This window comes from Pseudomonas sp. MPC6, assembly GCF_006094435.1.
Lineage (GTDB): Bacteria > Pseudomonadota > Gammaproteobacteria > Pseudomonadales > Pseudomonadaceae > Aquipseudomonas.
In genome coordinates, this window is the sequence record NZ_CP034783.1 from 6,342,477 (window position 1) to 6,457,819 (window position 115,343).

107 protein-coding genes, 1 tRNA gene and 1 pseudogene (2 of these 109 cut by a window edge) are annotated in these 115,343 nt (G+C 55.2%); 63 read left to right on the forward strand and 46 right to left on the reverse strand.

The genetic code is table 11. From position 1 onward, the window contains the following. Positions 1-964, reverse strand: partial view of a sensor histidine kinase gene (locus ELQ88_RS31625; RefSeq protein WP_138969251.1) — the 5' portion only. The gene continues 1,439 nt to the left of window position 1, outside the view; the window shows 964 of its 2,403 coding nt (coding positions 1-964); its start codon is at positions 962-964; the stop codon falls past the left edge of the window. A gap of 72 nt (positions 965-1,036) precedes the next feature. Between ELQ88_RS31625 and ELQ88_RS31630 the strand changes: the two genes are divergently transcribed. Then, a complete protein-coding gene (locus tag ELQ88_RS31630) occupies positions 1,037-2,029 on the forward strand; it encodes an alpha/beta hydrolase family protein (protein WP_138969252.1) in 993 nt (330 codons plus the stop codon). Positions 2,030-2,168: 139 nt separating this feature from the next. On the opposite strand, the gene ELQ88_RS31635 is transcribed toward ELQ88_RS31630, so the two are convergent. From ELQ88_RS31635 to ELQ88_RS31645, 3 genes are read right to left on the reverse strand one after another with little or no spacing between them, the layout of a single operon-like run. After that, a complete protein-coding gene (locus ELQ88_RS31635) occupies positions 2,169-2,936 on the reverse strand; it encodes a TerB family tellurite resistance protein (protein WP_138969253.1) in 768 nt (255 codons plus the stop codon). Between the two features lies 1 nt (position 2,937). Then, complete coding sequence (gene murU / locus ELQ88_RS31640) at positions 2,938-3,609, reverse strand: N-acetylmuramate alpha-1-phosphate uridylyltransferase MurU (protein WP_128873962.1); 672 nt, start codon at positions 3,607-3,609, stop codon at positions 2,938-2,940. Beyond that, on the reverse strand, positions 3,606-4,625 hold the full coding sequence (locus ELQ88_RS31645) for a phosphotransferase (protein WP_138969254.1): 1,020 nt from the start codon (positions 4,623-4,625) through the stop codon (positions 3,606-3,608). Before ELQ88_RS31645 ends, murU begins: the two co-directional genes overlap by 4 nt. A 130-nt stretch (positions 4,626-4,755) precedes the next feature. Between ELQ88_RS31645 and ELQ88_RS31650 the strand changes: the two genes are divergently transcribed. The 11 genes from ELQ88_RS31650 (at position 4,756) to ELQ88_RS31700 (ending at position 18,945) form a co-directional block, all read left to right on the forward strand. Next, positions 4,756-7,554, forward strand: coding sequence for an LPS-assembly protein LptD (locus tag ELQ88_RS31650; protein ID WP_128873964.1), 2,799 nt, complete (start codon positions 4,756-4,758; stop codon positions 7,552-7,554). Beyond that, a complete protein-coding gene (surA, locus tag ELQ88_RS31655) occupies positions 7,535-8,851 on the forward strand; it encodes a peptidylprolyl isomerase SurA (protein WP_138969255.1) in 1,317 nt (438 codons plus the stop codon). The genes ELQ88_RS31650 and surA overlap by 20 nt, the downstream gene beginning before the upstream one ends. Beyond that, complete coding sequence (pdxA, locus tag ELQ88_RS31660) at positions 8,848-9,837, forward strand: 4-hydroxythreonine-4-phosphate dehydrogenase PdxA (RefSeq protein WP_128873965.1); 990 nt, start codon at positions 8,848-8,850, stop codon at positions 9,835-9,837. The genes surA and pdxA overlap by 4 nt, the downstream gene beginning before the upstream one ends. Beyond that, entirely contained in the window at positions 9,834-10,652 is an 819-nt protein-coding gene (rsmA, locus tag ELQ88_RS31665; RefSeq protein ID WP_128873966.1) for a 16S rRNA (adenine(1518)-N(6)/adenine(1519)-N(6))-dimethyltransferase RsmA, read from the forward strand. Before pdxA ends, rsmA begins: the two co-directional genes overlap by 4 nt. Before the next feature lie 123 nt (positions 10,653-10,775). Then, entirely contained in the window at positions 10,776-11,156 is a 381-nt protein-coding gene (apaG, locus tag ELQ88_RS31670; RefSeq protein WP_128873967.1) for a Co2+/Mg2+ efflux protein ApaG, read from the forward strand. Then, positions 11,156-12,040, forward strand: coding sequence for a symmetrical bis(5'-nucleosyl)-tetraphosphatase (locus tag ELQ88_RS31675; RefSeq protein WP_128873968.1), 885 nt, complete (start codon positions 11,156-11,158; stop codon positions 12,038-12,040). The genes apaG and ELQ88_RS31675 overlap by 1 nt, the downstream gene beginning before the upstream one ends. Before the next feature lie 33 nt (positions 12,041-12,073). Further along, positions 12,074-12,403, forward strand: coding sequence for a thiosulfate sulfurtransferase GlpE (glpE, locus tag ELQ88_RS31680; RefSeq protein ID WP_128873969.1), 330 nt, complete (start codon positions 12,074-12,076; stop codon positions 12,401-12,403). 297 nt (positions 12,404-12,700) lie between these two features. Further along, on the forward strand, positions 12,701-14,623 hold the full coding sequence (locus ELQ88_RS31685) for a PrkA family serine protein kinase (RefSeq protein WP_045059965.1): 1,923 nt from the start codon (positions 12,701-12,703) through the stop codon (positions 14,621-14,623). A 204-nt stretch (positions 14,624-14,827) separates the two neighbouring features. Beyond that, complete coding sequence (locus ELQ88_RS31690; RefSeq protein ID WP_128873970.1) at positions 14,828-16,099, forward strand: YeaH/YhbH family protein; 1,272 nt, start codon at positions 14,828-14,830, stop codon at positions 16,097-16,099. Further along, a complete protein-coding gene (locus tag ELQ88_RS31695; protein ID WP_128873971.1) occupies positions 16,096-17,658 on the forward strand; it encodes a SpoVR family protein in 1,563 nt (520 codons plus the stop codon). The genes ELQ88_RS31690 and ELQ88_RS31695 overlap by 4 nt, the downstream gene beginning before the upstream one ends. Before the next feature lie 63 nt (positions 17,659-17,721). Beyond that, entirely contained in the window at positions 17,722-18,945 is a 1,224-nt protein-coding gene (locus ELQ88_RS31700) for a multifunctional CCA addition/repair protein (RefSeq protein WP_138969256.1), read from the forward strand. A gap of 88 nt (positions 18,946-19,033) precedes the next feature. Here ELQ88_RS31700 and folK read toward each other — a convergent pair whose 3' ends face one another. Both folK and folB read right to left on the reverse strand, forming a co-directional pair. Beyond that, complete coding sequence (gene folK, locus ELQ88_RS31705) at positions 19,034-19,552, reverse strand: 2-amino-4-hydroxy-6-hydroxymethyldihydropteridine diphosphokinase (RefSeq protein ID WP_128873973.1); 519 nt, start codon at positions 19,550-19,552, stop codon at positions 19,034-19,036. After that, the gene (gene folB, locus ELQ88_RS31710; protein WP_008027044.1) at positions 19,543-19,899 is read right to left on the reverse strand and encodes a dihydroneopterin aldolase; all 357 of its coding nucleotides are present in this window, start codon (positions 19,897-19,899) and stop codon (positions 19,543-19,545) included. Before folB ends, folK begins: the two co-directional genes overlap by 10 nt. A 74-nt stretch (positions 19,900-19,973) precedes the next feature. On the opposite strand from folB, the gene plsY reads away from it, so the two are divergent. Then, positions 19,974-20,543, forward strand: coding sequence for a glycerol-3-phosphate 1-O-acyltransferase PlsY (gene plsY / locus ELQ88_RS31715; RefSeq protein ID WP_138969257.1), 570 nt, complete (start codon positions 19,974-19,976; stop codon positions 20,541-20,543). Positions 20,544-20,565: 22 nt separating this feature from the next. Here plsY and tsaD read toward each other — a convergent pair whose 3' ends face one another. Then, positions 20,566-21,591 carry a tRNA (adenosine(37)-N6)-threonylcarbamoyltransferase complex transferase subunit TsaD gene (gene tsaD / locus ELQ88_RS31720; protein WP_128873975.1) on the reverse strand — a complete coding sequence of 342 codons (1,026 nt, stop codon included), beginning with the start codon at positions 21,589-21,591 and terminating at the stop codon, positions 20,566-20,568. 199 nt (positions 21,592-21,790) lie between these two features. On the opposite strand from tsaD, the gene rpsU reads away from it, so the two are divergent. The 12 genes from rpsU to ELQ88_RS31785 all read left to right on the forward strand — a co-directional run bounded on the left by rpsU (position 21,791) and on the right by ELQ88_RS31785 (position 39,974). Next, positions 21,791-22,006: a 30S ribosomal protein S21 gene (gene rpsU, locus ELQ88_RS31725; RefSeq protein ID WP_002551877.1), complete on the forward strand. Its 216-nt coding sequence runs from the start codon at positions 21,791-21,793 to the stop codon at positions 22,004-22,006. A gap of 481 nt (positions 22,007-22,487) precedes the next feature. Next, positions 22,488-24,455, forward strand: coding sequence for a DNA primase (dnaG, locus tag ELQ88_RS31730; protein ID WP_138969258.1), 1,968 nt, complete (start codon positions 22,488-22,490; stop codon positions 24,453-24,455). Between the two features lie 67 nt (positions 24,456-24,522). Further along, the gene (gene rpoD / locus ELQ88_RS31735) at positions 24,523-26,373 is read left to right on the forward strand and encodes an RNA polymerase sigma factor RpoD (RefSeq protein WP_128873977.1); all 1,851 of its coding nucleotides are present in this window, start codon (positions 24,523-24,525) and stop codon (positions 26,371-26,373) included. Between the two features lie 122 nt (positions 26,374-26,495). Continuing rightward, complete coding sequence (locus ELQ88_RS31740; protein WP_138969259.1) at positions 26,496-30,242, forward strand: EAL domain-containing protein; 3,747 nt, start codon at positions 26,496-26,498, stop codon at positions 30,240-30,242. A 137-nt stretch (positions 30,243-30,379) separates the two neighbouring features. After that, positions 30,380-30,456 (forward strand) — tRNA-Ile (locus tag ELQ88_RS31750). 159 nt (positions 30,457-30,615) lie between these two features. Beyond that, a complete protein-coding gene (locus tag ELQ88_RS31755; RefSeq protein WP_224792021.1) occupies positions 30,616-32,031 on the forward strand; it encodes a site-specific integrase in 1,416 nt (471 codons plus the stop codon). Beyond that, positions 32,024-35,257 carry a hypothetical protein gene (locus tag ELQ88_RS31760; protein WP_138969261.1) on the forward strand — a complete coding sequence of 1,078 codons (3,234 nt, stop codon included), beginning with the start codon at positions 32,024-32,026 and terminating at the stop codon, positions 35,255-35,257. Before ELQ88_RS31755 ends, ELQ88_RS31760 begins: the two co-directional genes overlap by 8 nt. Further along, positions 35,254-35,922, forward strand: a complete 669-nt coding sequence (locus ELQ88_RS31765; protein WP_138969262.1) for a hypothetical protein — start codon at positions 35,254-35,256, stop codon at positions 35,920-35,922. Before ELQ88_RS31760 ends, ELQ88_RS31765 begins: the two co-directional genes overlap by 4 nt. Next, on the forward strand, positions 35,909-36,382 hold the full coding sequence (locus ELQ88_RS31770; RefSeq protein ID WP_138969263.1) for a hypothetical protein: 474 nt from the start codon (positions 35,909-35,911) through the stop codon (positions 36,380-36,382). The genes ELQ88_RS31765 and ELQ88_RS31770 overlap by 14 nt, the downstream gene beginning before the upstream one ends. After that, on the forward strand, positions 36,379-38,544 hold the full coding sequence (locus ELQ88_RS31775; RefSeq protein WP_138969264.1) for an AAA family ATPase: 2,166 nt from the start codon (positions 36,379-36,381) through the stop codon (positions 38,542-38,544). The genes ELQ88_RS31770 and ELQ88_RS31775 overlap by 4 nt, the downstream gene beginning before the upstream one ends. 111 nt (positions 38,545-38,655) lie before the next feature. Continuing rightward, positions 38,656-39,213 (forward strand): hypothetical protein, encoded by a 558-nt coding sequence (locus ELQ88_RS34400; protein ID WP_178084724.1) that lies wholly within the window; start codon positions 38,656-38,658, stop codon positions 39,211-39,213. A gap of 20 nt (positions 39,214-39,233) precedes the next feature. Further along, positions 39,234-39,974: a histidine phosphatase family protein gene (locus ELQ88_RS31785; RefSeq protein WP_138969265.1), complete on the forward strand. Its 741-nt coding sequence runs from the start codon at positions 39,234-39,236 to the stop codon at positions 39,972-39,974. A gap of 67 nt (positions 39,975-40,041) precedes the next feature. Here ELQ88_RS31785 and ELQ88_RS31790 read toward each other — a convergent pair whose 3' ends face one another. From ELQ88_RS31790 to ELQ88_RS31800, 3 genes are all read right to left on the reverse strand, one after another. Further along, complete coding sequence (locus ELQ88_RS31790; protein ID WP_138969603.1) at positions 40,042-40,254, reverse strand: hypothetical protein; 213 nt, start codon at positions 40,252-40,254, stop codon at positions 40,042-40,044. Positions 40,255-40,677: 423 nt separating this feature from the next. Then, entirely contained in the window at positions 40,678-41,022 is a 345-nt protein-coding gene (locus ELQ88_RS31795; protein WP_138969266.1) for a hypothetical protein, read from the reverse strand. A gap of 499 nt (positions 41,023-41,521) precedes the next feature. Next, a complete protein-coding gene (locus tag ELQ88_RS31800) occupies positions 41,522-41,995 on the reverse strand; it encodes a hypothetical protein (protein ID WP_138969267.1) in 474 nt (157 codons plus the stop codon). A 565-nt stretch (positions 41,996-42,560) separates the two neighbouring features. On the opposite strand from ELQ88_RS31800, the gene ELQ88_RS31805 reads away from it, so the two are divergent. Beyond that, positions 42,561-47,465 (forward strand): type ISP restriction/modification enzyme, encoded by a 4,905-nt coding sequence (locus ELQ88_RS31805; RefSeq protein ID WP_138969268.1) that lies wholly within the window; start codon positions 42,561-42,563, stop codon positions 47,463-47,465. Between the two features lie 491 nt (positions 47,466-47,956). Here ELQ88_RS31805 and ELQ88_RS31810 read toward each other — a convergent pair whose 3' ends face one another. Together ELQ88_RS31810 and ELQ88_RS31815 are read right to left on the reverse strand one after the other, a co-directional pair. Next, the gene (locus tag ELQ88_RS31810; RefSeq protein WP_138969269.1) at positions 47,957-48,364 is read right to left on the reverse strand and encodes a hypothetical protein; all 408 of its coding nucleotides are present in this window, start codon (positions 48,362-48,364) and stop codon (positions 47,957-47,959) included. 1 nt (position 48,365) lies between these two features. Continuing rightward, positions 48,366-49,583, reverse strand: coding sequence for a DUF3800 domain-containing protein (locus ELQ88_RS31815; RefSeq protein ID WP_224794285.1), 1,218 nt, complete (start codon positions 49,581-49,583; stop codon positions 48,366-48,368). 224 nt (positions 49,584-49,807) lie between these two features. Between ELQ88_RS31815 and ELQ88_RS31820 the strand changes: the two genes are divergently transcribed. The 3 genes from ELQ88_RS31820 to ELQ88_RS31830 all read left to right on the forward strand — a co-directional run bounded on the left by ELQ88_RS31820 (position 49,808) and on the right by ELQ88_RS31830 (position 51,056). Then, positions 49,808-50,017 (forward strand): hypothetical protein, encoded by a 210-nt coding sequence (locus ELQ88_RS31820; protein ID WP_138969270.1) that lies wholly within the window; start codon positions 49,808-49,810, stop codon positions 50,015-50,017. Continuing rightward, positions 50,014-50,499: a hypothetical protein gene (locus ELQ88_RS31825; protein ID WP_138969271.1), complete on the forward strand. Its 486-nt coding sequence runs from the start codon at positions 50,014-50,016 to the stop codon at positions 50,497-50,499. Before ELQ88_RS31820 ends, ELQ88_RS31825 begins: the two co-directional genes overlap by 4 nt. A 119-nt stretch (positions 50,500-50,618) precedes the next feature. Beyond that, complete coding sequence (locus tag ELQ88_RS31830; RefSeq protein ID WP_224794288.1) at positions 50,619-51,056, forward strand: SH3 domain-containing protein; 438 nt, start codon at positions 50,619-50,621, stop codon at positions 51,054-51,056. A 40-nt stretch (positions 51,057-51,096) separates the two neighbouring features. Here ELQ88_RS31830 and ELQ88_RS31835 read toward each other — a convergent pair whose 3' ends face one another. Beyond that, on the reverse strand, positions 51,097-51,669 hold the full coding sequence (locus tag ELQ88_RS31835; RefSeq protein WP_138969272.1) for an antitoxin Xre/MbcA/ParS toxin-binding domain-containing protein: 573 nt from the start codon (positions 51,667-51,669) through the stop codon (positions 51,097-51,099). Positions 51,670-52,806: 1,137 nt separating this feature from the next. Here ELQ88_RS31835 and ELQ88_RS31850 point away from each other — a divergent pair. Both ELQ88_RS31850 and ELQ88_RS31855 read left to right on the forward strand, forming a co-directional pair. Then, positions 52,807-52,989: a DUF2934 domain-containing protein gene (locus ELQ88_RS31850; RefSeq protein ID WP_128873628.1), complete on the forward strand. Its 183-nt coding sequence runs from the start codon at positions 52,807-52,809 to the stop codon at positions 52,987-52,989. Between the two features lie 849 nt (positions 52,990-53,838). Continuing rightward, positions 53,839-54,129 carry a hypothetical protein gene (locus ELQ88_RS31855; protein ID WP_128873627.1) on the forward strand — a complete coding sequence of 97 codons (291 nt, stop codon included), beginning with the start codon at positions 53,839-53,841 and terminating at the stop codon, positions 54,127-54,129. A gap of 152 nt (positions 54,130-54,281) precedes the next feature. Here ELQ88_RS31855 and ELQ88_RS34240 read toward each other — a convergent pair whose 3' ends face one another. Together ELQ88_RS34240 and ELQ88_RS31860 are read right to left on the reverse strand one after the other, a co-directional pair. Then, positions 54,282-54,455, reverse strand: a complete 174-nt coding sequence (locus tag ELQ88_RS34240; protein ID WP_161599997.1) for a hypothetical protein — start codon at positions 54,453-54,455, stop codon at positions 54,282-54,284. Continuing rightward, entirely contained in the window at positions 54,430-54,726 is a 297-nt protein-coding gene (locus ELQ88_RS31860) for a hypothetical protein (protein ID WP_138969274.1), read from the reverse strand. The genes ELQ88_RS34240 and ELQ88_RS31860 overlap by 26 nt, the downstream gene beginning before the upstream one ends. A 209-nt stretch (positions 54,727-54,935) precedes the next feature. Here ELQ88_RS31860 and ELQ88_RS31865 point away from each other — a divergent pair, with 209 nt between their 5' ends. Further along, on the forward strand, positions 54,936-55,361 hold the full coding sequence (locus tag ELQ88_RS31865) for a hypothetical protein (RefSeq protein WP_138969605.1): 426 nt from the start codon (positions 54,936-54,938) through the stop codon (positions 55,359-55,361). Positions 55,362-55,451: 90 nt separating this feature from the next. Here ELQ88_RS31865 and ELQ88_RS31870 read toward each other — a convergent pair whose 3' ends face one another. Together ELQ88_RS31870 and ELQ88_RS31880 are read right to left on the reverse strand one after the other, a co-directional pair. Next, positions 55,452-55,724 carry a hypothetical protein gene (locus ELQ88_RS31870; protein ID WP_138969275.1) on the reverse strand — a complete coding sequence of 91 codons (273 nt, stop codon included), beginning with the start codon at positions 55,722-55,724 and terminating at the stop codon, positions 55,452-55,454. 504 nt (positions 55,725-56,228) lie between these two features. Then, the gene (locus ELQ88_RS31880) at positions 56,229-56,645 is read right to left on the reverse strand and encodes a hypothetical protein (protein WP_138969277.1); all 417 of its coding nucleotides are present in this window, start codon (positions 56,643-56,645) and stop codon (positions 56,229-56,231) included. 552 nt (positions 56,646-57,197) lie between these two features. Between ELQ88_RS31880 and ELQ88_RS31885 the strand changes: the two genes are divergently transcribed. Both ELQ88_RS31885 and ELQ88_RS31890 read left to right on the forward strand, forming a co-directional pair. After that, positions 57,198-57,461: a hypothetical protein gene (locus tag ELQ88_RS31885; protein ID WP_138969278.1), complete on the forward strand. Its 264-nt coding sequence runs from the start codon at positions 57,198-57,200 to the stop codon at positions 57,459-57,461. 56 nt (positions 57,462-57,517) lie between these two features. Further along, the gene (locus ELQ88_RS31890; RefSeq protein ID WP_138969279.1) at positions 57,518-58,573 is read left to right on the forward strand and encodes an AraC family transcriptional regulator; all 1,056 of its coding nucleotides are present in this window, start codon (positions 57,518-57,520) and stop codon (positions 58,571-58,573) included. A 205-nt stretch (positions 58,574-58,778) separates the two neighbouring features. On the opposite strand, the gene ELQ88_RS31895 is transcribed toward ELQ88_RS31890, so the two are convergent. The 4 genes from ELQ88_RS31895 to ELQ88_RS31915 all read right to left on the reverse strand — a co-directional run bounded on the left by ELQ88_RS31895 (position 58,779) and on the right by ELQ88_RS31915 (position 62,786). After that, positions 58,779-59,093: a hypothetical protein gene (locus ELQ88_RS31895; RefSeq protein WP_138969280.1), complete on the reverse strand. Its 315-nt coding sequence runs from the start codon at positions 59,091-59,093 to the stop codon at positions 58,779-58,781. 216 nt (positions 59,094-59,309) lie between these two features. Beyond that, positions 59,310-60,107, reverse strand: coding sequence for an IS21-like element helper ATPase IstB (gene istB, locus ELQ88_RS31900; protein ID WP_138969281.1), 798 nt, complete (start codon positions 60,105-60,107; stop codon positions 59,310-59,312). Then, a complete protein-coding gene (gene istA, locus ELQ88_RS31905; protein WP_138969606.1) occupies positions 60,100-61,599 on the reverse strand; it encodes an IS21-like element ISPpu27 family transposase in 1,500 nt (499 codons plus the stop codon). Before istA (ELQ88_RS31905) ends, istB (ELQ88_RS31900) begins: the two co-directional genes overlap by 8 nt. A gap of 296 nt (positions 61,600-61,895) precedes the next feature. Next, positions 61,896-62,786 (reverse strand): LysR family transcriptional regulator, encoded by an 891-nt coding sequence (locus tag ELQ88_RS31915; protein WP_138969283.1) that lies wholly within the window; start codon positions 62,784-62,786, stop codon positions 61,896-61,898. A gap of 249 nt (positions 62,787-63,035) precedes the next feature. Here ELQ88_RS31915 and ELQ88_RS31920 point away from each other — a divergent pair, with 249 nt between their 5' ends. The 6 genes from ELQ88_RS31920 (at position 63,036) to ELQ88_RS31945 (ending at position 70,341) form a co-directional block, all read left to right on the forward strand. Next, positions 63,036-63,908 (forward strand): TauD/TfdA family dioxygenase, encoded by an 873-nt coding sequence (locus ELQ88_RS31920; protein ID WP_138969284.1) that lies wholly within the window; start codon positions 63,036-63,038, stop codon positions 63,906-63,908. Positions 63,909-64,727: 819 nt separating this feature from the next. Then, positions 64,728-66,080 (forward strand): OprD family outer membrane porin, encoded by a 1,353-nt coding sequence (locus ELQ88_RS31925; protein ID WP_138969285.1) that lies wholly within the window; start codon positions 64,728-64,730, stop codon positions 66,078-66,080. Between the two features lie 427 nt (positions 66,081-66,507). Then, positions 66,508-67,413, forward strand: coding sequence for a LysR family transcriptional regulator (locus tag ELQ88_RS31930; RefSeq protein WP_138969286.1), 906 nt, complete (start codon positions 66,508-66,510; stop codon positions 67,411-67,413). Positions 67,414-67,454: 41 nt separating this feature from the next. Then, complete coding sequence (locus ELQ88_RS31935) at positions 67,455-68,270, forward strand: carbon-nitrogen hydrolase family protein (RefSeq protein ID WP_138969287.1); 816 nt, start codon at positions 67,455-67,457, stop codon at positions 68,268-68,270. Between the two features lie 2 nt (positions 68,271-68,272). Next, the gene (locus ELQ88_RS31940; RefSeq protein ID WP_138969288.1) at positions 68,273-68,938 is read left to right on the forward strand and encodes an RraA family protein; all 666 of its coding nucleotides are present in this window, start codon (positions 68,273-68,275) and stop codon (positions 68,936-68,938) included. A gap of 110 nt (positions 68,939-69,048) precedes the next feature. Then, a complete protein-coding gene (locus tag ELQ88_RS31945; protein ID WP_138969289.1) occupies positions 69,049-70,341 on the forward strand; it encodes an MFS transporter in 1,293 nt (430 codons plus the stop codon). Between the two features lie 160 nt (positions 70,342-70,501). On the opposite strand, the gene ELQ88_RS31950 is transcribed toward ELQ88_RS31945, so the two are convergent. Continuing rightward, positions 70,502-71,428, reverse strand: a complete 927-nt coding sequence (locus tag ELQ88_RS31950) for a LysR substrate-binding domain-containing protein (protein WP_138969290.1) — start codon at positions 71,426-71,428, stop codon at positions 70,502-70,504. A 604-nt stretch (positions 71,429-72,032) separates the two neighbouring features. On the opposite strand from ELQ88_RS31950, the gene ELQ88_RS31955 reads away from it, so the two are divergent. The 8 genes from ELQ88_RS31955 (at position 72,033) to ELQ88_RS31990 (ending at position 81,433) form a co-directional block, all read left to right on the forward strand. After that, positions 72,033-73,613 carry an ABC transporter substrate-binding protein gene (locus ELQ88_RS31955; RefSeq protein WP_138969291.1) on the forward strand — a complete coding sequence of 527 codons (1,581 nt, stop codon included), beginning with the start codon at positions 72,033-72,035 and terminating at the stop codon, positions 73,611-73,613. Continuing rightward, a complete protein-coding gene (locus ELQ88_RS31960; protein ID WP_178084725.1) occupies positions 73,614-74,741 on the forward strand; it encodes an FAD-dependent oxidoreductase in 1,128 nt (375 codons plus the stop codon). Continuing rightward, on the forward strand, positions 74,710-75,018 hold the full coding sequence (locus tag ELQ88_RS31965) for a (2Fe-2S)-binding protein (protein ID WP_267464303.1): 309 nt from the start codon (positions 74,710-74,712) through the stop codon (positions 75,016-75,018). The genes ELQ88_RS31960 and ELQ88_RS31965 overlap by 32 nt, the downstream gene beginning before the upstream one ends. After that, entirely contained in the window at positions 75,015-76,415 is a 1,401-nt protein-coding gene (locus ELQ88_RS31970; protein ID WP_138969292.1) for an NAD(P)/FAD-dependent oxidoreductase, read from the forward strand. Before ELQ88_RS31965 ends, ELQ88_RS31970 begins: the two co-directional genes overlap by 4 nt. 124 nt (positions 76,416-76,539) lie before the next feature. After that, complete coding sequence (locus tag ELQ88_RS31975; RefSeq protein ID WP_138969293.1) at positions 76,540-77,481, forward strand: ABC transporter permease; 942 nt, start codon at positions 76,540-76,542, stop codon at positions 77,479-77,481. Continuing rightward, the gene (locus ELQ88_RS31980) at positions 77,478-78,350 is read left to right on the forward strand and encodes an ABC transporter permease (protein WP_138969294.1); all 873 of its coding nucleotides are present in this window, start codon (positions 77,478-77,480) and stop codon (positions 78,348-78,350) included. Before ELQ88_RS31975 ends, ELQ88_RS31980 begins: the two co-directional genes overlap by 4 nt. After that, positions 78,347-80,248, forward strand: a complete 1,902-nt coding sequence (locus tag ELQ88_RS31985) for an ABC transporter ATP-binding protein (protein ID WP_228761579.1) — start codon at positions 78,347-78,349, stop codon at positions 80,246-80,248. The genes ELQ88_RS31980 and ELQ88_RS31985 overlap by 4 nt, the downstream gene beginning before the upstream one ends. Positions 80,249-80,359: 111 nt before the next feature. After that, on the forward strand, positions 80,360-81,433 hold the full coding sequence (locus ELQ88_RS31990; RefSeq protein ID WP_228761580.1) for an NAD/NADP octopine/nopaline dehydrogenase family protein: 1,074 nt from the start codon (positions 80,360-80,362) through the stop codon (positions 81,431-81,433). Positions 81,434-81,747: 314 nt separating this feature from the next. Here ELQ88_RS31990 and ELQ88_RS34910 read toward each other — a convergent pair. The 3 genes and pseudogenes from ELQ88_RS34910 to istA (ELQ88_RS32005) form a co-directional block, all read right to left on the reverse strand. Beyond that, positions 81,748-81,956 (reverse strand): annotated as a pseudogene (locus ELQ88_RS34910) (IS5/IS1182 family transposase); the annotation flags it as partial. A 328-nt stretch (positions 81,957-82,284) separates the two neighbouring features. Next, positions 82,285-83,082: an IS21-like element helper ATPase IstB gene (istB, locus tag ELQ88_RS32000; RefSeq protein WP_138969281.1), complete on the reverse strand. Its 798-nt coding sequence runs from the start codon at positions 83,080-83,082 to the stop codon at positions 82,285-82,287. Then, positions 83,075-84,574, reverse strand: coding sequence for an IS21-like element ISPpu27 family transposase (gene istA / locus ELQ88_RS32005; protein ID WP_138969606.1), 1,500 nt, complete (start codon positions 84,572-84,574; stop codon positions 83,075-83,077). The genes istB (ELQ88_RS32000) and istA (ELQ88_RS32005) overlap by 8 nt, the downstream gene beginning before the upstream one ends. A 1,285-nt stretch (positions 84,575-85,859) precedes the next feature. On the opposite strand from istA (ELQ88_RS32005), the gene ELQ88_RS32015 reads away from it, so the two are divergent. Then, positions 85,860-86,270 (forward strand): response regulator, encoded by a 411-nt coding sequence (locus ELQ88_RS32015; RefSeq protein WP_138969296.1) that lies wholly within the window; start codon positions 85,860-85,862, stop codon positions 86,268-86,270. Here the strand turns inward: ELQ88_RS32015 and ELQ88_RS32020 are convergent. After that, entirely contained in the window at positions 86,257-86,565 is a 309-nt protein-coding gene (locus ELQ88_RS32020) for a DUF1652 domain-containing protein (protein ID WP_138969297.1), read from the reverse strand. The two genes, ELQ88_RS32015 and ELQ88_RS32020, sit on opposite strands and share 14 nt — an antisense overlap. 175 nt (positions 86,566-86,740) lie before the next feature. Here ELQ88_RS32020 and ELQ88_RS32025 point away from each other — a divergent pair, with 175 nt between their 5' ends. Then, complete coding sequence (locus ELQ88_RS32025) at positions 86,741-86,950, forward strand: hypothetical protein (RefSeq protein WP_138969298.1); 210 nt, start codon at positions 86,741-86,743, stop codon at positions 86,948-86,950. A gap of 178 nt (positions 86,951-87,128) precedes the next feature. Beyond that, positions 87,129-87,389, forward strand: coding sequence for a hypothetical protein (locus tag ELQ88_RS32030; RefSeq protein ID WP_128873615.1), 261 nt, complete (start codon positions 87,129-87,131; stop codon positions 87,387-87,389). A gap of 253 nt (positions 87,390-87,642) precedes the next feature. Here ELQ88_RS32030 and ELQ88_RS32035 read toward each other — a convergent pair whose 3' ends face one another. Next, positions 87,643-88,056 carry a response regulator gene (locus tag ELQ88_RS32035; protein ID WP_128873614.1) on the reverse strand — a complete coding sequence of 138 codons (414 nt, stop codon included), beginning with the start codon at positions 88,054-88,056 and terminating at the stop codon, positions 87,643-87,645. Positions 88,057-88,291: 235 nt separating this feature from the next. Between ELQ88_RS32035 and ELQ88_RS32040 the strand changes: the two genes are divergently transcribed. Then, on the forward strand, positions 88,292-88,594 hold the full coding sequence (locus ELQ88_RS32040) for a hypothetical protein (RefSeq protein ID WP_128873613.1): 303 nt from the start codon (positions 88,292-88,294) through the stop codon (positions 88,592-88,594). A gap of 218 nt (positions 88,595-88,812) precedes the next feature. Here the strand turns inward: ELQ88_RS32040 and ELQ88_RS32045 are convergent, their stop codons facing one another. From ELQ88_RS32045 to ELQ88_RS32075, 7 genes are all read right to left on the reverse strand, one after another. Continuing rightward, on the reverse strand, positions 88,813-89,163 hold the full coding sequence (locus ELQ88_RS32045) for a copper-binding protein (protein WP_128873612.1): 351 nt from the start codon (positions 89,161-89,163) through the stop codon (positions 88,813-88,815). Then, positions 89,160-92,318 (reverse strand): efflux RND transporter permease subunit, encoded by a 3,159-nt coding sequence (locus tag ELQ88_RS32050; RefSeq protein WP_138969299.1) that lies wholly within the window; start codon positions 92,316-92,318, stop codon positions 89,160-89,162. Before ELQ88_RS32050 ends, ELQ88_RS32045 begins: the two co-directional genes overlap by 4 nt. Beyond that, positions 92,315-93,799 carry an efflux RND transporter periplasmic adaptor subunit gene (locus tag ELQ88_RS32055; protein ID WP_138969300.1) on the reverse strand — a complete coding sequence of 495 codons (1,485 nt, stop codon included), beginning with the start codon at positions 93,797-93,799 and terminating at the stop codon, positions 92,315-92,317. The genes ELQ88_RS32050 and ELQ88_RS32055 overlap by 4 nt, the downstream gene beginning before the upstream one ends. Beyond that, positions 93,796-95,052 carry a TolC family protein gene (locus ELQ88_RS32060; protein WP_138969301.1) on the reverse strand — a complete coding sequence of 419 codons (1,257 nt, stop codon included), beginning with the start codon at positions 95,050-95,052 and terminating at the stop codon, positions 93,796-93,798. The genes ELQ88_RS32055 and ELQ88_RS32060 overlap by 4 nt, the downstream gene beginning before the upstream one ends. Positions 95,053-95,154: 102 nt before the next feature. Next, on the reverse strand, positions 95,155-95,496 hold the full coding sequence (locus tag ELQ88_RS32065; protein WP_128873608.1) for a hypothetical protein: 342 nt from the start codon (positions 95,494-95,496) through the stop codon (positions 95,155-95,157). Positions 95,497-95,761: 265 nt separating this feature from the next. After that, a complete protein-coding gene (locus tag ELQ88_RS32070; protein ID WP_138969302.1) occupies positions 95,762-96,901 on the reverse strand; it encodes a nickel/cobalt efflux protein RcnA in 1,140 nt (379 codons plus the stop codon). Positions 96,902-96,908: 7 nt separating this feature from the next. Continuing rightward, on the reverse strand, positions 96,909-97,208 hold the full coding sequence (locus tag ELQ88_RS32075; RefSeq protein WP_069557030.1) for a metal-sensing transcriptional repressor: 300 nt from the start codon (positions 97,206-97,208) through the stop codon (positions 96,909-96,911). Between the two features lie 512 nt (positions 97,209-97,720). Between ELQ88_RS32075 and ELQ88_RS32085 the strand changes: the two genes are divergently transcribed. Next, entirely contained in the window at positions 97,721-98,458 is a 738-nt protein-coding gene (locus ELQ88_RS32085; protein WP_128873605.1) for a HupE/UreJ family protein, read from the forward strand. A 12-nt stretch (positions 98,459-98,470) separates the two neighbouring features. Then, positions 98,471-99,106, forward strand: coding sequence for a transmembrane anchor protein (locus tag ELQ88_RS32090; protein ID WP_128873604.1), 636 nt, complete (start codon positions 98,471-98,473; stop codon positions 99,104-99,106). A gap of 390 nt (positions 99,107-99,496) precedes the next feature. Here ELQ88_RS32090 and ELQ88_RS32095 read toward each other — a convergent pair whose 3' ends face one another. Together ELQ88_RS32095 and ELQ88_RS32100 are read right to left on the reverse strand one after the other, a co-directional pair. Then, complete coding sequence (locus ELQ88_RS32095) at positions 99,497-100,885, reverse strand: heavy metal sensor histidine kinase (RefSeq protein ID WP_138969303.1); 1,389 nt, start codon at positions 100,883-100,885, stop codon at positions 99,497-99,499. Continuing rightward, positions 100,882-101,565 (reverse strand): heavy metal response regulator transcription factor, encoded by a 684-nt coding sequence (locus tag ELQ88_RS32100; RefSeq protein WP_128873602.1) that lies wholly within the window; start codon positions 101,563-101,565, stop codon positions 100,882-100,884. The genes ELQ88_RS32095 and ELQ88_RS32100 overlap by 4 nt, the downstream gene beginning before the upstream one ends. Before the next feature lie 289 nt (positions 101,566-101,854). Here ELQ88_RS32100 and ELQ88_RS32105 point away from each other — a divergent pair, with 289 nt between their 5' ends. Continuing rightward, positions 101,855-102,301 carry a DUF411 domain-containing protein gene (locus ELQ88_RS32105; RefSeq protein ID WP_128873601.1) on the forward strand — a complete coding sequence of 149 codons (447 nt, stop codon included), beginning with the start codon at positions 101,855-101,857 and terminating at the stop codon, positions 102,299-102,301. A 51-nt stretch (positions 102,302-102,352) separates the two neighbouring features. On the opposite strand, the gene copD is transcribed toward ELQ88_RS32105, so the two are convergent. The 5 genes from copD to ELQ88_RS32130 form a co-directional block, all read right to left on the reverse strand. Beyond that, entirely contained in the window at positions 102,353-103,288 is a 936-nt protein-coding gene (copD, locus tag ELQ88_RS32110) for a copper homeostasis membrane protein CopD (protein WP_138969304.1), read from the reverse strand. A 2-nt stretch (positions 103,289-103,290) separates the two neighbouring features. Continuing rightward, positions 103,291-103,674: a copper homeostasis periplasmic binding protein CopC gene (gene copC, locus ELQ88_RS32115; protein WP_128873599.1), complete on the reverse strand. Its 384-nt coding sequence runs from the start codon at positions 103,672-103,674 to the stop codon at positions 103,291-103,293. A 63-nt stretch (positions 103,675-103,737) separates the two neighbouring features. Further along, positions 103,738-104,583, reverse strand: a complete 846-nt coding sequence (locus ELQ88_RS32120) for a copper resistance protein B (RefSeq protein ID WP_224794287.1) — start codon at positions 104,581-104,583, stop codon at positions 103,738-103,740. Between the two features lie 127 nt (positions 104,584-104,710). Continuing rightward, entirely contained in the window at positions 104,711-106,576 is a 1,866-nt protein-coding gene (locus tag ELQ88_RS32125) for a copper resistance system multicopper oxidase (protein WP_128873598.1), read from the reverse strand. Between the two features lie 150 nt (positions 106,577-106,726). Continuing rightward, a complete protein-coding gene (locus ELQ88_RS32130) occupies positions 106,727-106,936 on the reverse strand; it encodes a co-regulatory protein PtrA N-terminal domain-containing protein (protein WP_138969305.1) in 210 nt (69 codons plus the stop codon). A gap of 285 nt (positions 106,937-107,221) precedes the next feature. On the opposite strand from ELQ88_RS32130, the gene ELQ88_RS32135 reads away from it, so the two are divergent. From ELQ88_RS32135 to ELQ88_RS34915, 6 genes are all read left to right on the forward strand, one after another. After that, entirely contained in the window at positions 107,222-107,617 is a 396-nt protein-coding gene (locus ELQ88_RS32135) for a hypothetical protein (protein ID WP_128873596.1), read from the forward strand. A gap of 99 nt (positions 107,618-107,716) precedes the next feature. Further along, entirely contained in the window at positions 107,717-108,118 is a 402-nt protein-coding gene (locus ELQ88_RS32140; protein ID WP_138969306.1) for a hypothetical protein, read from the forward strand. 125 nt (positions 108,119-108,243) lie between these two features. Beyond that, on the forward strand, positions 108,244-108,498 hold the full coding sequence (locus ELQ88_RS32145; RefSeq protein ID WP_138969307.1) for a DUF2933 domain-containing protein: 255 nt from the start codon (positions 108,244-108,246) through the stop codon (positions 108,496-108,498). Between the two features lie 3 nt (positions 108,499-108,501). Next, the gene (locus ELQ88_RS32150; protein ID WP_263597775.1) at positions 108,502-110,859 is read left to right on the forward strand and encodes a heavy metal translocating P-type ATPase; all 2,358 of its coding nucleotides are present in this window, start codon (positions 108,502-108,504) and stop codon (positions 110,857-110,859) included. A gap of 114 nt (positions 110,860-110,973) precedes the next feature. Further along, positions 110,974-111,246: a heavy-metal-associated domain-containing protein gene (locus ELQ88_RS32155; RefSeq protein ID WP_138969309.1), complete on the forward strand. Its 273-nt coding sequence runs from the start codon at positions 110,974-110,976 to the stop codon at positions 111,244-111,246. 187 nt (positions 111,247-111,433) lie between these two features. Next, positions 111,434-111,754 carry a hypothetical protein gene (locus ELQ88_RS34915; RefSeq protein ID WP_138969310.1) on the forward strand — a complete coding sequence of 107 codons (321 nt, stop codon included), beginning with the start codon at positions 111,434-111,436 and terminating at the stop codon, positions 111,752-111,754. 7 nt (positions 111,755-111,761) lie between these two features. On the opposite strand, the gene ELQ88_RS32165 is transcribed toward ELQ88_RS34915, so the two are convergent. After that, positions 111,762-112,472, reverse strand: coding sequence for a hypothetical protein (locus ELQ88_RS32165; RefSeq protein ID WP_138969311.1), 711 nt, complete (start codon positions 112,470-112,472; stop codon positions 111,762-111,764). 444 nt (positions 112,473-112,916) lie between these two features. Here ELQ88_RS32165 and ELQ88_RS32170 point away from each other — a divergent pair, with 444 nt between their 5' ends. After that, positions 112,917-113,150, forward strand: coding sequence for a hypothetical protein (locus ELQ88_RS32170; protein ID WP_138969312.1), 234 nt, complete (start codon positions 112,917-112,919; stop codon positions 113,148-113,150). Between the two features lie 175 nt (positions 113,151-113,325). Here ELQ88_RS32170 and ELQ88_RS32180 read toward each other — a convergent pair whose 3' ends face one another. The 4 genes from ELQ88_RS32180 to ELQ88_RS32195 all read right to left on the reverse strand — a co-directional run bounded on the left by ELQ88_RS32180 (position 113,326) and on the right by ELQ88_RS32195 (position 115,013). Then, positions 113,326-113,601 (reverse strand): hypothetical protein, encoded by a 276-nt coding sequence (locus ELQ88_RS32180; protein WP_138969313.1) that lies wholly within the window; start codon positions 113,599-113,601, stop codon positions 113,326-113,328. Positions 113,602-113,658: 57 nt separating this feature from the next. After that, entirely contained in the window at positions 113,659-114,042 is a 384-nt protein-coding gene (locus tag ELQ88_RS32185) for a hypothetical protein (protein ID WP_138969314.1), read from the reverse strand. A gap of 92 nt (positions 114,043-114,134) precedes the next feature. Further along, positions 114,135-114,581, reverse strand: coding sequence for a hypothetical protein (locus tag ELQ88_RS32190; RefSeq protein WP_138969315.1), 447 nt, complete (start codon positions 114,579-114,581; stop codon positions 114,135-114,137). Positions 114,582-114,623: 42 nt separating this feature from the next. Next, a complete protein-coding gene (locus tag ELQ88_RS32195; protein ID WP_178084727.1) occupies positions 114,624-115,013 on the reverse strand; it encodes a hypothetical protein in 390 nt (129 codons plus the stop codon). 231 nt (positions 115,014-115,244) lie between these two features. Between ELQ88_RS32195 and ELQ88_RS32200 the strand changes: the two genes are divergently transcribed. Beyond that, positions 115,245-115,343, forward strand: partial view of a helix-turn-helix domain-containing protein gene (locus ELQ88_RS32200; RefSeq protein ID WP_128873586.1) — the start only. It continues 384 nt past the right edge of the window; only the first 99 of its 483 coding nucleotides appear in the window; its start codon is at positions 115,245-115,247; its stop codon lies off the right edge, out of view.

Genomic DNA, 115,343 nt, shown 5'->3' on the forward strand with positions numbered 1-115,343 from the left:
TGGCGGCACGCAGGGCAATGTCTTCCCGCGCCGCCGATAACCGTTGCTCCAGACTGTGCTGCTGCCGACGTTGCCAGAACACGATGGCCATGCTGCTCAGCATCAGCACTGTCAACAACAGAGACAGGTTTTGCCAGAAGCCCGGTGATTCGGTCAGCCGCGGGTATTTGGGTTGCAGCCATTGACTGTGCAACTGCTCCAGGTCCTTGGCCGGGATCGCCCGCAATGCGCTTTCGACGATGCCGGCCAGCTCCGGCCAGTCCCGGCGGGTGGCCACCCGCAGCAGTTGCGGCAGGCCGATGTCACCGACCACGACCAGCGCGGCGAACTCCGGCTCGACAGACAAGCGTCCCAGCTGGGCTTCATCGACCACGGCGTAACTGGCTTGCTGACTCGTCAACAGTTGCAGTGCCTGGCGCTCGATCGGTACGCCCTGAAGGTTCAAATGCGGGTAATTGCCGCGCAGGTAATCGGCCGTGGCGCTGGGCATGCGCACGGCGACGCGGGTCTGACTGTCGAGTTTTTCCAGCTCCACTGTGCCGGTGGTTTTCTGGTCACTGACCACCAGCTGCGGTACCCGCATGTACGGATCGGAAAACTGCCAGAGACGCAGACCGCCAGGGGTTTGACTCAGCCCTGGAGCGATATCGATTGCCCCTTCACGCGCAGCGGCTTCCAGCTGCGCAAGGTCGGAAAAGTGCCGCCAGCTCAGTTCGACCTTGAGTGATTTGGCCAGCCATTGCATCAGCTCGACATTAATGCCCGACAGCCGCTGCAAACGGCGATCGTATTGGGCGTAAGGCATTTGCAGCAACAGTCCGACGCGCAATTCGTGATGCTCGGCCAGCCATTGTTGCTGGTCCGCGGACAATGACGTGACATGCGCTGGTGGCGCGGACGCCGCCCAGCTCATCGAGGCGAACCACAAACAGCCGATAACCCAAAGGTAGCGAAAACGCATCATTGAAGTCCCACACACTGACAAATACTGACCAACCCATTAGGCTGCGAAATCACTTCTGGCCTGGACTATCCGATGCTCCCTGTCTACCGCCTGGCACTGCCAGCATTGTGCCTGTCGCTGATCCTGCCTTGCGCCTTTTCCGTCGAGGCGGCCGACCCGGCTGCCAGCGCCGCGGGGAACACCGCAGAAAAACCGCTTGAGCGCCCGCCGTTGCCAGAGCGAAGCCAGGAAGACGCGAGCGCCCTTGAGCGACAGGTCCCGGCCCAGGAACAGCAACAACTGCAAGCCGGCGCCGATACCTTTCTGGCCCTGTGGAAACCGGCCAATACCGCCAGCCCCAAAGGCGCGGTGATTATCATCCCGGGCGCGGGCGAAAGCGTTGACTGGCCGCAAGCAATCGCTCCATTGCGGCGCAATTTGCCGGATGCCGAGTGGAGCAGCCTGAGTATCACCTTGCCGGACCCGCAAAGCGATGCCATTGCGCCACGCATTGCTGAAATGCCGCCAACGCTTAAAGCGCCCGAGACCGGCAGCAAGGATGCCACCACCTCCGCGCCCATCGAGCAGGCCGTCAGCGGCGAAGCGGAGATCGCGGACAAGGCGGTCGTCGAGACCCGCGAGGAACAGGTCGGGGCCGACGCCGAACGAATTTTCGCCCGCATCGACGCGGCCATTGCCTACGCCGAACAGCAAAGCGCCCGCAGCATTGTCGTGTTGGGACATGGCACGGGGGCTTACTGGGCCGCGCGTTACCTGAGTGAAAGACAGCCGCCGCAGGTTGAAAAAATGGTGATGGTCGCCGCGCAGACGCCGGTTAGCGCGAAACCCGGACTGGCTGAACTTGCACCCACTTTAAAGCTGCCTGTTGCAGACATTTTCTATAGGGATAAGCCGGCGGATCGCAACGCGGCGCTGGAGCGTTTACAGGCGAGCAAACGCTTGAAGGCTTCGGGTTTCAGCCAGGTATCGCTCAAGGCGTTGCCGGGTAACAGCAAGGCTGAGCAGGAGCAGCTGGTTCGTCGGGTTCGGGGGTGGTTGAGTGCTGAGCCTAAGGAAGTCCGATAGACCGAGTCGCCCCCTTCGCGAGCAAGCCCGCTCCCACATTTGATCTTCAGTGGACATAAAGTTTCTATACAACCGGGATCAAATGTGGGAGCGGGCTTGCTCGCGAAGGCGGCATCAGAGACAACACAACTCTGTTGCCCTACCGAAAATCCCGCCGCTCACGAATCAAGGTATAGGCGTTATGCAACTCACGAGTCTTGTCCGTAGCCTCACGCACCTGCGTCGCCGTCGCCCCACTGCCGGCGATCTTGTCCGGGTGATGACGGCTGAGCAGGCGTCGATAAGCGCGCTTGATCTGCGCCGGCTCGCTGGTGGCGGATACGCCCAATAGTCGCAAAGCCTCCTGGTAAGTCACGGCACTGCTGACCAACGGACGTTTCTGCGGCTCATAGTCGGTGGCCAGCGCCTGCACCTGTTGTTGCGTCCAGCCCAGCCATTTACCCCACTGGGCGACCAGCTCAAGCTCCGCGACACCGGCGCGGCCATCGGCCCAGATCATCCGCCAACAGGCGCGCAAGACGCCTTCGGCTGCATGGGGCTGGGCACTCAAGCGGCGCATATGACCGCGTAACGAGTCATGCCCCGCCTTGCCGCGATTGAACGCGGCTATCGCTCGGCGCTGGGCCGATTCGCTCAAGTCCAGCGCGCGCATCTCCTGGCGCGCCTGCTGGATGTGGCCATCCACCACCCGCCCATCGCACTTGGCCAGCCGTCCCAGCAACACGAACAACAGTTCATCGTTGCGCAGCGTCGGCCGGCCGCCTAACTTTTCTCGCACATCCGCCCAGCTTTGCAGTTGCAGGCGCCGATCCAGCGCCTGCCCCAGCAAGGCGCCGAGCATGGCCCCCGGAATGCTGGCAATGGCATAGCCCGCTCCGGCTCCGATCAGAGTCCCTGGCCACAGCATCTCAGCGTCTCGCTTCTATCAGAGAGTCCACTTCGGCCAGACGCTCGTGTGTGCCGACATCTACCCAGGCTCCGTTCAGGTGCTCGCCGGTCACTTGCCCGTCTGCCATCGCTGTGCGCAGCAGCGGCGCAAGCTTGAAAGCCCCTGCCACGCAACCGGCGAACAGCTGCGGGTGCAGCACCGCAACGCCGCTGTAGGTCAGAGTGGCCGCGCCCGGCAGACCGTCACGCACCTGTCCGTCGGTCAGATTGAAGTCCCCGGTCGGGTGATGGGCCGGGTTATCGGCCAGCACCAGATGAGCCAGCCCGGCAATGGGCCGATGCAACAGGCTGAAGTCGTAATCAGTCCAGATGTCACCGTTGACCACTAAAAAAGCTTCATTTCCCAGCAATGGCAACGCGCGGAAGATCCCGCCGCCGGTCTCGAGCGGCTCACCTTCCGGCGAGTATTGAATACTCACGCCATACTGCGAGCCGTCGCCCAGGTAGTCTTCGATCTGCTGGCCGAGCCAGGCGTGATTGATCACGATCTCGGTAAAACCCGCGGCGGCCAGCGCGCGCAGGTGATACTCGATCAGCGGCACCCCGCCGGCGCGAACCAGTGGCTTTGGCGTGGTCAGGGTCAACGGGCGCATGCGCTCGCCTTTGCCTGCCGCCAGAATCATCGCCTTCATGCATTCGCTCCCGCGCGCAGACTGGCCAGCAATACGCCCAGCCCAGCCAGTTCGGGACGGCGGGCGACCACGGCCTCTATGTACGCAAAGAAGCGCGGCACATCCTCCAGGTAACGCGGCTTGCCGTCGCGGTGGCAAATCCGGGCGAAGATGCCGATCACTTTCAAGTGACGCTGCACGCCCATCAGGTCGCTGGCGCGCAGGAAATCCTCGAAGTCAGGCTGAACCGGGATCCCGAGATCGCCCGCCTGCCGCCAGTAAACTTCCAGCCAGCCGCGTACACGCTCCTCGGGCCAGCTGAGGAACGCATCCTTGAACAGGCAGGTCACGTCGTAAGTCACCGGACCATAGACCGCATCCTGAAAATCCAGCACACCCGGATTCGGCTCGCTGAGCATCAGGTTGCGCGGCATGTAATCGCGATGCACCAGGACCTTGGGCTGGGCCAGGGCGCTATCGATCAATAATTCGCTGACCTGCTGCCAGAGCACTTGCTGAGCCGGGTCGAACTCGATGCCCAGTTCGCACTTCACGTACCATTCGGGAAACAGTTCCAGCTCGCGGCGCAACAAGGCCACGTCATAACTGGGCAGCGGTGCGACCATCGGCAACTGCTGAAAAGCCAACAGCGCTTGCACCGCGTCCTCGAACAAGTTGTCGGCATTTTCGCTGTCAATCACGTCCAGATAAGTCTTGTTGCCCAAGTCATTGAGCAACAGAAATCCACGTTCGAGGTCTTCGGCGTAGATTTTCGGCACATTTATTCCGGATTTCGCCAGCAGAAAAGCAATATCCACGAAGGGTTTGCAGTTTTCCCGGGGCGGTGGAGCGTCCATCACCACAAAGCTCCTGTCCCCGCCTTCCCAGCGAAAGTAGCGCCGGAAACTCGCGTCGCTACTGGCTGCGGTCAACGTGGCCGGGGGGACGGCGCCCCAGCCTTGTTCTGCAAAGAGAATCGGCAGCTGCTCATCGAGCCAAACTTTCAGGTGTTGCAAACGTACATCTTGGTCAGGCATTGCAAGGGTCTCCGACGGCGCTAGCCGTCAAGCGGGTCATGCTTTATTATCCAGCATCTTTTTCAGACCATCGAGAGGCGTGCGGCCCACACCGCGGGCAGATGGCACGCAGGAAGCCCGGACTAATAAGATGGCATTGAAATCCCCCGCGTTTCGTAAAAAATTTCCGTTGTTGGTAACCGGCAGTCTGCTGGCCCTGCAACCATTAGCCACTTCGTTCGCGGTCGCCGCGGAGCAGTATGACTGCTCAGTCTCTGCTTCGGGTGCCTGGAACTGTGCGCCGAAATCTCCAGCAGCTGCCTTGCCACCGCGCCCCGCCCATGAGGGCAGCGCTGTCAGCACTGGCGGCGAGACGCCGGCTGACGGCAGTGTCAGTCAAGACACCGGTGCCAAGCCAGTACTGGTGACCGAAGCCAAGGGCCGCGGCCTGAAGTCGCGTAGTGCAGACTACAGTCACCTCGACTGGGTTCCACGTGAGAACCTCACGGCCGCGCAACTGGCTGAAACCGGTCCTTACTGCGCCGGTTCCTATGTCGAACCGATTCGTCCTGGCATGAACGACAAGACGAATAAAAGTGACGCGCCAACCTTTATCGGCGCCAAAGCCTCTCGCTACAAGCAGGAGGAGCAGGTCGCTACACTGGCCGGCGACGTGGTCATGCGTCAGGGCAGCATGCAGGTCGAAGCCGACGAAGCGAATCTCTACCAGGCCGAGAGCCGCGGCGAACTGAGCGGTAACGTGCGCGTTCGCGACAACGGCGCACTGATCGTCGGCGACCACGCCGATGTTCAACTCGACACCGGTGAAGCCAAGGTCGACAACGCCGAATACGTGATGCACAAATCGCGCATTCGCGGCAGCGCGCTGTACGCCAGGCGCGCCGAGAACGCGATCATCCGCCTCAAGGATGGTACGTACACCACCTGCGAACCGAACAGCAATGCCTGGCAGCTCAAGGGCAACAACATCACCCTGAACCCGGCCACCGGCTTTGGCACCGCGACCAACGTGACGCTGCGGGTCAAGGACATTCCGGTCCTGTACACGCCATATATCTATTTCCCGATCGATGACCGTCGCCAGTCGGGCTTCCTGCCGCCGACCATCGGTACCGGCACCGATACCGGCTTCCTGCTGGTCACCCCGTATTACTTCAACCTGGCACCGAATTACGATGCCACGTTGTACCCGCGGTACATGAGCAAGCGCGGTTTGTTGATGGAAGGTGAGTTCCGTTACCTGACTCCGTCCAGCGAAGGTCAGTTCGGCGCCGCGTACCTCAACGACGAGAATGACGATCGCAAGCTGCAGACCGACTACGAAAAAACCCGCTACATGTACAACTGGCAACACAAGGGTGGCCTCGACTCGCGCGTCTTCTCCCAGGTCGACTACACCAAGATCAGCGATCCGTATTACTTCCAGGATCTGCAGACTGACCAGATTGGCGTGAAAAGCTCTGATTACGTGAACCAGCAGGGTTCCGTCAGCTATCGCGGCGACAGCTACACCGCTCGCGTCAACGCCCAGGCTTATCAGCTGGCGACCGTGTCGAATATCACACCGTACGATCGTTTGCCGCAGATCACCTTCGATGGTGCGCTGCCCTACCATCCGGGCGGCCTGGACTTCTCGTACAACACTGAACTCGTCAGGTTTGACCGGGATCTGAAAACCGGCAACTTCTCGGACGAAAACGGCAATTTGAGCCCGCGCCTGGACACTAACGTCCAAGGCCTGGCACGCGCCACTGGCGACCGTCTCAACCTGGCGCCAGCCGTGAGCCTGCCGCTGGACTGGACGTATGGCTTCATCAAACCAACGCTCAAGTATCAGTACACGCAATATCAGCTGGACCTGGACGGCACAGGTAAATCCCAGATTGCCGCGCAAACCGCGGAACAGAACAGACTCAACGGTACGTTCGACAGCAACCAGAACCGTGGCGTGCCGATTGCCAGCATCGACAGCGGCCTGTACTTCGACCGCAACACCCAATGGTTCGGCAAAAACTACCGCCAGACCCTTGAACCGCGCCTGTTCTACCTCTACGTTCCGGAAACGGACCAGGAAGACATTCCAGTCTTCGACACCAGCGAGTACACCTTCAATTACGCGTCGCTGTTCCGCGACAACCGCTTCTCCGGCACCGACCGTGTCGGCGACGAAAACAAACTGTCGCTGGGCATCACCAACCGCTGGATCGAAGAAAACGGCTTCGAGCGTCAACGCATCAGCGTCGGCCAGGCCGTCTACTTCCAGGATCGCAAGGTTCAGTTGCCAGGCATCGATGCCAGGACCCGCAAGGATTCACAGGCGGACGTTTCGCCGTACGCGCTGGAATACGAATACCGTTGGAACCGTGATTGGCGCACCACTGCCGATTACAATTGGGACCCGGACAGCCGCAGCCCGCGCTCGGGCAGCGCAATGTTCCACTACCAGCCTGAAGACAACCCGAACAAGATCATCAATGCCGGTTATCGCTATCGCAATGACCAGATCCGTTACGACCAGAACACCGGTCAATGGTCGGTGGGCGGCGGTGACTACGGCACTCCGGGTCAACCTGGCTACGTGAAGGACTATTACAAGATCCAGCAGCACGACTTCTCGGTCATGTGGCCGATCGTGCCGCAATGGAACCTGATCAGCCGCTGGCAGTATGACTACAACCAAAACCGTACCCTGGAAGCCTTCGGTGGCTTCGAGTACGACAACTGCTGCTGGAAACTGCGCCTGATCAACCGTTACTGGGTCGACTATGACGAAACCAGTCAAGACGCTCCGGAAAACGAAAAAGGCGACCATGGCGTCTTCCTCCAAATCGTTCTGAAAGGTCTCGGCGGCCTCACCGGCTCCAAAGTAGAGAGCTTCCTCGACAAAGGCATCCAAGGTTATCGTGAACGTGAAGACCAAGCTTTCTGATTGTCTGCGCCCGCTAATGCTGGGCGCGCTGTTCCTGGGTACTGCGGCTAACGCCTCGGTACAGTCCATCGATAAAGTGGTGGCCATCGTCGACAACGACGTGGTCATGCAGAGCCAGCTGGACCAACGGGTCCATGAAGTTCAGCAAACCATCGCCAAGCGCGGTGCCGCGGTACCGCCGGCCAACGTGCTGGATCAGCAGGTGCTCGAGCGCCTGATCGTCGAGAACCTGCAACTGCAGATCGGCGAACGTTCGGGTATCCGCATTACCGATGAAGAGCTGAATCAGGCTGTCGGCACCATTGCCCAGCGCAATAACATGTCCGTGGATCAGTTCCGCGCCGCCCTGACTCGCGACGGCCTGTCTTACGACGAAGCCCGTGACCAGATTCGCCGCGAAATGATCATCAGCCGTGTGCGTCAGCGTCGTGTGGCGGAGCGCATCCAGGTGTCCGAACAGGAGGTGAAGAACTTCCTCGCTTCCGATCTCGGCAAGATGCAGTTGTCCGAAGAGTTCCGCTTGGCCAACATCCTGATTCCTACGCCGGAAAGCGCCAACTCCGACGCGATTCAGAACGCCGCCAAACAGGCCGACGCGGTCTACCAGCAGCTCAAGCAAGGCGCTGACTTCGGTCAACTGGCAATCGCCAAATCCGCCAGCGAAACCGCACTGGAAGGCGGGGACATGGGCTGGCGTAAAGCCGCTCAATTGCCACCTCCGTTCGATCGCCTGCTCAGCACCATGGCGGTCGGCGACATTACCCAACCGATGCGTACGCCGGGCGGCTTCATCATCCTGAAGATCCTCGACAAGCGTGGCGGCGAGACCCAGGTGCGTGACGAAGTGCATGTGCGTCATATCCTGGTCAAACCTAGCCCGATCCGCGACGAAGAAAAAACCAAGGCCCTGGCCCAGTCGCTCTACAGCCGGATCGAATCGGGTGAAGATTTCGGTGAACTGGCGAAAAACTTCTCGGAAGACCCGGGTTCCGCCCTTAACGGTGGCGACCTGAACTGGATCGACCCGAACGCACTGGTCCCTGAATTCCGCGAAGTGATGGCCAAGACCCCGCAAGGTCAGCTGTCCAAGCCATTCCAGACCCAATATGGCTGGCACGTCCTGGAAGTCCTGGGCCGCCGCGCCACCGACAGCACCAGTCAGGCCCGTGAACAGCAAGCGATGACCGTATTGCGTAACCGCAAATATGACGAAGAGCTGCAAACCTGGCTGCGTCAGATCCGTGACGAAGCGTACGTAGAGATCAAACTCCCTGGTGCAGACCAGGCAACGCAGTGAAACCCAAACGCTTCGCGCTGACACCCGGCGAACCGGCCGGCATAGGTCCTGACCTGTGCCTGCTGCTCGCGTCGCACGCCCAGCCTCATCCCCTGATTGCCATTACCAGCCGCGACCTGCTCCTTGAGCGGGCCGCGCAGCTGGGCGTGGTGGTCGATCTGCTGCCGGTTGGGCCGGACAACTGGCCGGATGTACCTGCGCCGGCCAATAGCCTGTACGTCTGGGATACCCCGCTCAATGCCAGGGTCACGGCCGGGCAACTGGACAAGGCCAATGCGGCGTTCGTTCTGGAAACCCTCACCCGCGCAGGCCAGGGCTGCCTGGATGGGCATTTTGCCGGCATGATCACCGCCCCCGTACACAAGGGCGTGATCAACGAATCCGGCATCGCTTTTTCCGGGCACACGGAGTTTCTCGCTGACCTGACCCACACCGCGCAAGTGGTGATGATGCTCGCCACTCGCGGATTGCGTGTCGCGCTGGTCACCACTCACCTGCCCCTGCGCGAGATTGCCGACGCCATCACGCCGGAGCGCCTGGAACGGGTCACGCGAATCCTGCATGCCGATCTGCAAGAAAAATTCGGCATCGCCCGGCCACGCATCCTGGTCTGTGGGCTCAACCCCCACGCCGGCGAAGGCGGACACCTGGGCCATGAAGAAATCGACATCATCGAACCCACATTAGAGCGCCTGCGCGGCGAGGGCATGGACCTTCGCGGCCCCCTCCCCGCCGACACTCTGTTTACCCCAAAATATCTGGAGCACTGCGATGCGGTGCTGGCGATGTACCACGACCAGGGCCTGCCCGTGCTGAAATACAAAGGTTTCGGCGCGGCAGTCAACGTGACCCTCGGCCTGCCGATCATCCGCACCTCGGTCGACCACGGCACCGCCCTGGATCTGGCCGGCAGCGGCAAGATTGACACCGGCAGCCTGCAAGTCGCCCTGGAAACCGCCTACCAGATGGCCGAGACCCGTTTATGACCGAGCATTACCAACACCGGGCGCGCAAGCGTTTCGGCCAGAACTTCCTGCATGATGCTGGCGTTATCGACCGCATCCTGCGCTCCATCCACGCCAAACCCGAAGACCGCCTGCTGGAAATCGGTCCGGGCCAGGGCGCGCTGACTCAAGGCCTGCTCGGCAGCGGTGCCCAGCTCGACGTGGTGGAACTGGATAAGGATCTGATCCCGATCCTCAACCAGCAATTTGCCGGCAAGAGCAACTTCAACCTGCACCAGGGCGACGCACTGAAGTTCGACTTCAACAGCCTTGGCGCCGCACCGAACAGCCTGCGAGTGGTCGGCAACCTGCCGTACAACATCTCGACGCCGCTGATTTTTCACCTGCTGCACAACGCCAGCCTGATCCGCGACATGCACTTCATGCTGCAAAAGGAAGTGGTCGAGCGCATGGCCGCAGGCCCCGGTGGTGGTGATTGGGGTCGGCTGTCGATCATGGTTCAGTACCACTGCCGGGTCGAACACCTGTTCAACGTTGGCCCGGGGGCGTTCAATCCGCCGCCGAAAGTCGACTCGGCCATCGTGCGCCTGGTGCCTCACGCGGTGCTGCCGCACCCGGCCAAAGATCACAAGCTGCTGGAACGCGTCGTGCGTGAAGCCTTCAACCAACGACGCAAGACCCTGCGCAACACCCTCAAACTGCTGCTGAGCAATGCCGAGATCGAAGCTTCCGGTGTCGATGGCAGCCTGCGCCCCGAGCAGCTCGACCTCGCCGCCTTCGTGCGCCTGGCCGACACGCTGAGCGAACAAGTCCTGGACAAGCCCAGCGCCGACTGACAGGCGATGAGCGTTATCGGGTAGGACACCAGCCTTCATGTCTGGTTTACTACCCGATACTTGGCCTAGACTGAGTTCCATCAGCTACGCCCCGCGTCCCGCTTCGTTTTTAAGGCCTCTTGCATGTCCGATCCCCGTTATCAGGTCGACGTCAGCGTCGTCACTCGCTATCTGGCAGAACAATCGCAACCCGAGCACTCACGCTTTGCCTTTGCGTACACCATCACCGTGCACAATAACGGCGAGTTACCGGCCAAGCTGCTGTCGCGGCATTGGGTAATCACCGATGGCGACGGGCATGTCGAAGAAGTTCGCGGGGCCGGCGTGGTTGGCCAGCAGCCGTTGATCGAGGTGGGCGAAAGCCATACCTACAGTAGCGGCACCGTCATGACCTCCAAGGTCGGTACGATGCAAGGCACTTATGAGATGGTCGCCACAGACGGCAAACACTTCGACGCCATCATCGCGCCATTCCGCCTGGCGGTGCCCGGAGCCCTGCACTGATGGCGACGTATGCCGTCGGCGACCTCCAGGGCTGCCTTGAAGCCCTGCAATGCCTGCTCAAGCAGGTAGCCTTCGACCCGACGAAGGATCGCCTGTGGCTGGTGGGCGACCTGGTCAACCGCGGCCCTCAGTCGCTCGAGACCCTGCGTTTTCTCTATGGCATCCGCGAGTCGCTGGTGTGCGTACTCGGCAACCACGACCTGCATTTGCTGGCCGCCGGGCAGAACATCGAACGCCTGAAGAAAGCCGACACCCTGCGCGAGATCATCGAAGCACCTGATTGCGCCGAGTTGCTGTACTGGTTACGCCAGCAAAAACTCATGCACTACGACGAACAACGAAATGTTGCGCTGGTGCACGCCGGCGTTCCGCCGCAATGGTCACTGCGCAAAGCCCTCAAGTGCGCGGCCGAGGTCGAAACCGCCCTGCGCGACGACAACCTGTTTCCAGCCTACCTCGATGGCATGTACGGCAACGATCCGGCGAAATGGGACAACGACCTCAAGGGCATCGCGCGCCTGCGAGTGATCACCAACTATTTCACCCGGATGCGCTTTTGCACCGCCGATGGCAAGCTTGACCTCAAGAGCAAGGAAGGTCTCGACACTGCACCGGCAGGGTACAAACCCTGGTTCCAGCACAAGGAACGCAAGACCAAGGGCTTGAAGATCATTTTCGGCCATTGGGCAGCACTCGAGGGCCAATGCAACGAGCCAGGGATTTCGGCCCTCGACACTGGCTGTGTCTGGGGCGGTGCCTTGACGCTCATGAATGTCGACAGCGGCGAACGCCTGTCTTGCAAATGCGACGCGCAAGGGCATGCCGCCGTGCCGCCAGTCGCCCCACGAATGACCGAACCCTCGCCAGCCAGCGCCCCGCGCTAGACTGCACTTTCAGCCGAGCCACAGGAGCCCGCCATGAGCGAATTCAAACGTATCCCCCCGGAACAGGCCCAGGCCCTGCGCGAACAAGGCGCAGTAGTGGTCGACGTTCGCGACCCTGCGACCTTTGCCGCCCTGCACATCAGCGGCTCGAAGCACCTGGACAACCATTCGCTGCATGCCTTCATTCAGGGCGCCGACCTGGATGCGCCGACCGTAGTCGTCTGCTATCACGGCAATTCCAGCCAGGGCGCTGCCGCCTACCTGATCAGCCAGGGCTTTTCCGACGTCTACAGCATGGATGGCGGATTCGAATTGTGGCGGTCGACTTATCCTGCGGAAACAGCGCAAGGCACCACCGAATAATTTTTTTGTAATGCGCAAGGCCCCGGCCCCCGCGGCTTAGCGCGGTGGCAGACGAACGGTCTGCCACAACTAATTACGTATCTCGCCTTTACCTCCCAAATAAGCAACTATCCTTAAGCGCAGGCCATCCAAAACAGGGGAGAGCCGGTACACCGGCGCGCGGGTCATCGGGAGTAGCTTTCGGGGTGCTAAGCCTTGAAAGGGTTCTGGGGGGTAAACAGCAACTGCATATCCGGTTGCTGCCAGCATCGACTGAATGATCCGGCGTCGGCTCCACGTATCGAGCGAGGTGACGTCATGAGTATCTTTAGCCACTTCCAACAACGCTTCGAGTCCACACGCCAGGAAGAACTCTCGCTGCAAGAGTATCTTGAACTGTGCAAACAGGACCGCAGTGCCTACGTTTCCGCAGCCGAGCGTCTGTTGCTGGCCATCGGTGAACCGGAGCTGCTCGACACCTCGACCAACTCGAGACTGTCGCGAATCTTTTCCAACAAGGTGATCCGCCGCTATCCGGCCTTTGAAGACTTCCACGGGATGGAAGAATGCATTGACCAGATCGTGTCGTATTTCCGCCATGCCGCTCAAGGCCTGGAAGAAAAGAAACAAATCCTCTACCTGCTCGGCCCCGTCGGTGGCGGTAAATCGTCCCTGGCCGAGAAGCTCAAACAGCTGATCGAGAAAGTGCCCTTCTACGCGATCAAGGGTTCGCCGGTATTCGAATCGCCCCTGGGTCTGTTCAACGCCACTGAAGATGGCGCGATCCTTGAGGAAGACTTCGGCATTCCGCGGCGCTACCTCAATACCATCATGTCGCCATGGGCTACCAAGCGCCTGGCCGAATTCGGCGGAGACATCAGCCAGTTCCGCGTGGTGAAACTCTATCCGTCGATCCTGAACCAGATCGCGGTTGCCAAAACCGAACCGGGCGACGAGAACAACCAGGACATCTCGGCGCTGGTAGGCAAGGTCGATATCCGCAAGCTGGAGGAATTCCCGCAGAACGATGCGGACGCCTACAGCTACTCGGGCGCATTGTGCCGGGCCAACCAGGGCCTGATGGAATTCGTCGAAATGTTCAAGGCGCCGATCAAGGTGCTGCACCCATTGCTGACCGCCACACAGGAAGGCAACTACAACAGTACCGAAGGTCTCGGCGCGATTCCGTTCACCGGGATCCTGCTGGCCCACTCCAACGAATCGGAATGGCACACCTTCCGCAACAACAAGAACAACGAAGCCTTCATCGACCGTATCTACATCGTCAAAGTGCCGTACTGCCTGCGGGTCAGCGACGAAGTGAAGATCTACGACAAGCTCCTGTTCAACAGTTCGCTGGCCAAGGCTCACTGCGCGCCCGACACCCTGAAGATGCTTGCCCAGTTCACCGTGCTCTCGCGCCTCAAGGAGCCGGAAAACTCCAACATCTACTCCAAGATGCGGGTGTATGACGGCGAGAACCTCAAGGACACCGATCCAAAGGCCAAGTCGATCCAGGAATACCGCGACAACGCCGGCGTCGACGAAGGCATGAACGGCCTGTCGACCCGCTTCGCCTTCAAGATCCTGTCGAAGGTGTTCAACTTCGATCCGCACGAAATTGCCGCCAACCCGGTGCATTTGCTCTACGTACTGGAACAACAGATCGAACAGGAACAGTTCCAGGCGGAAACCCGCGAACGCTACCTGCGCTTCCTCAAGGAGTACCTGGCACCGCGCTATATCGAATTCATCGGCAAGGAAATCCAGACGGCCTATCTCGAGTCTTACAGCGAGTACGGCCAGAACATCTTCGATCGTTATGTGCTGTACGCCGACTTCTGGATCCAGGACCAGGAATACCGCGACCCGGAAACCGGCGAAATCCTCAACCGCGTGGCGCTGAACGAAGAACTGGAGAAAATCGAAAAACCGGCCGGCATCAGCAATCCGAAGGATTTCCGCAACGAAATCGTCAACTTCGTACTGCGCGCCCGGGCCAACAACAATGGCAAGAATCCGACCTGGCTCAGCTACGAAAAACTGCGGGTGGTCATCGAGAAGAAAATGTTCTCCAACACCGAGGACCTCCTGCCAGTCATCAGCTTCAACGCCAAGGCCAGTAAAGAGGACCAGCAGAAGCACAACGACTTCGTCACACGGATGGTCGAGCGGGGCTACACCGACAAACAGGTACGACTGCTGTCCGAGTGGTACCTGCGGGTCAGAAAATCACAATAACCCGCTGCCGGTCAGACCGGTTGTCGTCAGCCAGAGACCTGTGGGCGCTTTTTCTGTTACACAGGCCTCTGGAAGGTGTTCGAAAGTCGGTAGCGAGTTCAGGCAGCATCCAAAGCGCTTGGGGGAGCGTTCAACATCCCTCGGCTCTCGGTTCGATGCTGTATCACCGCTCGCCCCTTTCAGGACAGCTTCTAAGGAGCAGTCATGAGCTATGTGATCGACCGACGTCTCAATGGCAAGAACAAGAGCACGGTGAACCGCCAGCGGTTTCTGCGGCGTTACCGTGATCACATCAAAAAGGCTGTCGAAGAGGCGGTCAGCCGGCGCTCCATTACCGATATGGAACACGGCGAACAAATCAGCATTCCTGGTCGAGACATCGACGAGCCGGTGCTTCATCACGGCCGCGGTGGCAAGCAAACGGTCGTGCACCCGGGCAACAAGGAATTCACCAGCGGCGAACACATCGCCCGCCCACCGGGAGGCGGTGGTGGCCGAGGTCCCGGCAAGGCCGGCAACTCGGGTGAAGGGATGGACGAGTTCGTCTTCCAGATCACCCAGGAGGAATTCCTCGAATTCATGTTCGAGGACCTCGAGCTGCCGAACCTCGTCAAGCGCAACCTGACCGGAACCGATACCTTCAAGACGGTTCGTGCCGGTATCAGTAACGAAGGCAATCCCTCGCGGATCAACATCATCCGCACACTACGCTCGGCCCATGCGCGCAGAATCGCCCTGTCCGGCAGCAGTCGAGCGAAATTGCGTGAAGCCAAGGAAGAACTTCTTCGACTGCAACGGGATGAACCAGACAACTTCGGCGATATTCAGGAAATCGAAGCGGAAATCGAAAAACTCAGTGCGCGCATCCACCGCATTCCGTTTCTCGACACCTTCGACCTGAAGTACAACCTGCTGATCAAACAACCCAATCCGAGTTCCAAGGCGGTCATGTTCTGCCTGATGGACGTATCCGGTTCCATGACCCAGGCGACCAAGGACATCGCCAAGCGATTCTTTATCCTGTTGTACCTGTTTCTCAAGCGCAACTACGACAAGATCGACGTCGTGTTCATCCGCCACCACACCAGCGCCAGGGAAGTGGATGAGGAGGAGTTTTTCTACTCCCGCGAAACCGGTGGCACCATCGTTTCCAGCGCCTTGAAACTGATGCAGGAGATCATGGCTGAACGCTATCCGAGCAACGAATGGAACATCTATGCCGCCCAGGCTTCCGATGGCGACAACTGGAACGACGACTCACCGATCTGCCGCGATATCCTGATCAACCAGATCATGCCGTTCGTGCAGTACTACACTTACGTTGAGATCACCCCGCGCGAACACCAGGCCCTGTGGTTCGAATACGAACGCATCGCCGAAGCCTTCTCTGACACCTTTGCCCAGCAACAACTGGTCTCGGCCGGGGATATCTATCCGGTCTTCCGTGAACTCTTCCAGCGCAGGTTAGTGACATGACCGCCAAAGAGCAGAAGCGCCAACCCATATCCACCGGTTCGGAATGGACGTTCGAGCTGATCCAGGCCTACGACAAGGAAATCAGTCGCCTGGCGGCTCGTTATGCCCTGGATACGTACCCCAACCAGATCGAAGTGATCACCGCCGAGCAGATGATGGACGCCTACGCCTCCGTCGGCATGCCGCTGGGCTATCACCATTGGTCCTACGGCAAACACTTCCTCAGCACCGAGAAATCCTACAGTCGCGGCCAGATGGGGCTGGCCTACGAGATCGTGATCAACTCGGATCCGTGCATCGCCTATCTGATGGAAGAAAACACCATCTGCATGCAGGCACTGGTCGTCGCTCATGCCTGCTATGGGCATAACAGCTTCTTCAAGGGCAATTACCTGTTCCGCACCTGGACCGATGCCAGCTCGATCATCGATTACCTGGTGTTCGCCAAGCAGTACATCATGCAGTGCGAAGAGCGCCATGGCATCGACGCAGTGGAGGACTTGCTCGATTCCTGCCATGCCCTGATGAATTACGGCGTTGACCGCTACAAGCGCCCCTATCCGATTTCGGCCGAGGAAGAACGTCGCCGACAAAAGGATCGGGAAGAGCATCTGCAGAAGCAGATCAACGACCTGTGGCGCACGATCCCCAAAGGTGCGGACAAGTACAGCGACAAGGACAATGCGCGCTTCCCCGCCGAACCTCAGGAAAACATCCTCTATTTCATCGAAAAACACGCACCATTGCTAGAGCCCTGGCAGCGGGAAATCGTCCGGATCGTGCGCAAGATCGCGCAATATTTCTATCCACAACGCCAGACCCAGGTGATGAACGAAGGGTGGGCCACCTTCTGGCATTACACCTTGATGAACGACCTGTACGACGAAGGCCTGGTGACCGACGGTTTCATGATGGAGTTTCTGACGTCCCACACCAGCGTGGTCTATCAGCCCGGTTTCGATAGCCCCTACTACAACGGCATCAACCCCTACACCCTGGGCTTTGCCATGTACCGGGACATCCGGCGCATGTGTGAAAACCCTACCGAGGAGGATTACCGCTGGTTCCCGGAAATTGCCGGCACCGACTGGCTGTCGAGCATCAAGTTCGCCATGAGCAGCTTCAAGGATGAGAGTTTCATCCTGCAGTACCTGTCACCCAAGGTGATCCGCGACCTCAAGCTGTTCAGCATTCTCGATGACGACCAGAAAGAAGACCTGCTGGTCCCGGCGATTCACGACGAAGGAGGTTACCGCATCATCCGGGAAACCCTGGCGGCGCAGTACAACCTGGGCAATCGCGAACCCAACGTGCAGATCTACAGCATCGACCGGCGAGGCGACCGCTCCCTGACCCTGCGTCACCAGCAACACGACCGAAAACCGCTGGGAGAGTCCACAGAGGAAGTCCTCAAGCACCTGCATCGCCTCTGGGGCTTCGACATTCACCTGGAGACGCTGCAAGGCGACCAAGTGATGAAAACCCACCATGTACCGCCCAGGGGCGAGCACAGCGAAGGAGATTACGGCCGGCTGGATCTGGCGGTCATCCATCTTTGATCCCGTTTCTGCCTCCGGAAGTTCGACGCAAAGGTTATTCTGTCGAGCTAACGGAGGTTTTTTATGCAGATTTATAAAGTCGGTGGCGCCGTTCGCGATCGCCTGCTGGGCAAACCTGTCACCGATATCGATTGGGTCGTGGTCGGCGCCACCACCGAAGAAATGCTCGCCAAGGGCTTTCGCCCGGTGGGCGCGGACTTCCCGGTGTTTCTTCATCCGAAAAGCGGTGAGGAATATGCCCTCGCCCGGACCGAACGCAAAAGCGGGCGCGGTTACGGCGGCTTCACCTTTCACGCCAGCCCTGAAGTCACCCTTGAAGAAGACTTGATCCGTCGCGATCTGACGATCAATGCCATGGCGGAAGACGATCAACAGCAGTTGACCGATCCCTACCAAGGCCAAAAGGATCTTGATGCGCGAATTTTACGCCACGTTTCCCCCGCATTCGCCGAAGATCCGCTCAGGGTTTTGCGTGTTGCCCGTTTTGCAGCGCGTTACGCCGACTTGGGTTTCACCGTGGCACCCGAAACACTGGAACTGATGCGCCAACTCAGTGAGTCGGGCGAACTGCAAGCCTTGACCGCGGAGCGGAGCTGGAAGGAAATTTCTCGCGCACTGCTGGAGAATCAGCCGCAGGTGTTCATTGAGGTGCTGCGCGAGTGCGGCGCGCTCAAGGTGCTGATGCCGGAAGTCGACGCATTGTTCGGCGTACCGCAACCGCAAGCCCATCATCCGGAAATCGACACGGGCGTGCACACCCTGAGCGTGCTCGAGCAAGCGGCGCTGCACAAGCAACCGCTGACGGTGCGCTGGGCTTGCCTCCTGCATGACCTGGGCAAAGGATTGACGCCCGAAGGAGAATGGCCCCGCCACATTGCCCATGAGCACAAGGGCCTGAAGCTGATCAAGGCGGTCAACGAACGCTTCAAGGCGCCGAGGGATTGCCAGGAACTGGCGCTGCTGGTGGGCGAATATCATACCCATGGCCACCGCGCCCTGGAGCTGAAAGCGTCGACCTTGCTGGAGTTGCTGCAGCGTTTCGACGTGTACCGTCGGCCCCAGCGGTTCGAGGAATTTATCGCGGCGTGCGAGATGGACGCCCGTGGCCGCAAAGGGCTGGAGCAACGAAGTTATCCACAGGCCGATTATTTGCGCGGGGCGGCGATCGCGGCGCGCAGCGTTGCGGTTCAGCCGTTGCTGGAGAAGGGATTCAAGGGCCCGGAGCTGGGCGAGGCGATCAAGCGTGAACGCCTCAAGGCGCTAAAGGCTTACAAAGAACACGCATAAGCAAGATCAAAAGATCGCAGCCTTCGGCAGTTCCTACAGGTGTACGCAATCCTCTGCAGGAGCTGCCGAAGGCTGCGATCTTTTTGCCTCACAACAAATTCGAAGGCGTCAGCTGCTGACCACGCCACTCAAACGCCACCGGCGCCAACACCTGATCAATCCGCGCCTCACTCCACAACGTCGCAAAGCTCTTGCCGACGCCCGGATGCACGCGATCCGGCGCTATCAGCGACAACGGCCACAGCACAAAGGCATTTTTCAGAATCTCCGCTCGCGGCAGCATCAAGCCATCGAAGTTGCCCACCAGATCACCAAACAGCAACACGTCGATGTCCAGCGGCAAACCCTTGCGGTCCGGTGCGTAACGGCCGTTGTCCGCCTCGATGAATTTCAACCGACGGTCCAGCTCCATCAGCGGGAGATCGGTGTAGGCCGAGACCACGAAATTGAAAAACGGTCCGCTTTTGATCCCCACCGGCTGGCTTTCGAATACCGCCGAGCAGCGTATATCCACCAGGAAACCTGCCAAGGCTTCCAGGCCAGCCTGCAAATGGGATTCGCGCTCGATATTGCTGCCGAGCCCGAGATACACCTGAGTCAGCGACATCCGCGCTCGATCTCCACGCCCACTCCACCCGTGGCAGCCGGGACAGCACCTGGCTTGGTCAGCTTCAGGCGCATCCAGGTGATGTTGAACTCACTCATCAGGACTTCAACCAGGCGCTCGGCAAACGTCTCGACCAGCTGGAACTGCGCCTGCTCGGCAAATGCCTGGATGCGCGACGAAACGCTCGCGTAATCGAGCGCCAGGGTCAGGTCGTCACCGGCAGCGGCCGGGCGATTATCCCAGGCGAAGCTCAGATCAAGTCGCAAGCACTGTCGGATGCCTCGCTCCCAGTCGTAGGCACCGATCACGGTGTCGACTTCCAGGCCCTCGATAAACACTCTGTCCAAGCACTTTTCTCCGCTGCACGACAAGGGCGCATTGCGCCGTTAGAATCAGGGCGTCCTCGCCCGGAATAGTTAGCATGTTTTGGTTACTGGCGACCATCGCCTACCTGCTCGGCTCTCTGTCCTTTGCCATTTTGCTCAGCCGCCTGACCGGTAACCCCGATCCGCGAATGAGTGGCTCGGGCAATGCCGGTGCCACCAACATGCTGCGCCTGGCCGGCAAAAAGCTCGCCACCCTGACTTTGCTCGGCGACCTCTGCAAGGGCCTGCTGCCCGTGCTGATCGCAGGTGTTGCAGGTCTTTCGCTGCAGGACCAGGCCTGGATCGGCATCTGTGCCGTCATCGGCCACCTGTTCCCGCTGTACTTCCGCTTTCGCGGCGGCAAGGGTGTCGCCACCGCTGCCGGAATGTTACTGGGCCTCTATCCGCCGGCAGCACTGCTGGCGGTCTGCGCCTGGCTGCTGACGTTCTACCTGACCCGTACCAGCTCGCTCGCCGCATTGATCGCCACGCCGCTGACCCTGCCATTGCTGGCCTGGCAAGAGCCGGCAGCCCTGCTGCCCATGAGCGCGCTCACAGGGCTGATCGTCTGGCGTCATCGCGGCAATCTACGCGACCTGTTTGCCGGGCGCGAACGGCATTTTTAATACCGCACGTGAATACCGCCCATCACAGCGCCGACAATTGCTCCATTGGCCAGCGCGCCTGAACGCTGATCGCCAGGCTTTCGTGCTGACCCGCCTGCAAGCGCTGGCAACCGGCAAATGCGATCATCGCGCCATTATCCGTACAGAACTCCGGACGGGCATAAAACACATCGCCGCGCATGTCGCCGAGCATTTTCTCCAGGGAAGCGCGCAAAGCCTTGTTGGCGCTGACGCCCCCAGCGATCACCAGACGCTTCATACCTGCCTGCTTGAGGGCTCGCTTGCACTTGATGGTCAAAGTCTCCACCACGGCCTGCTGGAACGCCAGAGAGATGTCGCAACGGGCTTGCTCACTGTCGTCCCCGGCGCTGACGCATTGCTGCCAGGTGTTCAGGGCAGAGGTTTTCAAGCCGCTGAAGCTGAACGCCAGGCCGGGACGGTCACACATCGGACGCGGAAAAGTGAATCGCCCAGCAACCCCTTGCTCCGCCAGACGCGCGATTTCCGGGCCGCCTGGATAATTGAGGCCCATCATCTTCGCGGTCTTGTCGAACGCTTCGCCGGCAGCATCGTCGAGGGTCTCGCCCAACAACGTGTATTGGCCGATGCCATCGACCTGAACCAGCTGCGTATGACCGCCCGACACCAACAAAGCGACGAACGGAAACTCCGGCGGTTGCGACTCCAGCATCGGCGCCAGCAAATGGCCTTCCATGTGGTGCACGCCCAAGGCCGGAATGCCCCAGGCAAAGGCCAGCGCCTGGGCACAGGAAGCGCCCACCAAGAGCGCACCGACCAGCCCGGGACCCGCGGTATAAGCGATCGCATCGATCTCGGTCGGCACGCAGTCAGCTTCAGCCAACACCTGACGAATCAAGGGCAGCATGCGTTTGACGTGGTCACGCGAAGCCAGCTCCGGCACCACACCGCCATAGGCTCGGTGCAGGTCGATCTGGCTGAATAGCGCGTCGGCCAGCAGGCCGCGTTCACTGTCGTAAAGTGCGACACCGGTTTCGTCGCAGGAGGTTTCTAATCCCAGTACTAGCATGGGTTTGCGCCTTGTTTAGGCTGAATTCGAAGGCGCGCATAATAGTCGCCACGTGAGGCCCCGACCAGCGGTTTTCGATCAGAGGCTTTGCATTCCGAGCGATGAGGGGTTAACATCCGCAACCCTTAAAAACCGACGTCTTCAAGTGCTCTTTTGCCACGAGGATGTTGACCCCGGTAATGAATGAAGGTAGCTCTGGATGCCAGCCGTCAAAGTAAAAGAGAACGAACCCTTCGACGTAGCTCTGCGTCGTTTCAAGCGCTCCTGCGAAAAAGCCGGTGTACTGGCTGAAGTTCGTAGCCGCGAATTCTACGAGAAGCCTACTTCTGAGCGTAAACGTAAAGCAGCAGCCGCTGTTAAGCGTCACGCCAAGAAAGTTCAGCGCGAACAGCGCCGCGCCGTTCGTCTGTACTAATACACAGACGTTCGTAGCAAGCTTCTGCCAAGCCCGGCCCTCAGCCGGGCTAATGGCATTTGCGGAAAACGCTTGATGCTTCACCGTCAAAGCCGCAGACGCGACCGAGACAAACCTGCTTCGCAGCGTCAGACCTGGCTTTTTTGCCAGCGGTGCACGTCTTTTCTGACGAGCCTTTCAAGGCTACTGACGAGCACACCCACTGATTCCTCTCACGACGATCAGCCCAAGGCACCTTCTTGCGTGCCCGCTTATGAGCGATCCGGGGCCATTGACTGGCCGCAGCGGATTTCAGCGCAATATTTTCAAATAGTCGAATACTGATTGGCACTAACGTCAGTGGATTTTCGGCGGATACACTTCCCGACAGCGATTACGCAGACGACACTGGTCGAGCCGTATATTTTGCGCGCCTCAAAAACGACCCGCATTCGGCTGTCCTTTGCTTCGGGTCCATTACAGCGCAGATGACGAGAACGCCATGGCCGGGCTAATTCCCCAGAGCTTCATTGACGACCTTCTGAACCGCACCGACATCGTCGATGTGGTCAGCTCGCGCCTGCAAATGAAAAAGGCCGGCAAGAACTACACCGCCTGCTGCCCTTTTCACAAGGAAAAAACCCCGTCCTTCAGCGTCAGCCCCGACAAACAGTTCTATTACTGCTTCGGCTGCGGCGCTGGCGGCAACGCCCTCGGCTTCATGATGGACCACGACAACCTGGATTTCGTCCAGGCTGTCGAAGAACTGGCCAAAGCCGCCGGCATGGAAATCCCCCGCGAAGAAAGCGGCCGCCCGCACAAACCGCGGCAGCCGACCGATTCGCCGCTGTACCCGCTGCTCACGGCCGCCGCCGACTTTTACCGTCAGGCCCTGAAAAGCCATCCAATGCGCAAAGCCGCCGTGGATTACTTGAAAGGTCGCGGGCTGACCGGCGAAATCGCCCGGGACTTCGGCCTCGGCTTCGCCCCGCCCGGCTGGGACAACCTGTTCAAGCACTTGAGCAGCGATACCCTGCAACAAAAAGCCATGGTCGATGCCGGCCTGCTGATCGAAAACGCCGAAACCGGCAAACGCTATGACCGCTTTCGCGATCGCGTAATGTTTCCGATCCGCGACAGCCGTGGGCGCATCATTGCTTTCGGCGGCCGGGTACTGGGCGACGACAAGCCCAAATACCTGAACTCACCGGAAACCCCGGTATTCCATAAGGGCCAGGAACTCTACGGCCTCTATGAAGCACGCAAGAACAACCGCAATCTCGACGAAATCATCGTCGTCGAAGGCTACATGGACGTTATCGCTCTGGCCCAGCAAGGCTTGCGCAATGCCGTAGCCACCCTGGGCACCGCCACCAGCGAAGAGCATTTGAAGCGACTGTTTCGCGTCGTGCCCAATGTGCTGTTCTGCTTCGACGGCGACCAGGCTGGCCGAAACGCCGCGTGGCGGGCGCTGGAGGCTACCCTTCCCTGCCTGCAAGACGGGCGTCGGGCGCGCTTCCTGTTCCTGCCAGAGGGCGAAGACCCGGACACCCTGGTCCGCTCCGAAGGCACCGACGCGTTCCGTGCGCGAATCAACCAGCATGCCCAGCCATTGGCGGATTATTTCTTCCAGCAGCTGATCGAGGAATCGGACCCGCGCTCACTCGAAGGCAAGGCCCATATGGCCACCCTCGCCGCGCCGCTGATCGACAAAGTCCCGGGCGCCAACCTGCGCATCCTGATGCGTCAGCGGCTGAGCGAAATCACCGGCCTTAGCGGTGAAGCGGTGAGCCAGCTGGTACAAAGCGCCCCCCAGGAAGCGCCACCGGCGTACGACCCGGGCATCGATTACGACGCCATGCCGGATTACAGCGACTACCATCAGCCGCAGGCACAAGAGATGTATGCGCCGCAGCAGGAGTGGACGCCGAAGAAACCCGGCGCCGGCGGTAAAAAATGGGACAAGAAACCCTGGGACAAGAATGGCAAGCGCGGCGCTGATCGCGATCAACCGCGCGCCCCACGGGTGCCGGCCGCTGTAGAGCCGCCGACCCTTGCTGCGCTGCGAACACTGCTGCATCACCCGCAACTGGCAGAAAAAGTCGAGGGCGCCGGGCACTTTGCCGCCGAAGATCACACCAATACACAATTGTTGGTGGCACTGCTCGAAGCCGTACAGAAGAATCCCAAGCTAAACTCATTTCAGTTGATCGCACGCTGGCACGGTACCGAGCAAGGACGTTTGCTCAAGGCGCTGGCGGAAAAGGAATGGCTGATTGACGGAGATAACCTTGAACAACAGTTTTTCGACACCATTAATAGCTTGTCCGCCCGCCAACGCGAGCGAAACCTGGAACAACTGCTCAGGAAAGCACGTCAAAGTGAACTGACAGCCGAAGAGAAAAATCAACTGCGCGACCTTTTAAGTCGCAATGTTTCCGCATCAAGCCCGACCTCAACTGGCGCGTGAGGTCATAGCTCAGGTATAATCCTCGGCTTGTTTTTTGCCCGCCAAGACCTTCAGTGGATAGGGTGTTATGTCCGGAAAAGCGCAACAGCAGTCTCGTATCAAAGAGTTGATCACACTTGGTCGTGAGCAGGGCTACCTGACTTACGCGGAGGTCAACGACCACCTGCCGGAGGATATTTCAGATCCGGAACAGGTGGAAGACATCATCCGCATGATCAATGACATGGGGATCAACGTATTCGAGGTTGCGCCAGATAAGGATTCCCTTATGCTGGCCGACGCCGATACCGACGAAGCCGCGGCCGAAGAGGCAGCAGCAGCGTTGGCAGCGGTCGAGACCGACATTGGTCGCACCACCGACCCGGTGCGCATGTACATGCGTGAAATGGGTACGGTAGAGCTCCTCACACGTGAAGGCGAAATTGAAATCGCCAAGCGTATTGAAGAGGGCATCCGCGAAGTGATGGGCGCAATTGCGCACTTCCCTGGCACGGTTGACCATATTCTCTCCGAATACACTCGCGTCACCACCGAAGGTGGCCGCCTGTCCGACGTCCTGAGCGGTTATATCGACCCGGACGACGGCATTGCGCCGCCTGCAGCCGAAGTGCCACCGCCTGTCGATCCGAAAGCCGTGAAAGCGGATGACGACACCGACGACGATGACGCCGAAGCGACGACTGACGACGAGGAAGAAGCCGAAAGCGGTCCGGATCCGGTTATCGCGGCACAGCGTTTTGGCGCTGTCTCCGATCAGATGGAAATCACCCGCAAGGCGCTGAAAAAGCACGGTCGTGGCAACAAGCTGGCAATCGCCGAGCTGGTGCTGCTGGCTGAGCTGTTCATGCCGATCAAACTGGTGCCGAAGCAATTCGAAGGCCTGGTCGAGCGTGTTCGCAGTGCCCTGGATCGCCTGCGTCAGCAAGAGCGCGCAATCATGCAACTGTGCGTTCGTGATGCACGCATGCCGCGTGCCGATTTCCTGCGCCAGTTCCCGGGCAATGAAGTCGACGAAAGCTGGTCCGACGGCTTGGCCAAAGGCAAAGGCAAATACGCCGAAGCCATTGGTCGCCTGCAACCGGACATCATTCGTTGCCAGCAGAAGCTGATCGCACTGCAAACCGAAACCGGTTTGACGATCGCCGAGATCAAGGACATCAACCGTCGCATGTCGATCGGTGAGGCCAAGGCCCGCCGCGCGAAGAAAGAGATGGTCGAAGCCAACTTGCGTCTGGTGATCTCCATCGCCAAGAAGTACACCAACCGTGGCCTGCAATTCCTCGATCTGATCCAGGAAGGCAACATCGGTTTGATGAAAGCGGTAGACAAGTTCGAATACCGCCGCGGCTACAAATTCTCGACTTATGCCACCTGGTGGATCCGTCAGGCGATCACTCGCTCGATCGCCGACCAGGCCCGCACCATCCGTATTCCGGTGCACATGATCGAGACGATCAACAAGCTCAACCGCATTTCCCGGCAGATGTTGCAGGAAATGGGTCGCGAACCGACCCCGGAAGAGCTGGGCGAACGCATGGAAATGCCTGAGGACAAGATCCGCAAGGTATTGAAGATCGCTAAAGAGCCGATCTCCATGGAAACCCCGATCGGTGATGACGAAGACTCCCATCTGGGTGACTTCATCGAAGACTCGACCATGCAGTCGCCTATCGATGTCGCCACCGTCGAGAGCCTTAAAGAAGCGACTCGCGAAGTACTGTCCGGCCTCACTGCCCGTGAAGCCAAGGTATTGCGCATGCGCTTCGGTATCGACATGAATACCGACCACACCCTCGAGGAGGTTGGTAAGCAGTTCGACGTGACCCGTGAACGGATTCGTCAGATCGAAGCCAAGGCGCTGCGCAAGCTGCGCCACCCGACGAGAAGCGAGCATCTGCGCTCCTTCCTCGACGAGTGATCACAAAACCCCCGGCCCAGGCCGGGGGTTTTGCTTTATGCAGATAAAATTTCCCACGCTTCACTCCCGCCTGATTGCCCGACTACACTCGACACATTCCCCCGTGCCGCAACGAGATCGTTATGCCCAGACTGCCGACCGTGTTTTTTTTGCTGTCGCTGATAACCTGGACCACAACGGCTGCCGCGCTGACTCTGACCGACGAAGAACGTAGCTGGCTGGCGGCTCACCCAGACTTGCGCCTGGGCGTCGATGCGTCCTGGCCGCCCTTTGAGTTTCGCGACGATCAAGGCCGCTACCAGGGCCTTGCAGCGGACTACATCAACATGATTCGGCAACGCCTGGCCATCAAGCTCACGCCCATCGAGCCGGTCAGCTGGACGGTTGTCCTCGAACAGGCCAAACAAGCGAAGCTGGACCTGCTGCCGGGCATCATGTCGACCCCGGAGCGCCAGAGTTACCTGTCGTTCACCCGTCCCTACCTGGACTTTCCGATTGTCATTCTTGCCCATGTCGGAGGTCCCCAGCCGCGCAAACTGGCAGACCTGTACGGCCTGAAAATCGCCGTGGTGGAAAATTACGCCCCCCATGAGCTGCTGCGCACTCACCACCCTGACCTGAACCTGGTGGCAATGCCCAATGTCAGCTCAGCCTTTCAGGCACTGGCCACCGATGAGGTGGACGCCGTGGTCGGCGATCTCGCCTCCAGCATCTGGAGCCTGCGCCAGCTCAAGCTCGACGGGCTTTATGTCAGCGGCGAGACACCCTATCGCTATCAACTGGCCATGGGCGTGCCCAAGGACAACAAGGTGTTGGTGGGCATCCTGGACAAGGTCCTGGCCGATATGACCCCGGAGGAAATCAGCGCGATCCAGGAGCATTGGGTCGGCAACGTCCTCGATCATCGAACGTTCTGGTCCGATTTACTGCTTTATGGCCTACCTGGATTACTGCTGTTGGTCGGCGTGCTGGCGACGGTGATCCGGATCAACCGCCGGCTGAGTTCGGAAATCGCCCGCCGGGTCGATCTGGAACAGGAACTGCGCAGCAGCGAATACCACTACCGCGGATTGGTAGAGAGCCTTTCGGCCATCGCCTGGGAAGCCAGGATCACCGACTTCACCTACAGCTACGTATCGCCCCATGCGGAGGACCTGCTCGGTTACCCCTTGTCGCACTGGCTGATTCCAGGCTTCTGGCGCAACATCATCCACCCCGCCGACCTGACCCGGGCCCAGACCTACTGCGACCAGGAAGTCCTGGCCAGGCGCGATCACACCCTCGATTACCGCGTCATCACCGCCGACGGCCGCTGCCTGTGGGTGCGAGACATCGTCAGCCTGATCGAGCACGGCCATGAACCGGTGATGCGCGGGCTGATGATCGATATCAGCGATGCCAAGCGCACCGAAGAAGCGTTGCGCCTGTCGGAACAGAAGTTCGCCTCGGTATTCCAGCAATGCCCGGACATTCTGGTCATCGCGCGGCTTTCTGACGGCTGTTTGCTGGAAGTAAACAAAGCGTTCGAAGAACAGATCGGCATCATGGCTGAAGACGTCATCGGCCAGACCGCCTCCGACCTCAACATCTGGGGCATCCCCGGCGTCGGGCCTGGCTTGTTGCAGCGGTTGCAGGCCGGCAGCATTCGTAACCTGGAGATGCCCTTTCGTCGCAACAATGGCCAGGTGTTTACCGGCCTGATTTCCGCCGAACCGTTCGACCTCGACACCACCCCTGCGCTGGTGGTCGTCGTGCGCGATATCAGCCAGCTCAAGGAAACCCAGCAACAGCTGCAAACCTCCGAAGAGAAATTCGCCAAGGCTTTCCATGCCTCCCCGGACGGTTTGCTGCTGTCCCGGCAAAGCGATGGCTTGCTGCTGGAGGTCAACGAAGGGTTTAGCCGCATTACCGGCTTCAATAGCGCGATGTCCGTGGATCGCTCGGCGCTCGAACTGGGAATCTGGGTCAACCTCAACGAACGCAAACAGATGCTCGACCTGCTGCACCGTGACGGTTTCGTCCGCGACTTCAGCTGCCACATCCGCCGCAGCGACGGCCAGATCCGCCTCTGCGAGGTGTCCAGCCGTCCGCTGCCGATCGGCGACGAAGATTGCATGTTGACCATCGCTCGAGACATCACCGAGCGGCACTTGATGCAGGAAAAGCTGCAACAGGCCGCCACCGTGTTCGAAAGCACCGCCGAAGGGGTGTTGATCACCGACACTCAACAACACATCAGTGCGGTCAACCGCGCGTTTACCGAAATCACCGGCTACAGCGAAAGCGAAGCGTTGGGCCACACCCCTCGCCTCCTCGCCTCGGGCCTGCACGACAGCGCGTTCTATGCAGCCATGTGGCATCAACTGACCGCCGAAGGGCATTGGCAGGGCGAGATATCCAATCGGCGCAAGAACGGCGAGCTCTACCCGAGCTGGCTGACCATCAGTGCGGTGCGCAACCGGGACAAATTCATCACCCACTTTGTGGCCGTGTTCGCAGACATTTCCAGCCTCAAGCACGCCCAGGCCAAGCTCGACTACCAGGCGCACCACGACCCGCTGACCGGCCTGCCGAACCGTACCCTGTTCGAGAGCCGGCTGCTGACCGCGCTCAACAACCAACAGGAAAACGGCGGCCAGGGCGCCGTGCTGTTCCTCGACCTGGACCGCTTCAAACACATCAACGACAGCCTCGGGCACCCGGTCGGCGACCTGTTGCTAAAAGGCATCGCCGTGCGCCTCAAGGAACAGTTGCGTGACATCGATACCGTGGCGCGCCTGGGTGGCGACGAATTCATCATCCTGCTCCCCGGCCTGCAGCAATCCAGTGACGCCGACAACATCGCGACCAAGCTGCTCAATTGCTTCAGCGCCCCCTTCCAGGCCGGCGTGCACGAGTTTTTCATCAGTGCCAGCATTGGCACCAGCCTCTACCCCAAAGACGGCTGTGACGTCGCCACCCTGGTCAAGAACGCCGACGCGGCGATGTATCGCTCCAAAGCCAAGGGGCGCAATCGGGTCGAAAGCTACACCCGCGACCTCACCGCCCAAGCCAGCGAGCGCGTCGCGCTGGAGCACGAACTGCGACGCGCCATCGAGCGTAACGAGTTGTTCCTGCACTATCAGCCAAAGATCAGCCTGGAAGACCATCGTCTGGTTGGCGCCGAAGCGCTCATTCGCTGGCGCCACCCGACCTTCGGCGATGTGCCGCCGGAGCACTTCATTCCCCTGGCCGAAGAAAACGGCATGATCCTGCAGATCGGCGACTGGGTACTCGAGACCGCCTGCCGGCAGATGTACGAATGGAACCAGGTCTATGAATGCCTCGGCCCACTGTCGGTCAACCTCGCCGGCGCGCAACTGCGCCAGCCGAACCTGCTCGGCCGCATCGAACAACTGCTCAAGGACAACGGCCTCAGACCGGATCTTCTGCAACTTGAAATTACCGAAAACTTCATCATGAGCCAGGCCGAAGAAGCGCTGGCGGTGCTGCACCAACTCAAACACCTGGGCGTGCAACTGGCGATCGACGACTTCGGCACCGGCTACTCGTCCCTGAGCTACCTCAAACGCCTGCCGCTGGACATCCTCAAGATCGACCAGTCCTTCGTCCGCGGCCTGCCGGACGATCCCCACGACGCGGCCATCGTTCGCGCCATTATCGCCTTGGGGCGCAGCATGCAATTCACGGTGATTGCCGAGGGCGTAGAGACCCTCGCGCAGCAACAATTCCTGGCCGCGGAAGGCTGTGAACAGATCCAGGGCTACATCGTCAGCCTGCCCCTGCCACCGGCCGAATTCGCCGCGACGTTTCTTCGTACAGCCAAATTGGATTTTTCGGATAGCACAGCCGAGAAACCATCGCTATAATCCGCGACCTACTGAGGGCCTATAGCTCAGTTGGTTAGAGCAGAGGACTCATAATCCTTTGGTCCACGGTTCTTATGTGGTATGAATGTAGGTGTGGCATTTAAACCTCATTTTTGGTAGTTTTGCATCACCTCAGCGCCACTGTAGCTCAATTGGTTAGAGCAACCGACTCATAATCGGTGGGTCGCGGGTTCGATTCCCGCCGGTGGCCCCACTTCCTTGTATATCAAGCACTTAACGAGCACTGAAAAATTCCTCTGACCTCCCAGTCGGAGTTTTTTGCGTGCTAAAAAATCGTCAAATCAAGACTTTTGCTTGACATGCCAAGTGCAACACCCAAAGCTATATGGGTGTTGTATTTGGAAATGCGTTCGTGAAAAATTTCATCTTGGTCGAGGCACCGCTCACAAGCGAAGCTAAACACCTATTGCTTCACCTTGACCCGGATATGCCCGACGAGCTGCGGGAATTCAAGCCTTTTACCCACTACACCATCTGGCTGGCACGTAGGGGTTATGCCCCCAACACGGCGAAGCTTTATGCCGAGCACGTGGGGCGGTTTGTGGATTACGTGTATGAAGCATCAAAAACCCAGTTCGCGGCGGATGTCGACGTCACAATTGAGACCGTCATCAACAGCTACCAGGCGTATCTGCTGTTCGGTAAGGGCGCTGCGAACCCGATAGCATTGAAATTGGCTGACAGCCTAGGCAAGGAGAAGCTCACAGGCCAAAACTCCCTAGCGCAGACCATCGAATCGTCGATTAAATGGTTTCTTGATGTATCGGAAACTAAGAACAGAATAGCGCCAGACCAGTTATTCAGCGCGTTCTACACAAAGCGAGCTGAGTACCGCAGCCAGTATGAGATTTCGGCGCACAAGGCCAATTCTTGGTTGGCCGCAGTCATTCGTGACTCGATTAAGTCGGTGATGCCTAAGCGCAAGGGAGACAAACTATTTCCCCAGGCAGCACGCAGGGACAGGAAGAACGACCAAAAACCGTTCAAGACGGTAGCATTTCCCATCGAACGATCCGTGGATCTCATCAGGCAGGCAAAGCCAGCTAAGTCCAAAACTTTCTATAGAGACATGACCCTCTATTCCCTACTCGCGGCGACAGGTGCTCGTTCGAGCGAGGCTTTGCAGGTGAGGATGCCCGATATCGACGATGATGAGTTCGCAGTTTTCCTCCGCGACCCTTTTGCACGCAAAACGCCTGGAATTACAGAGGATGAATACCAGTTCCTCGCCTGGAAGGGACGGGTGACCGAAATGACGTTCATGATCGAACCCTTTGCCGGGATGTTCTGGGAAAACCTTGAGAAGTATTTGACCCGTGAGTACAACTCGAGCGTCGACCATGACTTCCTCTTTCAAAACCTCGATGGCAGGCCATTCTTCGCTAGCGACCGAAGCAGTCGAGACAAAACCTTCAAGAGCTACGCCCAAAAAGCAGGGGTAGAGGACGTTACAGGCATTAGCGCTCACTCGCTGCGACATATGTACGGAACCTACACTCTTAATTACTTGCCAGTTCCCGGACAGAGCATTCCAGGACTGCCTCTAGCTTATGTAAAAATCCTGATGGGTCACGCTAGTGCTTCTTCTACCATGAAGTACGCCAAGCACGACACTGACATAATTGAAGCCTATATCCAACACGCCAATCAGTACGTATCACAACGTGGTGAAGCATCTTTCAGGACGATTCGAGCAGACTTCCACTTCCGCCAGCTAGAGTTACTCGAGGAAGAAGCCAAGCGTATTGAAGGAGAAAAGAATGATTAATCTCACCAAAGATGTTCTCATTATCAAGTCAGGAGAGGACTTGGAGAGGTCGATCAAAGAGGCTATTGCCAATGCTAAAGCATGTGTTTCCAAGGCGCTTTTTGAGTCCAAATACATCGCTCCTAGCAAAATCTCAAGCGGCTCCGTGAATGAGTATTACCAGGCCTCCGTCCTACGTTTCTTTAATGACCATCTGGATCCGGCTAACGCTCCGGTATACGATGAAGATTGGGTGCACAACATCCATACTTGCACAAAGAAAACTCCAGAAGCAAGCATTGCCAAGCAGGTTGTGCCGAAGACTGCACATGGCTGGATTAACAAGTCCTCTCTGGAGAGGCTTGCTAAAGATTCAATATTGATTTTGCATTTTCTCTGGCAGGAAAAAGCCGTACTTCTTCCGTTAGATACCAAGAAGCCCACTGGCAGCAACGAAACTAAGAAGAAGCATTTCGAGTTTGCTGCAGCTGACTACACTGAAGTTCTCGCCTTGGTCAGCAAGCCTTTCGTGCCTCATGTCACATACGAGAACATTCTTGATATAACTACTGTTATGAAACCGAGTGCCATCAAGAATTTCGAGTGGTATGCGTGGCGGATGATTCGCGCCACCGACTGGCACCAAATTGAAGACATCAGGCCGGTTGACATCTCTGATCTTATTGAACATCTAATTAAAACACGCCGTGGCGAAATCGACTGGTTCATGTATCCAATTGCCCCTGCGGCTTTTCTGAGCTACGTCCAGAAGCTATACCCTGAAAGGTGCCAGCAAGCCACTACACCCCCCAAAAATGATAAGACAGCCAGTAAAAAGGCATTAATCTCTGGTGAATTCAACATCCCTGCTGAACACCAAAAAAGCGTCGATCTCTGGTTGAAATATCAAGGCAAGTTTATTCAACTGCTAAAAACCAAAGGGATGAAGACGTTTAGGCGCTATGAAAGCAGCTTCACGGTGTTCAACACGTTCCTATTTAGTGAATATCCTGGAAGAACTGGTCTGCTTCCACCAGGGCCTCGAGATCTCAATCGTACACACATCGAAGGAGACGGCCAGGTTGGTTTTCTCAGTTATCTTCGCAAGGGGCGGTCGGGCACAGCCGTTCAAAAGTCCCTGTATCACCTGGAAGCTTTGTTTGACTACCTGATAGTCAACTCTAGCGCCGATGAGGAATTATCTGGCTTCGTTAATCCGATTTCCCACATCGATTATCCAATTGTAAGCAGAAGCTCTGGCACCAACAAGCCAGCTTTCGAATCTGAGCACTTTCCCATTCTGCTGCAATACTGTTACGCAATTGAATCTTTCTCAACGCACCTTGCCGACAGGGTTTATGAAGAGCAGATCAATCTATATGACAAAAAATTCAGGGCAGATATACCCACAAAGAACTGGAACGAAGCCCAGAAAGTTATTCAAACTGAAAAGCTCGGATATGTACCGGTTGTTTTCTATCGCAACCCAGAATTTGACGTCAGCCAACCAAAGTCAGACATTAACCGCCCGATGAAATATGAAGCTCTACACCTTCTCCCTAGGTTCGTAGTGCCTATTATCGAACACAGTGTCGAAAGGAATGGACAATGGGTTTTCTATCCCCAACTGAACTACATTCGACACAACATCGTCGCGCTGGAAACCGGCGTTCGAAGCATTCACATTCGGTGGCTGGAAAAACTCACCTATGATATGCACATTGATCGATCTAGACCGCTACCGCCTCTTTGTAAGTTGCGAATCAATACAGACAAGGCAAATGGCGCTTGGGATTCTACTGTTTCGAGAAATGTAATTTATGTTTTAGACCGCCAAAAAGCCATGATTAAATGGTTCAACGATCCGTCAATGGATGTCCCGGTTTGGTACGACTACCATGAAGAAAGCCCATTTGGTATAATCACCTCCCTGTTCCCTAAGGGCGAAACTCCTGGTGTACTGACAGGAGAAGCCTATGGCAAATACTTCAAGAGGCTCGTCTATTCTTTTGATTTGTTCTGCCGATTCCAGCTGGGAATTAATACTACTAACGCTATGCCAGAAGCTGTGGGTGACCTAGAGTCAATTGATGCGCCTCTCGATTACTTGGCGGCACTGAAACTCGAAGCACAGGCCTGTAAGCTCATCGAGCATACTCCGCACTCTTGTCGAGTTTCAGTGGTGTCCGAGTACATCAGGGTATTGCCGCCACATATCATAGGCGCGTTCATCACGGGGCAAGCCACTGAAGAACACGTCATGTATTACGCGAAAGTCGACCCTGCATACCTGAAATCGGTGGCTCAGTTTCAGAAGATGAGTGTCGAGCAGGGCTGGCTCATTGATCGTCCAGCAATGTCCAATATTAAAGCCGAAGATGTTTCCTCAAAGCTCCAGCAGGCTTTCCGTCGAGATAAGGAAAAGTCTCTGATTGATTTCGGCGCCATCTCCTTTGACCGCGAGATGAAGGACGATGTCGTGTCTGGCGTCAGGGCCGCAAAACAGCGCCCAATTGATTCGCTGGCTTTCATGCCCACTCACATCTGTCCGTTCGGCAATCACTGTCCAGCGGACGTGGTGAAAGACTTGGGTGCCATCCCTGGACTGAGTACGCCATGCGGTGGTTGCTACTACTCAGTCAAAACTGTCGACCATCTGCCTAGGATTCACGGCCATATCCGAGCTTTAACTGATGAATGCAGCGAGCTAGAGGCGTACATCGCGGAGGCCAAAAGGAATGGTGCATCGCTAGAAAGCCTTGTACAGAAAGCCAACCGTCGCAAATTCCTGGCTACGGAGATCATCTCTTGGAGCGTCACAGCACACTGTCTCGAACAAATGTATAGCGAGATTAAAACGCGTGAAAGCTTCTTGGTAGAGAAGCCTGAAATCGTGTCAGAACATCTCGAACGTCTGGAGCTGAAAGAGCACTCGCTCTCCAATCTCATCGCCCGTACTGCGGAAGCCAAGTCACATGCAGAGTATTTCACTCCACAGTTGAACCAGCAGCTCAAGGTTGCTAGGAACAAGCTCCTAGCGTTCACCGGAGACTTCAACCGCATGCTGGAAGAAGCCCCGACTGGTTTCACCTTAATCGATGAATTCAGGGGGCTGATTCGATCTACCTGTGAAGTCCTCGGCATTTCGCTGCATGACCTGAGCGATGCAATGACCAAGCCCATGGCTCTGAATCGCCCTGACTCGATTCTTAAGCTAATTTCGAGCCCTGGGAGTGTCCCGGCATGAGCAAGGGTGCAAAACCTGGCCAAAATCGCTTTGCAGGCTCCCAAAAGAGGAATCGCGAGTTCAGGATCAGCCGGATAAAGGATGAAGTTGTCCCGAGACTGAAGACGTTCGTGGGGAAGACATCTTTTGACGGCATTACCCCTTTTTCCAGATTTTGTGCGGAGCTCTATAACGCCGACCTGCCCGTGAACGAGAAGAAAATTGGCTATCGCACACTCGTTCAAAGCACCGATTATTGGGCACTGATCGGCCCACTGTTCCACAGATACTGGGACTCCGGCAGCAACATGGAATCCACGAAGAACAAGCTAGTGGAGAAGCTATCAGCGCGTCGGGCAGATGGGCTCCAAGCAGAGACAGAAAGGCTGAAGAAAGAGATAGAGGCTCTCAGATCAGCGCTTCGTACTCATGGGGTCACCCTGGCCCCCATTCCGGACTCAAAGCATAGCGATCAGGCCTTCATGGCGAAGTTTGATAAGACCTGCCGCGCCCTTATGCTGGTGCTCAAAGCGAGCGACGGCATGTTCGATGTTGACTTGAAGGCCGGGAAAATCACCTGCACGTTTGATGATCTCGAACCTGCTGAGGGCCTTGTACCAAAAGAGATTGCTGAACCCTTCGTCCTTTGGATGAAAGCCAAGGAAAGCAAAAATGGCGACCAGTGATCTAAAGCGCTCTCCGTACGACCGCTACAGGGACTATGTGCTGCAGTTGGAACAGGCTGGGAAAAAATTTCCTGTGAATCAGTTTGGCGCCGTCAACTTCAGCAAAATCGCTGATGAATGTGGCAATCGCAGGCAGTGGTTTTCTGAAAGCGCCAAGAAGGTCTTTTGCCCCCAGGGCCACACCTTGGAGCAAGTAATCGCGAAGGACATTCGCCGCATAGGCAGCGAGGTTGTTGCGACCAAAGACCCTGATTCTCTGGCGGTTGATGTGGCAGATTCGAAAAGTCGCGAAGCGAATCGGCTGCGAGTAATGCTTGAGCAAAAGTCGAAGGAAAACGAACTGCTCCGCGAGCAAGTTGAGCGACTCTCTGCCGAGCTACGGTTGCTTCGGACATCTGCGCAAGAAATCAGTAGCCAGCAGGACTTGATGATCGACTCCGGGCGGTCATTCATCCTATGAGCAATCTGTCGAACATAATCCAGGTGAGCTCGGTGAAGCCAGGCAGTTTTGGCGGGGCAGTTTTCTCCGGACGCATCATTGGCCAAAACAAAATCTACACATGCAGAGCCAGCTATAAAGTCATCACTCGCATACCTCAACCCGGTGAATGCTGGCAGTTCAAAGGCTCGATCACAGGGCATGATCAGTACAGGGATTTCGTTCTGATCGAAAGCTGCCACATCGTAAACCTGCCCATAGCGGCATATGTGGAACGATTGCTGATAAAGCATCCTGCATTTCGCGGGCTGTCATTCGGCAAAGCGAAAGTCTCGAAACTGGTCAGGGCATTTGGCGCAGAAAACCTTGCTCAGGCATTGACTGCAGGCAGAGTCAGTCACCTGGCGGAATTGATTAATCCTGATCTCGCCCAAAAAGTCGTGGATGCCTGGAGGACACTGCAGGATGAGATTTCAACAATTGAATTTCTCATGGAGCACGACTTCGACCCTGGGCTCGCCAAAAGCATTCTCAAGGTTTGCCAGACGGACACGGTTGAGCGCCTGAAGCTTAATCCGTACAGCCTCATTGCGTTTCAAGGCATCCACCCGAACATGTGGAAAATCGTAGACGCCGCAGCAGCCAAGCTAGGCATACCTCGTGATGACCCACGCAGGCTGGCCGGCCTTGTGGAGAACTTGCTCTATGTGCGCTTGGATCAGGGTCATACCGCATACGAAATAGAAGAGCTAAAAGTCGCCCTGATGCAGAAGCTTCCATCCGCCAGACTGGTAGACCAAGCTATCGACTGCGCCCTACAAAGGCGTGCTGTATGCGTTAAGAAGCATCAAGGGACGACGCTTATCCAGCCACTGGGAGCGGCCCTTGTCGAAAGTAACCTTGAGCAGCGTGTCGCTAGTCTACTGTCCGCTCAGGCCTCGTTGCTCCACGGTTCTGCGCAAGAACTGAAGGAAGCGATTGAAGATTACTGCGCACACGGTGAGAGCGTGCCTGGACACTCACTCACCCCAGACCAGAAAAGCGCAGTGCTGATGGCGCTTACTAATCGCATCAGCACGCTGACTGGATTTGGCGGTACGGGCAAGACAACCGTGCTGAAAGCCATCGTTGATATAGCCTCTCAGCAGCGCCCTGTGCATGTCTTAGCACTGAGCGGAAAAGCCAAGGAACGCGCCAAGGAGTCTGTTGGCCGAGACACCTACACGATCCACAGCTTCTTGATCAAAATCAGCACTGCAAGCTCCGGGTTCAGCACTGGAGGCGACCCTCTGGTAATCATCGATGAATCCAGCATGGTAGACATCGCCTTGATGCTGAAACTGCTGAATGCCTTCGCGAAGAAAGAACTGTCCCTCTTGCTAGTAGGCGATACCGGTCAGCTATCACCGGTTGGTTATGGAATCTTCTTCCATGCACTGGCCAAATCGAAGGCGATACCGTCGACCCACCTGATCAAGGTTCACAGGTCAATCGGCAACAGCCACCTTCAGAACATCGCCATGAAGATTAGATCTGGTCATCTGGATACCCTGCCATTCTGGAATGGCGAGCGCGATGGGGTTTATCTAATCCCCTGCACAAACACGCAGGACATGCTGACACACCTCGCGAAGATCAAGCAGATCATCCCTGACGCTCAGATCCTGACGCCACACATGTCTGATCGCATGCCGGATTCTGGACACAAGATAAACAACTATCTGCAAAGCGCCCTCCAGCATACAGACGAGACGCTGGGCATTTGGATGGGCAAATATTGGCTGCGAGTTAACGACCCCGTCATCGTCACCCAGAATAGCTACGAGCATAATCTGTTCAACGGCAACACCGGGATCATGACTGGCGTCACGTCAATCGATGGCCAGACTTCAGGTGTATTCTTCTTCAATGGGTTCGAAGTCACCCTGTCCAGGATGGACTTGTTCGGGCTGGGAATGAAGCTTGCCTACGCCATTTCCATTCATAAGGCGCAAGGCAGCGAGTACGAGACGTCGATCCTTTGCACTCTGAGTCAAAGCGAATTTGTGGAACGAAGCATGCTGTACACAGCCGTCTCCCGATCTAAGCGGCTGGCTTTGATACTAAGCACGCAGAACATCATGCAGCAGGGGGTAGCTCGCCCAAACCGAAGCGACACCCTCTGTGTTGGCTTCTCGGTTTGAACACCAAACAGGTCGTTAGCCCTACAATATTGCGGGCAGGGCTTTCGCTTCAGGCGCCTTACCCTCCTTGTATGATCGCAGGATCCGCGCCCAATGCCTCAAGGTAGGAGAATGTCATTGAAGTTGCTCACAACGCTTTGGAGCGTCATCAGCCCCGACCGTCGCCCCGAGTGGGAGAAAGCGCGTGAACGCGAGTTCATCCTGGCGGCAAACTCCTTGAAGACCCTCAAGGTGACACCGGAGGGTGGGATGTCCATCGATCCCGAAGAGCTCCGCGATCAGATAGTCGCCTCACGTGAGCAATTGAAGCATCTTGTCCACAAACCAAGAGCGCCTAGCCAGCCATTCAAGGCCGTGGCAGACCTCCAGGTGGAACAGGAAGCGGAATCCTGCGTTGCCGCTTCAGTGGATGCCTTGGACTGTATTGAGGTAGTGGCCTGGCGTCGTATGGCTTCTGGATCGTCTGTGCGCTACGTATGCTTACAGTCACTCAAGACTGGTAAGTGCGCTGTTGCCTCTGCCAGCCTGTTTACGGGTGACGCACACAACCTACCGCCTTGGGTCGACGCTAATACAGACAGGCAGGTTGCAGACGCGTTACGCAGGTCAAAGCTGCAGTGGTTCGGAACCGTGGGTGAAGCCATGGACAGCTGGGACAGCAACCTGTGACAAGCCCTGGAGATGGCGTGATGAGAGTGCGATTGATCAGGCATGCGGAAAGTGAGGCGAACGCCGGCTTGGCCACTACGAGTCCCCACACAATACCGCTCACTGAGTACGGTAATCTTCAAGCGTGGACACTTGCTGACAGCATCACCTCGCCTCCCGACCTCGTCGTCTCATCACCATTTGAACGTGCCTTCCACACAGCACAGCCTACCGCGTTGCGCTTCCCGGATGCCTCGGTGGAAATTTGGGCAGTGGAGGAGTTTACGTACCTGAGCCCAGGTAGGTTCCTCGGCACCACTCAGTCAGAGCGAAAGCCGATTGCCGAGGCTTATTGGCTTACAGCAGATAAGAAGGGTGTAGACGGCCCAGGAGCTGAGTCGTTTGCGCAGTTGCTTGATCGTGCGCAGAGCATGCTTGATCGACTTGCCTGCCTCGATGTTGAGCAGGCGTTTGTTTTTAGCCACGGGCAATTTATTCGCGCCGTAGCTTGGCTCATCAGGCATGGTGAAGCAGCAGGTGACCCTGAACGAATGCGTGAATTTCGCAGGCTTGATACGCAAGAGCCGCTGGCGAATTGTGCTGGTTATGACATGGCTCTGAGGGATGGGCGTTGGTTCATTGACTACCAGCTAAGCCCGGATGGGAAAGTGAGGTTCATCGACCAGTTCTGCACTGATCAGTCTGTAGGGCCTCTACCACTTACTCCTTTTACACGGGAGATTCGGGATGGTATGAAGCACCTGAAGAAACTGATCACTTAGTGTCATGGCGGGGACGGCTGTCGTAAACCTAGCCCTCGCGGGTTCGCGCGAGAATTAATGTCACTCTTCAGTGATGGGTTGGGCCCCTCGAGCCCCAGGACGGTGGATTTTCAACGATATCAATCGATGTGCTGAGCTCGTATTGCATGTGCTTAAAGACTGTATCGAGGCTCGGATAGGCTTTCGATTCTCTGAGCTTGTTGATCAGATCTAGTAGTTCCCGACCCTGGGCTACAGGCATCTGAATGTCGCAATACACGGTGTCGTCGTTCTCTTCCATACCAGACTCAAGCTTGCGAAGTTCATCGTGGGTCATTTCAGCGCCCTCCGGGTTGGTTTGAAGCTAGGCAGCGGTGATGGCGTGCCGCCGTCGGCGGAGGGCTGTCGTGAACCGAGCCGTGGCAAGCCACGTCTCGGCCCTACGGGCTACCATCCCGCACGCCTGCGCGCTCCGCTTGCACGATTTCCGGGATCACCTCTAATCAGGGGACAAAAGCGAGCAGAAGCAGTGGAGCACATGGGTCAGTTTTCGGTCAGCGGCAACAATAAGCGGGACTGATGCATTTGATTACTGCTTTAGAGTAGAGTGCCTACTCTAGTCGGCCTGCGGATCAAGTTACGCTGGATAGCTGATAGCTTCGCTACACGCTGCTTCAAACTGGCCTAAAACTTACGCAAACAACCATCACCGCAGCAGACAGGGTTAATAATTAACCACAATTTCGTACGTTTCGCCGTAGAGCGTGAAAGATGTAGCAGAAGATTTTTTGACTTCGTTCCACTGTGTTGTCATTCGACCGTATAGCCCCATATCCTTGTAATTTTTATAGCCGCAGTCTTCCCAATGGATGTCTATAATTGCGTAGTTGGGCCTGCTATTTATTAGCTGTACCGTTATTTCCTCTCTATCAATTTTTAGTGAGCCATTAATCTTAGCGCTTACTACTCCATTGAAAGTGGCGGTATCAGTGTCATCTGTCAAATCTCGTATTGCTGATAGAACAACGGATGTGCTGTTGGAAGAGGTGAGTAGGTCGAGCTTTGGCATGTGAGTTATCCCTGAACTGAACACGGTGAGCTGGCTATCACAGGGGCATCCCAGTACCGCTGGATACTCGTGATAGGTGCTCAGAATAAGGGCTGCGTCTAGCGATGGCAAACGGCTTTCTTGTGGCAATCTGCGAAAGCTAGGCACAAGCTCGTAGAGAACACAAGACATTGGGAGCAGGCTCAGCGACTGAGAGCAATCATCCAGGCAACCTGCAATGCCGGTTCTACTACCTCAGAACACAGCCCGCAACAAACTGCACTATGGGTGGCCTGGGCATCAGCCCAAGCGAACCAGCTTGATCCTCTTCACTCAGATACCTCATCAGTCACTTCGCTCACCGTCGCCATCGAGAGCTGGTTCAACGGATATGGAATGATGCGCGCGGAAAAGACTGGTGGTCAGAATTAAAGAACGCGTAGGAATGAGCCAGATAGTTGTGGATTAGGATTCGCAGGAGGCTTTAACTGGAAAGCATCTAGGTAAGCTTGCAATAGGACTACCAATCGGGCTCTGGCTCAGTACCCAAATGAATCGACATAACTAGCGCACGCCGGTAATGCAGAGGGGTGGCGTTTAGCTCCAGGGACAGAAGTCGGTCGGCCACACCGGCCAAGGTATCCACCCGCTCGCGAGGCACTGCTATATACGCAACCAACCGTGTCCCGCTAACCGTCATAGACCCAATTCCTTTGGGAGGATTGATGTCCTGCGTCAATCGCGGGTCTGCGTAGAGCTGGCACTCGACATCCGGGTATTTGAATTTCTCCGGGTAGAGCATTTCGCCTTTCAGCGTGAGGATCATATGTTCATTATAATGACCTTCGTTAGCCCTCGAAAAATTGGGCAGGGCTAAACTGAACGACCATGTAAAATCCCACCCGGACAGCTTGACTTGATAGAGGACACGTTGCGTTACGAGCCGGGGCCGGCCTCGTCGAGTTTTAGACTTGTGCTGGGTTTTATGGGTCATAGCGACCTCCCCAAACAAACGGCAGTCGGCCTAGTGAAAAGGATTAGCTGACTCTTGGCTGACATCAAAGCATAGTCGTAGTGAACGTTGGACTACAGCCCCTCAAGATAATACACACCTGGTGGTTTCAACCACGACATGGGCTGGTGTTTGACGGGTTGATCCGTCGCTTTGCCGAAGGCTCGAATGACACCGCCAGAGCCGACGGGCACATTGAATGTCGCATTTGCGCGGAATTAGTGATGGACAGAGGCGCTGCTTAGCCCAAGCTACGGCACACGCCGTGCTCTGAGCCCTTTTGACGATTTGATAAGGAAGTGATGAACAGGGTTGGGGTTCATCGACGGAAATTGCATCCTTCCTTGGCGGCTGTAGGAGGGCACGGTGTAGGTGGGCAAAGTTAATGGCCTTTTGGCTTAAGTTAATAGCTCGCTGCCCTATAGACAAACCCTGGTTGCCCGAATGGTATGCCGGGGTTTTCTTTTGGCTGCTGCCAGCATTGCCAATTGATAGACTGCCGTGATTTGGCATCTGTGCCGTACCAGCTGTACTCAAAGGAATTCACATGTCCGCGCTCACTGCCCTGCTCAACACTTATCGCACCGCCTCAGTCAGCGAACGCGAGAAGGGCACCTACTTTGAAGAGCTAATTTGCACCTACCTGCGCAATGAGGCGACTTACCGCGACCTGTACACGCAGGTGTGGACGTATTCCGACTGGGCGAAGGAGCACGGGCTAGATGGTCGTGATACTGGCATCGACCTCGTAGCCAAAACCCATGGCACGGGCGAAATCCATGCCATCCAATGCAAGTTTTACGCAGACAATTACCGTGTTCAAAGAAATGACGTCAACAGCTTCTTAGCTGCTTCGGGCCAAAAACCTTTTGAGCATCGAGTCATCGTAACCACTACCAACAACTGGAACGAACACGCCGCCGATGCCTTGCAAAACCAGCAACCGCCAATTAGCAAAATTGATCGGCAAGATCTGGAAAACAGCCAGATTGACTGGGCTCGTTATCAGCCGAATCAGACAGTAGCCTTCAAAGCCAAGAAGGAACTGCGCGATCACCAGAAACGTGCTCTGTTATCCGTCGCCAACGGTCTGCAAAACGCCGAACGAGGCAAGCTAATCATGGCCTGCGGTACGGGTAAAACCTTCACCAGCTTGAAGATTGCAGAACAGTTGGCTGGCGCGGGCAAGCGAGTGCTTTTTTTGGTGCCTAGCCTTTCGCTGCTGTCTCAAACCCTTACTGAGTGGACGCAAGAGAGCGAAACTCCGTTGCACAGCTTTGCTGTTTGCTCCGACAGCGACGTAGGTAAGAAGCGTAAGAAAGACGATGATGCTGTGCAAACCTTTACCCACGAGCTGCGTTATCCGGCTACCACCGAGCCAGGCAAGCTGGCAGCAGAAATGCTCAAGCGTCACGACGACCAACACATGAGCGTCGTATTCAGCACCTACCATTCTATTGGTGTGATCAATGATGCCCAGCACATGTATGGTCTTGGCGACTTTGATTTGATCATCTGCGACGAAGCCCACCGCACCACTGGGGCGACCTTTGGTGATGATGACGAAAGCGCCTTCGTTAAAGTCCACAGTGCCGATTTTATCCGCAGCTCTAAGCGCCTCTACATGACTGCTACGCCGCGAATTTATGGCGAGGTGGCCAAGGCAAGCGCGGAAAAAGATAATGTCGCCCTGTGCTCCATGGATGACATAGCCCTGTACGGCAAAGAGCTGTTCGTGATCACCTTCAGCGAGGCTGTAAAGGCTGAGCTATTGGTCGATTACAAAGTGCTCGTGCTGGCCATGGATGAAAAGCACATCAGCAGCCGTCTGCAAAAACTGCTGGCCGATGATGACAATCAAATTAAGCTGGAAGACGCCGCCAAAATCATCGGCTGCTGGAAGGCCCTGAGCAAACAAGACACCCGCGAAGACCTCATAGACGACGGCGACCCCATGCGACGTGCCGTGGCTTTCTGCCAGGTGATCGAATACCAGAAGTTCGCCAGAACCCACAAGGTTAGCTCCAAGAACATAGCCAGCATGTTCGATCAGGTAGTCGAAGCGTACAAAGCCGGTAATCCAGATAACACCGACACTGCCGCCACGCTGATCTGCGAAGCCTCCCATGTGGATGGCGGCATGACCGCCAGCCAGAAAGAGGCTGAGCTCGACTGGCTCAAGTCCGAGGTACCCGACAATACCTGCCGCATCCTCAGTAACGTGCGCTGCCTGTCTGAGGGCGTGGACGTGCCCGCCCTGGACGCCGTGCTGTTCCTCACCCCGCGCAACTCCCAGGTAGACGTTGTGCAATCGGTTGGCCGCGTCATGCGCAAGGCCGAAGGCAAGAAGCGCGGATATGTGATTTTACCGGTTGTCATCCCTGCTGGTATGGCACCCGAGGAAGCGCTAAACGACAACAAGACCTACAAGGTCGTCTGGCAAGTGTTGCAGGCCCTGCGCTCACACGATGACCGCTTCGACGCCATGGTCAACAAGCTCGACTTAATCGGCAGCGACCCGGCCAAGATGGAAATCATCGCCGTCACCGAGAAACTCAATAAAAAATCCGACCGCAGCAACACAGGTAAAGATAATGGCAAGGACACCTATGGCATCGGCACAGGCGGTGGTAAACATGACCACGGCCCCGCACCTGAACAGTTCGGCCTAGAGTTTGAAATTGGCGAAATCGAGCGCGCCATCTATGCCAAAGTGGTGCAAAAGTGCGGCAACCGCAGCCATTGGGAAGACTGGGCCAAGGACATCGCCAAAATTGCCCGCACCCATATCACTCGCATCACCAGCATAATTGAAGACGAAGCCAACACCCGCGAGCGCGAAGCCTTCTTTAGCTTTGCCGGCGAGCTGCGTGATGACCTAAACGACAGCATCGGCGACAGCGAGGTGATCGAAATGCTGGCCCAGCACCTAATCACCAAGCCGGTGTTTGACGCACTGTTTGAGGGTTACAGCTTCGCCAATAACAACCCCATGTCCTGCGCCATGCAAAACGTTCTAAACGTCCTGGAAGAGCATCACCTGGACAAAGAAGCCGACACCCTCCAACGCTTTTACGACAGCGTGAAAATGCGCGCCGACGGTATCGACAACGCCGAAGGCAAACAGAAAATCATCGTCGAGCTGTACGAAAAATTCTTCCGTAAGGCCTTCCCACGCATGACCGAGCGCCTGGGAATCGTGTACACCCCTGTTCAAGTGGTGGATTTCATCATCCACAGCGTAAACGACATTCTGCAAAGCGAGTTCGGCCAGACCTTGGGCAGCGATGGTGTGCATATCATCGACCCATTCACCGGTACCGGCACCTTCATCACCCGCTTACTGCAAAGCGGCCTGATCAGCAAGGAGCAGCTACAGAACAAATACCATGGACAAATCCACGCCAACGAAATTGTATTGCTGGCCTATTACATTGCCGCCATCAATATTGAGGCTGTGTACCACAGCATTGTCGGGGGCGAGTACCAGCCATTTGAAGGCATTTGCTTAACCGACACCTTCCAGCTCTATGAAAAAGACGATCTTGTCAGTGAGCTGCTGGTGGACAATAGCGCCCGCCGTACCCGCCAGAAAGCGCTGGATATTCGAGTGATCATTGGTAACCCGCCATATTCAGTTGGGCAGGCCAGCGAGAACGACAACAATTCTAATGTTGCCTATCCACTGCTCGACAGCCGTATTCGAGACACCTATGCAGCCCAGTCTAAAGCTACGCTCTCCAAGGGGCTATATGACAGTTACATCCGTGCCATTCGTTGGGCCTCTGACCGCATTGGTGACAGTGGTGTTATCGGCTTTGTAACCAACGCCGGTTTTACCGACTCAAACTCGGCAGACGGCTTGCGCAAGTGTTTGGCGGATGAGTTTTCCAGTATTTATGTGTTCCATTTACGCGGTAATCAACGGACATCTGGCGAGCTTTCCCGAAGAGAGGGAGGCAAGATATTCGGCAGCGGCAGCCGCGCCCCGATTGCCATTACGCTGCTGGTCAAGAACCCAGCCGCCAGGCAACACGGACAAATTCACTGGCACGATGTTGGCGACTACCTAAGCCAGACCGAGAAACTAGAAAAGATCAGCGCTTTTGCCAGTATTGCCGGTATTACCGCCGCACACGCTTGGCAGCCCGTCGTCCCCGACGAGCATGGCGATTGGGTGAACCAGCGCGACAACAGCTTTGGTGAATTTATTGTGCTGGGCGATAAGAAAGGAGATGCAAAGAAGGTTTTTGAAAACTTCTCGCAAGGGGTGCTCACAGCACGGGACGCTTGGTGCTTCAACGCTAGCAAGTCTTGTACAGCGTCCAACATGAACGGGATGATTGAGTTTTATAATGCAGAGGTAACGCGCTTTAACGTCGCGTATGCAGGCCTAGACAGGAAAGGCCGCGAATCTAAGGTGGAAGGTTTTATCAATACCGATCCAACGCAAATCAGTTGGTCGCACAACATCAAGCAGGAACTGGCTAAAGACCGTCGTTTAAACTTTGAGGCTTCCTGTTTGGTTCCTAGCCTCTACCGGCCCTTCACCAAGCAGTGGCTCTATTACAACCGCACTCTCAACGAAAGGGTCTATCAAATGCCGCGTATCTTCCCCGGAGATGGGGCGGATAATCGGATAATTATGGTTAAAGCAAGATGGTCAAATGGCCAGATTGCCCTCATTACTGATCGCGCTCCTGGGTTCACGCCTGATGGCGGAGAACAATGCTTCCCGCTTTACCTTTACGACAGTCCTGAAGATCAAGCCAAGGCCAGTAAGGCAGTTCCGAGCCTGTTTGACACCCCGGCACAGCCAAGTAACAGCCGCCGCGACGCCATCACCGATGAAGGTCTGGCGCACTTTAGCGCCGCTTATCCAAGCGAGGTCATCTGCAAGGAAGACCTGTTCTATTACGTCTACGGCCTGCTCCATTCGCCGGAGTACCGCGACAAGTATGCCGACAACCTCAGCAAAGAGTTGCCGCATATACCGGCCGTAAAAGCCGCTACTGACTTCTGGGCCTACTCCAAGGCAGGCCGTGCCCTGGCTGATATGCACTTGGGTTATGAAACCGTGCCCATGTACCCCGCCAACCTGCAAAGTAGCGCCAGTACCGACAGTGACTATCGCGTAACCAAGATGAAGTACGGCAAAAAGGGCAAAGACAAAGACCTCAGCATCTTGCACTACAACGCCAAGATCACCGTTACCGGCATCCCGCTGCAAGCGTACGACTACATCGTCAACGGCAAGCCCGCGCTGGATTGGGTCGTAGAACGCCAATGCGTTAGCATCCACAAAGACAGTGGCATCACCAACGACGCCAACGACTGGGCCACCGAAACCATGGGCAACCCACGCTACCCGCTGGAACTGTTCCTACGCGTGGTCACGGTTAGCCTAGAAACCATGAAGATCGTGGACTCCCTCCCTCCCCTCGATATTTGATTTGTATTTGTCACCGGCTATTGGACATGGCCGGTGACATTCTTCAGGTTGAAACCCCATCACTTCCCAGCCGTAATGTTGTAGAGCAAAACTGAATCGCGCTGTTCGACCAGGACATGCTCAATCGCAGCATGACGCATTTCGTAGTTATGCCTCTGAAATCTCCTGCTGCGAAGCGGGAAGCGATGAGTTTCCAACCCTCAGCAGCGAAAACCGATGGGCTATGGCAGGTGCTACGGAACTGTGATTAGGCCGCCAGCGCCGACCCGTTGATATGGTAGGCCCAGCACCACAGCCTGGAGTTGTCTGCTATCGAGTTCGACCTCCGAACCGGTTCTGATCGTTTCGAAACGAATCAGTGGGTGACAAGGTTTTGAAACTCCAGTATCCGTAACTTCCTAAATCTGGTGATGCGTTTGCGCCACAGGAATCTGGTTATCGCAGTGCACGGCGTCATCGTCGTCTCGTTCCGCGTCTCTTCTCCGTACGCATCAATCTAGATTGGGCTTATTGCTTGCAGCACTGTGCGCTTCCAAGTGCCGCATCTCTGCTTCCCATTCTGCCAAGAATTGCTTCCAGTCCGTGGCATATAGCCCATCTATCAACAGGGTCGATCCGATGCTCGCCTGAATGAAACGTTCTCTCCAGGGCTGGGGGATATTCAGCTCGAGGACTATATCGATGCCGGAGTGATGACGCTCCACCGGTACGGAATCACGAGCCTCAACGAGCTCGAGTGGCCAATCGGTAGGGGGCATACCGTTTCGCTCCTGATCGTCGAGGCCGTCAAGGATGTTTAAGGTATTGGATGCCTTCGGATCAACTGGAGGAAGACTGGCAAGCACCCAGAGTGCCTTTCGCCTAGTGGGCTCTAGCTGCCAAAGTTCATCGTGAGTCATTTCAGCGCCCTTCGTCGAGAACTTCGAGTGAGGCCAACAACTTCTCAAGCTCTGGTAAGTTCGCCGCCTTCAAAATGTCGTACTCTCCCCGGCTGCTCAGCATGTAGACATCACGAGCCTTCTTGATTCGTTCCAGCTGCGGCACAATTTTCCCAGACGTCATTCCCAGAAAATCATTAATGTCAGCCCGTGTTTGGGGAATCTTGTACCCCTTGGACGCACTGGTGATGATCACATCGGAATCGCGAAGCTTTGCAATCCCGCTTGACTTGATTTTCTGGTCGCTGAGATCGCCGAATCCACGATCAGCCAAATGACTTTTGATGTCACCCATAGTCACATAATCCTTACTGACAAACCCACTTTGAAACCGAAGGTAGTCAAGGATACAGAGCTGCAAGCGCTCATCTTCGTCAGGATGCTTGCCAACCTTATCGATGAACCGAACCGTCTGCCTAAGTGCCTCCTGATGCACTCGATAATCTGCGTACTGAGTATCGTCGACAGGAGCAGCAAGCAGCGATTGATATTTCGGAGGCCACTCAAGGAGACCTAGAGTCAGATCACGCAATATCCTTTTATATGTTTTAACAACCTCCTCACTAGCCTTTCCCTCATAGATCTGGGCGACTGAACCGGCGAAAAAGTCTGCTACCTGTATGAGGACATCGTCTTTGCTGCTTTTGGTCTGAAAGGATTGATCATCGCCGAAAAGATCATCGACGTAACGGGCCTGAACATAGGCTTTTAGACTCTCTTGAAACTCTGCACCACCATGTTCATCGACTGTCATCTGCAGGTTCTGGCAGTTACTGAAGAGTCGCTCATAGAGCAGGCCGTTGACGTTCTTGATAAAGGACTTTTTGAACTGTAGCCCTCCATCCCTGTACACCCGCGACTTGTCGACGACCGTAAAGTAGAGCTTCAAAGGAAGCTCTGCCAGGTCACTCAGAATGCGAACACGTCGCTCTGTGTCCTTGACCTTAACTTTGCTGGATTTGATCTCGCCCGTCTGGAAGTGCCGCATCCGCAGCGCCTCAGCAAGCTCATAAGCTCTTTCCAGACCGCTTTCAGAAACAATCACTGAGCACACGACAAAAAATCCAGAGCTACCTTGCTTTGAGGTTTCTAGATCATGATTTCCGGATTCGTCGACAAACGCATAAGTCCTTTCCAACCCAGATGCTCCTTCATGCCTTGGGAGGCTTTTCTTAGCCATTGATCCACTTTAACCCACCTCGACCCGAGCATGGCGCGAATTAAGGCCAGATGCCACCAGGCATAATTCGCGTAGCAGTGTCATTTGCCCTCCTTTCTCTGCGAGTGTTTAGATCGTCTAGGTGCTGTCGGGAAAACCAAGATCAGCACCGGTTCCTTTGGGTGAGCAGGGACTACTTTTTTCATGCTGCGCTATGCTGAATTTTCTCTATGGAGTCTACGTAAATGCCCGCTGAATACTCGTTGTCGGACGTGCTGGAAAGGATGGATCAAAACCAGCTCGACCTGGAGGCAGCCCTGATGGAACTGACCCTCCAGGTAGAGGCGCAAGGCCTAGCGGATGTGGGAGACAACGTTCGTGGCACCCTTGAAACCATCGGCGAGTACGCTGGCCACATCAAGCAGGGTCTAGCCTGGCTCAAAAAGCTCCCATGACCCAACCGCTCTTTGATTTTGATCTCAAACGCGTTTCGCTTGAGCATTACATCACTGGAAAAGCCGCCATCAATTTTCCCCATCCTGGTAGCACGACTGGTGGATGGCATTTTCTATCGTACTTCGACCGAGAGTCGGGCGTGGCGAAGGTGTCGTTAGCAGGCATCCATTACCCTGATACCATCGATTTTTTTGGCGACGCGGGCATCCTTGACGTGACCGACCAACTAGCGGAGCGCGGATGGCTTGTGGAAGGCACCAGGCTCTTCATGGCGGATCATTACAGAGCCGCTTCCGACATGGTCATCAAGTGGACACTAAGCGAGGCCCGGCGCTGCAATGTTGAGATCGATGAGTGGTTTCCTTCTGAAGCCGAAAGACAGCAGTTGCTTGCGATGTTGTATTTGGGAAAATCCAAGCTTTACGAGCTAGGTAGGCTGCAAAAAATGGAAGCTTGGCTAAGCTCGCATCAGGTCAATTAAGGTGGGCTGGTCAGGAAGACAACCTGCGTACTGTTTGTTGAATGAGAGCAACGGATATGCGCAAGAAATCTCAGTCATGGTTTGTCCCGCTCTTGATTCTTTTCGCTGTCCTATGGGCGATGGGTAAGAAAGATACGCCTCCAGATAAGGCTCAACCGACCACCCAGAACGCGCCGAATTCGCTAGTTTCAACTCTTCCTGCTCCTTCCCCGGCTCTGGCCTCGCCAATCGATCAGTATGTGAGCGCGGACAAGCTCAATATCAGGGATCAACCAGGCGGAAAGGTCATCTCTAAGTTGCAGCGAGGGGACAAGGTTCAGGTCTTCGAGAAGCGGAATGAATGGGTGCGCATAAGCATCGACGGTCAACCTGCAAAATGGCTTTCGTCCAAAAACCTTTGCAGCGGATCAAACTGCTACGTCGCTTCACAACCGACATCATCGCCTCCGCCATTACAACCAGCCCGCAGGCAGATTCCGGAGTACGGATCCTCCTGCCCTTGTTCTTCTGGAGCAGTTTGCATAGGGCCAAGAAGCGGTAGGTATTGCATTACTTAGGTGGAAACAAGCGCTACGGCGTTTGAACGATTATCGAATCTCACACGAGAACTCCCCTTTCCAGTCGACCGATAAGATCGGAGACAGCCTTCGTTTCCACCCTCGTCCCCATCATATCCAGAGGACGCTTCGAACCAAGCCCGCAAACCGGCGAGCTCATCCATTTTGTCGCAGCAGCGACATCGTCTTCGAATAGGGAAAGGGCCTGCTCAAAGACAGCTACCAATGCAACCAGGCGGTCGCTTTCTAGGGTGTTGAACCGTCCTACTTTCGTCCTACGCGCCAACATTGCGGGTGACATGCAAATAGCCTTGGAGATAACCCCCCGCTGCACCTGTAGAAGGCTCGCTATCCGGTCGAGGAATTCAAAAGGCAGTCCTTCGCGAATTAGGTCATGAAGCCTGGTACCGCGTGATGGCAGCCCGAGGGTCATCCAAATGCTCTGTGAGATCTGGGGCCCCGGTTGGTATTCCTTGATCGATGACAAAACTTCTCCTCCATCTGAAAAACCTATGGCTAAGCCGGGTGCGCCGGCCCGAAGCAGCGACCTTAAGAAAAATTCTTCATCACGCCATCTACTGCTAAGCCGTCCTTCCTGCGAAGAGAAGCACATTGCACTGTCATAAATTGTCTCAGCTGAATCAAGTCTTGATCTTGAAAATCGTCTAGTCTTGCCGGTATTTCTAGGACACCAATCTCATGCACGGAAGCAACCATGCACTCAAGATTCAGAGTAATTGAAACCACCACACTGGACGATGGGAGCAAGCGATACAGGGTCGTTGATCTTGTCGAGGGAGGCTCGGCTAGCAAGCATGGCGTGTTCGTAGTCAGGGCTGATGCGGAGGTTGTTTGCTCGCTATTGAATGCCGAGCATCCACGGGAGAGGAGCGTACGTTACGGCACCGCTTGACCCCGCTGATCTACTGGGGGCCAGAATGCCTAACGTCGAGTAACCGCCTGGCATTGTTCAACGTCTAGAGGATCGGAATGAATCCTCAATCTGACAGGGCGCTTTGTAACCGCCCCAGGTTCACCCGCTGGTACTCGTTGTCTCGGGTAACTCCGCATCACTAGGTTTTGACTTGAGATTGACGCGAGACTTAACCGAACGCAGCAGAACCACTCACGACATCAATAGGGCTTGATGAAGCTCAATAGTAGGAATCGTGACTTCAATACGCCTGCTTTCTAGCCAACCTCTTGTTTGGCTGACATCGAAAATCTGGCCCTGATCCATCAAGGCCAAGAGGAGCTCATCAGAGATACGTTAGCGTCCACAATCCGGACAATCCCTCTCTTCCCATGGGCCATGACACTGGATGCGCTCTGCGGCACCGACACAAATAAGACAATTCATCGCGACCACCAATTTATAGTTGTACCCGATCCGTCGTGGGCCGCTTGCGACGGGCGCTCACAGGCATTAGCGCGCGTGCTGATGAGCCTGGTGCTTGGTCGACTGAGAAGACCGAAAGAAAGTTCGGAGCGATGACGTTTTCGGTGCAAATAGGTCGTATCTACCGATCCTGCTAAGCACTGGCGGAAAACGGCAGCACTCCGAGCTCTTCGCCCTTGATCTTCTGAGTGCCGGCATTGGCCCGCAGGCGGTCGTAAAGGCTATCCGATCAAAAGCGATGGCGGAGCTTGTTATGACGACTACCCTTAGCCTGCTAGACGGATCGGGACACGGGAGCAGTTTTCCCGTTACGCCCGAAATCATTCAGTGAAAAATGGGAGGAATTCGAAGATGGATGAGCAAAAAATTCGAGAAGCTGCATATCGACTTTGGGAAAAAGATGGGAAGCCGCAAGGACAAGACCTTGAGCACTGGTTTACTGCTGAAAAAGCAGCCGGCGAAGAGGATTTTGATAGTCCAACCGCTGGCTCAACGCAAGGTAGCGAAGTTGACCCATCCCAAGCTGGCTCTTAGATGAAGATCAATGACTGGCAGATACCCATCGATAGCGCGCACCGCCGAATGCGCGCTATCCCCGTGACAGAACACTTACCTCTATAGCCCTTGGCGCTTTTAACCGTCCAGGTGGCTCCAAGTAGCATCGCGTGATCTTGCGTATTTGACAGCCTGGTGCTAAAGCCTGGGATAGCGGACAGCTTGGCAACGCCGAGGTGAAATAAGGCAGTCGGAATGAGCTTCTCAGAAGCATTTAAAGAAGACTAAGGGAATGACTCGTCAAGGTACAGCGCGTGGTGAAGATCTGATGCCGAGTCGGGCTTAAGCCCGGAGGAGCGGTAACCGACCCAGTGGAACAGGGAGGTCTGACCTCCTTTAAGCGTGCATCGGGAATATGATAAATCGCCGTTATTCGCAGTTCCGGGCGGTCAGTCGTCGTCGAGGGCAAAGAGCCGCTGGCTCATATTTTGGGGTCGCCCTTGGGCTTTACTACTCTTAGCTTCAAGAGGCGCAGCTCGGGTTCGTAGTGGCGGCTATCGCCGGATACTACGGCTGCCAACACTGACGCTGAAACAGAAGCGGCCCGAATCGGCCGCGCCGTTGATCGGATGCAGGATTACCTTAAAGGCGTGGTGCGGGATAACATCGAGGCCGTTTTGATCGCCTGGGCGATCCTCGATTAGCAAGAGGTCGCGTCGTGAGTACATCTGTAACCGAAATTGGCTGGCTGATTATCGGCCTGGTGGTCTGCATTCTCGGCCACCATCTTCTGTACTGACCATAACTCATGCGTGGTGCTCTGCACGCGATGGAGAGAACGAGGGGCCACAATGACTTGGCAACCCGGCACACTTAATGGCGCAGTTCATGAACGAGCAAGACGTATATAGCTTCAACGAAGCGTTGATGAGACGCCTCAAGGCCCAATTCAAGCGCGGCACCAAGCTCATGCTTAGGGTTGACGGGGAGACGTGCGCCGTGGATGTCGACTGGGTAGTGGACACCTTCCTGTCTTTATCGAAAGAGGCTCAATTCGTTGCTGCGGAAGTAGCTCAAGCTTGTACGACAAAGCTCCCAGGCGGATGTAGCGACCTCAATTACCTCTGTGAAATGTCCCTGCTACTCAAAAAGGCTGAGGGTGATGGCATGCTCCCCTAGTAAATAAAAAGACCACCTGCGAAAGCGGCCTTTTCGTCCATTTGCACGCCTTCATTCTGCGCAGGGGCGGGTTTTGGGTGCAGGTCGCGGGGACGGTTTTACGTCCTTCCCCGGCAGCTCCGACTTCGTCCGAGGGAAATACGTTTCCTGGCTCAAATTGGTTTTTTCGTTACGCCATCGCGTTTGTCGATCATTTCAGTCGCCTCATCATCAGTGCCGGAATGGCACAGTTCATCATCTTCTTCGGTCACCATCATTAGCGCATGGCCGAACAGCTCAGCACGCAGCAGCCGGGCAAGTTCACCGAGCTTCGGTTTGTCGGCCATCGTCCACAGGCCTGCGAACCCCCTTGAGCACCACCCGGCGTCGCTTCTTGATGCGCTCGTCGCCGAACTGCCCGATGTCGTTCTGCAAATCACGTAGCAGCCTTTCGACATTCGCACCTGTGGCCGGCAAATGCTGCCTGAACCTGTCGAACACGGCTTCAGACATTTCCGAGATATCCGACGCGGTGATGTTGCCCTTTTCGTCTGGAGCGCGAGCGGCACCGCTGAGGGTCGATAGGCTGGTGGGTGACTCACGACGCAGTGGGCGCATACTGACAGCCTTGAAGCCCATAGCTTGGGCATGCTGGTAGATGTGTGTTGCTGGGTCAACTCCCCGGTGACTGGCATTGCCGGGTGAACTGGATCAGTGCAGCAGTCTGCACGATCTGTACCCAATGAATCGTGCTGAGTAATTAGCGGTCAATATATTTAAAGCGGATGGGCGGCCCTCGCCTACTCCATCTCGCCACTCTGGAGGCGATCGTGACCCCTTTACAGCTTGCTCAGTTGAAACTCAAAGGCCGCGCACCGCCTCCAGTGAGCAACAGCCCGCATGAAGACGCTCGAGCCGAATGGCTTTACAACGCAACCGAAGAACTCCTTCGCGGTTGCAGCGTGTCGTTCCAGCGCCGCATGCGCGCTCCGCAAGGCGTGACCGCTGAAGAGTTCGCCCTGGTAGTAGATGAATACGTAAACAACCGCCTTGCCGACAGCGAGGTACACACCCCGGCGCTCGGCTGGTTGTTGATCACAACGGCGATCGGGAATGGTGACAAGACCGCGATGGCGGAGTTGCTCGGCAATAGTGATCACCCGTTGGGCAAGCTTGGCGAAATCGCCGAGGCGCTGCTTCAGCCGCTGGTCGATGACGCACTGATCGCCCAGGCAGAGGACGCCGCGCTGTGAGCCCTCAAATCCTGGTCGATGAGGCGCTGGAAAAACATCCACGCCCGCGCCAAAATCTTCCATTGTTTCGTTATTCGCAGTCCAGGGCGTTCAGCCGGGGTAGCAATAGCCGTGGGCATGCGGCTGGTCGACATCCGAATACGCGGGGCAATGCTCAATCTCTGGGTGCACGCCATCCGGTTGGCCATCCCCGGAAACATCCAGACCGCCGTAGCCATCGCGCCCGGTGAGCGGCACGGTCATATAGAAGTCATACCGGTGCTTGTAGCGCACCATTCTTAGCAGGAAACCCATCAAGGCAAAGACTGTTTGCGCACTATTGAACGCCGAGCATCCACGAGAGCTGAGAGTGTATCCCCTCACGGCTTAAACCCGCTGTCTGCTGGTGGTCAGAACCCCTGACGTCCAAGTGACCATCTGGGATTGGTGAATGTCTAGAGAATCGGCATTGATTCCCGCTCTGACAGGACGCCTTCTAACCGGCCCAAGTTTACCCGCTGACAATCATTCTCGGCTTCTTCTCGCGTCTGATAGGTAGTCTTCAGCCGCAGCTTTTCCTCATTGTCATAGAGGTTAAAGCCTATAGGTGCGGTCTGGCAGTAGTACCGCGCCCCGTTACGCATCCAACCCGTTTCTGTTGGGATCGCAGGAATAACAACAAATCTCGCAGTCATTGAGACGTCCTCTCTAAGCCTCCATCACTATTAGCGGCTATTGGCCACCATAGCAAGCAGCCTTCCGCAGTTTCCGATGAAAAGCACGAGCGGCCTTCAGAGGTGAGCAGCATCTTAAAAAGGGATGCGTCGTTTTCTATCAAGTGCCTGCGCATCGCCTCATCCCCACGTTCAGTAAGTTTCCAATGGTTGGCTACGATTGTGCGTGGATGCCCGACAGAGGCAGCCAAAAACAAACCATTCGCCGTTGCAAGTCCCGTTCGGATACGCGCCTCTTCACCGATGAAATCACGGTGGAACTTTCAAGCGCGGCCGACCCCATATAAAGGCCCTCAAAATGATCGGGTGAGCAACTCTGCGCATTGCGGCACAGCTCCGCAGTGGCAATTGACAGGAGATCCAAATGCTTGTGCTCACGGATATGCAGCGCACGTACCTCAGGAAAATACGAGCCCTCAGCGAAGACCAACAGGGCAACGAAGTCTTTGCTGGCCTGACGCTCGAGGAATCCATGCGATTCAATTTTTTGAGCGAGTCGCTCTTGGGGCAGGAGCATCGGACTCAAGAAGACGTTGATGAATATCTCTCCCTTGTCCAAAAGCACGAACATACCCGGAATCAAATGCTCAGCGCAGAGGTAGGGGCCCAGCAAAACAGATCGGAGCGCCATTAAGTGTGAAGGCTCAATATTTGAGATCCAGCACTCAGCGGAAGGTCGGCCTCGTTCGAGTCGATCCCGTAAGGCGTATTTTTTTCCTACAGCAGCATGGCCTGCCCGATTCTCCGTTACACAAATAATTCACATAGGCAGGTCATCATCGTCAGAGCGATCACCACATGCTGCATTTTTGACATTCGATGTCTCCTTCGAGACCTGCCTGCAGCGCAATTTCAGCTAGGATTGCTGATAGAAGAAATGGGGCACTGACCCTATGACTTCCAACAGAGCAAAAACTGCCTAAGGGCCTGAACTCTATTTCAGCCATCAGCTCGTCGCGAGAGCCGATTTGTCCAACGACATCGCCATAGGAAGGTTTGCTGGCAAGAATTGCCGTGAAATATTCTAGCGGTATGGTGACGTTACTGACCCGAGCCGGCCTGCCAACGTGACATAGCAGGTTGAGCTAAAAAAATAAAAACAGATCGATCAAAGGGCTCTGCAATGAACGACACACGAAAGTCTCATCAACCCATAGCCTGTCTTAACCAGGCTCTTGAACGTAACCACCAGCTTTTCAGCGAAGCACAAAGCTTGCGCTGCGCCGCGCTGGATATTCTTGATCGGCCCTACCTGGACACGAGTGCTTTCAGCCAGTACCAGGAAAAGCGACGGCATGCCGATCTTAAATATGATGATGCCATTGAGCACCTGCGATCGTTGATGACGAAATACCAGCTTCCCCCGCAAATCCAGCATTTCCGATAACTTAAGGACGCCTTGCATAGCCATGGATGGCTGATTCAACAGGGAGATGAATCGTTATGTATAAAATGAGTGCAGGTTATGCCTGCGTGCTGATGAAAATGCTTTCGGCGCAAGGATTGGATGTTGACCATCTGTGCCAGGAGTCCGGGCTTGATACGAAGCTCACAGCAATCCCGGGATCATTCTGCGAACGAAGCACTATCTACCGCCTGTTGGGTCTGGCGGCTCAGGTTTCCGGCGATCCAGACATCGGTTTGAAATCGGCCGAGCATTTCCATCCAGGCATGTTTCAGATCGTCGGCTATACCATGATGTCCAGTTCGAACTTGAAAACTGCATTCGAACGACTGGCTCACTTCAGCCCGTTGATCGGCACAGGTTTCACCATGTTGGTTGTCCAGGAACAACAGGATTACCGCCTGGCCACGTTCGATCACCATCAACGCGGCTCGATCAAACCCCGCCAGTACACCGATGCCAGCCTCGCAGCCGTGCTAGGTGTCTACCGCTGGCTGAGTGGTAGCAAATCGCTGAGACCACTGAGTGTGGAATTCAGCTACCCCCAACCGAAAGACATCCATGAGCATCAACAGCTGTTTGGCTGCGAGCTGAGTTTCGGGGCAGCCTATGACAGCATCCTGTTCGACGGCGAGGAGCTACTGCGCCCGTTGCGCATGGCCAACGAAGCATTGGCCAGGCTCCATGAAAGCTATGCCAACGGTCAGCTCGACCTGCTGAATGACTCTACGGTGGTGTGCAGGATTCGTGCGCTGATTGCCGAACGCCTAAGCCAGGCGCAACCGCAGGGCCAATGTAATATGGAATCGATTGCAGCCGCCCTGAGCATCAGCAAACGAACGTTGCAACGGGCGCTGGAGAAGGCAGGCACGCAGTTCACGAATATCCTGAACCATATGCGTCAGCAACTGGCAGACTTCTATCTGCGCCATTCCCATTTCAATATGCAGCACGTGACCTACCTGCTCGGCTTCCACGACCACAGCAGTTTTCACAAAGCTTGCCTGCGTTGGTTCGGCATGACGCCCGGTCAGTATCGAGCCTGTCAACAATCGCTTGAGGCCAACGAAAACAAGATTCTTATAGCCCATTAAGGGAGGTGTTATGCCGTGAGGTGAGCGCCTCGGTGCTCATCTTGGTTTACGCTAGGCGAAATCATGCGGCCGAAAAACCCTAGGCCAGTCTTTGCAGTATTCACGTCCGGGTTTGGTACACATGTACGTAGGTGTTGCGTCAGCATCTATGTCTGAAACGATACCTTAGACTGTGTCTTACATCTCGGGCTAAAAGTGACTGACCTCACCATTGATTTGAGGGGTTGCCTGCTTCTTTTAAGCCAGGGTAATCATCGAGCCCTGTCCCAGTCCCAGCGTCTACGTTCTTCTGCTCGGGAACGGGTCTATGAAACACTCCGGCTTCAGCATCAGTACGCATCTGTTCGAGCTCTTTGATAAAGGCTTTGTCTTGAACTGTAGGCTTAGTGGTGTATCGCTTACGTTCAGGCTCGGGTTGTGCGGCATACGTCGTTACCGCATCAGGGTCGCGCTGCAGCTTTTCTTCGACTTGAGCCTCCAGCATTGCACGAAGCGCGTTTTTATCTGGGCGATTTAGCAATTTATTACTCCAGCGACAGGAAATTAAAGGCAAAAAGAGCTATGTCTGTCGGCGCTGATTGAAAACTGACCCACCCTGCCGATTGAAAATTGACCCAGGGCGGATTGCTGATTTTTGCCCCAGCAATTGTGGATAAGCTTAGCAGCAGTGTCCCAGTGAGAAGAGGCATCAAGCCCCACCGCATGTAGGCATGCGGCAGGGTATTTATTGTGCAGATCAAAACGGCTCATCGTCCTCGATACCGTCTTTGCGCTTTCGTTCACGTGACTTGATCTTCGTCTGAGTGGCCAGGCTGCTGTTTTGCAGTCGGTAGGACTCGTTGCCCGTTTCAACGATGTGGCAGTGGTGTGTCAGCCGATCCAGCAACGCAGTGGTCATCTTGGCGTCGCCAAACACACTCGACCATTCCGAGAAGCTGAGGTTGGTGGTGATAACCACGCTGGTGTGCTCGTACAGCTTGGATAGCAGGTGAAATAACAGGGCGCCACCGCTCTGGCTGAAGGGCAAATACCCCAGTTCATCGAGTATCACCAGGTCTGTGCGAAGCAGTCCTTGGGCGATTCGGCCTGCCTTTCCATCGTATTTTTCGCGCTCCAGCAAGTTGACCAGATCCACCGTGGAGTAGAAGCGCACGCGTTTGTTATGCGTCGTGATCCCGGACACGGCCAAGGCAGTGGCCAGGTGTGTCTTGCCCGTTCCAGGCCCGCCAATGAACACGACATTCTGCGCGGTATCTGTGAACTCCAGGTTGGACAGATCCCTGACCAAGCGGGCGTCTGCGCTGGAAGCGCTGAAGTCGAAGCCTGCCAAATCACGATGCATGGGGAGTTTGGCCATGTTCATCTGATGATTCACAGACCGTACGGCGCGATCTGCATGTTCCTGTTGAAGCAGATGTTCGAGCAGCCATTTCGACGACGCCGTCGAAGCTTCTCCTTGGGAAGCCAGTTCTTCCCAGGCGCTGGCCATGCCATGCAGACGCAGTTCTTTGAGTTCCGCCATAAGATCACGCATTGCGAGTCTCCTCATCGGTGGTACGGAGCCGGTCGTAGCGCGCCGTATTGGCGACAGGCGCTATCTTGAGTTGAAGGCTGGTTTCGGCGGACGGAGGGGCTGCTGTCGATGTCAGTCGAGCCAGGACATTCAGGATGTGGTCAGCGCTCAAACTGCCTGATTCAAGTACCAACTCCACAGCCACCAACACGGCATCGAGCCCGGCGATAGGAACAGCCGCCAGTACCTGCGTCATGATTCGATCACCGTTGGTGTGACGCCTCAGACCGCGTTTTAGCAGTTGCAACGGCTTCGGCAGATCAGCAAACGGAGCGCCATTACGCAGCGCTCCGGGCTTGCGCTCGATAAGCGGGATGTAGTGCTGCCAGTCGAAGCTGACCTGGTCTCGATCAAAGAGGCGCTCGTGACTGGCAATCGTCGTTTCATCGGCGATGACTACAATCCGTGAAGGATACAGACGGCTGCTGACCCACTGGCCGACCCGCTCACACGGCACCGAGTAGCGATTTCGCGCCACGCTGATCAAACAGGTGCTGGAAACTCTTACCGTACGTTCAACGTAACCATCAAAGGCGGTCGGCATCGGCATCAATTCAGCGCGTTCCAGCTCCAGGACGTCCGCCACTGTCAGCCCGTTGTACTGCGGGTGCAGCAGCTCACCCCAGAGCGTACGGCAGCGTTGGCCGAGCCAGGCATTCAGTTCCTCGAAGGTGTGGAACATGCAGTTTTGAGCATCGAGCCAGATGCGCCGTCGGCTGTCTTGGACGTTCTTTTCAACGATACCTTTTTCCCAGCCGGAGGCCACGTTGCAGAAGTCCGGGTCGAACAGATAGTGGGCACACATCACGGCAAACCGGGCATTGACCGTGCGGCCCTTACCCTTGTTGACCTTGTCGACAGCGGTCTTCATGTTGTCGTAGATGCCGCGACGCGGCACCCCACCTAACGCGCCAAACGAGCGGGTATGGGCATCGAACAACATCTCATGGCCTTGGCTGGGATACGCAACCAACCAAAATGCGCGACTGGCGCACAGCTTCATATGCGAGACCTGGATGCGTCGGAACAGGCCGCCGATCAGCAGACCTTCTTCGCTCCAGTCGAATTGAAAGGCCTCGCCGAGTGCAAACGTCAGCGGTACAAAGGCCCGTAAAGACTTGCCTTGCTCGCCGCGCCACGAGCGTATGAAGGCGGTGAGCTGGCTGTAGCCGCCGTCGTAACCCTCGGCCTTGATCTGTTCGAAGAGTGCTTTGGCGCTCCTGCGGTTGTGCTTTGCCCGAAACGAATCGGCCTTGAGCGCCTGCTCCAGCGTCTCGTGAAATGGACTGAGTTTGTTGAAGGTTGCGCACCGTTGGTACGCCGGCTGAGTGGCTTCGGGCGCTCTGACCCATTTTCGAATGGTGTTTCTCGACAGCCCGGTACGCTTGGCTATCTGATGCAGCGACAGCTTGTCGCGAAAGTACATTCGCCGAATTTTCCCCAACATTTCCATGCTGATCACCCTGTGTTCTCCTGCTCGGAAAGTGAGCAGAAGCAGTTGAACACCTGGGTCAGTTTTCAGTCGGCAGAACAGCCTTTACTGGGTCAGTTTTCGGTCAGCGGCAACAGGCTGATGATAAAGATAAAACCTATACCGAAGGTGAAGTTCGGGACAAGTTCAAGGATACACCCGTCTAGACGTAGCTCGACGAGGCTGAGCTTTCTCAATTTCTGACAAAAGGCCCACGGCACCATACCAAGACCATCCGATTCTAGAGAACCGCAACCTGAATACTCACGAACTGTTCGTCAGCCGTCACTGCCAATCAGCGAGCGGCATAATTCAATAATGCTATCTCGATTGACAGTTGGATCATCGACACTCCACGCCAGCCCCAGTCCGATGTATCGTTCTAGTCCCTCAACCTTGCGCAGCTCAAAGTCTTGTCCAGGAATGGATCTAACCCATTCTGGAACGAATCCTACACCGATCCCGGCGGCTATCATTGCCAGCATCGCCTGGGTGTCATTACAGCTATAAATCACCTGCTGATTCAGATCGTATTTCCGGAATTCCTCGGGAAAGTTCTCATCCGTGTGAGATTTATATGCCCTAGAAAACGCGATTATCTTCTGCTTACGCAAGTCGTCTGGCGTGACGGCGCTCTTACTGCTCAGAGGGTTTTCGCGTGCGATCGCTAATAGGTATTTCTCGCGATGGATGGACTGCCAGCGAAGAGATCCAATGTTTTCAACAGGACGAATGAAACCGAGATTGATGTTGCCGCGCTCAATTTCCCTCACAATGCCCACCGTATTGCCGTTGTGAATATGGATCCGAGCATCAGGGAAGCGTTGATTGATCCGCGCGATGAAATTGGGAAGCACACCGAAGGTCGCAGGATAAATGGTACCGATAGTGATCTGACTGAGGTCTTTACCTGCGACCGCTTGGGTAGCAAGGCACGTGCGGTCGATGTCACGCAAGATGTCGATGCACCGTGCATTGAAAAGTACCCCTGCTTCTGTCAATTGCACGCGACGGGTTGAGCGTGTGAGCAGCGGTACGCCGAGATGCCTCTCAAGCACTTGGATTTGAGCCGTCACGGCTGGTTGGGCGATCTGCAATCGGATAGCCGCTCGTCCAAAATGCAGTTCTTCCGCAACAACTACAAATGTCTTGATCTGCCGTAGATCCATTGGTTACTCCCATTTAGCTGTTCTTGATTTATACCGATGGCGGATGAATGTCAAATTGATTGATCAGGTTTTTGGATAACTGCCTTTCATGGCTCTGCCAGGCATTGCCTCTCAATGCCTCCGTTGCGGCTGGCTCGGTGACTGATAAGCTATCACGATTAATAGTCGATTATTATTATTGGATGTCAGTTTCAACGAGGCGATAGGTTAGGCACAGATCGTAACCTTCAGCTGATGAGGAATAAGAGCATGCTGACCAAAAATAAGATCACGGCTATCTCGAATGGTAGTAATGTCTGCGCAGACATCGTAGGTTTTGACTTCAACGACTATGATGCCCAGGATGTCGCTGAAGTACGAAAAATCTGGCTCCAGTACGGAGTTGTGCGTTTCCGAGATATCGACATCACCGACGGGCAGCACATCAAGTTCTCTCACCATTTCGGCGAGGCGGTTATTCACCCGAAACAGTTGCAGGAGGGAGCTCACCCAACGCAAAAAGAAATCTTAGTCATCGCCAATACTACCAAAGACGGTAAGCCATCAGGGGCATTGGGTAACAGTGAAGCGACCTGGCACACCGATACGTGGTTCTATGAGCGTCCACCTGCTGGCGCGTTGCTGCGATCCATTGCACTTCCGCCCACTGGCGGTGACACCTATTGGGTATCGATGTATCAGGCCTACGAGACCCTGCCTTCCTATTTGCTCAATGCAGTCAAAGGCCGGCAGATTTTCTTCCAGAGCGTCTATGACTCTGCGGGCGATCTGCGTCTGAATAAACAGCTGCCAAAAACCGAAGATATCCGTGAATGGCCTGGAATTGTTCATCCGCTCGTACGCGTACATGGGGACAGCGGACGGCAGGCTCTGTATTTGGGGGCAAAGGGTGTGCGGGGGCAAGACTCCTGGGTCGTTGGTTTGCCGATTGATGAAAGCGATGATCTCGTTAACCAGTTATGGAAGCACACTCTTAGCGGCGAGATATTTGTCCAGAAGTGGCGTCTTGGTGACATGATTATGTGGGATAACCGTTGCACTATGCATCGCCGCGACTCGTTCAGCCCGGAACACATTCGAATTATGCACCGCACTACTGTTGCAGGTGAGCGTCCGGTGTAACCGGTGAATTGAGGCTGCGATTTCCTTAGCTCTGAGTTGGCATGGGTCTTTCTCAAGCTGGACATAAGATAAGTCATGTTTGGGGAGAGCGTATAAAGCTCAAGTTCTGCGCCTTCTATCTTGAATCTAATAATTGGCTAGTCACTTTGTGAATAGCCAATTGCTTATGGTCAAACTGCGATAATTAGAATCTTCGCTTCTAGCTGTTAATCCCCCCATTCAAGAAAGCAATAAATTCCTTATGAGCTAACCATCAATTTATGGCAGAGTGCATGCACTACGCCACAACTGTCTTTCGTCTAAAACCCCGCACGGGGGTTCGAATTCTGTTTCCTTCCCGCTCCTGGATGATCAACGAACGTCCTTCGGAATATAGAGCCTGCCATTTTCGTGCAGACCACTCTTTTTATCCGAACGGAGCTGGTAGTTCTCATGTTAGGCTTGCATTCTAAGCGAATAAGAAAAACTGACTCGTTACATGTAGGCGGCGAGGGTAACACTCCTACTCACCACAATGGCGCGCAGCGTTGCGAAATAGTGCGTCATGATACGGATGTCTACGTTAACTGTGATGAATGTATAGCTTTACAGCATTAGCTCATGTATCTGGGTAATAGCTGGGGACAATTTGGAGTTTAATCGCCCCGTAAACAGAGGCCCTGGCAGTTTGCTGGCATCGTTCTTGCTCTTTTCTGGTGGGCGTATCAGATGATCAATAGGGAAATTGAAATCCATTGCGTTTGAGTGGAGTTTATTCGTGCGCCAAACGGAATATATAAAAAATACTAACCAACAATAAGCGGTCTTTATAGTGACGGAGTGGCACTGGTGACAAAAGTAAAAAAAATACTGGCTGCTTTTGCATGCGGCACCTTGGCCCAACAAGGCTATGCAGTAGGCTTCCTTGACGATAGTAAGGCATCCATCAGTTCTCGCACGTTGTACTACGATGGGGATCAGAGGAGTACTGGTGGGGTTGATCAACGGCAAACATTGACGGGGTTAAGGTTTGACTTTCAGTCGGGGTACACCCAAGGGGCAGTAGGGCTGGGGCTTGACTTGCAAGCGCTTGCAGGCTTCAACTTGAGCGGTGGCAGCTCACAACATGATGCCTCCACAGTAAATACTATTTCCCCGGTGAAGACTGACGGCTCGCCTGTCGATAACTGGTCTAGGATCGGAGGCAACGCTCGCTTCAAATACTCCAAGACTGAAATTAAGGCTGGCAATGCGCTGGCCTTCAATCTTCCAGTACTAATTTCAAACGACGGTCGCCTGTTACCCGCGAACTTTCAGGGCGCTGCATTGACGTCAAATGAGTTCGACAATATTACTTTGACCGGCGGATTTTTGAATCGTGCTATTGGCCGCGCATCCAGCAACTGGGCAGGAATCGCTGGCGGAGGGAGTAAGGGCAGTGATGGTTTTACGTTTGCTGGAGGTGATTGGAACGTCCGAAAAAATTTAAAGCTGCAGTACTATCATGCCCAGCTGGAGGACTACTACAGCCAAAACTTTTTCGGAGTAATTCATTCGCTTAATGTTGGTGTCGGTCGATCGCTGACAACTGACTTAAGGTACTTTAAAAGCAATTCTGACGGTAAGAACGGTACGGACAGTCGCTATGCTATGCGCACCGGCTATAACGAAAATGGAGAGGTCGACAATACAACGTGGTCTCTGGCTTTCACCTACAAAGATGGTGGTCACGCGCTGACCTTGGGGCATCAGCAAACCGGTGATCAATCTGGCTTCGCAACCGTCAATAGCAGCAATGTGGTAGATGGTCGAGCTCGGCCAGAAGGTGAAGGGGGGGTTCAATCGCTGTACCTCTATACTGACGTTATGCTGAATAGTTTCATTCGCGCGGGCGAAAATTCTACATTTGGGATTTACAGCTACGATTTCGCCGCCTTAGGTGTGCCTGGCTTGAAGGCGGGATGGACATATGTAAGTGGTAAAGATATTCGCGGTACAGGCAGTACCACTACGGGTAGATACAGTGAGTGGGAAAGTGACTACCGTCTAGATTATGTTGTCCAGTCTGGATCATTCAGGGGGCTTGGCTTTACGCTCCGTAAGGGGATCTTTAGAACAGGGCTTCCGGCCTCGACGTTAAAGGATCAGGATCAAGTTCGGCTGCTCGTTAACTATACCTATGCGCTTTGGTAAGAGTTAATAATGCCTGGGTAGCGTTCGAGATCATCTATCTTTAAGTTTTGGTGGTCGGTGTTTTCGTACGCTGCCGCGCTAGTAAGCGCCATGTTTAGATCATATGTTCAGAGGCGATGCTGGCGTTGGGCTGGAGTGGGGTATAAGGAGAAATTATAGGGTAGTGCGATTTTTTGATTATCTATGATGGCCTAGGTGCCACAAACTGAACCTAACAACATCTATCAATGGCAGTCAGTCTCATCGGATGCGCTCCGTCAATGGGTGCAAGGGACTGAGTCAGCACCGCAGGATGCAACGTCGGCTACCGCTGAGGAAGCGCTCGGTAAGTCTGGCCTGGGTGTAGAAGGCTAAATCTGCCAGATGGTTAGGGTATTTACTGAACGCGACGGATAGCGATAAAAACCGTCTGCGATAGGGAGTACATATGCCTATTAAGTTAAGGCAAATCGAGGCATTTAGAACGGTCATGCGCGAGGGAAGCATGGTACGTGCTAGTGCGGCTATGGCCGTAACACAGCCTGCTATCAGCTACATGATTTCTGGTCTCGAAACTGCTGTTGGATTTCCTCTTTTTAGTAGGCAAGGAGGAAAGCTAAGTGCAACCCCAGAGGCAATTCAGCTGCTAGCCGAGGTCGATCGCCTCTATCAGGGACTCGAATCCGTAGAGGCAGTAGCCTATAAGATCGCGAATTATGGCAATGCAGAGTTGCGTATCCTCATTACACAAGCGTTGTCTGCTGGACGAATTGTAAATGGGATTAGAAAATTTGCAGCATTGCATCCAGGCATCAAAATTGACTTGGACGTTGAACATCGAGCGCTCATTACCCATCGAGTCAATTCAGGTCAAGCAGATCTAGGTATACTGTCCATCTCAATAGGTCTTGAAGATCAAAGTTCGACGTTGTTTAGCAGTCCAATTATCTGTGTGGCGTCACCCACAGCTCAAATTTCGCAAGCCTCGACTGTTACCGCTGCGCAGCTAGCGGGAGTCCCCCTGGTAGGGCTCAAATCGAATGGGCTCATACGGCCAATGGTCGATCAATGGTTCCGTGAGGCTGGAGTGACGCCAACTTATACGATCGAAGTCGGCGGGGCCGGCACGGCTATTGAGTTGGCTAGGGGTGGCCTCGGAGTGACGTTCGTCAGTAGCTTCAGCTTGATGGAGCGGGCGGACAGCCAGCTTCAATCATTTGAATTGGAAAAATCTCTGAAACTTAAGATTGGGGTGATCACTTCATCATCTGTACATCCAAACAGGGCAGCGCATGCGCTAGTTCAATATCTGACGCAAATATATTCGGAAAGTGTGTCGGATGCATGTTTCTGAGGCGCTTGCCTCATTTGTAAAATAAACAGTGAGGATTAATTGTGAAAGTTTCTCTTATTCAAATGAATTCGATACAGGATAAGGCGTTTAATTTGTCCGAGGCAGATCGTCTTGCGCGAGAAGCGATCGATCGCGACGGGTCACGTCTGGTGGTTTTCCCGGAGCACTTTGATTGGGCTGGCGGTACGCCTGAACAAAAGATTGCAGCTGGTGAGCCTCGCACTGGTGGGCCGGCATACGAGATGTGCAGAAAGCTTGCGCAGGACTGCAACGTCTACGTTCATACCGGTAGCTTCTACGAGAGCACGCCAGACGGTAGCCGCGTTTACAACACGTCCGTCATTTTTGATCCCAAAGGCAATGAGTTGGGCCGGTACCGCAAGATCCACCTATTTGATATCGTAACTCCGGACGGTATGCGCTATGGCGAGTCCAGCGCTGTAGCGCCAGGTACCGAGGCGACGGTAGTCGATATTGAGGGTCTGAAGTACGGTTTGGCCATTTGCTACGATATCCGCTTCCCAGAGCTTTTTCAAAAGCTTGTTGCATTGGGTGCTGACGTTATCGTACTGCCTGCAGCATTCACCCTTCAAACGGGTAAAGACCACTGGGACGTACTCTGCCGCGCACGGGCTATTGAAACGCAGTGCTACTTCCTCGCTCCGGGTCAAACAGGCCCATTTGAACAGTCGGGTGAGACTCGTTACTCCTACGGCCACTCGCTTCTCTGCGATCCTTGGGGGCATATCATCGCCAAGGCGTCCGATGGTGTGGGCTATGTGACAGCAAATATCGAACCTGAGCGCATTGCAGCCATTCGCATGCAAATTCCACTTGCCTCCCACAAGGTACTTTAAAAATGAAAAAGTTCCTCATAGGCGATATGCCGGATCCGATCAGCCCTGAGCTGGAAAAAATCCTTCTTGAGGTCGAGACCGCTACTGTTGGTCATCTTCTTCACTGGGGATTCATGGATGGCGAAATCCAAGCCCTGGGTAATAGTAAGCGCGTCGTGGGTACGGCGGTAACTTTGGCGCTGCCTGCTCAAGATTCCACTTTGTTGCACTACGTCACCAGCTTGCTCAAGCCCGGCCACATTGTGGTGATTGATCGCTTGGGTGATCGTAAGCATGCCTGCTGGGGAGGAGGCGTCACGCAGGCAGCTGTGACTGCTGGGGCAAGCGCCGCAGTCATTGACGGCATGTGTACCGACCCGCATGAAATTCAAGAGCATGATTTCCCGGTCTGGAGTCGCGGCGTGTCTCCGATCACAACTCGGATTTACGGACTGGGCGGCAAGTTGAACACGCCTGTTTCCTGTGGTGGTGTGGCTGTATGCCCAGGTGACATCGTGATCTGCGATGAGAACGGAGTCCTTGTCTTGAGTCCTTCGGAAGTTGATGACGTTATACAAACGGCATTCGCTAAACAGGGTCGCGGTGTCGAGAACTGCCGACGGATCAGAGAAGGGGAAAGGCTCGGCGACTTGTCGGGAGCGACAGCGATTGTAGAAGCAGATGCGTAGCCGGATTTGATCCACACTTCGAGCCTTGCTATACGGGATTGAAAATAAAAACGAATCAATGCCCTGTACGGTGAATTGCGTACGGCGCCCTTACTCGATAGAAGAAAATCATGACTAAAACAATATCTACCAGAAAAACCTGGTTCGCCGTTGCCACTTCTGGAAGTGGAAACTTGTTGGAAGTTTACGATTTTGCAGTGTATGCATTTTTTGCTACGACCATTGCTAAGTTGTTCTTTCCAAACGTAGATGAAACAACATCCTTGTTGCAGACGTTTGCGGCTTACGGCGCTGGCTTCATCGCTAGGCCGCTCGGTAGCTACGTAATTGGTCGCATTGGTGATAGAAGAGGGCGCAAGCCCGCGATGTTGCTGACGATTATTTGCATGGCCATCGGCAGTATTGGTATTGGTTTGATTCCGACATATGAGACTATTGGTGTCGGTGCTCCGATACTGTTAGTCATGTTGAGATGCCTTCAAGGCTTCGCCGCAGGTGGCGAATGGGGCACCTCTGCTTCTTATATAGTAGAGTGGTCTCCAGCAGGTCGAAAAGGATTTTTTGGAAGTTTCCAGAGCGTCAGCTCTTCTGGAGGGGCGCTGCTGGCATCCCTGGTGGCTTCGGCACTCTTGCTAATCCCTGCTGAAGACCTGTTGGACTGGGGATGGCGAGTACCATTTGTCGCTGGCGGTCTTGCGATCTTTGCATTCAGTCTGTTCCTGAGGGCTCATGCCGAGGAAACTCCTGAGTACGTTAATAGTAAAACGGAAGTGGTAAATCCAACCGACACTAAGCCATATGTACTTGGCTTGCAGGCATTTGGCTTCACCATTTTCTGGACAACGCTGTCCTACCTGGTTTCTGCGTACATGGTAACGTACACGCAGAATCACGCAGGTCTAACCAGGACTGAAGCACTGATCTCTAGCAACATTGCACTGCTCCTTCAGATCATGCTCATTCCGGTTGCCGGCGCTCTTTCCGACCGATTCGGGCGTAAGCCGCTGCTCCTCCTGGGTTGCGTTGGCACAGCTACACTGGCTTACCCGATTCTGAACATGATGTCTGGTGGTGCAACTTTCCATCAGGTTGTCATGCTGCAGTGTTGCTTGAGCGCACTGTTTGCAATGTACTCAGGCCCTGGGCCAGCTACTATTTGTGAAATTTTCCCGACGCGCCTGCGCAACACTTGGATGACCGTGGGATACACGTTGGCAGTATGTTGCTTTGGCGGTTTCGCACCGATGATCTCGACCTGGTTAATTTCTGTAACTAAAGTTGCGGCATCCCCGGCGTTCTTGCTCATTCCTGCTGCTGTCGTGTCGGCGTTGGTAATTCTGAAGCTGCCTTCCAGCCGTATCAATGACTTTAAGCCCGCTGCTAGGGCGGGAGCATCTTACTGAGCTTCTTAGCTTAGTCGATTCGATATTCTGAGTGATGCTTCCTTAGTTCGAGACAGTCGAGCTCTTCCAACTGAGCGTGACAGGGATGTTCGCTCAGAATTTCGCCGCCTGGCTCAATATGCGCCTTGGAGCTAAGGGTCATATATCAGGGTTGTACCGACTAGCTTCGGATGAGCAGATGGGCAGGAACCATATTGAGGATTTCTTTTTTTGCATGGTCGATGAAGGGTTTCAATATCAGGGTTGATGAGTTTCTCTGTGAGATCACGATAGAATAATCATTTCTAATTACCGGTTCGAAGTTTAGAAATTTAACGCCTGTGCCTGTATACCCACAGGCTGTTAAAGGGTCGATGATTGAAATCCCCACGCCTGCTTCGACTAGCTGCAGAATTGCTGCAGAAGTCTGCGTTTCGCAGTTTACGTGCCGTTTCACGCCATGAGAAAGCATCAGGGAGTCTATACGCATTCTGGATTCCATAAGAGGCATCATGGAAATGAAGCGTTCGCCTTCGAAGTGCTCTGGTCGTAAAGTTCTTTTTGTGGCAAGGGCGTGCGTTTTTGGCACTATCGCGACCATTTTAGCAGATACCAGAGTCTCACTATTACCCGCCTTGGTAGAGCGTGCTGGGAACATGGCGAAGCCTAGGTCGCATTGATCCCGTTGCACCATATCCAGAACTGTGGGGGAACTATGCATACGCATTGAGACATGGGCCTCGGGATGAGCCAGAGTGAAACTATTAATGGCGCGTGGCAGGAACGAGAGCGCCATATTTGGCGATGCTGCTATTTCAAGTCGTCCCATTTTCAAAGATTTGATATTTGTAGCCGCATTAGCGATACGCTCAATGCTCAACAATGATTGCTCAACGTCTTTGACGAGGAGAGCCGCTTCAGGGGTTGGTACCAGTCGCCCCTTGGTTCTTGTAAACAGTGTCAGGCTTATCCGTTCCTCAAGATCGGCAATCAGTCTCGTGACCACTGGTTGGGTCACTTCAAGCATTTCTGCAGCACCGGTAACCGATTTTCGCACCATGATCGCCCGGAACGCTTCTAGGTGACGAAGGGTGATCCTGTTCTCCATAGCTCTCCACCCGTCAATAGCATAAAGACATGATCTTTTTAGCTTACGGTAGCGTCATCTACTAATCAAAAGCTTTTCGACGCGCTGGTGAAGAAACAGTCCGATCTATTCTAAAGAGATATCGTTAACGATGTGTGGTTCGTGAATCTGCCTGCCGAGGCTATTTTCACCACGTGGCTACTGAGTGAATTTTCTCCTCATGAAATTCATTGAGGTGCGCGGTGTAAGGTTAATTATCGCAATTGAGTCGCATCCGTATCCATAGTCATTTCGAGTGACTATCGGAATGTTACGGAAGGTAGCGGACGTGAGTACGACGTTTCATTTTGAAGCGTTCCATAGCCAAGCACGCCCGACGGTAGCGCACTAGAAGGGAAAGGTTTCTGTCTTCTATAGGGAAAAGACATTGAACAATGTTTTCTTTGCTATGGGTAAGATGAAATCAAATAATAAAATCCATATAAATCAATGAGATATAATAGATTGGCCCGCCCATTGCTAAAAAACATACACTTTAGGGGATCCACACTACGTCCCTCCTCCCAGCCAAGCTGAACGAACTGACTGGTTGATATCAGCACCTTTATTTCCGGAGTCGTGAAAAATGAAAGCATTAGGTTTGACCCTCCGAACGAGCGCCGTTACCGCGTTAATAACGTTGTCAGGGGTCAGCCCTTGGGCATTGGCTCAAGATAGCGCACGCGCAACGATCTCAGTCAGTCCAGGCATTGCTGATATCACCAGTCTCGACCCGCACCGTGCCTCGCTGATCGGTGATAAAGGTATCGTCGCCGAGATTTTCAATGCACTGGTGCGGTTCCCTCCAGGCAGTTCAGATCCCGCTGCGTTGGAGGCTGATCTCGCGGAGCGCTGGGAGTCCTCTGATGACAAGAAGATTTGGACTTTCTTTCTCCGCAAGGGGGTGATGTTCCATGGCGGTTATGGCGAGCTCAAGGCTGCCGATGTGGTTTACTCCCTGCAAAAGGCAGCCGACCCGAAACGCTCCAGCTTTTCAGCGAACTTCACTGCCCTTGAAAAAGTTGAAGCTCTGGATGACTACACGGTCAAGGTAACACTTGAATATCCAGATACCGCATTCCTTGGTCGAGTATCAAACTACCACGGCGGTCAGATTGTCAGTAAGGCGGCAGCCGAGAAGCTGGGCGAGCGTTATGGCCAAGCGCCGATCGGAACTGGCCCGTTCGCCTTCTCGGAGCATATCACCCAGCAGTATGTGAAATTGGTGGCCAACGATCAGTACTTTCGCAGTAAGCCGAAGCTTGGCGCGATTGTATATAGGATGATCCCTTCTGATAGCGCTCGTGAGTTGGCTTTTGCCTCCGATGAGCTTGATCTGATGCTGGGCAAGCGTGAACAGCGCTGGGTAGAGCGGAGCAGAGCCCGTGGTGTGACTGTTGACGTTTTCGAGCCTGCGGAATTCCGTACGCTCTTCCTTAACCGGAATATTAAGCCGTTAGATGATATCAAGGTTCGTCAAGCCATCGCGGCGTCAATCAATGTCGCTGAGATCATTCGCTATGCCGGTAAAGATGTAGCCGATGCCGGGTGCTCCATTGTACCTAATGGTTATCAGGGCCTCGATTGTAGTGCCGGCCCATATGCCTACGACCCTGCGCAAGCGAAAGCCTTGTTAGCTAGCGCTGGCTATCCCAATGGGTTGAAGCTGAAATCCGTGGTTTCCAACGCAGCCCCGCAATTGCCGATCATGGAGATTATCCAAGCACAACTGGCTAAGGCAGGTATCACCTTGGAAATGGAGGTCGTGGATCACGCGACTTACCAAGCCAAAAGCCGCCAGGATCAAAGCGCGATCGTGTTTTACGGCGCAGCTCGATACCCGGGCGCCGACTACTGGCTCACAGAGTTTTACGATTCGGCCTCTGCCATCGGCGCACCAGCTGCGATGTCGAATTTCGGGCACTGCGCTGTAGCTGATGATGCCATTCGCAAAGCCAGGGTAGAGGCTGATCCTCAAACTCAACTCGATTTGTGGAAGAAAGCGCAGGCTCAGATTCACGACGACATTTGCGCTATCCCTTTGTTTGGTCTCAAGCAGGTCTGGGCTAAGGCTACCAGCGTGGACTATGGGTACGTCCTCCACGGTGCTTTGAATCTGCAGCCCCCAGTAACTGAGCTCACCACGGTCAAGCGGGGTGATCAGTAAATGATTCCCCAATTTGATGTGATCATCATTGGCGGAGGCATGGTGGGGGCCGCGATCGGCTACGGCCTCGCAGGTGCTAGACGCCGTATTTTGATGCTGGATGGAGCTGACACCGATTACCGCGCCGCCAAGGCTAATTTTGGTCTGGTGTGGGCTCATGGCAAGGGGATGAGAGATCCTGACTACCAACGGTTGTCTCTCAATGCAGTTAAGGCATGGCCGGCTTTTGCGTCGCAACTTGAGGAAGAAAGCGGCATCTCGCTGGACTACGAGCAGAAGGGAGGCTTGAACTTCTGTCTGAGTGACGACGAATTCGATGCTCGGGCAAAGGCAATGGATACCTGGAACAGGCAAACACCAGAACTTGCCCCATCAGCCCACATGCTGGATCGAGCTGAACTGTTGCGTCGATTTCCGACAATGAAGCTTGGCAAGGCGGTTGTGGGTGCGAGCTTCGGCGAGTTCGATGGGCATGCGAACCCGCTTCGGTTGCTAGCCGCAATGCACAAAGCCTTTATGGCCCGTGGCGGGCAGCTGCAGAACAATCGCCCAGTCACCAACATACGACGCCTATCTGGCGGGGGCTTCGAAGTTCAGTCAGGTGACTACCGTGCCCAGTGTGAGCGAATCGTCGTTGCGGCTGGATTGGGGTGCGCAGCGCTTGGGCCAATGGTGGGACTAAACGTGCCTATCCGCCCGCAGCGGGGCCAGCTCTTGGTTACTGAGCGCCTAGCGCCGCTACTTCCAATCCCTGGGAGCGGATTGCGGCAAACGGCGGAAGGCACGGTGATGATTGGCGTTACACAGGAAGAAGTAGGTTTTGACCTCGCAACCACTACCGAAGGCGCTGCGCGGATTACTCGTAAGGCGTTGAAGATTCTTCCAGATCTTGCACAGGCCAAATTAGTTCGCCAGTGGTCTTGTCTCCGGATCATGACGCCAGATGGAAATCCTGTTTATGCGAGGTCGTTGACACACCCTGGTGCAGAGATCGCCACCTGCCATTCAGGTGTGACCTTGGCGTCCTTCCACGCCAATGAGTACGCGAAAGTCTTCGACGCAAAAACGATCCCCGCTGATTTAGAGATTTTCCATTATGGACGTTTCAATCTTCAAAAAACTTCTTGAATTGCACGCCGTCACGATCACTATTTATGTGGATGGCGTTCCAGTGATGGCTGAGCAAGGTGAAACGGTAGCGGCGGTGTTGCTGAGGCAAAGCACTGCAGTCAACCGAACCTCCCCAGTGAAAGGAAGCCCGCGCGCGCCCTATTGCATGATGGGCGTTTGCTTCGACTGTCTTGCAGTAGTGGATGGGTGTGCCTCTACCCAAACTTGCTTAGTGACAGTTAAAGAGGGAATGCGCGTTGAGCGGCAGTATGGCCGCCGGAGTGTAGTGTCGTGAGCCGAACGTTTGATGTAATTATCGTCGGTGCTGGGCCTGCCGGCATGAGTGCTGCCGTTGTTCTTGGCAAGCTAGGCCTACAGGTGCTTGTGGTTGACGAGCAGCCTGCACCAGGTGGACAAATTTGGCGTGCTGTTGAAACCATCGCGCACACCGCCACCGGTGACATTTTGGGTACCGAGTACAAAGCCGGTGCAGAGCTGGTGCAGCGGTTCCGTGCATGCGGTGCAACGTACGAACCCAACACCCAGGTGTGGAAAATTGAGCCTGGCTGGACTGTGTTCATCAAGAGCAATGGTGTAGCTGAAGCTGTTAATGCCCGGCAGGTGTTACTTGCTACCGGTGCGCAAGAGCGCCCAGCGCCATTTCCAGGGTGGACACTACCAGGTGTTCTCACAGTAGGTGCCGCCCAGATCCTTCTAAAAACGTCTCGCCAGATCCCTGCAGAGCCTGTCTGGGTGGTTGGAAGCGGGCCGCTGCCCCTGCTGTACATGGCCCAACTCATTCGAGCGGGCGGCAAGGTCGCTGGCTGGCTGGATACTACTCCACCAGGCGGTTGGCGCCGCGCGCTTCCCTGGGCAAGCTCAATGGTTGCCGAGTTCAAGGAAGTCAGTAAGGGCCTTGCCTGGCTGCATCAAATCCGTCGCTCGGGGGGGCGCCGGATCAAAGGCGTTAAAGAGCTGCAAGCCCTGGGTGACGGCAGGCTTCAACAGCTTCAATTCAAGCTTAACAGCGGGGAGCTCTGCACAGTGCCGGCGAGCGTCCTCCTATCCCACGAAGGGGTGATTCCTTCTATTCACATTACCCAATCGCTTGGCTGCAACCACAGCTGGAGTAAACAGCAAAGGTGTTTAATTCCTGACCTTGATGAGTGGGGCGAGACCGATCAATCGGGTATTTTCGTTGCGGGCGATGGTGCAGGAATCGGCGGTGCCAAGGCTGCGTGTGTCAGGGGTCAGCTGGCAGCAATCGGTATGGCTAAGCGTGCCGGTCGTATGGCTGCAGACGCAGTGGCACAGCACACGGATGCGTTGAACCGTCGTCTACAGACATTGTTACGTCTGCGGCCAATGCTGGATTCGATGTATCCCCCCCGAGAGAGCATTTACACCCCATCCGATGAGACAGTGGTCTGTCGTTGCGAGGAGCTGACGGCGGGGGATATTCGTAAGGCCTGCGCAATAGCCCAGCCAGGGGTCAATCAGCTCAAGGCGTTTACCCGCGCCGGTATGGGCCCCTGCCAAGGTCGGCAGTGCGGCTACACCATCGCGAGCATCGTTGCAGCCGAGCAACAAATAGCAGTTGAGGATGTTGGTTTCTACCGGATCCGACCACCCCTTAAACCAATAACACTTGGGGAATTGGCGTCACTTGATGTGCAGGAGAAATTGCCATGATTCGCAGCTTGAAGAACCTGATGAGGCCGCCGCGTGGACGAGTGCCACTCGCGGTGGTAGCTCAACGACTGAGCCCAATCGAGATGGTGTCAACGCCTGAGCTAACGATCTTTGGAGAGCTGTCATGATTCAGTTTGCGCTTAAGCGACTGATGCTCGCGATTCCGACCTTGCTGGCGATGTTGACCGCTGTCTTTGTACTCGTTCGCTTGGTGCCTGGAGATCCGGCTGCTGTCATGCTTGGTGACCAGGCGAGTGCAGAGTCTCTGGCGGCCATGCGCGAGCAGTTGGGTCTTAATCAATCAATCGCGATGCAATACATTCACTTCCTAGGCGACATGCTCACGGGGAATTTCGGTGCCTCTATGACCAGCGGCAAGACAGTGCTGCAGGAGGTATCCCTGGTTCTGCCGTGGACGCTGCAATTGACGTTTGCATCCGTACTGATTGGCCTTGTGTTTGGTCTGCCGCTTGGGGTTTGGGCCGCGCTTCGTCGCAACGCCTGGCCAGACTACGTTGGCCGCATTCTGTCACTGACTGGGTTGTCGTTCCCCGCATTTGTCTCTGCCATGTTGATGCTCCTGGTTTTCGCCATCCATTTCCGGTGGTTCCCAGTGATCGGAAGCCTGGTCGACGGAGGTTTCCTCTCCCAACTTCACGCTCTCACGCTGCCTGCATTGAACCTGGGTTTGATCATGACGGCCTATGTGATGCGCGTTACGCGTTCCTCGATGATCAGCGTTCTCGGTGAAGATTACATCCGCACTGCTAAAGCCAAGGGAGTTCGTCCTATGCGGTTGGTGTTGCGGCATGGGCTGCGTAACGCACTCATCCCGATTGTGACGGTTGTAGGCCTTTATTTCGGGACGCTCATTGGCAACTCCGTCTTGACCGAAATCGTGTTTAACCGTCCTGGACTGGGGAAATTGATTCTGGGTGCTCTCAACACGCGGGATTACACCTTGCTCCAAGGGCTGATGGTCGTATTCGCACTGTGTGTGATCGTCGTAAACATCATCACCGACATCGTTTACGGGTTGGTTGATCCTCGGGTGAAAATCAAATGACTACTCTCACTGCACCACTCATAGCCAAACCCACGACACTTTGGCAAGCGCTGTTTCAGAACCGTCTTTCCTGGATTGGGATTGGCCTTCTGGTGGCAATCGTCCTGGTCGCATTGTTAGCTCCTTTGATTGCGCCATATGACCCATTGCAGCAGAACATCGCTTATCGGTTAGAGCCGCCGTCTGCAGAGTTTTGGCTGGGCACGGACACCTACGGTCGAGACGTATTGTCCCGCCTAATTTACGGGACTCGTGTGTCGCTGCTCGTTGGTTTTGTCGCCGTAATGATCGCGATGGTTGTTGGATCTGCGCTCGGTGTGATCGCCGGGTACGTCGGGGGCATGACAGATCGTCTGATCACCGGCTTTGTTGATGTGTTGCTGTCGTTTCCGACGCTGCTGCTTGGGCTCATGGTTGCCGCCATGCTTGGCGCGAGCCTTGAGAACCTCATCATTGCAATCGCCATCACCGAGATCGCGCCTTTTGTGCGCATTGCCCGAGCTCCGACCATAGCCCTTAAGCAACGTGACTTTGTTGAGGCTGGTCGGTCATTGGGATATGGCCCCGGCCGACTGATGACTGTGCACATTTTGCCCAACATGATCTCGGAAGTGCTTGTGCTCGGTGCTCTGTGGATGGCGACAGCAATTCGTACAGAAGCTTCGCTGAGCTTTATCGGTTTGGGTGTTCCACCACCCGCCCCAACGTGGGGAAGCATGATCAGGGAAGGGTTTGAGAACATTTTGGACGCGTGGTGGCTAACGGTCTTCCCGAGCCTCGCAATTCTGCTGACCGTGCTTGCGTTGAGCCTGCTGGGCGACGCATTGCGTGATGCAAACGATCCCAAGACCCGTTCGGAGCGCTCATGAATACTATAAGTGCAGTTCAGGCGAACCTTGACAAGCCCGGAGCAGGCGCGAGCGAGGCCTCATCTATGAACGGATCGCTTCCGTTAAACCAAGAAATTGTTCTTGAAGTTACTGGGCTGAACGTCGCATTCCGGCGAGGCGGTGAATGGTCTCCAGTCGTTAAAGACCTCAGCTTCCGTGTGGCGCGAGGCGAGACGCTGGCAATCGTAGGCGAATCGGGCTCAGGGAAAAGTGTTTCTGCTATGTCCATCCTGGGACTGCTTCCAGCTAATACGTCGCAGGTGGGTGGAAGCATCCGGCTGCAGGGGCAGGAATTGCTAAGCCTGTCCGAGCCGGAGATGGCAGATATCCGTGGAAATCGGATTGCGATGATCTTCCAGGAGCCCATGACTTCGCTGAATCCGGTCATGACCATCGGTGAACAGATTGCTGAGCCACTGCGGTTACACCGAGGGCTCGATGCAGTCCAAGCAAAAGAAGAAGCGCTGAAGCTGATGAAGCGGGTTCGCATCCCCGCTGCTCAGGAGCGTTATAACGACTACCCGCATCAGTTTTCGGGCGGGATGCGTCAACGCGTCATGATCGCGATGGCGTTGGCCTGTAATTCCGCAGTGTTGATCGCCGATGAGCCGACCACAGCCCTTGATGTGACCATCCAGGCGCAAATCCTGGAATTGATCAAGGAGTTGCAGGCGCAGGAGCACATGGCGGTGGTATTCATCACCCATGATATGGGCGTGGTAGCGCAGATCGCGGATCGTACATTGGTCATGTATCGCGGCGACCTTGTAGAAACGGCTTCCACATCGGAGATTTTTTCGGCGCCTCAAAAGCCGTATACAAAAGCGTTGTTGTCTGCAGTGCCCGAGCTCGGATCAATGGCAGCTGAACCGTCGCCGAAGCCGTTCCCGATCTATGACATCGCGACCGAAACCAATGCATCCGCTCCGGAGATGAAAGACAGTGTGCGCCATACCAAACCCTATCTACTGGAGGTGTCCGGGCTGACAACCCGGTTTGATGTGCGGTCTGGCTTTTTCAAGCGTGTCACTGGCCGTGTGCATGCGGTTGAAAACATAAGTTTCAATCTTAGCCAGGGTGAAACGCTTGCGATTGTTGGCGAGTCTGGCTGCGGTAAATCCACCACCGGACGACTCATTATGGGATTGCTTGATCCAACCCACGGGTCAGTCAAATTAGAGGGTGTGGAGCTCGGGTCTATCACCCCAATGGAGCGTGCCAGAAAGATCCAGATGATCTTCCAGGATCCTTATTCAAGTCTGAATCCACGACAGACCGTAGCGCAATCAATCATTGAACCGCTGAGAGTGCACGGGCTCTACGATGCCAAGCGGTGTGAAGAGGTTGCCATTGAATTGCTCGTAAAGGTGGGGCTGCCAGCCGATGCTGCCTCGCGCTTGCCGCATGAGTTTTCTGGCGGACAGCGCCAACGTGTGTGCATCGCGCGGGCCTTGGCATTGAGACCAGGAATAATTGTCGCCGACGAGGCGGTTTCTGCCTTGGATGTGTCGGTAAAAGTCCAAATTGTGAATCTGTTGCTCGAATTGCAACAGGAACTTGGCCTGGGTTACATATTCATTAGCCATGACATGGCAGTAGTTGAACGCGTCAGTCACCGTGTTGCGGTTATGTATATGGGAGAGATAGTCGAGATTGGGCCTCGGGCCGCAATTTTTAATAATCCCAAGCATCCATACACACGCCGTTTGATTGATGCGGTGCCTATCCCTGACCCTGCACGCAAGCAGGTACAGCGAGTGTCTGCCGGCGCTTTGAGAACTCCGTATAAGGCTCATGATTTCATTCCTCCGGCACGGGTGTATCACCAAGCCGGCGAGGGTCATTTTTACATGGAGCCCGAAGGCGAATGGTGCTGAGTCTGAACTAGCGGCTTAGGGCTTAATCAATATCAAGTAAGGAAAAGCAGTGCTGTTTCTCGGTGTTTATTGTAAAACCTGGGGCGGCACTGCTTCACCTAGGATTTGGATATGCAGACATACAAAGTAGGTATTATCGGAGCAGGTGGTATCGGCCTTGCTTACGCGGCATGGATTGCAAATCGTGGGCACGGAGTCACGATATGGAATGGTCGCTCCTCGGATCAGCCTTCGTTGGGACGCCTAAAATTGCATGCAACGGGTGTGTTCGAAGGGAGCGTGGACGTTGATCGAGTCAACAATGCGAAGGACGCTGTCTCAGCGGCTGACGTAGTAATTATCTGCTTGCCCGTGAATGCGCACCGGCAGGCAATTGATGCTGCCCTACCCAGTTTAAAAAGTGGCCAGACGGTTATCGTCAGTTCAATGGGCTCTTTGTCGGCGCTCTATCTTCGGGAGCGCGCTAGAGACCAAGATGTAGACGTTGTCGTCGCCAGCTTTGGCACAACGGCGCTTACCGCGCGGAGGGTTTTGGAAGACAAAGTCAATATCATGGTGCGTCGCCCATCGCTGGGCGTCTCCTGCTTGCCAGCCTCAAAGATTGAAGACGCACAGCGTTTTTGCAATGTCTTGTTCGGTAGTGATTTTGTAGTGGATGAAAATCCTCTGATGTCGACATTGAATAATACCAATGCGGTTTTCCACGTGCCGCTTGCGATCCTTAATTGGACGCGCATCGAGCGAAAGGAAAGCTGGCCTCAGTATCATTACATGACATCGTATGTGTCAAAGGTCATTGGTCAGCTCGATGCTGAGCGATTGAGCCTCGCTTCGGCATTCGGGTGGCAGCTAAAAACGTTGGGGCAAAAGCTGCAACAGTCATTCAGTATCCGTTCCGAAGGCCTGAAGGAAATTGCTGAAGAGTTGCATCAGAAGCGGGGCGGGCCATCCGGGCCTATTGAAGTTGACACCCGATACATTTGCGAAGACGTGCCATACGGATTGGAATTCACCCTGGCGTTGGGACGGATTGCCAATGTACCGATGCCGGTAACCCGAAGCATTGTTGCAATGTCGGGCCTTCTGCTGCCAGACGGCTTTTCTAACGAAAACGATCTGATTGAGGGGCTGAAGCTTGAGTCGGAGTCTATGGAGGGGTTATCGGCTCGGGTGGCTGGAGCTTAAAGCACCCTTAAAGATGGGGGACAACGGTCTGAGCGGTAACGTTACTTGATCCCACTTTCACAAAGCGAAATTTCCCCCCCTTTGGTAGCCGCTCAGCTAAAAAGCGTACTCAACGTATAGGCTTCATTGACGATCTCGTACGTCTCCCTTCAAATTCATGCCAGCCCGAATTTGACTCTCAACCTAGGCGTATAGGTTTCGCGACCATTTTTTCTCTGCTTCCTTCGTAGAGCATGTGATCCCAATAGCTTGGAGAGGCGTTTGCACCGGAGGAACAGTTTTGGACAACCTACTGCACCGAGCAGAACACCGCATTACAGACGCACCTCGCCCACACCCATCAGCCGTTTTCGAACCATCCATGGGATCGCCAAAGCGAACAACTTGTCTGCTGCGTGATGTTTTTCGCCACACCACGAAAGCGTACTTCCGTATAACCAAACTGACGCTTGATCATGCGAAATGGATGTTCATCCTCGGCCCGCACCTGCGCTTTCGCGTATTCAATCTTGCGGCGAATGCGCCGGACAGACTCTTAAAAAATGTCCATCAATGGATACGCTGGATGGCCCCCTTCGCCTTTTGAATAATGTGGCTAGATCAGATAACCAAGCCCTTCCAGCGCACCACCTGATCCATCTCGATCAAGAAGCGCTAGCGGCGGGTCTGCTTACGTTTGCCTGTCGGCGCTGATTGAAAACTGACCCACCCTGCCGATTGAAAATTGACCCAGGGCGGATTGCTGATTTTTGCCCCAGCAATTGTGGATAAGCTTAGCAGCAGTGTCCCAGTGAGAAGAGGCATCAAGCCCCACCGCATGTAGGCATGCGGCAGGGTATTTATTGTGCAGATCAAAACGGCTCATCGTCCTCGATACCGTCTTTGCGCTTTCGTTCACGTGACTTGATCTTCGTCTGAGTGGCCAGGCTGCTGTTTTGCAGTCGGTAGGACTCGTTGCCCGTTTCAACGATGTGGCAGTGGTGTGTCAGCCGATCCAGCAACGCAGTGGTCATCTTGGCGTCGCCAAACACACTCGACCATTCCGAGAAGCTGAGGTTGGTGGTGATAACCACGCTGGTGTGCTCGTACAGCTTGGATAGCAGGTGAAATAACAGGGCGCCACCGCTCTGGCTGAAGGGCAAATACCCCAGTTCATCGAGTATCACCAGGTCTGTGCGAAGCAGTCCTTGGGCGATTCGGCCTGCCTTTCCATCGTATTTTTCGCGCTCCAGCAAGTTGACCAGATCCACCGTGGAGTAGAAGCGCACGCGTTTGTTATGCGTCGTGATCCCGGACACGGCCAAGGCAGTGGCCAGGTGTGTCTTGCCCGTTCCAGGCCCGCCAATGAACACGACATTCTGCGCGGTATCTGTGAACTCCAGGTTGGACAGATCCCTGACCAAGCGGGCGTCTGCGCTGGAAGCGCTGAAGTCGAAGCCTGCCAAATCACGATGCATGGGGAGTTTGGCCATGTTCATCTGATGATTCACAGACCGTACGGCGCGATCTGCATGTTCCTGTTGAAGCAGATGTTCGAGCAGCCATTTCGACGACGCCGTCGAAGCTTCTCCTTGGGAAGCCAGTTCTTCCCAGGCGCTGGCCATGCCATGCAGACGCAGTTCTTTGAGTTCCGCCATAAGATCACGCATTGCGAGTCTCCTCATCGGTGGTACGGAGCCGGTCGTAGCGCGCCGTATTGGCGACAGGCGCTATCTTGAGTTGAAGGCTGGTTTCGGCGGACGGAGGGGCTGCTGTCGATGTCAGTCGAGCCAGGACATTCAGGATGTGGTCAGCGCTCAAACTGCCTGATTCAAGTACCAACTCCACAGCCACCAACACGGCATCGAGCCCGGCGATAGGAACAGCCGCCAGTACCTGCGTCATGATTCGATCACCGTTGGTGTGACGCCTCAGACCGCGTTTTAGCAGTTGCAACGGCTTCGGCAGATCAGCAAACGGAGCGCCATTACGCAGCGCTCCGGGCTTGCGCTCGATAAGCGGGATGTAGTGCTGCCAGTCGAAGCTGACCTGGTCTCGATCAAAGAGGCGCTCGTGACTGGCAATCGTCGTTTCATCGGCGATGACTACAATCCGTGAAGGATACAGACGGCTGCTGACCCACTGGCCGACCCGCTCACACGGCACCGAGTAGCGATTTCGCGCCACGCTGATCAAACAGGTGCTGGAAACTCTTACCGTACGTTCAACGTAACCATCAAAGGCGGTCGGCATCGGCATCAATTCAGCGCGTTCCAGCTCCAGGACGTCCGCCACTGTCAGCCCGTTGTACTGCGGGTGCAGCAGCTCACCCCAGAGCGTACGGCAGCGTTGGCCGAGCCAGGCATTCAGTTCCTCGAAGGTGTGGAACATGCAGTTTTGAGCATCGAGCCAGATGCGCCGTCGGCTGTCTTGGACGTTCTTTTCAACGATACCTTTTTCCCAGCCGGAGGCCACGTTGCAGAAGTCCGGGTCGAACAGATAGTGGGCACACATCACGGCAAACCGGGCATTGACCGTGCGGCCCTTACCCTTGTTGACCTTGTCGACAGCGGTCTTCATGTTGTCGTAGATGCCGCGACGCGGCACCCCACCTAACGCGCCAAACGAGCGGGTATGGGCATCGAACAACATCTCATGGCCTTGGCTGGGATACGCAACCAACCAAAATGCGCGACTGGCGCACAGCTTCATATGCGAGACCTGGATGCGTCGGAACAGGCCGCCGATCAGCAGACCTTCTTCGCTCCAGTCGAATTGAAAGGCCTCGCCGAGTGCAAACGTCAGCGGTACAAAGGCCCGTAAAGACTTGCCTTGCTCGCCGCGCCACGAGCGTATGAAGGCGGTGAGCTGGCTGTAGCCGCCGTCGTAACCCTCGGCCTTGATCTGTTCGAAGAGTGCTTTGGCGCTCCTGCGGTTGTGCTTTGCCCGAAACGAATCGGCCTTGAGCGCCTGCTCCAGCGTCTCGTGAAATGGACTGAGTTTGTTGAAGGTTGCGCACCGTTGGTACGCCGGCTGAGTGGCTTCGGGCGCTCTGACCCATTTTCGAATGGTGTTTCTCGACAGCCCGGTACGCTTGGCTATCTGATGCAGCGACAGCTTGTCGCGAAAGTACATTCGCCGAATTTTCCCCAACATTTCCATGCTGATCACCCTGTGTTCTCCTGCTCGGAAAGTGAGCAGAAGCAGTTGAACACCTGGGTCAGTTTTCAGTCGGCAGAACAGCCTTTACTGGGTCAGTTTTCGGTCAGCGGCAACACTATGTCATTTGCCGGCTGATGAAACACGTCAGAGATCGACAGCTCCCATCGACGGGCTCGAAGTTCAGACAGAATTTCGTCGATTCGCAGAACTTATCCGATTGGGCGCCAATCGATCGAGAGACGCCTTCCGTTCTGAATAGAAGATTTGAAGCCGTTCCATGTTGTGCCGCTGGCACACATACTCCGCCTCTGCTCGGGTCTGATAGGTAGTCTGCAGCCGCAGCTTTTTCTCGTTGTCGTAGAGATTAAAACCTACTGTCGCAGTTTTACAGTAAGAGCGCGTTCCGTTGCGCATGGATTCCGTATCCGTGGGTAACGCCGGAACAACACCGAATCTGAAGGCCATCTCACATCCTCTTCGAGTTCACCGTCGAGCCAATCTGACTACTAACTATTAGCGGCTACGGGCCACTACAGCAAGGAACGTTTCTGCGAATCCGATGAATAGTTCGAGCTAGCGCAATGGCCCTCGGCGGCACAGGAGCGCGCTATCGCATTGGCAGAACACCTTTCTAAATTATCCTTGCTAGCTCCGTTAAGCGCATATGCGCGCTTTCCCTGATGTCCCCGCCGTTGCCACCTTGTCTTTCGGAAACCTCGACGCTGCATGGGCTATTTACGCTCCATCATTCGGGCGGCCATCCAGGTAACCTTTTCTGATTGTTGCGGGTGGTGACGTCCAATTCCGCAAGCATCAGTCTAAAAGCCCTCATGCGCGTCGAGCAAAGCTTCCGCTGAACAGTTAGATCTTCACGCATTGCAGAAACCTCCAGAGCATAGGCGTGGGCTAATTCACGCTCCTTTCTGCACTGGTACGCAATCGAACCCCTGGACGACGTGGAGGATTGGCCATCCGCTGATGGAAGTGAATCGCTGGTAGTCATGATGATTCCAGTATGGGATGGCTGGTATCTAACCTGACATAAATCCGTAGAACGATTCTCAACCCCGATGATAGGCGGTCACGGTCATCTCAGAATCAATCATCTGGGGTGGCGTGCTGGGCAACGGCAACGACGCACACTCTCCTTTACCGTAACCAGCCAAACGTTGACTTGAGACATCAAACGAATTGTTTTCAGGGTCGCGCATCTCGAAATTGGGCATAAACTCAGAGTCTTACTTTAGTGATGCCGGCACGTTCTGCCCGGCTAGGGAATCGATGAGTGAACGTCAATTGGGACGGGCTGCTGCCAATTCAAGGAGAGATTATCGTCATCGAAGACGATCCGACGCTGCGTTCGCTGATGGAGGATATCGTGGCGGAAATAGGCGCAAAAGCAGTAGCGTTCGACACAGCTGACGATGCGTTAACCTATCTGCTGGAAGCACATGATCAGTGCCGGCTGGTGATCGCAGATCACGGTGTTCCAGGACAGATTCAAGGTATCGAATTCATTGGAATGGTCAGAGGTAGATGGCCGTATATCTCTGCAATTCTGACATCCGGGTATCTGATAGACCCCGCAACAGTACCTGCATCAACCATCTATCTGCACAAGCCTTGGTCACTCGACGACCTAGTCATCGCGGTGGCGTCCCTCCTGCAGCCTGATCACCCCATCAGTAAGATTTGAATCGACGCGACCTGGTGGGCTCTGAGGCTGCGAGTCCACCATTTACCGCCGCGCTCACGCACACAGCGTTTTGGCGAGCCGCAATTTCAATTCTGAGTTCGCTGATCAGATTCGAAATCGCCCGACTGGACGTGAGGTCTGACGCCAACAACCCGGGGACAAACAGCTCAACACGGCCCGAGGAAGACTCAATCATCTTGATCAATAGCGACCCTTTTGGGTTTACGGTGCAGGTGCATGAGCGAGGCAATAAACCGCTTTCAATGATATGTCGGAGCTCAAGAGCGGAGATCATGACGTTCCTTCGAATGGGACATTTGAACTCCAGTCTTGTCTAGGAAACCCAGTAGTCAAGGAAGGCGCGGAAGCAAATTCACGACCAATTGTTTCGCCTGCTCTGGCATTGAGGTGACGTAGCCGATCCTTCAATTTTTTACTGCTACGCTTGGCTTTTTCATGGAGGACAATCAATGCCAAACTCAGACCTGCTCCCATCGCTGCTTTTCAAGATCAATCAAAACCAGCTTGCCCTTGAAGCGGCCATCATGGAACTGGCCAACTGGGTAGGGCAGCGCGGATCTTCGGATGTCGCCGATAACGTCCGTGGTGCTCTAGACACAATCAGCAAGAATGAGCAGTTCATCAACCTGAGCCTTGCGGTGCTCATGGCACCTGAGTGATCTGCCGATAACACGGTTTGCCTTAGGGCAAGCACAGTCGATCATTCTTGCCCGCCAAGCCAGGGGCCTTGAGATACCCGTCTAGCCGATGTGTTGAACTCAAACGTCTCAGGTTTCGTCTAGCGCATAAGGGCCGAGACTTAGGGCCCACGTCCCGGTACGTTGCAAGGACATCGCCATGACGACTATCGCCGCACGTTTGAATTACATGCGTGACACCCTACTGGGCCCGATTGCGAAAAGCGTTGAATGCACTGTCGTCATTACGCCCATCACGCCCGGTGCTTTTCAGGTGCAGGTGCTATCGCCAGTTCCAGATGACTTGCACAAGGCACATTCCTTGACCATTTTCACTTCTCCAGGCCAACACTTGACTGGCACGGTCGCTGACACGCGTCTGTTGGAAAATGGTGATTTAGAACTGCAGATCGACGTATGACAAACCATCTCTAGGTGAATGGCTGACCTTCGCGGCAGTCTTCAATCGGCCATTACGCGTCGTCGACAAACGACCAACTTCAAGACCTGCTGGCCTAGAGGGCATCACCGCATTTCGCGACTTATCTCGTTGGATACCTTGTTGCAAATCTACAGAAGCCAATACACCGTCCCTACAGTGGCCGTGTCCACAAAATGACCAACATTAGAAATAAAGCGATGAAGACTTCTCGTCCATTGGTAACGCCTGCGAATCATCTTTCTGCGAGAGCTCTACCAGGTTTAAATAGGGTTATTACGGCCAGTTCCAGATCATGTATAGACCAGGGTTTGTGAAGGTAAATCGTCCCAGCGGGTACCATCGAGAGATTCAGGTCGTAACCGGATGTGAGAATTGACGCGGTCGAGGGCCATTTAAGCTTCATCATCTCAATAAATTCTGCGCCTTGTATCTGACCGGGCAGGCCGTGATCCACGATCACCAAGGGACAACCGCCATGCGATCCCGACATGTACCTCATAGCCTCATCGGCAGTTGAAAATTCCAGCGAACGTAGACCCAGTTCGGTCAAAACCTCCCCGATTAACATGCGCAACGTAGGGTCGTCTTCCACGACGATTACCCACCCTGTCAGGGGTGAGAGTTTTTCCCATTGGGTTTTTTTCATGCGCCGGTTCCTTCGTCTCGGCTCATTTCCATGCCAAGCAAATAGATTTTTTCAGTGTAGGCGTTATTTTTTGATTGAGACTACGAACCCTAGCCATCGTGATGCCCTGATTCGTTTCATGCCGTGTGAGGACTCGTAAAACTTCCAAGACTCAATGTTCTCGCTGAGATTTCAGTCATTGGCTCATGCCTTGCATTTACAGGGAGATGGGGGAAATCGAGAAACGAGGTGATTCATGACGTTGGACACGGCAGTGACCATTTGGATGACTGTACTAGCAGCGCCTGCGATGGTGTTGACAGCGCTAGCAGCAGGCTCAGTGGCTACATCGGCATTGATGACGGTGATGGGCATTGCGCAGAGCCTTAAGCAGGACATGGATCTTCTGGATTACCTGGCATCCGCATCACCCCATGTGATGCTGCTGGCACTTATGCAGACAGGCAGCCTGGCGGCGATCACGGAGTTGATGCAGGGCGTGAACCTGATGATGATCATGGCCACCCTGTTGGAGCCAGCCATCCCCAACGTTGGGTAGTCCTGGCCCCCGAAGCCGGTAGCATTTTTCTTTTTCAACATCGCGTGGATAACAAGTGAAGAACTCACACCATGCCATGATGCATATACGTCCGCATGGGTCGATAGTTGTCTCTCCCGATAGATACCTATCGACCGATAGTGGTAGCAAGTCTTATACCGCGTAGACGGTAAAAACCGGCGCGTCAGTGCGTACCGGTAACTTTCATCATTACAGTCTCATTTTTTAATGGAGACGATTGCGGCTTTGCCACCCTCTAGCCGAAAGGAAAACGAGACACGGTCTCCGACCGCCAGCCCTGTCAGCTGATCCTCCGTTATCGAAAAAGCCATGGTCATAGGCGGCCATTGCACGGCTGGAACAGCTCCGTGGGAGATGGTCACCGTATGCTTCTTAGTATCGATAGCCTTGATCGTTCCCTCGGTGTTTGCGACTTGAGCCTGTTTTGTTTTCTGCTCCATCTGCATGCCCTCCATACCGTCCATTTTCATGCCCGGCATGTCCTCCGCATAGGCAGAAAGTGATAGCGCTAATACGGTGCTTGCAACTGCAATCAGAGTCAGTTTCATACGACTTTTCCTTCAGGTTTGACGGGTTCAACTGAGAGGTGCCGGCGACGCATCAGGCGATAGGCTGCCGGAATAACAAAAAGGGAAAGCAAGGGTGCTGTGACCATGCCGCCGACCATGGGCGCGGCGATGCGGCTCATCACTTCGCTTCCAGTCCCGCTGCCAAGCAAGATAGGTAACAGGCCGGCAATAATGACGGCCACGGTCATCGCCTTGGGCCGAACTCGCTGCACAGCACCTTCACGAATCGCCGCAACCAGTCCGCGCTCAGTGCTGTCGCCGACGTCTTCACGTTCGGCCCAAGCGTTCTTCAGGTAGAGCAGCATGATCACGCCGAACTCGGCAGAAACCCCGGCTAAGGCGATAAAGCCGACTCCGGTGGCGACCGACAGGTTGAATCCCAATAGATAGAGGAACCATGCTCCACCGGTCAGTGCGAATGGCAGAGTGGCCATGATCAATAGCGCCTCATCGAAGCGGGCGAAAGTCAGATAGAGCAGCACGAAGATGATCAACAGCGTGGCAGGTACTACCAGTTTGAGGCGTGCGTTGGCCCTTTCGAGAAACTCGAACTGTCCTGAGTAGCTCAGGCTCATGCCTGGCTGCAGCTTGACCTGTTCATTAACGACCCGACGCAGGTCGGCGACAACCGAGGCAATGTCCCGCCCTCGCACGTCGATATACACCCAGCCTGAAGGCCTTGCGTTTTCGCTCTTGAGCATCGGCGGCCCGTCGCTGACCTTGATCTTCGCCACCGTGCCAAGGGTGATTTGGCTGCCTAGCGGGGTGTAGATTGGCAACTGCTCCAGGGCGCCGAGCGAGTCACGCCACTCACGGGGGTAACGGACGTTGATCGGGAAGCGTGCAAGCCCTTCAATGGTCTCCCCGACGTTTTCACCGCCGATAGCGCCGGCCACAATGGACTGCACATCGGCGATATTCAGTCCGTAGCGGGCGGCGGCCTTGCGGTCGATATCAACGTCGATATAGCGGCCACCGGTCAGTCGCTCAGCCAGAGCCGAACTGACACCGGGCACATCCTTGGCCACCCGCTCGACCGCCTGAGTAGCGGCATCGATCTCCGCCAGGTTGGTGCCGGCAACCTTCACCCCAATTGGACTTTTGATACCCGTAGCCAGCATGTCGATACGGTTGCGAATCGGTGGTATCCAGATATTCGTCAGCCCAGGGACTCGTACCACTCGATCCAGTTCTTCGACCAACTTTTCCTGGGTCATGCCTGGACGCCATTGCTCGTGCGGCTTGAATTGAATGGTGGTTTCGAACATCTCCAGCGGTGCAGGGTCGGTGGCGGTTTCAGCGCGCCCCGCTTTGCCGAAGACGTGTTCGACTTCAGGCACGGTCTTGATCAGACGGTCAGTCTGTTGCAGCAGTTGTGCCGCTTTCTGCGCCGACAATCCCGGTAGAGCTGAAGGCATATAGAGCAGGTCACCCTCGTCCAACGGGGGGAGAAACTCGCCACCCAAGCGAGACATTGGCCATAGCGCACTGACAATAACCAATAGCGCCACCAGCAGCGTGATCTTTGGTCGACGCAAGACTGCGTCCAGGGCTGGCTGATAGATCCGAATCAACCACCGGTTCAACGGGTTCTGATGTTCACTGGGAATTCGTCCTCGAATCCAGTAGCCCATCAGCACTGGCACCAAGGTCACTGACAATCCCGCCGCTGCCGCCATGGCGTAGGTCTTGGTGAAAGCCAAAGGGCCGAACAACCGTCCTTCCTGTGCTTCCAGCGTGAACACCGGAATGAACGACAGGGTGATGATCAACAAACAGAAGAACAGCGCGGGGCCTACCTCTGCCGCCGCTTCGGTCATTACATGCCAATGACGTTCACCCTTCAGTTCTTCCCCCGGATTGGCCATGTGCCATGCCTCAATCTTCTTGTGGGCGTTCTCGATCATCACCACGGCAGCATCGACCATGGCGCCAATGGCGATGGCAATTCCGCCCAAGGACATGATGTTGGCGTTGATGCCTTGGTAGCGCATGACGATGAAGGCAATCAATACACCAACAGGCAGGGAGATGATCGCCACCAGGGATGAGCGCAGGTGCCAGAGGAAGATCCCACACACCAACGCGACGACAATGAACTCTTCGATCAGCTTGTGGCTGAGGTTTTCAACAGCGCGGTCAATCAGCTTGCTGCGGTCGTAGGTGGTAACGATTTCCACCCCGGACGGCAGACTGTTTTTCAGTTCGTCGAGTTTAGTCTTGACCGCTGCAATGGTCTCGCGAGCATTCTTGCCACTGCGCAAAATCACCACGCCACCGACGGTCTCGCCTTCGCCGTCAAGTTCGGTAATGCCCCGCCGCATTTCCGGCCCCAACTGGATCGTTGCGACATCGCCAAGGGTCACTGGTACACCACCCGCACCCAACTTAAGCGGGATCGCCCGGAAGTCATTGAGCGTCTTCAGATAGCCCGAAGCGCGCACGATAAACTCGGTCTCCGCCATCTCCAGCACGGCACCACCGGTTTCCTGATTGGCCTTACCGATGGCGTCGGTCACCTCAGCCTGAGTGATACCGAGGCTGGCCAATTTCAGCGGATCGAGCTGCACTTGGTACTGCTTGACCATGCCACCCACGGTGGCCACTTCCGCAACGTTCGGCAGGGTCTTGAGTTCAAACTTGAGGAACCAGTCCTGAAGAGCGCGGAGCTGTGCCAAATCGTGCCCGCCACTGCGATCCACCAGTGCGTACTGATAGATCCAACCCACCCCCGTCGCATCCGGCCCCAACGCCGGCTTGGCGCTGGCCGGCAAACGGCTTTGTATCTGACTCAGGTACTCCAACACCCGCGAGCGAGCCCAATACAAGTCAGTGCCGTCTTCGAACAGCACGTAGACAAAACTATCGCCAAAGAAGGAATAACCACGCACGGTCTTGGCCCCCGGCACCGAGAGCATGGTGGTGGCCAACGGATAGGTGACCTGGTTCTCGACGATCTGCGGCGCTTGTCCTGCATAAGGGGTGCGGATAATCACCTGTACATCGGAGAGGTCTGGCAACGCATCAATGGGCGTGCTTTGCACCGACCAGATGCCCCAAGCGGTGACAAACAGTGTCGCCAGTAGCACCAGGAATCGGTTAGCCACTGACCAACGAATCAGGGCAGCAATCATGGCTGGCTCCCCGATTTATCCAGGCGTTCAACACGCAAGCCATCGTCGGTCTGGCTCAACGCGATTCGAACCTTGTCACCCGCATTGAGGCCCTGCATCAGCGCCGGACTAGCGAGTGGGAAAGTCATCGTCATGCCAGGCATGCCGAGTGTCTTGAAGGGGCCGTGGGCAAGCGTGACTTCTTTATCGTTGATCTCAACGATCTGCCCATCCGCTTCATGAAAGCTGGAGGCTGCTGCGCTGGGTGGTGACTGTTCCTCCGAGCTTGCAACAATGCCCTTAAGACTGGCCTCCGAGTCGAGCAGGAACTGACCAGAGGTAACCACCTTCTGGCCTTCTTCCAGACCCTTCAATATCGCCGTTTTGCCATCGCTTTCCTGCCCGAGGTGCACCTCCACGGGACGGAAGCGGCCAGCGTCTTCGGCGAGCATCACCAGGGCTCGTCGGCCAGTGCGAATCACCGCCTCACTCGGCACCCACAACACACTTTGCTCGGTCGAACGATTCAGGCGTACCTGCGCCGTCAAACCCGGTCTGAGGCGCCCGTCCGGATTGGGTAACTCCACACGTACCCGAAGGGTGCGGCTGTCCGGATTTGTCTCGGGCAAAATCGCGTCGACCTTGCCACTGAGTGTTATTCCTGGGAAGGCTGGCAGCCGCGCTTCGACCGCATGCCCCACAGTGATAGCTCCGGAATCCGATTCTGGAACGGCCACGGCTAGCCAGACACTGCTCAAGCCATTGACGCGTGCCAGAGTGTCGCCAGTCGCCACGGTCATACCCGCACGAACATTCAATTCTTGCAGCACACCACCAATAGGGCTGGTGAGCGTCAGGTAAGGCTGAACCTTACCACCACGCTCTACCTGAGTAATCAGTGTTGCCGGCATCCCTGTGAGCCGCAGTCGCTGGCGGGCCGCAGCCAACAGGTCAGCATCCCCATTGCGCTTCAGCGCAAGGAACTCTGTCTGGGCGGCTGCCCACTCGGGCACCAGGATATCCGCCAACGCCGCGTTGGCTTTGAGTACATCGCCAGGAGCGTGGGCATAGACCCTCTCCACAAAGCCAGTGGTGCGGGCCTGAATCACCGCGACATCGCGCTCGTTGAATCCCAAGACTCCTGTGACGTCGAGACTGGAATCAAAGATCCCACGGGTGACAGTTGCAAAACGCAGACCGAGATTCTGGGTCAGACTTGGATCGATACTGACGGTCGCATGATCCCCTACGCCAGCGGCGTACTGAGGAACCAGTTGCATGTCCATGAAGGGAGATTTTCCCGGCTTGTCGAACTTTTGCTGCGGGTACATGGGGTCGTACCAATACAGGGCTTTGCGTTCGTCCGGGGAATTGAGGCTCTGCTCCGGGGTGGTAACTGGTACTCCGCTCATGCGCTGATGCGCGAACCAGTAACCACCGGCAACACCCAATGCCAACGAGATGCCCACCAGCAATGCCCCATTCCATTTTTTGAGGTTCATTGGCTGGACTCCCCATAAGCAAAATAAAGACGCGCACTGGTCAGCGCTCGCTGCTCTTCCACGTCGATCTGTTTCAGTCGGGCCTCGATAAGCTCACGTCGGGCGGTAACAACGGCGTTTAAATCGCCTTTGCCGGCACGGTAACTGGCCATGGTGAGTTCGACCTTTTCCTTGGCCAACGGCAGCAAGCTTTCCTGGTTTCGGCGCACGGCACGATTCAGGCGCTCATAGTCAGCCAGTTCGTTTTCCAGTTGCTGAGTGTGCTCGCGTGACAGGGCTTCGCGCTCGGCCTCAAGCTGGCTGAGTTCAGCCTGTTTGGCCGCGATTTTGGGGTTTTGGCGAGAGTCAGGAAACAGTGGCAGATCCCAGGAAAACTGCACGCTGACCATGTCGCCAAACTCACGGCCACGGTGCTGGTAATCCAGTTCCCAGCTCCAGTCGGACTGTTTCTCCGACACGGCTTCACGAACCTTGGCTTGCGCTTCGCGGGTCATCGGCGCAAACGCTGCCAACTCGGGATGGTGTTGCAGTCTATGGGAGTAGCTTGAAGTATCGACGGGCCACTCCGGCAAGCTGCCCATAGGCTTGTCATTGGCGGCGGAGCCAATCCAGCGCTTGAGGGCGGCTCGGGCTTGCGCCCTCTGGAGAATCAGATCGTCCTGTTGCTCCGCCAACTGAGCCGCTTCCTGTTTGGGCGTCACCGCGTCGGCGGGTTGAGCGCGGCCACCGGCAATCTGGGCCCGAACGGTATCGCTCAGCAGGCGGTTTTCTTTGTAGAAGTCCTGGAATAGCGCATTTTTGCGCTCAACCGAGTAGCTGCTGATCCAAGCCAACGCCGTGGACTGGCGCACCTTCAGACGTTCGACTCGACGCTCCGCAGCGGCGCGATCAATGGCTGCATCGGCGACTTCAATGCGCGCTTTGCGCTTGTCGCTGTTGGGCATCTCCTGCCTGACCCCGACCATCTGCATGGTCATGAAGTCCTGGTCGATGCTCCAACGATCCGGGCCGCCAATGGGGTAGTTCTGTACGCCCAGCAGGAGCTTGGGATCAGGTAATTCACCAGCAGGGATGGCTGCACTGCTGGCAGCCTGAACTTTCGCGTCTTGTGCGGTCAGCGACGGGGCATTGTTTTCGGCCAGCCGCAACGCTTCATCGAGCGTCAAGGCGGTAGCGAAACTCGGCAATGCCAGCATGCTTGCCGCCAAGCCGGCCACAAGAGACCAGCCTGTGCAATTGCACTTGGAGTTCATGTTTACGATTCCTGTAATCATTCTTTGCACGCGGCAAAAAAGACATGCGCGCAGTTAGTCCATCCCGCTAAATGCGGAATGAGGCTCAATGTTGGACAGGGATCAAACGCGGGGTGGTCGCCATACCCCGGACGGGGTCTGTACAGGTAGGGAATCGCTGATGAAAGTAAGGACTACTGGACTGAACACAGTTACAGGAGGCTTGAAGATTGAGACTTGCAGCATGCCACCCGTCTTGCACTCCTGTCCCGGCTTGCAAGGCTTGCCGTGCTCGGAAGGGCTTTTCATGTCGTTGCAGCAGTCCATTTCCATGCCGTCCATCATCGCCATGCCCATCGTCTTCATTGGGCACGGTTCTGTCGGTGCCTGAACGCCCGCCATCCCGCTGAGGGGAAGCGCCAAGCTGATCATGAAGATGATGCAAAACCGCAGATAGCGTTTCATGGTCTGGAGTCTAGTCGCTGAAAATGGCTCTTACAATTGGGCACGTGTCATCAACAACCTGTCGTCTAAATCTGACGTAGGCGATAAGACATAACAACAATTAAGTCAGCATTACGTGTAACAAATAGTCCTTTAACTGGCCTCCACAGATGTCAGGAGGCTGCTTGCACTGAGGCCCAGATCGGAACTGGGGTTTTTGCATTAGTGGCGGTGTTAGTCGTTCCTTGTTTGGTCTCGATGGCTCTATCTAGTTCTCAGCGCCTCGTTATGCGGTCAGTCCCATCCAGCCATGGAAACCTACATAGAGGCCAACACCGATGATCAATACGCTGGACAGGTACGGCGCACGACGAGCCACGGTGCCCAGCCACGGCCAGCGATTGGAGGCCTGTTTAGCACCGATGGCTGCCGCAGCACCGACCGTGACTAAGGTAAGGGCCAAGCCGATGCTGAAGCACAGGACGAGCATGCCACCCAGCGCCACTTCTTTAACCTGAAGACACAGCAACAGAACGGTGATGGCAGCCGGACAAGGAATCAAACCGCCCGTCAAACCGAACACGACGATCTGGCCCGTGGTGACCTCGCGGTTGGTGAAGCGTTTACGGATATCGTTGGCATGTGCGCGCTCGTGCGCATCCTGATAGCCGTCAATCGACAACTCCAGACCTTCCAGTTCGGAATGCGCATGCCCGTGATCATGCTCCTGGTAGTCCAGATCATAATCATGGGAGTGGCCCGAATGCCCAAGACTCAAGCGAGCACTGAACTCATGAGGTTCCGGGATATCGACTGCCGACTCCAGGATGCCTTCGCGCTCGACGAAAGAGAACGATTGGGTGCTGCCGTCTGGACGGGTAGTCATCAGGTGAACATCTGAGGCAGCCCAGGCATGTCCGGTCAATGTCTTCAGGCGCCAATGCGGTGGCATACCTACTTCAAAAATCGACAGTTCGATGCGCCCGTGGCCGGTATCGATTCGATGAGTTTCATCATGATGACCATGGTCATGCGAACCGTGGTGGTGGTGGTCATCACCTTGCTCGAACTTGAACATCTGCTCACCGCGCCAGGTACGCCACAGCATCCAAAGCGCAATCACGATGATCAGTGCAGAGGACGCAAGCTGGAAGTACGGCTCAGTGGTTTGAGCATCCAGGCCTTTGCCCAGGTACATGCCGCCCATGGCGACCAACCACACCACTGCGGTGTGCGACAGCGTCGCGGCCAAACCCAACAAAACAGCCTGTTTTACCGAGCCACGGATGGCCACGATGAAGGCCGCCATCATAGTTTTTGAATGTCCGGGCTCAAGGCCATGCAAGGCGCCGAGCAAGATAGCGCTCGGAAAATACAGCCAGGCGTGAGCCCCGCCTTGTTGTAGCAGTTCAGCGAAGTTGGGCATGTCAGACCTAGAGGTATTTGGTGATTTGCTTGAAGGCTTCCAGTGGTGCGCGCTCACCATTGTTCAACGCCGAGACGGTGTCCTCCAGGCAGTGATCGATGTGATCCTGAATGAGGGTGCGCTTGGCTTGGCACACAGCTTTTTCAACCGCATGCAGCTGCTGAGCGATGTCCACGCACTGACGACCCTCTTCGATCATGGTGATGATGCCGCGTAAATGGCCGTCCGCCCGTTTGAGGCGTTTAATGATCGCCTCGTGACTTTGGTGGGTGTGGGGGTGGCTGTGTTCGTGTTCGTGCTCACTCATGACTTGAGCCTCAGGCCTCAATGAATTACGCTGGCATCCTATCCCCCCTAGGAGGATGGGTCAAACGCATCAAGGCCCTACAAAACGAGTTGAAACCCGAACGCTATGTTCAGCAGAACACTGACAACGACGGTGGTAATCGCGCTTGCTCTCGCCATGTTTGTGGCCTGGGCCGGGCATACCTATACGTTGTCAGTGATGTCGAAACAGCCGGCCTGGGAGATTGCGCAAGACGCTCATCACTCCCATGAAGAGCAAGCCGAGATGTTGTGTGCGAGCTGTTCGGATCACTATCACTCCCCGTTGACCCCTGACCACCAACACGAAACGCCACAGCTCAGTTCTGCGTTGACTTTGTCTGCGCAGCCGAAGCTGTCCATGCGACTCGAAGCCCCATCCTATTCCGTTCCTCGTCCGCCGATTTTCTTGATCGAGCGTCCACCCCGTCCTTCGTTCGCATCCTGACCATGGCCGTACTGCGGCCTTTGATCCCTGCAACGTAGGATTGATCTATGCATTCGCACTCGATGAGCGGCGTTGACGCATTTACTGCGCCTTCGCGTCGCCTGCTACTGCTGTTGTTTTTATTTGTCGCGGCACTTTTCCTCGCAATGCCCGAGGCGATGGCTCATGCCGTCGCGGAAGGTGACAAGGGGTTCATCCAGGAAAGCTCCGGCGTCATGTTGTTGCCCTTCATCTATATGGGCGCCAAGCACATGATGACGGGCTACGACCACCTGCTGTTTTTGTTCGGAGTGATCTTCTTTCTCTACCGCCTGAAAGACGTGGGGCTCTACGTCACGCTATTCGCTGTAGGCCACTCAATCACGCTGCTGCTGGGCGTGCTGTCCGAGATCAGCATCAGCTCCTACATCATCGACGCCATCATTGGTTTTTCGGTGGTGTACAAGGCGCTCGACAACCTGGGCGCGTTCCAGCGCTGGTTCGGTTTCCAACCTAATACCAAGGTGGCCACGCTGATCTTCGGCTTGCTCCACGGTTTTGGTCTGGCGACGAAGATCCAGGAGTATGAGATCTCACCTGATGGCCTGATTCCGAACCTCATCGCCTTTAACGTCGGTGTCGAAATTGGCCAATTGCTGGCCCTCAGCGCGATTCTCATTCTGATGGGATATTGGCGGCGCACCGGCAGTTTCTGGCGCCACGCCTATACCGCCAACGTCGCCATGATGAGTGCCGGCTTCCTCCTGATGGGTTACCAGATCACCGGCCTGTTTGTCTCCGCGTAAGGAATTCTGACCATGTTCAATACTCTGCTTCCAACTGTTAATGAATTGCCCAGCACTCGCAAACTGGTGCGTTCGACTGTCATTGCACTGCTGACTGCGGTTGGCCTGTTGGTCACCGTTGTCATGCCTTCGGAATATGCCGTTGATCCTACGGGTGTGGGCCGCGCACTGGGTCTGACCCAGATGGGCGAACTGAAGATCATCCTTGCCCAGGAAGCTTTGGCGGATGCCGCGCCAGCGCAACCAGCAGCTCCAGCTCCGCAGGTCGCACAAGTCCAACCTACTGCGAAACCTGCTGCCCAGCCGGTGGCGACACCTGACCCTGCTTTCAAGACAGATCAAATGACCGTCACGCTCAAGCCAGGTGAAGGGACAGAAATCAAGCTGGAAATGTTGAAGAACAAAACCGTCAGCTATGAATGGACAGCGGCTGGTGGGCCTGTGAACTACGACACCCATGGCGAGCCCTACAACGCTGAAAAGGGTTACTTCCACAGCTACACCAAGGGCAAGCAAGTCAAAAGTGACAAAGGTGAATTCACCGCCATTTTTGACGGCACCCACGGTTGGTTTTGGCGTAATCGCAGCAACAACGACGTGACCATCTCACTGAAAACGACCGGTGATTACTTGAGCGTCAAACAGTAATCCGAAGCAGCGATGGCTGCTCTACGGCCACAAATACAGAGTTCAGCCTGACCACAGGCCATTTAATTTCATCCATTTTTGGAGAGTCTTCCAATGAAAACCCCAACAACATTGATCCGTTCGATGCTCCTAATATGCTTCCTTGGCCTGATGACGGCATGCGGTGGTGAAAAAGGCACTACCTCCGAAAGCGCTGAGCACGGGCACTCGCACGAGTAGGTCGCTGGATGAAACAGGGCCGCATTTGCGGTCTTGTTTGTTTTCTTATCTCAACTTTTACCGAGTTCGATCACACGGTTCAGCGGCAGATTTGAGGTTTTCTAGTCGCTTACAGAGCAGGCGCCACATCCTGTTGTCATAGGATAAGGCACGCAACCGTTCTCTTTGCATTCACTCGTGGTCAGCAGGCCACGCGGGAAGGCTGATCATAAAGGTCGTATGGCCATCTCTGGAGACGCATCCGACGGTGCCGTCATGGGCGTCAACCAGTGATTTGACGATTGCCAACCCTAACCCCGCATGGTTCGTAGCGCCCTCTCTCCGGGCAGGATCGACTCGGTAAAAACGGTCAAACAGCCGGGGCAGATGCTCTACCGCTATCTCCTCGCCGGGGTTTTCCACTGACAAGCTGATCATGTCGCCAAGGGGCTCGATTTTCACGAAGATTGTACAGTCAGGTGGGGTATATCTGAGCGCATTGGATAGCAAATTCGAAATCATCCTATCCAGCATCGTCCCTTCACCATTCACCGCGCCGTGCCCGACTACCTGTAGCTCTACCCCTGTGTCGTCTGCCAGAAGCTGGTAATACTCGAACAATTTCTCGACGACCGAACGCAACTCGATTTTCTCTTTGGCAGGTAGAACCAGACCGTTGTCCGACTTTGCTAAGAAAAGCATGCCGTCAATAATGCTGGAGAGTCGGTTCAGATCTTCCAGGTTGGAATAGAGATTCTCCTCATAATCCTCTGGTGCACGTTTCTTTGTGAGGATGACTTCGGTATGTGTACGCAGATTGCTGATAGGAGTACGTAGCTCGTGCGCGATATCGGCTGAAAAGTTAGACAACCGAGCAAATGATTCTTCAAGGCGAGCCAGCATAGCGTTGAACGAAGTGACGAGGAGCTCTAGCTCGCGAGGCACAGAGTCCATGGGAATCCGCTCTTTCAGCGATCCGGCTGACATTGAGGCCGCGACTTGCGTCACTTGTGCGACCGGCTTCAGCCCGCTGCGCGCCACCAGCCACCCTAAACCTGCGCTGACCAAGGCGCTAATCGCCAGCCCGATCACCAACCACCAGCGCAGAGTTTCAACGAAATGCATATGGCTTGTGATGTCTAGACTCAACCACGCGGTCAGTGGCTCAGCTTCATTCGCCAAATGAACTTGGGCTTTCATGCCTCGGTACATATGGCTTCCAGCTGTCCACTCCCACATATCTTTCCCTGGGTCACCAGAGGAGGAAGGAGGATGTCCAACTGCATTTGAAGTCGCGAAGAACGTCTTCCCTCCCATCGCGATAATTGAGGCTGAGAGTTCCTGGTGAGCACCAAGGAGAGCATGTAGTTGCAACACAACTTCTGAAGGGTCTGCGGAGCCAGCTTCGCCATCCATTATTTGCCGAATGGATTCGAGCTTTTCCGTCATCGCTTGACGGTCAAGGGCCTTGAAGTGATGCTGGCTGAACCCATCAAAGGTAAAGCCTGCTACTACCAGCACGGCGACCACGGCACAGACAAACATCATGCTTAAACGGAGGGTAAGGGATGCACGCTTCATTCTGTATCCGGAGCATCTAGCATGTAACCCATTCCCCTCGCGGTCTGAATCATCTTGGTGTCGAAATCGTCATCGATTTTGGCCCGGAGCCGACGAATCGCGACTTCGATCACGTTGGTATCACTGTCGAAGTTCATGTCCCAAACCTGCGATGCGATCAGTGATTTCGGCAAGACTTCCCCCCGACGGCGCATCAGCAGCTCTAACAGCGAAAACTCCTTGGCAGTAAGGTCAATGCGTCGACCTGAGCGCGAGGCCCGTCGCTTTAGAAGATCGACCTCCAGATCCCCAATCTTAATAGATGTCTGGTTGGGTACGGCGGCACCACGGCGAAGCAAGCCTCTGACGCGGGCAAGCAATTCAGAAAATGCAAAGGGTTTGACTAGATAATCGTCTGCACCTAGCTCCAAGCCTTTGACCCGGTCATCAACTCCGTCCCTGGCCGTCAGAAACAGTACAGGAACTGTGCTCCCAGCTGTGCGGACAGATCGAATGACCTCCCAGCCATCCAGGCCCGGCATCATTACGTCCAGGATTAGAAGGTCGTAGGCCTCATTTAGCGCCTGGTGCAACGCCTCTGTTCCCGTCACAACGCGGTCGACACTGAAGCCGGCCTCCAAGAGGCCTTGCTGTAGGTACATTCCGATTTTGGGTTCGTCTTCTGCAACCAAGAGTTTCATGCATGGGCTCCGGTTTTGCGGTGTCCTAGTGTGCTACCAATCTGACGACTGTGCGGAAGCTTACGCAAATGTAATTGCCCCAACAGCAAACGGATAGCTCCCAGGCAAGGCGGGGGGCGGGGTGCGGTGGATGAGGGAGAGCAGCTAGTCGGCGGCTTACAAAAACGTAATCGGCAATCTGAGCTTTTTGCGCTTAACCTACCTTCCATCCAGTGCGGAAGCACGACTCCTGGCCTACGGCCAGTGCATACAGCGCAACCGCACACTAAAACGTGACGAGGTGCAACGAATGTTCAAACGAAAGCTATCGCTTGCTGTGGGATTGATGATTTGTGGGATTGCGCAGGCAGCTGAGCCACTCACAATTGACGTACATCGTGACGCGAACTGCGGGTGCTGCAAGGAGTGGGTCAAGCACCTTGAATTGAATGGATTCAAGGTAGTCGACCACGTGGAAAGTGATATGAGCGCTATCAAGCAGAACCTGGGCGTGCCACAGGAACTCGCTTCATGTCATACGGGTGTAATTGACGGCAAATTCGTAGAGGGTCATGTCCCAGCCGATGAAATCAAGAAGCTGAATGGTCGTTCAGACCTCGCAGGAATTGCAGTGCCAGGCATGCCCGCAGGTTCTCCTGGTATGGACTACGGCCAGAATCATCAACCTTACCAAGTCCTGGGGCTCACCAAGGCAGGTGCGCAAGAAGTGGTCGCTGACTACCCCATCAACCGATAGTCGTTGCTCAGATCTGAGCGCCCTTGGGGCCGCTCGGATCTAGCTCCTGGATCACCCTTGAGCCATCTCGATTGAGGGGCTCAATGTTCCTAGCCAAGCCACTAAGCAAACGATGACGACAGCACAGGTCGATTCGATCACCACACTTTTTCTCAAAGCAGTTGCCGCTAGAGAAAAATCACCGGCCACCACAGACCGCTCAAGTGAAGGGCTCAGGTAGAAACGATTGAGGGTAGCTAGCCCGATCATGCCTACGAAAAGTAGGATCTTCACGAGTAGGAGAACGCCATAGGTGCTGTTTACGACTTCGATTACTGACGGCCCGACAATGAAGAGATAATTAGCGACGCCAGTAACTATGATCGTACCAACAATGAGTGCGCCCGCTGTTTCGAATCCCCTGAGCGCTCGCGATAGCACTCGTACCAGTTGCTCCGAATTAGCCCTCCTAATACTCAACATCAGACCAAACGCCGCGAGAGCTCCGATCCAGCCGCCAGCGGCAAGTAGGTGCAGAATATCAGCGGCAAAGTGCCAGAATCGCAGGGCGCCTTCATCCATCGCCCCGTGACCTGTCCATGGGATTGTCGCTAAGGCAATGCTGCCCGCTATGGTAGCGACCCAGAGACTGCCCGTCGGCCATCGCCTGTTCTGGCTTCCAGCAAAAATCACCACTACTAGCGAGATCATGCGTGTCACCCAGCTGTAGCCGACCTCGGTCTCATACAGCATCATTTCCATGTGAGGTCGCAGCTCCGCCCAGTCGGATGCGCCGCTCATATTTTTTGTCATAACTACAAAAGCTGCTATGGACAAAAGCATACCTATAACAGCGGTGGCAGGTAGTAGCGACCCAAAATGCAACAGCGTTCCCGATACGCGCTCTTTTCCCCGAAAGCTGTATAGGCCAAAGACGGCAAGACCGAAGAGAAGCATCAGATCCAAATACAGCGCGAGGCGCAGCGCCACGTTAATTGGGTCGCTCATACTTATTTCACTTTGAAGGTGACGCTGCCAGTAATCGGGTGGGTATCGGACGAAACTGCTCGCCATTCCACTTTGTAGGTGCCAGTTGTGAGAGGAGAGGCCGGGGTCAAGACCATGGTTTTAGGGTCGTTACTGCCGGCCACGCTGGCTTTCACACTCATAGGCGAGTGTGACATGCCAGGCATGTCAGTCATGATCAACTTGGCTCCGGAAAACTGGGTAACCAAGTTTTCAGAAAAGTGCAGCTCAATCTTTGCAGGAGCCGGGCCGCTCTCTCCTTCGGCGGGAGTGGAGGACAACAGCTTCGGGTGAGCCTGGGCAACTGCACTGAGCAGAAGACTGGTTGAAAGAGCGACGGCCACAACACAGGATTTAAGTACAGACATGCAAGGCTCCTCACAGCGCGTAGCTGTTGTAATGAGGTTAAATAATTATTTGGTGCCGCTGATTTAGAACCACACCCGGACACCGAGCACCAGACGTGCTTCGTTATTGTCTTCGCCTTCCTCGCTGGCATAGTCAGCGGTCTTTCCATAAGCCCGATTCCAAGTCACGCCTACATAAGGTGCGAACTCAGGACGGATTTCGTATCGGAGCCGCAAACCGACTTCACTCTCAGACAACCCTGAACCGACTCCACGTTTGGGATCGTTTTTGCCATAGAAATTGAATTCTGCCGTTGGTTGCAAAATCAGCTTATTGGTTAGGAGAATGTCGTAGTCACCTTCCAGCCGCGCTGCGGTCTGGCCGCCTTCACCCAAATAAGCAGTAGCCTGGGCCTCGAAATTGTAGAGCGCCAAACCCTGGATACCGAAAGCGGCCCACGTTTGAGGGTCGCCTGGTTTGAAGTCTTGACGAACCCCGCCGACTAGATCCCACCAAGGGCTGAAGGAGTGTCCCCATAAAGCTTGAACCTCAGCTTCTTCAGTCTTCCCATTGGTGCGCTCGCCTTCGGAGCGCAACCATAGACGATCAACATCTCCCCCTATCCAACCTTGGGCTTCCCAGTTCAGTGCGCTTCCATCGTCAGCATCCTGCCATTCCAATTTCTCAAATATAAAAAATGAGTTGAGGGCTGTGTCATGAACCGCGTGACCACCTGGGGACTTATAGACTGCGGCTCTGTCTGCACCGGTTAGCGGTGGTATCGGAGTCCGGCTTTGGGTTTGTGGTTGCTTGGCGGGCTGGATACTCTCCATTTTGCTGTGATCCATGCCCTGCATTTGGCTGTGATCCATACCTACCATCTTGCCGTGATCCATGCCCTGCATCTGGCTATGATCCATGGTCTGCATCTGCCCGTCTTCGGTACCCTGGCTTGTTTCAGCGGCTGCGGGGAAGACAAAACCAGCGGTCAGAGCGACCGTAAACACAGCTGAGTGCATGTGAGTCCCGCAAAGAAAATTGCTCATAGTCGACTCCTTATTCCTCTACACGCACTTCGCGGAACATCCCCATTTCCATGTGGTACAGGAGATGGCAGTGATAGGCCCAGCGTCCCAGTGCATCGGCTGTCACTCGGTAGCTGCGCTTCGAGCCTGGCGGCATATCAATAGTGTGTTTGCGAACAAGGAATTGGCCATTCTCGTCTTCTAGGTCGCTCCACATGCCATGCAAATGGATGGGGTGAGTCATCATGGTGTCGTTGACAAGAACGATCCGGACTCGCTCGCCGTACTTCAGTTTTAACGGCTCGGCGTCCGAAAACTTCACGCCGTTGAAAGACCAGGAAAACTTCTCCATATGGCCAGTCAAGTGCAGTTCGATAGTCCGACTTGGCTCACGGCCATCTGGATCCTCAAACGTGCTCTTTAGATCAGAATACGTCAGCACTTTTCGACCATTCTCGCGAAGGCCCATGCCAGGATCATCAAGCTTTGGCGACGTTGTCATTGCCTGCATGTCGACGAGAGGATTGTTGGATTCTGTGGCTGGGTGCGACTGCATTTCTCCCATACCACTAATGCCGCCCATGGACATTTTGCTGTGATCCATCCCCGCCATGCTGTCCATGCCGGACGTGTCTTGCGTAGCGCCATGGTTCATACCTTTCATGGCACCGCCGTCCATGCCTGACATGCCCTCCATTGGGCCGTCACCCATACCGGCCATCTTGCTGTGATCCATTCCAGCCATATCGCCCATACCAGCCATCGAGCCATGATCCATACCGGCCATACCCATGTCAGCCATAGTGACGAGAGGACGTGGGTCTAGCTCAGGTACCGGAGCGGCCAGGCCAGACCGGACGGCCAAGGTGCCTCTTGCGTACCCCGACCGATCCATCGCCTGCGCAAACAGTGTGTAGGCGTCCTGAGTTGGTTCGACGATCACATCGAAAGTCTCGGCAGTGGCGATCCTGAACTCATCCACGCTCACAGGTTTGACATACTGGCCATCGGCAGCCACGACAGTCATCTTCAAACCCGGAATACGGACATCAAAGTAGCTCATGGCTGAACCATTGATGAACCTCAACCTAAGCTTTTCGCCAGGTTTGAAGGTGGCCGTCCAGTTGGAGTTCGGCGCGTGGCCGTTCATCAAGTAGGTGTATGTCGCGCCACTGACGTCTGCAATGTCAGTGGGATTCATCTTCATTTCGGCCCACATCTTGCGGTCAGCGACGGTGGCTGACCAACCTTTGTCAGCTACGTCATGAATGAAATCACTGACTGTGCGTTTGTGGGTGTTGTAGTAGTCAGACTGCTTCTTCAATGTTTTCATCAGCGAAGCCGGATCTTCATCCGTCCAGTCAGTAAGCATCACCACGTAGTCACGGTCATACTCAAATGGCTCGGGCTCTTTCGCGTCGATTACCAATGGGCCGTATACACCTACCTGTTCTTGGAAGCCGGAGTGACTGTGATACCAGTACGTTCCGTTCTGCTTGACCTTGAATTGATAGACATACGTGCCGTTAGGCTCGATCCCATGGAAGCTAAGGCCCGGCACGCCGTCCATATTCGCGGGGAGGATAATCCCGTGCCAGTGGATTGATGTCATATCCTTAAGGCGGTTCTTGACCCGCAAGGTCACGGTATCGCCCTCACGCCAGCGCAGCTGAGGCCCCGGAATCCCACCATTGATTGTCATGGCAGTCCGGGCATTCCCAGTGATATTTACCGGTGTCTCTCCAATAAAGAGGTCGAACTCTGTACCTGACAGGACATTAGTCTCGCCCAAGCTCCGGGCCGCCCAAATAGGGGTATGCCAGAGGCCTAAGCCACCGAGAATCCCGCCTGCGGTAAGACCTTTCACAAAGGTGCGCCGAGAAGTTTTGGATTGCATACCGATTCATGTCCCGTCAGTCGGATGTCAGGTGCACACACTGTGGTGTGCTCCCGAGGGTTCACGCTTTGGATAGCTAGTGCGCTTGATACATCGGAAGATGCCATAAGCCAGCAAACGGGGTGATTACATTTCCGTAAGCTGGGCGGCTCAGCACTGATGCTTCTGCTCTTCAGCCGTGGGCTTTTCCTGTGCAATATCCTGTTGCACTTGCGCTTGTGGGACGGGTTTGGTGGTGGCCATTGCCGTCTCGCGAGCTCGTTCCATGCGCTCAACCGCACGGTCGCCGCCACCTTCGGCAAAGGCCAGGGACGATATAGCCAAACTGAGTGTAAGAATCACAACGTTGGTTGCTTTCATAGTGCATCTCCTTCAAGGAATTGACTCTCGATGAAACCAGAGAGTTTGAGCGTCAGCTCGATGAGGATGATGAGGGGACGCACCTGTCAGCACGCTTAGCCGGTGATTACACTTTTGACAGCACACGGAGAAACTCAACATCTGAAAGATCGACGGGCGTCATAAAATTTGACCGCACCACAGAACCGACAGCCGGCTGCATAAATTGATGTAGATCAACCGTGGCACTTCAATGTGCTGTATGTTGAAAAATCAAAATCCGCTAATCAGTACCGGAGATTCTCCATGTTCTGGTTTCGCCATCGTCAACCAACGTTCATACGCCTCGCCATCGTGCTGTGGGTGTTAGCGTTTGGTCTGGCAGCGACCCAGGGATGTCTGGCACAGCCCAGCCACAATCCGGCTACAACTCATGTCTCGCTGATCACCGCGCAAGATCACGATAGCCACGACGCCCATGCACTCGGTTGCCTTCAGCACTGCGCCGATGCGGCAATAGCTGTAAGTCCTTCGCTCCATCTTCAAACATTTGACCTGTTCAGTTGGACGTTTCTGCTCCTTATCCCAGCGTTGCTGATTTTGTATCCCGCCAATCCCTCCGCTTTTGCCTTTCTTGCATTACGGCGCCCTGTACCGGCCAGACCTCCTGCCCGCCTGATTTTCGTCCGTTTCAACGATTAATCCGACCTTCTGCGCGCCGATCTTCGGCGCACTGTCTGACTGCGCCAACCTGGCGCGGCTTGGTATTACCTGAGCTGTCCTGACCCTTTGGAGATTGCCATGCATGCCACATTGAAATTTATCCTCGCCACCCTGCTCGTGAGCAGCCCACTTATCGCCTCGGCAGTCGATGAGCATCACCCGGAGGGGCAGACCGCGCCCGCCAAGACAAGCGAAGCAGCTACGCCGATACAAAACAATGTCATGACCGAGCAAATGCAAAAAATGCAGGCTGCACACGACAAGGCAGCCGCCGCCAAGACCCCTGCCGAGCGACACGCCGCCATGCAGGAGAGCATGAAGACGATGAAGGACAGCATGGCCATGATGCATAAGAACTGTCATGGCAAGGGCATGGGCATGGACGGCAACAAAGACGGCATGGAGATGGGAATGATGAACATGATGATGAAAATGATGGATCAGCAATCGAGCATGATGAACATGCCGATGAGCAAGTGACGCGCACAAGCCTGTAGGCAATGCAGCGACAGTTTTACCTTAACCAATATGCCAAGGGTAAAACTGCCGCCCGTTACACCTATACGACGTATCACTAAACAGCACTCCCTCAGGAGTACAAAACCATGATGAATTCACCACATTCCGCTAACACCTCTCCAACATTTTGGAGGAGTAAACCCGGTATAGCGCTGGGCATGCTGCTGGTGATCGTGCTGTTCTATCTAGCAAGAGAACACTACGGCCATATGCTGGGCTTACTGCCTTACATGATTTTGCTGTTGTGCCCGCTGATGCATTTTTTCGGGCACCACCACCACGATGGTCACAATCATCACGGCGAAACCTCAGTCTCAACCAAGGATGCGAACAGGAGTTAGCTCATGCACACCCCTGAGGTTCGTCAAGAGCACGGCCCAATACAGAACTCTGAACCCCAACCCACCGGCTCCCATGACCCGGTATGTGGCATGACCGTCAGTAACGACAGCCAGTTCAGCACGGAATATGAGGGGCAAAACTACCGGTTCTGCAGCCAGAAATGCCAAACGACCTTCAGGGCAGCGCCCGAGCGTTATCGAATATCTCAACTGAAAATCGAACAAATCCCTCAGACAACAGCAGAACCGTTAACGGGTGCCGCTGAATACACATGTCCCATGCATCCGGAAATTCGCCAGATCGGCCCCGGCGTCTGCCCTAAGTGCGGCATGACCTTAGAGCCGGTAATTCCCGAGTTGGAGGAAGAAGAGAACTTAGAACTCAAGGACTTCACCCGGCGCTTCTGGTGGACATTGCCACTGACAGTGATCGTAACCGTGCTGGCTATGGGTGGCCATGCCCTGGTGCTGTTCCATGGCACCACGCAAAATTGGGTCGAGCTGGGATTGGCTACACCCGTCGTGCTGTGGGCTGGCTGGCCGTTTTATGTGCGTGGTGTGCGTTCGGTGATTCAGCGAAGTCCGAACATGTGGACGCTAATCGGCCTCGGCACGGCGGCGGCCTTCCTTTACAGCGTCGTGGCCACCCTGACCCCCGATGTATTCCCCAGCAACTTCATGATGGAGGGCCGCATCGGTGTGTACTTCGAAGCGGCGGCTGTGATCATCTCTCTGACCCTTCTCGGCCAGATGCTTGAACTCAAGGCTCGCTCGCAAACCTCGGCTGCCATCAAGTCGCTGCTTGGACTTGCACCCAAAACTGCCCGACGGATCAATGCCGATGGTACGGAAGAAGACATCCCTCTGACACACGTACACAGCGGCGACACATTACGTGTGCGTCCGGGAGAAAAAGTACCTGTCGACGGCAAGGTATTGCAAGGCGAAAGCGCTGTAGATGAGTCGATGCTCACCGGCGAACCGATACCGATCATGAAGAGGGCCGGCGACGCGCTGATCGGCGCCACTCTCAACATCCACGGCAGTCTGGTGATGCAGGCGCAGAAGATAGGGACGGCGACCCTGCTCGCACAGATTGTGCAGATGGTTGTGCAGGCACAACGCTCAAAAGCGCCGATGCAACGGCTGGCAGACGTGATTGCCAGTTACTTCGTGATCGTTGTGATTGCTATCGCCGCGCTGACTCTACTCGGCTGGGGGCTGTGGGGGCCCGAGCCAAGTTGGGTGTTCGGACTGATCAACGCTGTCGCGGTCATGATCATCGCCTGTCCCTGTGCCCTTGGCCTAGCGACACCGATGTCAGTCATGGTTGCCACCGGCAAGGCTGCTGGCAGCGGCGTATTGTTTCGCGATGCCGCCGCCATCGAAAACCTGCGCAAGATAGACATCTTGATAGTCGACAAAACTGGCACCCTCACTGAAGGTCGACCAGCGTTCCATAGCGTCGAGGCCGTACCCGGATTTACTCAGGATGAAGTGTTGCGCCTGGCCGCAAGTCTCGATCAGGGCAGTGAGCATCCATTGGCCCACGCCATCGTCGAGCAGGCTCGTGCCGCAGGGCTAAAACTGGTGACACCTGAAACCTTCGAGTCAGCCTCAGGTATTGGTGTAAGCGGTCAGGTCGAGGGTCGCCGCCTGATGCTAGGCAATACCGCGTTGATGCAGGAGGCCGGCGTTTCCACAGAGAGCTTGCAAGAACATGCCGAGAAGCTACGCGGCGACGGTACGAGCATCATGTACCTGGCAGTCGATGGCGCCCTGGCGGGTTTGCTGGCTGTTGCCGACCCCATCAAACCCACCACGAAGCTGGCCGTCGAGCGTCTGCAGGCGGATGGCGTCAAGGTCATCATGGCCACTGGCGACGGCCTTACGACTGCTCGCTCGGTAGCTCGCCAGTTGGGCATCGAGGAGGTACACGGCGAGGTCAAACCGCAAGATAAAGAGCGTCTGGTGGCATCTCTGCAACAAGCCGGACACCGGGTGGCGATGGCCGGCGACGGCATTAATGATGCCCCCGCACTGGCTCGCGCTGATGTAGGTATCGCCATGGGCACTGGCACTGACGTGGCGATGAACAGCGCTCAGGTCACCCTGGTCAAGGGGGATCTGCTCGGTATCTTGCGTGCTCGCAGCCTGTCAGTCGCAACGGTGAGAAATATGCACCAGAACCTGACCTTCGCCTTCCTTTACAACGCCATGGGTATCCCACTGGCTGCCGGCTTGTTTTTTCCACTTACCGGTCACCTTCTGTCACCGCTCATTGCCGCACTGGCCATGAGCGTGAGCTCGGCGTCGGTGGTATTCAATGCCTTGCGTCTGCGCCAGGCTTCCATTGATTGAGTGAAAACGACCGCTTGACCTTGCCATGGCGGCAAGGTTGAGGATAAGCCAACGCCTACAAAAGGCCTCAGGCGCCAGTCTTTCCATGATCAACTTTGTTGTGAGGAGTCACCTATGAAAGCTGTTGAACTGCAAGTCCAGGGCATGAGCTGTGGCTCATGTGTCAAACATGTCACTGAAGCGCTGCGCCCACTTGAAGGAGTCAGTGACGTAACAGTGGATCTACAAGCCGGACGGGTGAAGGTCAGCGGCGATTCGGACAGCCATGCGCTGCTTACAGCCCTGGAGAACGCGGGCTATCCAGCACAGCTGGCGACAGTGGAAAGCGTAGCGAGTAAGAAAACCTCGGGCTGTGGCGGGAACGGCGGCGGTTGCTGCTGCCGGTAAGGATTATTTTTAAACTGGAGAACTCCCATGAATACCAGTCTGCGTATAGCTGCGTTCACGACTGTGGCTGCGGCAACTCAATGGCGCTTCCTTGGGAGCATGAACAGCTATAACGCCTTCTTAACAACCTCTGACTTCATTCCTTGCAGATAACGAGCTTGGGCGCGGCCCCCTTGGGAGCTAAGAGATGTATCCGACGACACCTGACGGTCGCTACTTTGTAGTCAAAGGACAATTGTGGCGCTGCAGCAACCCCTCGCTAAATGAAGATGTGCGGCAGCGCTTGGTCAATGACCTGATGGCAGCGCGTCGTGAAGTAAAGGCAGCGAAAGCCTCTGGCGATCCTGGGCAGTTGTCGGGGGCAAGGGCGAAGGTTCAGAAAGCCAAGGTCGCGCTAGGGGAAAGAGGCCCCGTGTGGTGGAGCGACAGCAGTCCTGACTTCAACAGGCATCAGGTGGCCAATACACCCTATGCGGAGTGGTACCACTCCCTGAGCACCAATCGCTGACCAGCACCTATAGCTTCGCCATAAATCCTTGACCACCACAAGCGGTGCAGTCCTCCTGAAGCTCGAAGCGATCAAGGCATGCCGGGCAAATACGAAACTTCGCCAGGTCAATCAATGGGCGAAGCTTTTCGAACGAGCGCAAGTCTAGGCTTTCTTTGGCAACGAGAGCGATGTCGATCAGGCCACGGTAGACATCTGGAACGTCCACTGGCTCGCGGAAGATTCCTTCGATAGTCCGCCCGGTTTCAACGAGCTTGTAATGTTGCCCGTCAGGCAAAGTTAGCGTCAGCCCATTGATCCCTGCAATCACTCCGGATGAGCTGAAGACTAGATTCGCACCATCCGCATTTCGGTAAATCTTGCCGTCGTACGTTGCGATATTGGCCTCAGCGAGAGTGCTCACGTAGTAGAAAATTGATCGCCTGATCACGCCCAGTAATTCTGAACTGCCATGTTTCACAACGTCGTACGCCGATGCACCGCAGTATCGAGCTGGAGCGTCAATCAACTCTTCTACAGCGTGCCAATAGGCAGCATCCGCCATTTCATTCATGTCGAAGCACTGGAGATCATCGATGAGCCCCTCGGACGCCAGCGTGGCGGACATTTCGCGGAGCGTTTGCCGGTGTGCCTCAGGGTTCTCCATTCGGAAATCATGGTCGTCGAGGGTTGAGCGCCATTGCTGAAGCCTGAGCGCCTTGGCCTGATCGAAATTCATGGATTGGATTCACTGCATAGTTACTGGTTTTATGTACAGTATTATAGGCGATCATCTCAAGCTAGTTTTAGCCGACGAGCCGTAGATCAGGCCCCTGGGGAAAAACCCGCCTCGGGCGGTAAAGTAAAAACCAAGCACGGACGTTGAAGCCTCGGTGCACACGAGGGGATACCAATGGACTCGCCCATCGATATCGTAAACCTACGAGGTCGCGCTATCGCAGCGCATAAACCCTGAATTTTCTGACCTGAAAAGGGTAGCGCTCAGCCTTTGAAAAATACGGCGATATTATTTCCCATCGGATCGCGAAGGTAGGCGACATAGAAGTCATCGGTGTATACCTCTCGGATACCAGGCTTTCCTTCATCCGTCCCGCCGCTAGCAACGCCTACAGCATGCGACTCATTTACCTTCGCCCTGGGTTCGGCCCGCAGCGCCGGCATCATGCCATTTCACGTTGTAGCGGGTTGGCCATTGAAGGACTGGGCGACGCGTGCCGGGTATACAACAGTTTTCTATGCGCTGGGCGAATTGGCGCAAGTGATGAATCCGGGCGAGCATCACCAAGAGCTCTGGATCAGCTACAAGAAAGAACGCATTGTTGTCCGATCTGATTCGTCAGGCTTTGTCTGCTTCAGAGTTGATCTAGCAAAAGAGCGCCTTGAGCAACTGCTTTAACAGGCTCAACTCCATCGCCTTTTGAGCACAAACGTTTGATGGCAAACACCTCGACAGCTATAAGTAGCCCAATCGCCGTCAACGGGGCATCGCCGCATCCTTCATCTTTTGAAGCGTGTTATCGACAGACTCGCGATTTCCGCATACGTAGATCACAGGGCACTGCAAACACACGCTAGTCTTCCTGTTCTTCCCGAATGTCGATTTCGCCCAGCGCTCCCAGGTAAATCTTCCGGCAGGGCAGTTTGGAAATCAGCCCGCTTTCGAAAAGCATTCTAGGGATGTGCGATAACAAGCTCGACACTTTCCACAGCTCGGTGATTGGCTTCATTGCATCTGCAACAAATGAGTCGAGGTCGAAGTCCTGCGTTGCGACAAATGGCCCATCCCGGGCGTATCCCACGAAAATGCCTGAGGCTACGCAGATGACGTCGCCTGACTTGACGATCATGACAGCACCTTGAAGTTATTCAGGGCCTTCACCCTAGGTGAAGACGAACACCGACCATCACTGCAACACGCGTGGGGTGAAATGGGGCTGCCCCTTTGAAAGGCGCAGAAACTCGCGCAGGCTCGCACGCCCATTGCCCCTCTGAAACGTAGCGAGCACGTACCGAGAGTTCACGGTGGTCATCACCCAAAATCTCCCCTCGCGCTCGACTTTCAACACGTCAGAAGTCCTGATCAGATGACCATCGTCAAATCGACCGTACTGGTCTTTGCGCTTGTGACCAAACACTACGCCTATGCCTGCGCGGGCCTTAATGAATGCTCCACATAGATAAGCTGTCACCGGCTCGTCGAAGCCCTGCTGTTGGGCTTTTATGATTCGCGTGAGATCGAAATCGGTATGGCGTTTTCCATGAAAATTTACATCTATTGTGTCCAGCATAACTGCGCTCTCCGTTGGCAGCCCATATGGAGTGACCAGAAATTCTTCACGGAATCATCCGAGCTGATGCCGTGCGGGAACCTTGGTAAATTTCAGGCTGCGCGGATCATGTCCGCGTGATAAATCGGACGAAGGTTGGTTAGCAAATCGCTTCGGAAGCCTGGTTGGTGAGAGCTGTGATACTTGGAGCCTGTCTCGACTTCAAGTAGGCAGACGAAGCACTCGTTCTCGTCTTCACCGAGCGTGACTTTGGTCAGTGCCTCCATACGCCAGCCGCCGCTTCCGTTCATGTGAGCAGGAGTGACTACCTGAACATCGGTGACCATGATCTCGTCGTCCTGGGCAATCAGGATCTTCTGCAGTCGTGGTTCGCTGTCGACCATCAGAACCGCCTCGGTGATTCGGCCCTGCTGCTTGGCTTGGACGGTGACGTGATACCAGTGAGTACGAAGCACTCTTGATATCTGATGCCATTGGCATTGGCCTTCCCCAAACATACCCGGAAGACCGAGTATGTCGTCGTCATCTGTTCTAAACATTGTATGTCCTTGGGTCTCAAGGGGCTCTGATATGGAGCGCAGTTAGAAGAAGGAAAAAACGTCCTTCAGGCTGGCGGGTTGTTCATGACCAGGCCCAATCAAGACGTAAATCGTGTTTCTGGTTTCGAACATGCCATCGCTGAAACTTGTGCACATGCTTGAGCGAACCCGATCTCCTCGGTCGAAACGGCCCTGGCTGTCCTCGACCACATTGTGAGCAAACACGATCATCGGGAGCTGTCCCAATGCATGAATCTTGGTGAGTTCGTCGGGTGTGACTTCCACGCGAAAAACTGTCCAATCTTCAACTAGGCAGTACGCCTTTCGGGGGAAGTGTTGGATCGCCAGAGCTCGTGCTTTTGAGCTGCTCGATAGGCCTTCAAGGGGTGTCCGTGGCCCTTTCATAAAGTCGGGCTCTTCGACGCTAGCCATAAGGCCTCCACTCAGTAATTAACATCAAATTGACAATTCAACCCTCTCTGCCCACCGCTCACGATGGCTTGGCTGATCCACGGCAGCGCTGCGTTCTCGTGGCCGTGGCGCATGGGTAAGGCTATTAAACCTCTACATAAGCCCTAAGGCAATCATAATGAACCTAATTGGGCGTGTTATGACTGATCGGGGTGTGGCTTTATCCTCAGATTTGATTGGGGAAAAATACCGATGGATGCGGCAGAAGCACTGGCTGTCGTGGTTCGTGGAATTCGCAGAGGCCAAGGTCTGTCCCAAGAGGACATCAACAATCTCGGGCGCTCTCATTTC

Bases quoted from the DNA above. Each gene is read 5' to 3' on its own strand.
- ELQ88_RS31820 (WP_138969270.1), top strand. From the start codon at position 49,808: ATGCCCGCTGAATACTCGTTGTCGGACGTGCTGGAAAGGATGGATCAA.
- ELQ88_RS32035 (WP_128873614.1), bottom strand. From the start codon at position 88,056: ATGAAAAAAACCCAATGGGAAAAACTCTCACCCCTGACAGGGTGGGTA.
- ELQ88_RS31805 (WP_138969268.1), top strand. From the start codon at position 42,561: ATGTCCGCGCTCACTGCCCTGCTCAACACTTATCGCACCGCCTCAGTC.
- ELQ88_RS31800 (WP_138969267.1), bottom strand. From the start codon at position 41,995: ATGACCCATAAAACCCAGCACAAGTCTAAAACTCGACGAGGCCGGCCC.
- ELQ88_RS32170 (WP_138969312.1), top strand. From the start codon at position 112,917: ATGCCATTTCACGTTGTAGCGGGTTGGCCATTGAAGGACTGGGCGACG.
- ELQ88_RS32070 (WP_138969302.1), bottom strand. From the start codon at position 96,901: ATGCCCAACTTCGCTGAACTGCTACAACAAGGCGGGGCTCACGCCTGG.
- ELQ88_RS31630 (WP_138969252.1), top strand. From the start codon at position 1,037: ATGCTCCCTGTCTACCGCCTGGCACTGCCAGCATTGTGCCTGTCGCTG.
- ELQ88_RS31830 (WP_224794288.1), top strand. From the start codon at position 50,619: ATGGGTAAGAAAGATACGCCTCCAGATAAGGCTCAACCGACCACCCAG.
- ELQ88_RS31635 (WP_138969253.1), bottom strand. From the start codon at position 2,936: ATGCTGTGGCCAGGGACTCTGATCGGAGCCGGAGCGGGCTATGCCATT.
- ELQ88_RS32085 (WP_128873605.1), top strand. From the start codon at position 97,721: ATGCATTCGCACTCGATGAGCGGCGTTGACGCATTTACTGCGCCTTCG.
- apaG (WP_128873967.1), top strand. From the start codon at position 10,776: ATGTCCGATCCCCGTTATCAGGTCGACGTCAGCGTCGTCACTCGCTAT.
- ELQ88_RS31890 (WP_138969279.1), top strand. From the start codon at position 57,518: ATGTATAAAATGAGTGCAGGTTATGCCTGCGTGCTGATGAAAATGCTT.
- ELQ88_RS32185 (WP_138969314.1), bottom strand. From the start codon at position 114,042: ATGCTGGACACAATAGATGTAAATTTTCATGGAAAACGCCATACCGAT.
- ELQ88_RS31980 (WP_138969294.1), top strand. From the start codon at position 77,478: ATGACTACTCTCACTGCACCACTCATAGCCAAACCCACGACACTTTGG.
- ELQ88_RS31700 (WP_138969256.1), top strand. From the start codon at position 17,722: ATGCAGATTTATAAAGTCGGTGGCGCCGTTCGCGATCGCCTGCTGGGC.
- ELQ88_RS32105 (WP_128873601.1), top strand. From the start codon at position 101,855: ATGTTCAAACGAAAGCTATCGCTTGCTGTGGGATTGATGATTTGTGGG.
- ELQ88_RS31920 (WP_138969284.1), top strand. From the start codon at position 63,036: ATGCTGACCAAAAATAAGATCACGGCTATCTCGAATGGTAGTAATGTC.
- ELQ88_RS31770 (WP_138969263.1), top strand. From the start codon at position 35,909: ATGGCGACCAGTGATCTAAAGCGCTCTCCGTACGACCGCTACAGGGAC.
- ELQ88_RS32145 (WP_138969307.1), top strand. From the start codon at position 108,244: ATGATGAATTCACCACATTCCGCTAACACCTCTCCAACATTTTGGAGG.
- rpoD (WP_128873977.1), top strand. From the start codon at position 24,523: ATGTCCGGAAAAGCGCAACAGCAGTCTCGTATCAAAGAGTTGATCACA.
- ELQ88_RS31795 (WP_138969266.1), bottom strand. From the start codon at position 41,022: ATGCCAAAGCTCGACCTACTCACCTCTTCCAACAGCACATCCGTTGTT.
- ELQ88_RS32075 (WP_069557030.1), bottom strand. From the start codon at position 97,208: ATGAGTGAGCACGAACACGAACACAGCCACCCCCACACCCACCAAAGT.
- ELQ88_RS31775 (WP_138969264.1), top strand. From the start codon at position 36,379: ATGAGCAATCTGTCGAACATAATCCAGGTGAGCTCGGTGAAGCCAGGC.
- ELQ88_RS31985 (WP_228761579.1), top strand. From the start codon at position 78,347: ATGAATACTATAAGTGCAGTTCAGGCGAACCTTGACAAGCCCGGAGCA.
- ELQ88_RS32155 (WP_138969309.1), top strand. From the start codon at position 110,974: ATGAAAGCTGTTGAACTGCAAGTCCAGGGCATGAGCTGTGGCTCATGT.
- ELQ88_RS31955 (WP_138969291.1), top strand. From the start codon at position 72,033: ATGAAAGCATTAGGTTTGACCCTCCGAACGAGCGCCGTTACCGCGTTA.
- ELQ88_RS32140 (WP_138969306.1), top strand. From the start codon at position 107,717: ATGCATGCCACATTGAAATTTATCCTCGCCACCCTGCTCGTGAGCAGC.
- ELQ88_RS31950 (WP_138969290.1), bottom strand. From the start codon at position 71,428: ATGGAGAACAGGATCACCCTTCGTCACCTAGAAGCGTTCCGGGCGATC.
- ELQ88_RS31885 (WP_138969278.1), top strand. From the start codon at position 57,198: ATGAACGACACACGAAAGTCTCATCAACCCATAGCCTGTCTTAACCAG.
- istA (WP_138969606.1), bottom strand. From the start codon at position 84,574: ATGGAAATGTTGGGGAAAATTCGGCGAATGTACTTTCGCGACAAGCTG.
- ELQ88_RS32100 (WP_128873602.1), bottom strand. From the start codon at position 101,565: ATGAAACTCTTGGTTGCAGAAGACGAACCCAAAATCGGAATGTACCTA.
- ELQ88_RS32030 (WP_128873615.1), top strand. From the start codon at position 87,129: ATGACGACTATCGCCGCACGTTTGAATTACATGCGTGACACCCTACTG.
- copD (WP_138969304.1), bottom strand. From the start codon at position 103,288: ATGAGCGACCCAATTAACGTGGCGCTGCGCCTCGCGCTGTATTTGGAT.
- ELQ88_RS31650 (WP_128873964.1), top strand. From the start codon at position 4,756: ATGGCATTGAAATCCCCCGCGTTTCGTAAAAAATTTCCGTTGTTGGTA.
- ELQ88_RS32090 (WP_128873604.1), top strand. From the start codon at position 98,471: ATGTTCAATACTCTGCTTCCAACTGTTAATGAATTGCCCAGCACTCGC.
- ELQ88_RS31645 (WP_138969254.1), bottom strand. From the start codon at position 4,625: ATGCCTGACCAAGATGTACGTTTGCAACACCTGAAAGTTTGGCTCGAT.
- ELQ88_RS31835 (WP_138969272.1), bottom strand. From the start codon at position 51,669: ATGTGCTTCTCTTCGCAGGAAGGACGGCTTAGCAGTAGATGGCGTGAT.
- ELQ88_RS32050 (WP_138969299.1), bottom strand. From the start codon at position 92,318: ATGATTGCTGCCCTGATTCGTTGGTCAGTGGCTAACCGATTCCTGGTG.
- ELQ88_RS32040 (WP_128873613.1), top strand. From the start codon at position 88,292: ATGACGTTGGACACGGCAGTGACCATTTGGATGACTGTACTAGCAGCG.
- glpE (WP_128873969.1), top strand. From the start codon at position 12,074: ATGAGCGAATTCAAACGTATCCCCCCGGAACAGGCCCAGGCCCTGCGC.
- ELQ88_RS32095 (WP_138969303.1), bottom strand. From the start codon at position 100,885: ATGAAGCGTGCATCCCTTACCCTCCGTTTAAGCATGATGTTTGTCTGT.
- ELQ88_RS34240 (WP_161599997.1), bottom strand. From the start codon at position 54,455: ATGGCCGACAAACCGAAGCTCGGTGAACTTGCCCGGCTGCTGCGTGCT.
- ELQ88_RS31940 (WP_138969288.1), top strand. From the start codon at position 68,273: ATGAAAAAGTTCCTCATAGGCGATATGCCGGATCCGATCAGCCCTGAG.
- ELQ88_RS31825 (WP_138969271.1), top strand. From the start codon at position 50,014: ATGACCCAACCGCTCTTTGATTTTGATCTCAAACGCGTTTCGCTTGAG.
- ELQ88_RS31695 (WP_128873971.1), top strand. From the start codon at position 16,096: ATGACCGCCAAAGAGCAGAAGCGCCAACCCATATCCACCGGTTCGGAA.
- ELQ88_RS32045 (WP_128873612.1), bottom strand. From the start codon at position 89,163: ATGAAACTGACTCTGATTGCAGTTGCAAGCACCGTATTAGCGCTATCA.
- ELQ88_RS31815 (WP_224794285.1), bottom strand. From the start codon at position 49,583: ATGGCTAAGAAAAGCCTCCCAAGGCATGAAGGAGCATCTGGGTTGGAA.
- ELQ88_RS31915 (WP_138969283.1), bottom strand. From the start codon at position 62,786: ATGGATCTACGGCAGATCAAGACATTTGTAGTTGTTGCGGAAGAACTG.
- ELQ88_RS32060 (WP_138969301.1), bottom strand. From the start codon at position 95,052: ATGAACTCCAAGTGCAATTGCACAGGCTGGTCTCTTGTGGCCGGCTTG.
- ELQ88_RS31785 (WP_138969265.1), top strand. From the start codon at position 39,234: ATGAGAGTGCGATTGATCAGGCATGCGGAAAGTGAGGCGAACGCCGGC.
- istB (WP_138969281.1), bottom strand. From the start codon at position 60,107: ATGCGTGATCTTATGGCGGAACTCAAAGAACTGCGTCTGCATGGCATG.
- ELQ88_RS31930 (WP_138969286.1), top strand. From the start codon at position 66,508: ATGCCTATTAAGTTAAGGCAAATCGAGGCATTTAGAACGGTCATGCGC.
- ELQ88_RS31850 (WP_128873628.1), top strand. From the start codon at position 52,807: ATGGATGAGCAAAAAATTCGAGAAGCTGCATATCGACTTTGGGAAAAA.
- ELQ88_RS31960 (WP_178084725.1), top strand. From the start codon at position 73,614: ATGATTCCCCAATTTGATGTGATCATCATTGGCGGAGGCATGGTGGGG.
- murU (WP_128873962.1), bottom strand. From the start codon at position 3,609: ATGAAGGCGATGATTCTGGCGGCAGGCAAAGGCGAGCGCATGCGCCCG.
- ELQ88_RS31945 (WP_138969289.1), top strand. From the start codon at position 69,049: ATGACTAAAACAATATCTACCAGAAAAACCTGGTTCGCCGTTGCCACT.
- istB (WP_138969281.1), bottom strand. From the start codon at position 83,082: ATGCGTGATCTTATGGCGGAACTCAAAGAACTGCGTCTGCATGGCATG.
- ELQ88_RS32120 (WP_224794287.1), bottom strand. From the start codon at position 104,583: ATGCAGACCATGGATCATAGCCAGATGCAGGGCATGGATCACGGCAAG.
- rpsU (WP_002551877.1), top strand. From the start codon at position 21,791: ATGCCAGCCGTCAAAGTAAAAGAGAACGAACCCTTCGACGTAGCTCTG.
- ELQ88_RS31990 (WP_228761580.1), top strand. From the start codon at position 80,360: ATGCAGACATACAAAGTAGGTATTATCGGAGCAGGTGGTATCGGCCTT.
- copC (WP_128873599.1), bottom strand. From the start codon at position 103,674: ATGTCTGTACTTAAATCCTGTGTTGTGGCCGTCGCTCTTTCAACCAGT.
- ELQ88_RS32020 (WP_138969297.1), bottom strand. From the start codon at position 86,565: ATGATCTCCGCTCTTGAGCTCCGACATATCATTGAAAGCGGTTTATTG.
- ELQ88_RS32150 (WP_263597775.1), top strand. From the start codon at position 108,502: ATGCACACCCCTGAGGTTCGTCAAGAGCACGGCCCAATACAGAACTCT.
- ELQ88_RS31975 (WP_138969293.1), top strand. From the start codon at position 76,540: ATGATTCAGTTTGCGCTTAAGCGACTGATGCTCGCGATTCCGACCTTG.
- ELQ88_RS31965 (WP_267464303.1), top strand. From the start codon at position 74,710: ATGGACGTTTCAATCTTCAAAAAACTTCTTGAATTGCACGCCGTCACG.
- ELQ88_RS32195 (WP_178084727.1), bottom strand. From the start codon at position 115,013: ATGGCTAGCGTCGAAGAGCCCGACTTTATGAAAGGGCCACGGACACCC.
- ELQ88_RS32165 (WP_138969311.1), bottom strand. From the start codon at position 112,472: ATGAATTTCGATCAGGCCAAGGCGCTCAGGCTTCAGCAATGGCGCTCA.
- ELQ88_RS31760 (WP_138969261.1), top strand. From the start codon at position 32,024: ATGATTAATCTCACCAAAGATGTTCTCATTATCAAGTCAGGAGAGGAC.
- ELQ88_RS32135 (WP_128873596.1), top strand. From the start codon at position 107,222: ATGTTCTGGTTTCGCCATCGTCAACCAACGTTCATACGCCTCGCCATC.
- ELQ88_RS31880 (WP_138969277.1), bottom strand. From the start codon at position 56,645: ATGTTCGTGCTTTTGGACAAGGGAGAGATATTCATCAACGTCTTCTTG.
- ELQ88_RS32065 (WP_128873608.1), bottom strand. From the start codon at position 95,496: ATGAAACGCTATCTGCGGTTTTGCATCATCTTCATGATCAGCTTGGCG.
- rsmA (WP_128873966.1), top strand. From the start codon at position 9,834: ATGACCGAGCATTACCAACACCGGGCGCGCAAGCGTTTCGGCCAGAAC.
- tsaD (WP_128873975.1), bottom strand. From the start codon at position 21,591: ATGCTAGTACTGGGATTAGAAACCTCCTGCGACGAAACCGGTGTCGCA.
- ELQ88_RS32055 (WP_138969300.1), bottom strand. From the start codon at position 93,799: ATGAACCTCAAAAAATGGAATGGGGCATTGCTGGTGGGCATCTCGTTG.
- ELQ88_RS32025 (WP_138969298.1), top strand. From the start codon at position 86,741: ATGCCAAACTCAGACCTGCTCCCATCGCTGCTTTTCAAGATCAATCAA.
- ELQ88_RS31765 (WP_138969262.1), top strand. From the start codon at position 35,254: ATGAGCAAGGGTGCAAAACCTGGCCAAAATCGCTTTGCAGGCTCCCAA.
- ELQ88_RS31685 (WP_045059965.1), top strand. From the start codon at position 12,701: ATGAGTATCTTTAGCCACTTCCAACAACGCTTCGAGTCCACACGCCAG.
- ELQ88_RS31740 (WP_138969259.1), top strand. From the start codon at position 26,496: ATGCCCAGACTGCCGACCGTGTTTTTTTTGCTGTCGCTGATAACCTGG.
- dnaG (WP_138969258.1), top strand. From the start codon at position 22,488: ATGGCCGGGCTAATTCCCCAGAGCTTCATTGACGACCTTCTGAACCGC.
- istA (WP_138969606.1), bottom strand. From the start codon at position 61,599: ATGGAAATGTTGGGGAAAATTCGGCGAATGTACTTTCGCGACAAGCTG.
- ELQ88_RS31855 (WP_128873627.1), top strand. From the start codon at position 53,839: ATGAACGAGCAAGACGTATATAGCTTCAACGAAGCGTTGATGAGACGC.
- ELQ88_RS31690 (WP_128873970.1), top strand. From the start codon at position 14,828: ATGAGCTATGTGATCGACCGACGTCTCAATGGCAAGAACAAGAGCACG.
- ELQ88_RS34915 (WP_138969310.1), top strand. From the start codon at position 111,434: ATGTATCCGACGACACCTGACGGTCGCTACTTTGTAGTCAAAGGACAA.
- ELQ88_RS31810 (WP_138969269.1), bottom strand. From the start codon at position 48,364: ATGACTCACGATGAACTTTGGCAGCTAGAGCCCACTAGGCGAAAGGCA.
- ELQ88_RS32190 (WP_138969315.1), bottom strand. From the start codon at position 114,581: ATGTTTAGAACAGATGACGACGACATACTCGGTCTTCCGGGTATGTTT.
- ELQ88_RS34400 (WP_178084724.1), top strand. From the start codon at position 38,656: ATGTCATTGAAGTTGCTCACAACGCTTTGGAGCGTCATCAGCCCCGAC.
- ELQ88_RS32180 (WP_138969313.1), bottom strand. From the start codon at position 113,601: ATGATCGTCAAGTCAGGCGACGTCATCTGCGTAGCCTCAGGCATTTTC.
- ELQ88_RS32125 (WP_128873598.1), bottom strand. From the start codon at position 106,576: ATGCAATCCAAAACTTCTCGGCGCACCTTTGTGAAAGGTCTTACCGCA.
- ELQ88_RS32130 (WP_138969305.1), bottom strand. From the start codon at position 106,936: ATGAAAGCAACCAACGTTGTGATTCTTACACTCAGTTTGGCTATATCG.
- folK (WP_128873973.1), bottom strand. From the start codon at position 19,552: ATGTCGCTGACTCAGGTGTATCTCGGGCTCGGCAGCAATATCGAGCGC.
- ELQ88_RS31860 (WP_138969274.1), bottom strand. From the start codon at position 54,726: ATGCGCCCACTGCGTCGTGAGTCACCCACCAGCCTATCGACCCTCAGC.
- ELQ88_RS31790 (WP_138969603.1), bottom strand. From the start codon at position 40,254: ATGGAAGAGAACGACGACACCGTGTATTGCGACATTCAGATGCCTGTA.
- plsY (WP_138969257.1), top strand. From the start codon at position 19,974: ATGTTTTGGTTACTGGCGACCATCGCCTACCTGCTCGGCTCTCTGTCC.
- ELQ88_RS31675 (WP_128873968.1), top strand. From the start codon at position 11,156: ATGGCGACGTATGCCGTCGGCGACCTCCAGGGCTGCCTTGAAGCCCTG.